Source organism: Mumia sp. zg.B17 (genome assembly GCF_019550915.1).
In the GTDB taxonomy this organism is placed as follows: Bacteria; Actinomycetota; Actinomycetes; order Propionibacteriales; family Nocardioidaceae; genus Mumia.
On the sequence record NZ_JAHWCI010000007.1, the window covers coordinates 113,905 to 197,252 of the forward strand.

Genomic DNA, 83,348 nt, shown 5'->3' on the forward strand with positions numbered 1-83,348 from the left:
CCGCGACGACGTCGCCGGTGTCACGCTGGAGGACCAGGTGACGGCACTCGAGACGGTCATCGACACCTATGGCGGTGACGTCGACCGGTCGCGTGTCGGCATCATGGGCTGGTCGTACGGCGGCTACCTGGCGGCGCTCGCGGTCCTGCGCCGGCCCGACGTCTTCCACGCGGCCGTCGCCGGGGCACCTGTCACGGAGTGGCGTCTGTACGACACCTTCTACACCGAGCGCTACCTCGGCGATCCCGCCGAGCAGCCCGAGATCTACGACGCGCACTCGCTGATGGTCGGGCTCGACAAGATCGACGTGCTCCCGCCGCTGATGATCGTGCACGGCATGGTCGACGACAACGTGGTCGTCGCCCACACGCTGCGCCTCTCCTCGGCGCTGCTCGAGGCCGGCAAGCCTCACAGCGTGCTCCCGCTCACCGGCGTCACGCACATGACGCCGCAGGAGGTCGTCGCCGAGAACCTCGCCCAGCTGCAGGTCGACTTCCTCCGGACCGCCCTCCGGGCCTGACCCGGCGGGTCAGCCTCGCTTGAGCCGTCTCGGTCCCGACGGGAGCGGCGGCGCGTCAGGGGGTGGGACGACCGGAGCCGGACCGGTGACCACCATCCACGCGAGGTCGACCTCGTCGACGAGCTCCTCGAGTCGGTGCGCGGCGGCGGGATCCTCGACCCGGACGAGCCAGGCCCGGTCCTCGCTGTCGTCCTCGCCGGCGAACCCCTCGCGGTGCACGGAGGCTGCGAACCCCTGCGCGTGCAGCTGCTCGAGGACGTGCTCGGCGTCCTCGCCCTCGTCGAAGTGCGCCTCCGCCACGGTCGGCGAGGGCGTACGGCGCAGCAGCGCCTCGAGCTCCGGCAGAAACGGGCGGTCGGCGTCCAGCCACGCGACGGAGTCGAGCTCGTCGGGCCCGAGCCAGCGCAGGAGGTCGTGCTCGGTGGGCTCCGGCTCACCGGAGACGATCTCACCGACGTACGCGCGAAGCACGAGGGCGCCGCTCAGCGGCACCTCGCCCGCGAGCCGATGCCCGACCGTGGCGTCGCACCCGAGCTCCTCCGCGACCTCGCGACGGGCAGCCTCGGCCTCCGACTCCCCCGGCTCGACCTTCCCGCCGGGGAGCTCCCACCCGCCCGCAGCAGCGGCCGGACGGGTCCGTCGTGCGGCGAGCACACGACCGGCACGGATCAGTGCCACCCCCACGACGACACGCGTCGAGGGCGAGGGCTCGGGGCTCTGGGGATCCACAAACGGCGAGGTTAGCGCGTACGGTCGGACCATGGACCAGTCCCAGCTCCCCGACACCCTGTTGTCCGAGGCCGAGATCACCTCCGCGCTGGCGAGGCTGCCCGCCTGGGTCCGCGACGGCGACACCATCGTCCGCTCGGTCCGTGCCCCCAGCTATCTCGACGGCATCGCGCTCGTCGACGCCGTGGCAGCGGCCGCTGAGATCGTCGACCACCATCCCGACATCATGATCCGGTGGCGCGACATCACCTTCACCCTCTCGACGCACTCCTCCGGAGGGCTCTCGGCACGAGACATCGCCCTCGCCCGGCAGATCGACGCGATCGCTGAGGACGCCGAGGACCGCTGAGCCACTCTCCGAGAGACCGGGCCTCGCGTGGGACGCTAGCCCCGTGAGTCACACGCACAGCCATCTCGGAGCGAGCGACGATCTCGACCAGGGCCGGCGCGGCCTCGCGACCGTGCTCGCGGTAGTCGTCGGGCTGCTCGGCGTCGCACTCGCGGTCGCGGTGTGGATCCTGTGGCCGGACGCCGACGACGTCGCGAAGGCGCCCAACCCCTACGGCACGCAGGGCGTCAGCATCGTGTCGGCCACCGTGACCGACGTCCGCGCCGTCGACTGCGGTGGCGGCGCGGTCGGACCCGACGGTCTCCCCGCTGTCCAGGGCGACTGCGGCGAGCTGCTGCTGCGTACGTCCGACGGCAAGTCCGCGAGCGTCACGGTCCAGCCGGCGGTTTTCCGCAGCGGCGTGGACGTCGGGGACGCCGTCGACCTGGTGCGGGTCCAGCCTGAGGGCGCCAGCGAGCCCACGTACGAGTTCCTCGACTTCGATCGCGGGATGCCGCTGCTGTGGCTCGGACTCGCGTGCGCGCTCGTCATCGTCGCCGTCGCCCGCTGGCGTGGACTGCTGGCGATCGCGGGAGTGGTCGGCACCATCGGGGCCATCGTCGTCTTCGTCCTGCCCGCCCTGCTCGCGGGCGAGAACCCGCTGGTCGTGGCCGTCGTCGGGTCGAGCGCGATCATGCTGGTCGTCCTGTATCTCGTGCACGGAGTCTCGATCCGGACGACCGCCGCCTTGTTCGGCACGTTGTCGGGGCTCGCCATCACCGCGATCCTCGGCTCGCTCACGACCGGATGGACGCATCTCACCGGCATCTCCTCCGAGGACGACCAGATCCTGATGGCCGTCGCGGAGCAGATCAGCCTGTCCGGGGTGGTGACCGCGTCGATGGTCATCGCCGGTCTCGGCGTGCTCAACGACGTGACCGTGACCCAGGCGAGCGCGGTGTGGGAGCTGCGGTCGGCACAGCCCGGAGCGAGCCGACGCCAGACGTTCATGTCGGCGATGCGTATCGGCCGCGACCACATCGCGTCGAGCGTCTACACGCTGGTGTTCGCCTACGCCGGGACGGCCATGACGGTGCTGCTCCTGGTGACCGCGTACGACCGGTCGCTGCTCGACATCGCGGGCACCGAACAGGTGGGCGCGGAGATCGCGCGCACCCTGGTCGGGCTGATCGGCCTGGTGCTCGCGGTCCCGATCACGACCGCGATCGCCGCCGCGCTCGCCCCCGGACCCTCCGACGAGGCACACGCTGGCGACGCGGAGACCGTCCCGCCGCCTGACCCCGCCGCACACGCCGTCCGACCTCGGTAGCGGACGATCACCCGACGCCGGGCAGCACGCCGACGACCTCGTACGTCGAGTCGAGCGCGACCAGGTGCGCCGGGCCGCCGACGGTGATGGCGCCGCCGTCGAGGCCGAGTGCGGTGGCCGGGGCGGCTGAGGCCGCGCACGCCACCGCGACGGGATCGAGGCCCAGCACCCCCAGCGCACGTCGTACGGCGGAGTCCATCGTCAGCGTGCTGCCGGCGATCGCACCGGAGTCGGCGAGGCGAGCGGTGCCGTCGGCGACGTCCACGGCCAGACCGCCGAGCTCGTAGCGTCCGTCCTGCGCGGCCGCCGCCGCCATCGCGTCCGTGACGAGGACTCCACGCTCGCCGGCGTCGAGGAGCAGCCGGCGCGCCCACGCGTCGTGGAGGTGGATGCCGTCGAGGATGACCTCGAGGCGGACGCCGGGGGTCTCGAGGGCCGCCACGACCGGACCGGGTGCGCGGTGGTGGACCGGCATCATCGCGTTGGAGGCGTGGGTGAGGACGGTGGCTCCGCGCGCGAACGCCTCCCTCGCCAGCGCGTAGTCGGCCGCGGTGTGGCCGACGGCGGCGACGACCCCCTCGGCGGCGAGGTGCTCGATCGTGTCGAGCCCGCCGTGGAGCTCGGGTGCGAGCGTCACCATCCGTACCAGCCCGTCCCCGGCGGCGAGCAGCCTCGCGACGGCATCGTGGGTCGGCGGTGTGAGCGCGTCCGGGTCGTGCGCCCCCCGGTGGTCGGGCGACAGGAACGGGCCCTCGAGATGGATGCCGCGGACGGGACCCAGCTCCCCCGAACGGATCGCGCGCGCGAGTCCTCCGACCTGCTCTGCCAGGACGTCGACGCGGGCGGACACCAGGCTTGCGAGCATCGTGGTCGTCCCGTGCGCAGCGTGGGTTCGAGCGGCGGTGCGCGCGGCCTCCAGTCCGCCGTCGAAGGACGCCCCACCCCCGCCGTGGCAGTGCCCGTCGACGAAGCCGGGGAAGATCCACGGGTACGCCCCCGCGACCGGAGCCTCGTTCTGACCGATCGCCGTGACGATGCCGTCGCGATGCTCGACCCACCCGTCGGTGAGGACGCCGTCGGGCAGGACGACCCGGTCGGCGTCGATGTGCTCGGGCAAGGGCGTCGCGTCGGTCACCCACCCACCCTAGGGCTCCGGCAGGGCGCCGCCGGAGCGCATGGGAGGCTCGCGGTGTGACCAACACGCCCTCTCCCCGAACCCCTGACACCCGCACCTCAGCGGGCCCGGCGACGCCCGCGACGCGCGTCGCCGGACCGTTGATCGCCTCCGGAGTCGTGCTCCTGTTCGCGCTGCCCTTGGCCTGGATGCTCGCCTACTTCATGAAGGACGAGCTCCAGACGGCCGACCACGTCGTCTTCCTCGCCGTCCCCGTGGTCGAGCTGGTCGTCGCCGGGCTCGTCGCAGGCCTGGTGATCGGGCGGTCGCCCAGGATGTCGTACCGCCGTGCGATGGCAGGGGCGCTCGCCCTCGTGCTCGTCCCGCTGCTGGCGATCGTGACCGTGTACGCCGCACTCAGCCTCACTCCGCTCTTCGATGACGCGATCGGGCGATCGGCGAGCGACGGCCTGTGGCTGGGCGTGGCAGCAACGGCCACGGTGCTCGCGGTGCTGCTGTTCCGCGCCGGCGTCCGGTTGATGCGCGCCCGTCCCTGACCGAGGCGCGCACTGCGGGTCCCGCCGACGAGCACCTAGCATCGAACCCATGAGTGTCATCAAGATCAACGCGATCACCGTCCCCGCAGACTCCGGCGACGAGCTCGCCCACCGCTTCGCCGCCCGGGCGGGTGCCGTGGACGACGTCGACGGCTTCGAGGGCTTCGAGCTGCTGAAGCCGACCGACGAGCGCACGACGTGGCTGGTCATCACGCGCTGGCGCGACGACGAGGCGTTCGAGGCGTGGAAGAGCTCGCCCGCCTTCGCGCACGGCCACGGCGACTCCGCCGTCGGTGCCCACGGACACGGCGGCGAGCACGCCGGTCACAGCGCGGGCGAGCACGCCGGCCAGGGCGGCGGCCACGGCGGCCACGCGGGTGCCCACGGACACGGCGGGGAGCACGCCGGTCACGGCCAGCGCCCGGTCGGCGTCTCCGCCGAGCTGTGGTCGTACGAGGTTGCAGGCGGCACCTCCGCCTCCTGACGACGGCGGTCCCGGTGCCGGTGTGCGATCTCCGGCACCGGGCCCTCGTCGACGTCAGCCCTGTGAGCAGGGCTCCAGGCCGGTCAGCTCCAGGCCGCCATCTTCTGCAGCAGCTCGGGGCCGCGCTCGTCCACGAGCCGGCCCCCCGTACGGATCCCGAGCAGCAGCACGCCGATCCCCGAGCCGAGCCCGACCACGACGGTGAGGGCGGTGGCCCACACCGCCCCGGTGGCGAGCGCGACCACGAAGAGGACGACCGTGGGCGCCGACAGGAGCGCCACGACGACGAGACCGATCGTCTGTCCGACGAAGATCGCGGTCGTCGCTCCCTGCGGCTGCGAGAACAAGCCGTCGCCGGGCTTCTGGACCGGATAGAGATAGGCCGCCGACAGGACCGACGACGCCCCGGCCGCGATCAGCAGCACGCCGACCGACATGCCGAGCACCGCCACCAGGGTGTCCCAGCGCCCGGCGGCCCACACACCGCCCACGGCCAGGAGCACGACCATCGGCAGCCCGAGCGTCAGCACCGCCACGACCCTCCCCGCTCGGTCGGCGGCGCCACGGACACCTGAGACGACGTGCAGCCAGAACGCGGTGTTGTCGTAGGCCAGGTCGGCAGAGATCGCGAAGCCCATCACGTACGCGATGACGGGAGCCAGCCACAGGAGGCTGTCGTTGCCCTCCAGCCCGCCGACGACGATGAACGGCACCGGCAGGAACGGGACGAAGGCGATCGAGCCGGCATAGCGCGGGTCGCGCTGCCAGTAGGTCAGGCACCGGGCGGCCACGGCACCCGTACGCGTGTCAGGCAGGCGGTCGAGCCAGCCGTAGCCCTGTGCCTGCGCCGCGGAACCGTGCGAGGGCGGCCGTGTCATCGTCCGGTCGAGCGCCGCACCCCACGCGAGGAGCATCAGCGCGAGCGTGACCAGCGTGACCACGATGCGGCCGAGCGCCGACAGCCAGCGGCCCTCGGCGACGTCGCCGGCGAGGGACCACGGTGCGCCGAGCGGGGTCCAGGCGAGCACGCCCGCGACGTCGGGGAGCCAGTCGCGCACGCCCGAGAGCCTCCCGAAGAGCTGGCCGACGAGCGGCCCCAGCATCAGCACCGGGACCAGGACGAGCACCACCGCGATCTCGCGGAAGCGCCGCCGTTCCACCAGAGGGGCCATCACGGCGGTGATCGTCCGTGAGCCCACCGCGCAGAGTGCGACGCCGAGGACGGCGCCGACCACCGCGGCGACGAGGGCCAGCGGGGAGTCCCACCACGCCAGCGCCGTCGACAGCCCGGAGAGCAGGGTCACCGCCCCGGCGACGCCGACCATCCCGGCGAGCGCGAGACCGACCAGGAGGTCGCGGCGCTCGATCGCGTACTGCTGGAACCGTCGCGGGTCCAGCGTCGCGTCGAGGCCGAAGGCGAGCAACGGGATGAGCCACCACCCCAGCACCGCGACCGAACCTCCGACGACGAGCCATGCCCACCTCTCGTCGTCGGGAAGGAACGAGAGGCCGATCGACCCCACCGCGACCATCCCCACGATGGACAGCCCGTACAGCGCGGAGAGGACGAAGCCGACCGTCTGCCAGGCCGAGCGCCGGAACCCGTTGAGCAGCAGGGTCAGCTTGAGTCTCAGGAGGACTGCAACCACGACAGTCCTTCCGTCACCTGAGCGCCGCCCACGAGCTGCACGAACCGGTCCTCCAGCGACTCCCCCGCGCGAACGTCGTCGACGGTGCCGGAGGCGAGCAGGAGTCCACGCGCGACCACCGCGACGTGGCTGCACATGCGCTGGACGAGATCCATGACGTGTGACGAGACCACCACGGTGCCGCCGCTGGCGACGAACCCGGTGAGCAGCTCGCGGATGCCCGCCGCCGACACCGGGTCGACGGACTCGAACGGCTCGTCGAGAACGATCACGCGTGGTGCGTGGATCAGCGCGGAGGCGAGGGCGACCTTCTTGGTCATGCCGGCCGAGTAGTCGACGACCAACGTGTCGGCGTCGTCGGCGAGGCCGAGCGTCGCGAGGAGGTCGTAGGTCCGTGCGCGGACGGTCTCGCGGTCCAGCCCGCGCAGCTCGCCGGCGTACGCGATGAGCTGCGCACCGGTGAGCCGGTCGAACAGGCGCAGACCGTCGGGCAGCACGCCGAGCTGCTTCTTGGCAGCAGCGGGGTCGCGCCACACGTCGATCCCGTGCACCGAGACGCGCCCGAGGTCGGGTCGCAGCAGACCCGTCGCCATCGAGAGCGTGGTGGTCTTGCCGGCTCCGTTGGGACCGACGATCCCGTAGAACGAGCCGGCCGGGATGTCGAGACTGACACCGCCGACCGCCAGCTTGCCGCCGAACGACTTGGACAGGTTGCGGATCGAGATCGCAGCACGGTGGTCGAGAGGTTGTTCGGTCAACGGAGAGACGGCATACGTCGGGGGCACAGGTCCTGATGCGGCGCGGGGGACGTCCGGGGTGGACAACGGATCAGCTCCTCGATTGTCGATGGGACCACGGTATGCGGGTTTGGTGTCACCTGATTCAACCGGTCCCGCACTTTGCGCACCCTTACCCTTGCGTGCATCTCCCGGGGTCGCCATGATCCACAGGTGCCCCGTCACCGCAGAGCCCTCGTCATCACACTCGCCTCGCTGGTCGCCCTCACGGTCGTCGGCGCGACCGGATGGGTCTCGGCCTCTGCGCGCTCAGCGGACCGAGTCACCGTGGCCGCGGGCATGCCACCGGTCTGCGACGACCCGCGGTCGCATGCGGCGAACCCGGTGCGCGAGGACGAGGTGGTCTCGCCGACGCTCCTCGTCGACTCCCGGCTTCGCTGTCGTGTCGCGGCCGTCGTACGCAACGACTCGTCTGCACCGATCACCGTGACGTCGATCGAGTGGCCGAGCGTCAATGTGCTGAAGGTAGGCTCTCGCGCCCCGTTGAACTGGGACGTGTCGACGGATAGCGAGGACGGCAGCGTGGTCCTGGCGTCCGCCTCTGGCGGCGAAGAGCTTCCGCGTGGAGGGTCGATGACCATCTGGACGTCGATGGTGTTCGACCCGACCGGCTGCCTCTCGCCCAGGATGCATCTGGGCTTCAGCGGCTCGCCGACGGTGAATCTCTCGGTGCTGGGCCGCCAGCACAGCGTCAACGCGGTCGGTCCCACGATCACCTTCAAGGGCACCGCGGAGTCCGCGCGCGGCTGCGACGAGGGCGAAGTCGGCACGGGCGGTATGTAGCCTCGGCCGCATGGACGCCGTCGTGCTCGACCTCCCGTTCACCGGGCGGTGGATCGTCCAGAACAGCCCCGCCCGGCGCGTCCCCAGCCACGGGACGACGCTGATGGGGACCTCGTACGCGATCGACTTCGTCGGCGTCGACGAGCGACGGCGCACGGCTCCCCTGCGCGACTGGCGCACCTACCTCGCGACCGAGCCGCCCGAGCGCTTCTACGCGTACGGCCGTCCCATCCTTGCGCCGTGCGACGGCACGGTGGTCGCCGTACACGATGGCGAGGTCGACCACGAGGCGCGGCGGTCCCAGCTCGCCCTCGTGCCGTACGCCCTGGGACAGGCGGGCCGGATCAGGCAAGGGCCGGCCGCCATCGCCGGCAACCACGTGACCCTCCGGTACGGCGCCGTGTTCGTGACGCTGGTCCACCTACGCCGCGGCTCGTTGCTCGTCGAGGTGGGTGACGCGGTCACCGCCGGGCAGCAGGTCGCCGAGTGTGGCAACTCCGGCAACTCGACGGAGCCGCACGTGCACGTCCAGGCCAACGACAGCGCCGACATCGCCACCGCCCGAGCGGTGCCGTTGGCGTTCCGCGACTACCGCGAGTGGCCGCGCGGCGGCGGGGAGGCGTACGTCGACCGCACCCTCGGCGTGCCGGCCGAGGCTGCGGTGGTCGCCCCCGTTGCGGGCTGACGCCGCCTGACGCGGCCCGGCTACCGGCGGGACGAGGCCGCGACGCGGGTGAGCAGGAACGGTGTCCCGACCCGGCGCAGCAGCGGCCGGTCGACGAAGGTCATGCCGACGATCGTGCCGTCCGCGGCTCCCCGGAGCTCGTCGCGGACCCACCGCCACGGGCGGGGCGCGTCGGCGGCATAGCTGACGACGAGGGCGAGTCCGCCGTCGGCCAGGGACGTTCCGACGCTCAGCTGTATGGGGAGCACCTCCCGCAACCCGGCCGAGGAGTCACGCACCAGGTTGACCCCGCGCACCGTCTGGCTGCCCGACCCGGTCGCGTGGTCGGCTTCGAACCGCTTGCCGTACCAGCGTGGCAGCCCCAGCAGCCCCAGCCCCCACGGCGCCACCGTGCGCAACGGCGCCACGAACGAAGCCTCGAGGTCGCCGATCACCTCCTCGGGTGCGAGCGGCTGCAGCGTGGACCAGGCGTGACGCAGACTTCGGACAGTCGTGCTCATACGGGCTCCTGAGTGCGGGCCGACCGAGCCGGGACGGCGTCGATCGGGGTGCGGGTTCGTGCCGAGGTGGGCGGCGCAGGGAAGAGACTGGCGAACCGCTCGGCGAGCGCGGTGATGGTCAAGGAGGGGTTCACTCCGAGGTTCGCCGGGATCACGCTCGCATCGGCGACGTACAGGCCGGGGTGGCCGTGCACCTCGTGGCGGTCGTCGACCACGCCGGTGCTGCGGTCGACACCCATCACCGCCCCGCCGAGGATGTGCGCGGTGATCGACAGGCCGCCGACCGACTCGCCGAGCAGGTTGAGCGGACGGCCCCCGGAGGAGTCGGCGAACGCCCGGGTCACCGTGTTGGCGACCGGCAGGAAGCTCGGCGGGCGGACACCGCCGGCGATCCGCGACCTCAGCACCCGCTGCCAGGGACGGACCGGCGAGCGCCGCCACTCCAGGGCCAGCTCGTTGTCGCTGTGCTGCATCGTCGTGACGACGGTCAGGCGCCGGAGAAAGCCTCGGGCGGTGACCAGGCGCGCCTGAGCACCCGGCCTGCGTGCGATGCGACCCAGCACACGCAGCGCCCGACGACCCGCCCGCTCGCCCTCCACCATCGGACCCAGCTGGAAGCGCATGTGCCAGCCGCCGACGTACCGGTTCTGGGTGACGTGGGTGTGCGCGTCGGGGTGGAAGTCGGAGCTGATCGTCGTGCCGCGCGACAGGTCCTCGCCCGGTGGCGCGAGCACGGCGGTGAGCGCCTCGCTGTTGGTCCGGACGTGTCGACCGAGGGTGCTCGAGAGGTTGGGGAGCGTCCCGAGGTCGTCGCGGCACCGGAACAGCAGGTCGAGCGTGCCCAGCACCCCTGCGGCGAGCACGACACGTCGAGCCCGGACGACCTGTGCCGGCTGGTTGCGCCAGGGATGCCGCGTCCCGACCTCGAAGCCTCCACCCGGCAGCGGCGTCAGGGACTCGACCTCGTGCTCGGCGCGGATCTCGGCCCCGTACCTCTCGGCGAGGTGCAGGTAGTTGCGCGTGAGCTGGTTCTTCGCGCCGTACGGGCACCCGAGCAGGCATTCGCCGCACAGTCGGCACCCGGTGCGCGCAGGGCCTTCGCCGCCGAAGAACGGGTCGGGCTCCGTGACTCCCTCACGGCCGAAGTGGATCGCGAGCGGCACCGGCCCGTACGAGGCCCCGGCGCCGACCGCACGCGCCGCCGCCCGGAGGTGGTCGTCCATGGGGCCGCGGTGCGTCGTCACGACCCGGCCCAGCATCCGCGCCGCGCGTTGCAGGTGCGGGGCGAGCTCGGTCTGCCAGTCCACCCCGAGGGCGCGCAGCGACGGCGCCCGGTAGAAGTCCTTCCCCGGCTCGAGCAGGACGCCCGCCCACACGATCGACCCGCCGCCGACGCCGGTGCCGCCGATGATGCCGACGTGACGGAAGATGCGCTGCCAGAAGAACCCACGCATGCCTACGCCCGGTTGCCAGAGGTACGCCCGCGGATCGCGGCGCGCCCGGCTGAGCGCCCCGTCGTCGAGGCGGCGGCCCTTCTCCAGCACGATGACGCGATGTCCGGCCTCGGTCAGCCGCAGAGCACTGACGGCTCCGCCGAACCCACTGCCCACCACGACGACGTCGATGTCCCAGTCGTCTGCCACCGGGCGCATGCTACGGGGTGTCCGGCACGCCACGGGCCGCGAGCGCCTCGACCAGCCATCGACTGCGCCGCTCGAGCAACCGCGTCATGTAGGAGGTCAGCACCACGCGATCGGCGAGACGACCGATCGGCCCGACGGGCGCCTCGTACTCGACCACGTCGGTCATCTGCGTGCGACCAGCCACCGCGTCGAACCGGTGCTCGTGCCACCAGCGGTGGAACGGCCCTGAGACCTGCTCGTCGACGAACCGGCGCGGAGCCTCGTACTCGGTGATCCGCGATGTCATCCGGAACGGGATCCGGAAGTGCGTCGCCTGCCAGGTGACCGTGTCGTCGAGACGCATCAGCCCGGACGTGACTCCTGCGACGGCCCGCTCACCCGACTGGCTCATCGATGCCGTGTGCGCGTCGACCGAGAGGCTCAGCGCGAAGCACGCCTCAGGCGTGGCAGGCACCAAGGAGGACAGCACGATCGTCGGCACGGCCTGACCGTACCGCCTCCTGCGGACCCGGTGCCGGCCATCTTCATCGCGGCCGGAGAGCGGCTGTCATGAGACGATGCCGGCTCGTTGGACGCTGTTCTTGACGTGGAGGTGACGATGCACGCGACTTCCCTGGGCGACGATGCTGTGCTCGGTCCGCTTGAACCGTCGCGGGCCGGGGAGCTCCTGAACCACATGGACCGAGGACGGGAGTTCGTCGGGCGGTACATCGCGCTGCCCGACGCGGTCACCGACCTGGCGTCGAGCCGCGCCTTCCTCCAGGCGTACGCAGACAAGGCGACCACCGACACCGGCCGGATCTTCGGCATCTGGACGGCAGGCACGCTGGTCGGCGGGGTCCTCTTCCGGACGATGGACGTCGAGCAGGGCACCGCCGAGGCCGGCTGCTGGCTGGAGCCCTCGGCGGTGGGCAGAGGGCTGGTGACCAGGGCCGTGCGCCTCATCATCGACTGGGCCGTCGAGGAACGGGGCATCCATCGCGTCGAGTGGCAGGTCAGCCCGGCCAATGCGGCCAGCATCGCGGTGGCGCGCAGGCTCGGAATGACGAGCGAGGGCGTGCTGCGAGAGAGCTTTCTGCTGCGAGGGACACGACACGACACGGAGGTCTGGTCGGTGCTCGCGCCGGAGTGGCGGGCCAGCACCGGCGCCGGCGCACAGGGCGGCGATCCGGAACTCCGCGGCGCTGGTGGCACCCCCTCCCGGAAAGGAGCGCCGCATATCGACCGTGTGGTGCCAGACCTGTCCGTGTCAGACCTCGCGGCGGCGGTTCGCCAGCACACGGCCGTCCTCGGCATGGACGTCCTGATGGACCACGGCTGGATCGTGACCTTGGGGGACGGCACCGGGCATCAGCTGAGCCTGATGACGACCGACGCCACCGCCACCGTCAACCCCCAGGTCTCCGTCTTCGTCGACGACGTCCACGCTGCCTATCGAGCGGCCCTCGGAGCCCACACTGAGATCGTCCACCCCCTCACCGAGGAGCCTTGGGGGGTCACCCGGTTCTTCTACCGCGACTCCTCGGGCAGCGTCGTCAACGTCGGCTCGCACCGCTGATGCTTCTGACATCGAACGCTGTGGACCTCGAGCCGGCCGCTCGCCGTCAGCACCCGCGCCCTTATCCGTCGATCCGGACCGGTGTCGTGAGCACCCTGCCCTCATCGACGACGCGGGTCTCGCCGGTGATCTCGAAGCGACCGGTCAGCCGGCGGTCCTCGCTGGAGGTGCCGACCGTGACGTCGATCCTGCCGGGCTCGACGACGCGCTCGAGGTCGCGACCGGTGAAGGACGTGCGGTCCATGTGGACGTCGAAGGTGACGGTCGCGGAGCACCCGGCGTCGAGCCGTACCTTGGCGTAGCCGACGAGCTGCTTGAGGGGCCGGGTCACCTGCGCCAGCGGGTCACCGAGATAGAGCTGCACCACCTCGGCCCCGGCGCGGTCACCGACGTTGGTGACGGTCGCCGCCACCTCGACCATCCCGTCGGTCGCCACGCTCTCCTCGCTGATGTGGAGGTCGGTGAGCTCGAACGAGGTGTAGCCGATGCCGTGCCCGAAGGGGAACAGTGGCCGAGGGTCGAGGTTGGAGATGCCCTCGGAGTACCAGGCGAGCGGCGGTCCGAGATAGGTGCCGGGCTGACCACCGTGGTGCGCGGGGATGCCCACCGGCAGCTTGCCCTCCGGGTTGAGGCGTCCCGTCAGGACGCCGGCAAGGGCCGCGCCGCCTTCCTCGCCCAGCATGAACGCCTGGACGATGGCGGCACAGCGGTCGGCGAACGCCCCGAGCGCGTACGGACGACCCGACACGACGACCAGGACGGTCGGTGTCCCCGTGGCCACCACGCGCTCGACGAGCTCCTCCTGGATGCCGGGGAGCCGGAGGTCGACGGCGTCGCAGCCCTCGCCCGAGGTGCCCAGCCCGAACAGTCCCGCCAGGTCCCCCACGACAACGACGGCCACGTCGCTCTCGGCGGCCGCGCCCACCGCCGCGTCGAGGCCTCCGCGATCGGCCTCGGTGACGGGCACGCCGAGGTGGTGGACGACCTCGGCCTCGACCTCGCCGCGCAGAGCATCGAGGAGCGTCGGTACGTCGACGCCGAGGTCGTCGCCGCCGTACCGCGACAGCACGTGGTTGGGGAACGAGTAGCAGCCCATGAACGTGTTCGGGTCGTCCGCGCACGGACCGACCAGCGCGATGCGCGACGGGACCTGGAGAGGGAGGACGCCGTCGTTGCTCAGGAGCACGATGCTCTGCTCGGCGAGACGACGGGAGACGTCTCTGTTGCGCGGGCTGTCCAGGTCGGTCGACTCCCCGACCGACGTCGGGTCGTACGCGGGATCCAGCATCCCGAGCTCGATCTTCTGCCGCAGCACCCGCCGGGCCGCCCGGTCCACGTACGCCTCGTCCAGAACCCCGTCGGCGACCGCAGACGCGAGGTCGGCGTACCCGGTCGTGCTGGGGAGCTCCACGTCGAGCCCGGCCTCCAGGGCGAGGATCCCGGCGGCGCGCGGGCCGGCGGCGACGCGGTGGGTGGTCTCGAGGAAGGCGACGGCGAAGTAGTCGGCGACGACCGTGCCGCGGAAGCCCCAGCGGTCGCGCAGGACGTGCGTCAGGAGCCTGTTGCTCGCGAGCGCCGGGAGCCCGTCGACGTCGGAGTACGAGTTCATCACCGAGCGCGCGCCGCCCTCGCGGATCGCCATCTCGAACGGCGGCAGGATCATGTCCTCGAGCTCGCGCGGACCGATCGACACCGGCGCATGGTTGCGCGCCGCCTTGGACGCTGAGTATCCGGCGAAGTGCTTCAGCGTCGCGACGATCCCCGCGCCCTCGAGCCCACGGACGTACGCGGCCCCGAGGGTGCCGACCACGTACGGATCCTCACCGAGCGTCTCCTCGACGCGGCCCCACCGGTAGTCACGGACCACATCGAGCACCGGCGACAGCCCCTGGTCGACCCCGACCGCCTTCATGTCGCTGCCGATGGCGGCCGCCATCTCCTCGACCAGGTCGGGGTCGAACGTCGCCCCCCACGCGATGGCGGCGGGGTAGACCGTCGCGCCGTACGTCGTGAAGCCGGTCAGGCACTCCTCGTGGGCGATCGCCGGGATCCCGAACCGGGACTGGTCGACGACCTGGCGCTGGTAGTCGCGCAGCCGCTTGACGCCGTCGTCGACGGAGACCGGCTCGGTGCCGAAGTTCCGCGTGAGGTGGCCCAGGCCGTGGCGGATGGACTCGTCCCACGACAGCCCGTCGCTCATCGCGCTCTCCATCGGGGCCACGTCACCGGCGACCTGCGAGGAGGCGGCGGGCTGGGGCCAGAAGCTGGCGAGCTGGCCGACCTTCTCGTCGAGGCTCATGGCGGCGAGCAGCGCATCGGCGCGCTCGTCGACGGACGCGGCGGGATCGTTCCAGAGGTTCATCGAGTTCCTTCTGCGGTCGGGACCGGGGCGATTCCGGGAGATGGCGTGGTCGCGCTACTTGGAGAAGCCCGCGGTCAGTCCCGAGACCAGGAACCGACGCCCGATGGCATAGACGACGAGGAGCGGGATCACGGACAGGACGACGGCGGCGAGGATCGCGGGCACGTTGACCGTGAACGATCCCTGGAACGTCCAGAGGGAGAGCGGCAGGACTCTCTTGTCCGCGCTCTGGGTGAGGATCAGCGGGAAGAGGAACGCGTTCCACACGTTGAGCGCGTCGTAGATGGCGACGGTGATGATCGCGGGCACTGTCATGGGCGTGACGAGCCGCCAGAGCAGGCTCCACTCCGACACGCCGTCGAGCCGCATCGACTCGAACAGCTCTCGAGGGATGTCACGGACGAAGTTGACGAGGATCAGGACGGAGATCGGGATCGCGAAGGCGATCGAGGGAAGGATGAGCGCCCACAACGTGTCATAGAGACCGAGGCGGACGATCAGGTAGTAGACGGGCACGATCGTCGCCTGGATCGGGATGGCGATCCCGAGGAGGAGAACCTCGAAGGCCCGTCGCGACAGAGCCGACCGGTTGTGGACGATCACGTACGCGGCCATCAGCGAGAGCGTGACGGTCACGGCCACCGTCGCGACCGTCACGAGGACCGAGTTGACCAGGTACTTGGTGAAGTCGGCGGCCAGGACCTCACGGTAGGCCGTCAGCGTCGGCTCGGTGGGGATCGAGAGCGGGTTGGACGTGAAGTAGTCCGCGCGAGGGCGGAGGCTGGTGACGACGATGTAGTAGATCGGCACCAGCGTGACCGCCAGCCAGAACGTGCCGACGAGCCCTCCGACGAGGTTGGGCCGTTGGGTACGGGTGCGCATGTCAGAGGCCTTCCATCTGGCTGTCCATGCGTGAGCTGCCGCCGAGCCGGTTCAGCAGGTACGACACGGCAAGACCCACGACGACCAGGAGCACGCCCACGACCGCCGCTCCCCCCATGTCGTACGAGCGGAACCCGCGGAGATACATGTCGAGGGGCATCACGCGGGTGGCGTTGCCGGGTCCGCCGTTCGTCATCACGAAGATGAGGTCGAAGTACGTCAGCGAGCCGACGATCATCAGCGTCGACGAGGTCACGATGGTGTTCTTCAGCTGCGGGAGCGTGATGTGGAAGAAGGTGGTCATCCGCCCTGCCCCGTCGATCGTCGCCGCCTCGTACATCGACCGGGGGATCTGGCGTGCCGCGGCCTGGTAGAGCAACGAGTGGAACGGGATGAAGCACCAGGCGATGACGAACACCAGCATGGGCATGCTCAGTGACGGGTCGCCGAGCCAGTCCTGGTTGAGCGAGTCGATCCCGAGCGCGGTGCCGAGCCCGAAGTTCGGGTCGAGGAGCGACTTGTACGCGATGCCGACCGCGGCTGCGGAGAACAGCAGGGGGAGAAACAACAGCACCGAGTACACGGCGCGGTAGCGCTGTCGCCCTGCCATGAAGACGCCGAGGAGGAGACTCGTGGGGCACTGGACCAGCCACGAGGCGACCGTGAGGATGACCGACAGCGTGATGGCGTGCTGCGTGACCGGGTCCGAGAGCACCGACGTCCAGTTCGCGGTGCCCGCCCACTCAGGCGTCCCCAGACCGTCCCACGTCGTGAACGACAGGATGACGACACCTGCCAGCGGCACGACGGCGAAGAACGCGAAGAAGCCCATGGCCGGCGCGCTCATCCACAGGGACGGACCGAGGCGACGGGGGCGAGGACGGGCGGGCGGGCTGGTGGACTGGCGGGGCTCTCGGACCCGGTCGGCAACGGTCATGACGCGTCGTTCATCGCCTTCGCGAACTGCTCGGGCGTCTTCTGGCCGAGGAAGAGCTGGCTGAGGTTCGTCAGCAGCGCCTGCGCCTGGCTCGCCGGTAGCGCCTGGTCCCACGACAGCTGGAAGTTGGGCGCGTTCTTGACCATGTCGTACGCGAAGGTGAGAAACGGCGCCTGGTCGGAGCCGGCGATCTTGTCCTCGGCACCGACGGTGACCGGGACGCCACCGTTCTTGATCAGCTCGTCCACGTACTTCTCGTCCCACATCGCATCGTTGAGGTAGTCCACGGCGGTGTCCTGCTGCTCCTTGGACGCCTTCGCCGAGACGGACCAGAAGTTGGCCGGGTTGCCGACGATGTTGGCGGGGTCACCCTTGCCACCCTCGACCGACGGGAAGTTGGCGAAGCCCAGGTCGCCGCTGTCGGCGAAGTCCGGGGCGTCGGTGAGGAAGTTGGAGTACGTCCAGGCACCTTGCAGCAGCATGCCGCTCTTGCCGGTGTGCAGGAGGGCGGCATCAGCGTTGGCGTCGGCGACGACGGAGCCGAACTTGTCACCGAAGGCACCAGCGTCGACGAGCTGGGTGATCATGCCGAGCGCCTTGAGCATCTCGGGGCTCGACCAGGCGTCGGGCTTGCCGTCGATGACGGCGTTGAACGTCTCGGGCCCGCCGACGCGGTCGGCGAGGTACTGGATCCACATCAGCTCGGGCCACTGGCTCTGCCCCGCAAGTGCAATCGGGGTGTCGACTCCGGCTCTCTTGAGCTTGGCGACGTCGTCCAGGAGCTCGTCGAACGTGGTGGGCGGACCGTCGACGCCTGCCCCCTCGAGGACCTTGTTGTTCGTGAAGAGGATGACGGGTTGGGCGTTGTTGTTGGGGACCGCGTAGAGCTTCCCGTCGATCTTGCCGCTCTCGAGCACGGAGGGGACGAGTCGCTCCTGAAGCTCCTTCGTCCGAGAGGTCAGGTCGACGACGTCGTCGTTGCCGACGTAGTCCGTGAGCGCGCCGCCGGCCCAGTTGAAGATCAAGGTCGGTGCGCTGCCGGACCCGACGGCGGTCCGGATCTTTTCCTTGTAGGCGTCGTTCGCGAACCAGTCGGTCGCGATCTCCTGGTCGGCGTTGTCGCTGTTCCAGGTCTCGAACGAGCTGCGGAACGTCGCCTCCGAGCCGCCGGTGAGCACCCAGGCGCTCGCGTCCTCGCCGCCGCTCCCGGGATCGGTTCCGCCGCATGCGCTCAGGACGAGAGCGGCCGCGCTCGCCGCGGCGCCGATCGCGACCAGCCTCTTGTTGCCTCTCATGGTGTGCTTCCTCTCCGTGCCGAAACGTTTCGGGCGGTTTCGGTTGAGATGACCATAGACCGGATGTGATGCACGACACAAGAGGTGGAAGTCGGGCGTGACCCACCGCTGGATCTCTCGCTGTTCTCGCGCGGATCGTGGACGAAACGTTTCGAATCCCGTACGGTGCACGCATGGCCGAGACGCACGTGACCTTGGGGCAGGTCGCCACCCGGGCGGGCGTCTCGAAGGCGACCGCCTCCAAGGTCTTCAACGACCGCGCCGACGTTGCCCCCGAGACGAGGACACGCGTCACCACGGCGGCCGACGAGCTCGGGTACGTGCCTGCGGTCCGCGCCCCTGCTCCCGGCACCACCCAGGTGTGGGTCGTGTTCGACCGCCTCGCCAACGCCTACTCGGCGACGGTGCTCGACGGTCTGCTCGCCGAAGCGCAGGTCCGAGACGCCATCGTCATCGTCAACGAGTTCGGCAACGTCGCCGACGACCGCTTCGCGCCAGGCTCGCCGGCCTGGATCCGGCAGGCCCAGGCGCGCGGCGCCCAGGCCTTCATCCTCGTGACCAACCCGCTCTCCGACGACCACGTCGCTGCCTGCCGCCGCCGCGGGACTCCCCTGATCGTCGTCGACCCGGTGGCTGCGGCACCTGACGGCGTGATGAGCGTCGGCGCGACCAACTGGATGGGCGGCGTGCAGGCCACCGAGCACCTCCTCTCGCTCGGACACACCCGTCTCGCCTACGTCGGTGGAGAGCCGACGTCCACGCCGGCCAACGAGCGGTTGGCGGGATTCCGCAGCGCCATCGAGACGGCCGGCCTCGACCCGAACGCCGCCCCGGTCGTCCCCGGGACGTTCGACTACGACGACGGCCTCGGATGTACGACACTGCTTCGCGACACCGACCGCCCGACCGCCATCTTCACGGCCAGCGATGCCGTGGCTCTCGGCGTGCTCGAGGCCGCGCGCCAGGTCGGCCTGCGCGTTCCCGACGACCTCTCGGTCGTCGGGTTCGACGACACCTTCGCCGCGCACGCGGCCTCACCCCAGCTCACGACCGTCCGCCAACCCCTCACCCAGATGGGGCGCATGGCGATGCAGGCGGCCGTCGAGGGTGCCCGCGACGGCTCCCGCGTCTCCCCTCCGGTGCAGCTCGCGACGTCCTTGGTCGTACGGGGTTCGACCGCACCACCCGCCTGAACACTGCGTGCGACGGTGGATCCCCTCTGCCCGAGCCCACGTGCGGTGATCGGCTCGACCAAGCGGCCCCGGCAGCGGCTCGTTCTCATGGTTGTGGGACAGTCCGGGTCATGGATGGGCTCTCTCGCACCCAAGTGATGGCACTCAGCGCGGCCTTCGTGCTCGCGATCGTCGGGGTGATCGTGGTCCAACGGTCCGATGCCAAGGTGGGTGACACGATCGGATTCATCGGTGTGCTCGCCGGTGTCTGGATCGCGGCCTTGACGAACCTCGATAGTGATGCAAGTTAGCCACGTCAACGGCCCGAGCGTGTTCATACCGCAATGAGAGCGTCATACCGCCGCGCTTCTCCACGATCCAAGACAGGTGCCGTCGGGTGGCCGGATTCTCGACGAGTCACACCGACCGATCGGTTTCCGCTTCGCGTCCCAACCACAGGGCCATACCGATCGACAGATCCCGATCCTCGGTGAAGCCCAGTCGCGTGTAGAGACGTCTCCCTGGCGGGTCGGCCATGAGCGAGACGAAGGCACCCGGCGGCGCCCCGTCCCGTACCTGGTCGAGCAACCAGGTGAGCACCGCGTTCCCGACACCCCGCCGCTGGTGAGCAGGCAGCACGGCCATGTCGACCACGTGGAAGTACCAGCCACCGTCACTGATGAGCCGCCCCATTCCCACTGTTCCGCCACCGCTGTCGATGACATGGCATGCGGACCAGCTGCCGGGCAAGGCTCGTTCTGCCTGCTCCACGGTGCGCGGCGTAAGGCCGGCATCGTTCCGCAGCCGCAGGTAGTCGGCCGTGCTGGGCACTCCCGCACAGAGCGAGTATCCAGGTGCCAGCCCTGTCACTGCGCCACCCCATGCCGGCTCTCGTCACCGGCCCGTGCGGCTTCGTCGATGTAGTGCGCCAACGCCTCCCGAGAACGAGTCAACGCGTCGACCTGGTCGTCCAGGCGGCCCAACCGGGTCCGCATGGCCGCCAGCAGCTCCGGACAGCCGACGAGCTCGGGCGCCTCCCCGACTGCACACGGCAGCAGGTAGGCGATGTCCTCGGTCGACAGTCCCGCCTCGAGGAGGTGCCGGATCTGCTTCACCGTGACGACGTCCGCCGGGCCGTACACCCGGTATCCGGCCCCGTTGCGGCCCGGCTCCAGCAGTCCTTGGGCCTCGTAGTACCTCAGCTGATGGGCGTTGACCTCGGTCCGACGGCTCAGCTCTCCGATATGCACAGTTCCCCCTTGACCTTCACACCGGTCTCAACGTTCAGCATGCACGTATGACTTCCCCTACGAATTCTGACGTGACACTCATCGGCCTCGGACTCATGGGCACGGCGCTGGCGGGCGCGCTGCTCGGAGCGGGACACCGGACGACCGTGTGGAACCGCACGGCGGCCAAAGCAGAGCGGCTGGTGGCTCAGGGCGCCCTGCTCGCCGACTCAGCCGGCTCGGCGGTGAACGCGAGCCCGGTGATCATCACGTGCGTCTCCGACTACGCGTCGCTCCAGCAGGTGCTCACCCCGGTTGCCGACGGACTCCGTGGTCGAGTCCTCGTCAACCTGACGTCGGGCGACTCGGCGCAGGCGCAGGAGATGGCTCGGTGGACCGAGGAACGGGGAGCGGCCTACCTCGACGGCGCCATCATGGCCGTCCCGCCGGCCATCGGCACCGCCGCGGCGGTGATCCTGCTGAGCGGCCCCGAGACCGCGTTCACCACGCACCAGTCCACCTTCGACGCGCTCGGCACCACCGCCTACCTCGGTGAGGACCACGGCTTGTCTGCTCTATACGACGTCGCCGGCCTGAGCATGATGTGGGGTGTCCTGAACGCCTGGCTCCATGGAGTGGCTCTGCTCGGCACCGCCGGTGTCGACGCGTCCACCTACACACCGTTCGCGGCGCAGATCGCGCAGGAAACCATCGGGTGGCTGGCGGGCTATGCCGACCAGGTGGACGCTGGCACCTACCCACCCGACGACGCGACGGTCGACACCCACGCGGGCGCAATGACCCACCTCATTGAGGAGAGCGAGAGGCTGGGCGTCAACGCGGAGATGCCGAGGCTCTTCAAGGCGCTGGTGGATCGCGCAATCACCGCCGGCCAGGCGGGGAGCAGCTATCCCGTCTTGGTCGAGCAGTTCGCGCAACCGCGCGCAACATCGAGATGATCGAGCCCCACTCCACGGCGTGGGGCTCGCGAGACGTTGAAGCGGAGGTCCACCGAGTTCCGTCACGAACAGGCGTCACGCCTCGCCCCGACAGTGGCCCAGGCCCTAGCCGCGGGACGAGGCGCGACCGACCTCACTCAGGGTGGGGACGGAAGACGCTCACGCGGCGCTCAGTCGACCACCGAGCGGACGATCTCGGCGATGCGCTTCTCCGTGTCGTCGTCCACGGTCTCGAAGAACCACGCAGCCGGCATCAACAGCCCGTCCGCGCCGCCTGCGGCTCGGAAGGCCGACTTCTCGGTGATCGCGAGATTCAAGCGTTCGTCGTTGCGCAGCGTCACGAGCGCGGGCGTGCTCGCCGACGTCGCGTAGGCGGGCATTCCGTACCAGATCCGTGGCTTCAGCGCGGGGGCCGCAGTCATGATGATGTCGTGCACACGCTGCATGGTTGACCGCCTCGGCTCGTCCATCTTCGAGATCTTGTCGACCACCTGTGCCAGATTCTTCTCGTCCTTCGACGTCACGTCATGTCCTCTCTCGTCAGCCGATGTCGAGCACCGGCGGAATGAAGTCGGCGCGAATGCGCCGCACCCCATCCGGACATGTCCTGAGCTGCTCAGGCCTCTCCGCGATGATTCACGTGGCCTTGCCACGTGGAAGCGTCGTCGGTGGCGTACCACCGAGGTCAGGGTATCGGACCGCAGACAGATCACACCACCGTCAGCGATCTCGCCCGACGCTCAGCGCAGCGGCAGCACTTCTCTCGAGGCATCCATGTCACTCGGCTGACCGGCGGGCCGAGGACAGAAACGTGGCGACGGCGGCCCTCACATGGTCTCGTTGGGCGGGTGTCGACGGGATGGCGTCGTCCCCCAGGAACATGGCGTCGTTGACCGGGGCGCCCATGACCAGCCAGTTGAGCTGGGTGGCGGCCGTTGTCGGATCGGGCACGGACAAGAGATCGCGGGCGTCGAGGTCGGACAGGATCTGGGCAAGCACGGCGACAGCCCGCTGGGGGCCATGCTCGAACACGGCCCGCGCCAGCTCGGGGAATCGCGGGACTTCACCGATCACCAACCGGCGCAGCCTGAGCATGCGCGGCTGCAATACCGCCTCCAGCTGCCGGCTCAGTATCGACTCGAGCACCGGCGCGATGCGGTCGGCCGACTCGATCGGGAGAGCGTCGACCTGGTGCACGTCGTCGGCTGCCAGCCGGGTCATCGAGGTGACGAGCTCGATGAAGAGCTGCTCCTTGGTGCCGAAGTGCGCGTACACGGTCTGCTTCGAGACTCCGGAGGAACGAGCGAGATCGTCCATGGTCACGCTCTCGTAGTGGGCGGCGAGGAAGGCCTCCTCCGCGGCTGCCAGGATGGCTCGCCGTTTCGCCGCCGAGCTCGGGCGCATCCCGGCTGACCCTTGACTTATCACACCCACCAGTCTAACTTCTTAATTCTAGACGCACCAGTCCAGAAACTTACGAGGGGGCGACCATGACAGGTGTCAGCACCACCATCTCGCGTGACGGCACCAGGCTTGCCTACGAGGTGAACGGCGAAGGCCCGCCGCTCGTCTACGTGACCGGGGCCATCTGCCACCGGACGTTCCGCCCCGTCCAGAAGGGCGCCTCGGTGTTGTCCCGGTCCTTCCGGGTGTTGTCCTACGACCGGCGCGGACGCGGCGACTCGACCGACACAGCGCCGTGGTCGCTCGACCGTGAAGTCGAGGATCTCGAGGCGCTCATCGACACGATGGGAGGACGATCGTTCATCTACGGCCACTCGTCGGGAGCGGTGCTGGCTCTGCACGCGGCCCACAGGCTCGCACCGAAGGTGCAGGGGGTCGTTCTCTACGACGCGTCCTGGGTCGCCGACCAGGCTGGGGCCGATCGCTACGCGACGGTGTGCGCCGGCGTGGAGGCCCTTCTCGACCAAGGACGCGACGCGGCCGCTATCAAGCGCTTCCTCGTCGGCATCGGCATGCCGAGGTTCTTCGCTACGCTGCTGCCCTTCATGCCGGGGTGGCGTCGGCTCGTCGCGCTCGCACCCACGCTCCGCTACGACATGTCCCTCACCGCGGCACCGCCACCGTTGGACGTCGCCGCCACGGTGCGCGTGCCCACACACGTGATGGTCGGCGAACGCAGCCCCGAGGAGCTGCACCGTGTCGCCGACGCTCTGCAGGCGAGCATCCCAGGCGCCACTCGTGAAACGCTGGCCGGACAGGATCACATGGTCTCGGAGAAGGTGCTCCTACCGAGCCTGGTGCGCCACCTGCGTCCCGGCGAGGAGACAGCACGATCCCGCGACCCTCGCCCCGGCGGTAGTTCCTGAAGGACTGACGGTCTCGGCCTTCAGCGCGCAGCGGCTACCTCTGGCACGAGTTCGCGCGGACTGCGCACAAACGCACCGATTCACACGTTGAAGCGGAACTCCACCACGTCGCCGTCCTGCATGACGTAGTCCTTGCCCTCCATGCGGACCTTGCCCGCCGACTTCGCCGCGGCCATCGAGCCGGCGGCCACGAGGTCGTCGTACGACACGATCTCTGCCTTGATGAAGCCACGCTGGAAGTCGGTGTGGATCACGCCGGCCGCCTCGGGCGCGGTCGCGCCCTTCTTGATGGTCCAGGCGCGAGCCTCCTTCGGCCCGGCGGTGAGGTAGGTCTGCAGCCCGAGGGTCTCGAAGCCGACGCGCGCCAGCAGGTCGAGTCCTGGCTCGTCGATGCCCATCTCGGCGAGCATCTCGCGAGCCTCCTCGTCGTCGTCGAGCTCGACCAGCTCGGCCTCGAACTTCGCGTCGAGGAAGACGGCCTCGGCGGGCGCGACGATGTCGCGCATCCGCTGCTTGAGCTCCTCGTCCCCGAGCTCGTCGGAGTCGCAGTTGAAGACGAACAGCTGCGGCTTTGCCGACAGGAGGTGCAGCTCGCGCAGCGGCTCGGGATCGAGGCCGGCGGAGAACACGCCGGTGCCTGCCTCGAGGTGCGTACGCGCCTCCCTGACCGCCTCGGCGACCACGGCGACGTCCTTGTCCTTCTTGGCGTCCTTCTCCAGCCGCGGGAGCGCATTCTCGATCGTCTGAAGGTCGGCGAGGATCAGCTCGGTGCGGATGGTCTCGATGTCGTCGCTCGGCGAGACCTTGCCGTCGACGTGAGTGACGTCGGGGTCACGGAACACACGCGTGACCTGGCAGATGGCGTCGGACTCGCGGATGTGGCTCAGGAACTTGTTGCCGAGTCCCTCACCCTCGGACGCGCCACGCACGATGCCGGCGATGTCGACGAACTGAACGGTCGCCGGGAGGATCCGCTCGGAGCCGAAGATCTTGGCGAGCTCGTCGAGGCGCGGGTCGGGGACCCCCACCACGCCGACGTTGGGCTCGATCGTCGCGAACGGGTAGTTCGCCGCGAGGACGTCGTTCTTGGTCAGAGCGTTGAAGAGGGTCGACTTGCCCGCGTTGGGGAGTCCGACGATGCCGATGCTGAGTGCCACGAGGAACTAGCGTACGGGGCGGCCGCGACGCGCCGCCGTCCAGTGGTCTCGCGTCGTACGGAACAGGTGGCTGTCACCCTCGTACCACGGGTCCTTCAGGATGCCGAGGTCCTCGAGCCCGAGGCGTACGGCGACTCCCGCGGAGCCGTGGTTGTCGGGATACATCCCGCACCACACCTCGTCGAGCAGCGGCCGGTCCGGCGCGGAGCCGTCGAAGTGCGCGTACGCCGCGTCGAGCAGCGCCCGCGCCCCCTCCGTCGCGTAGCCGCGACCGGTCGAGTCCGGGTGGAGGTGCCAGCCGACCTGGAGGTCCGGCGGGTCGCTGTTGGGGCACGGCGTGATCATCACCGTGCCCGCGACGACTCCGGTGTCGCGCACCTCGGCAGCCAGACCGATACAGCCCGGGTGGGCCTCGGCCAGCTCGTTGAGGTCGTCGATCCAGGCGCGGGCCTCGTCGAGCGACGCCATCGGCGTGAACGGAGGGTCGCCGAGCCACCGGATGACGTCGAGCCGGCTGTGGATGTCGAGCACCCGCGGCGCGTCGCCGTGCGCGTACGGGCGCAGCCGCAGGCGGTCAGTCTCGATCGGGAGCGGCCACGCAGACGGCAGGGTGGCGCGCGTCGGCTGATCGGTCATACTCCGTTCGTACCATCCTCGGCCGACATCCGTCCTCCCCCGGCGACGAGCGCGTCACCGAGCTCCGACCGGAGATAGAGAACCGACCGTCCGTGCCGCGCGCTCGTGAGCAGCCCGGCGTCCCGCATCGCCCGCAGGTGCTGGTTGACCGCAGGGGTCGTCACTCCCAGCCGACCGGCCAGCTCCGTCGACGAGGCCGGCACCTCGAGCGCGGTGAGAAGACCAGCACGTGTCGCCCCGAGCAGGTCGCCGAGCACCGCCGGCGAGCGGCGTGGCTCGACCTGCCAGAGAGCGCCAGATCCACGGGCGCCGTAGAGGATCATCGGCGGCTCGTCCTCGCCGATCGGCACCGTCGCTCCCCTGGTGAACAGGCTCGGCACGAGCGTCAGGCCCTCGCCGCGAGTGCCTCGACGAATCCGCAAGGGCGACGTCAGGCGGACCCGTACGACGTCGCCGTCGAGGCAGACGCGGTCGCTGATCCCTCCGAGCATCGCGCCGACGCCCTCTGCGGCCGCGACACGACCACAGTGCACGATGTCGGCCTGCAGAACGCCGCGCATCCGAGGCCACCACGGCGCGAAGCAAGAGTCCCAGTACGCCCGCAGCGCACGCAGCATGCGGCTGCGGACCGCCACCGCGGACCCCCGAAGCGGGTACGGGAGACCGTCCGGGTGGACCGCGCGGAGGTCGGCACCCAGGCGCTCGTCCTCCACCCTCGCCAGCGCCTGCAGCTCGGTGTCGATGCGGGTCAGAGGGCTGTGCGGCCGCGGGCTGAGGAAGTCCGGTGTCGACAGTGCGTCGTTGCTGAGCGCGCGAAGCATCGTCGTGTCGAGCCGGTCGCGGGCGTCCTGCGTCTCGCGGAGCCACGGAAGGTGGACGGGGAAGCGACCGGGTTCCCGGAACGTGCGCAGCGACAGTGCCAGCTCGTTGATCGGCGAGATCGCGAAGCGGACATCGCCCAGATCCCTGCCGTCCAGCTCGTACTCGAGAAGGCCGACCATGAAGCCCTACGCTATATCTCTTCGTGCTCCCCGCGCGATCGGCGAGAACTGACCCCGTGATCGAGACGTTCTTGCCGCACGACCGGGTCGCCCGGGCTCTCACCCTGAGCACGGCGGCACACTCCCTGTCGAGCGGCGTCTTCTACACCGTGAGCGCGCTCTACTTCACCCGCGTGATCGGTCTGGAGGCCACCACCGTCGGGCTCGGGCTGGGCATCGCCGGAGGCGTCGGGGTCGTCGCCTCGTACGCGGGGGGCTGGTTGTCAGACCCGGTCGGCGCCCACCACGTGCAGTCGTGGGCGATGACGCTCAACGGCCTGGCCATGCTCGCGTACACCTTCGCCGCGGACGCGCTCGTCTTCGTCCTCGTCGCCTGCGTCGCGGTCGGCGCGCGCTCGGTGCAGGGATCGGCGAAGCAGGCGATCATCGCGCGCTGGTACGTCGGACCCGACAGGGTCACCCTCAGGGCGCGGATGCGCGTGGTCACCAACGTGTGCATCGGACTCGGCACCGTCACCGCAGCGGCGGCCCTCGTCGTCGACACCGCAGCCGCGTACCGGGCCGCGATGCTCGCGGCGGGCGTCCTCCTGCTCGTGGCCGCTGTTCCGGTCGTCCGGCTCCCGTACGCGGTCCCGGCACTGGCGGTGACGATGACCGAGGCCTCTCGGGTGCCGACCGACGCCGGGCAGCCGGCCCGCGGCCCGTCGCCCTGGCGCGACCGCACGTACGTCACCAGCGTCGGCCTCAACGCCGTCGTCGCCATGCACTTCGGACTCCAGACGATCGGCGTCCCGTTGTGGATCGCGACCACCGCCGCACCGACCGCGATGGTCTCGGTGCTGCTCGTGCTCAACACGGTGGTCGTCGCGGTGCTGCAGGTTCGGGTGTCGCGGGGCACGCACGACATTCGCAGGGCAGGCATCGCGGTACGGCACGGGTCGTGGCTGCTCGCTGCGGCGTGCGTCGCTTACGCCGCCGCGGGATACGGCGACGTCGTGACCGCGTGCGCGCTGCTCGTCGTCGCGGCTCTCGTGCACGGGTGGGGCGAGGTCCTCGGCGAGGCGGGCGGCTGGGGCATGGCGTTCGGGCTCGCCGACACGCGTCGAGCGGGGGCGTACCAGGGACTGACGCAGACGGGCTACGCGGTCGCGGCCATGGTGTCGCCGATCCTGGTGACCGCGACGGCGATCGAGCACGGCACGGCGGGGTGGCTCGTCCTGGGCGGGCTCCTGGCGGCGGCGGGGACAGGGGCGGCGTGGGTCGCCCGACGCGCGGTGACCGAACGGGAGGGTGCCGCCGACAGCAGAACTGTCAGTGACCGCTGAGACGCTGACCCCATGCCCAGCCTGCTCCTCGTCGCCCTGCTCGCCCTGCTCGCCGGCCTCGCCGTCGGAGTGCTGCTCGGCAGCGGCGTGCTGCGCCGGCACGATGCCGCCACCGTCGACCACGTGCAGCTGTCCGCGCACGCGACGGCGCAGGCCGTGGGTCCGGTCAAGGAGAGCCTCGACCGCTTCGACACCCGGCTCCGCGAGATCGAGGCGGGACGGGTCTCGTGGCAGAGCCAGCTCCGGGAGCAGGTCGAGCAGGTCCGCACGACGAGCGAGTCCCTGCGACGCGAGACCGCCTCGCTGTCGACGGCGCTCCGCAAGCCGCAGGTCCGCGGCAGGTGGGGCGAGATGCACCTGCAGCGGGCCGCCGAGCTCGCAGGCATGGTCGATCGCGTCGACTTCGACCTCCAGACCACGGTCCGTGACGGCGGAGCCGCGCTGCGCCCCGACATGGTCGTGCACCTGGCCGGCGACAAGCACGTCGTGGTCGACTCCAAGGTCCCGCTCGACGCCTTCCTCGACGCCACCGAGGCCGATGACGAGGACGAGTACGCCGCTCACCTCCGGCGGCACGCGCGTCAGCTCCGGACTCACGTCGACGGTCTGTCGGCCAAGGCCTACTGGCGGCAGTTCACCACCGCGCCGGAGTTCGTGGTGCTCTTCGTGCCCGGTGAGGCGTTCCTGTCCGCCGCGCTCGACACCGACCCGTCGATCCTGGAGGACGCCGCCGCCAAGCGCGTCGTGCTGGCGACCCCTACGACGCTGATCGCGCTGCTGCGCACCGTCGGCTACGCCTGGACCCAGGCGCAGATCGCCGACCAGGCACGGGAGGTCCACACCCTCGCGCGCGAGCTGTACGAGCGTCTCGGCACCCTGGGCAAGCACTTCGGCAAGGTCGGGCGCAGCCTCGATGCGGCGGTGGGTGCCTACAACGGCGCCGTCGGGTCGCTGGAGACGCGGGTCCTCGTCACGGCGCGTCGGATGTCGGAGCTCCACGCACCCGACGCCGACCTGCCGACGCCCGAGCCGGTCGAGAGCCTGGCTCGTCCCGTCCAGGCGCCGGAGCTGGTCGACCGCATCGTCGAGGAGATCACGTCCGCTGAGGTCGAGCGCGCCGAGGACGGCGATAGCGGCCTCGGCACGGCGCGCCGTACGGGCTGATCGAGCCACCACGCCATAGCGTGGAGACGTGCAGCAGTGGGCACGGCTCTCCCGCGGTCCTGGTCGGCGGCCGCCACGCCACCGCAAGGCGTGGACAGCGCGCGCCGCCCAGCACGACCTGTCCGCGCGTGGCGTGGTGGTCGTCGCCGTCGTGGCAGCTTTCGCCACCGCCTGGCTCGAGATCCTCACGACCGGGCGCCTCGGCTGGTTCTTCGACGTGATGTTCGTGCTCGTCTCGGCCACGAACGCCCTTGCCGCCTCGCGGCAAGCGCTCTACGCCCCGATGGTCGCGCCGCCGCTCGTCCTCGTGAGCGTGATGGCCGTGGCGGCGATCGCCCGTCCGAGCGCCCTCGACGAGCCGGGCACGCCACCCGACGCCTCGCTCGTGCAGCTCGTCGTGATCGCGGTCGTGCAGCACGCGGTCGCACTCGTGGCCGGGCTCGGCGCCGCCGTCGGCATCGTGGGCTGGCGCCGAGCCTCGCTCGGACGAGCGCTCAGCTGAGCGCTTTGGCCTTGAGCTGGTCGAACTCCGCCTGGCTGATCGTCCCCGAGTCCAGCAGTGCTTTCGCCGTCTCGATCTGGTGCGCCGGACTCGCGTGGCCTGCGGTCTGCTGGATGTACTGATCGGTCTCGGCCTTGGCCGCCCGCAACGCCGCCGCCTGCCGCTCAGCCATGCCTCCGCCGCGGGCGATCAGATACACCAGCGCCGTCAGGAACGGGAAGATGATCAAGAAGATCACCCACACTGCCTTCAACCAACCGCTCAGATGATGGTCACGGAAGAGGTCGGTCAAGATCTGGAAGAGCAGGATCAGGTACGCCACGAAGAAGAAGCTCCAGACCAGGAGCCAGAAGAAGTCCCAGAAGTCGTCCATGCGCGACCCTTTCCGTCATGCGGTGCCTCGGCGCGCCCATGCGCTCCAGCAGAACTGTCTCGCCGGACGGACGTCACCAGCATCGCCCGGGAGGGGTGATTCCGGTGGTGCCGCCGTCAGGCCGCCGTCAGGCCGCGGTCTCCTGCTGGTGGGGGTAGTCCGTACGCCGCTCACGAACGGGTCGGCCGATCCCCTCGGCGATCACCCGGAGCTCGTGGACCGTCTTGGCCGAGCCGTGCTGCGACCCCGCCATGCGGCTGATCGTCTCCTCCATCAGCGTGCCGCCGAGGTCGTTCGCACCGCCGCGCAGCATCTGCCGCGTGCCGTCCACACCGAGCTTGACCCACGAGGTCTGGATGTTGTGGATCCGCCCGTGCAGCATGATTCGCGCGAGGGCGTGGACAGCCCGGTTGTCGCGCAGCGTGGGCCCCGGACGGGCGACGCCGGCGAGATAGATCGGCGCGTTGGTGTGGATGAACGGCAGCGCGACGAACTCCGTGAACCCGCCCGAGCGCTCCTGCACCTCCGCGAGGGTGCGCAGGTGCCCGACCCAGTGCCGGGGGTTGTCGACGTGGCCGTACATCATCGTCGAGCTCGACCGGATGCCGAGGCTGTGCGCGGTCTCGACGACCTCGATCCACTGCGCCGCCGGCAGCTTGCCCTTGGTCAGCACCCAACGGACGTCGTCGTCGAGGATCTCCGCCGCGGTGCCGGGGATCGTGTCGAGCCCCGCCTCCCGCAGCTCCGTCAGCCACTCGCGGATCGAACGGCCCGCCTTCGCCGCCGCAGTGACGATCTCCATCGGGCTGAACGCGTGGACGTGGACGTCCGGCGACGCCGCCTTCACCGCGCGAACGATGTCGGCGTAGGCCGAGGGTCCCAGGTCGGGTGAGATGCCGCCCTGGAGGCAGATCTCGCTCGCGCCGAGCGCGGTCGCATCGCGGACGCGGTCTCCGATCTGCTCCAGAGAGAGCGTGTAGGCGTCGGCGTCGGACTTTCGCTGAGCGAACGCACAGAACCGGCATCCGACATAACAGACGTTGGTGAAGTTGATGTTCCGGTTGACGACGTAGGTCACCTCGTCGCCGACCGCGTCGCGCCGCAGGTCGTCGGCGAGACGGCAGACCGCGTCCAGCGCCGGGCCCTCGGCGGTCATGAGGGCGAGGTAGTCCCCGTCGGAGAGGCCCGCGGGCTCCTCAGAGGCGCGCGCCAGGGCCGTACGGACGTCGGAGTCGAGTCGCTCGGGGACCGACGGCAGACCAAGGGGTTCGGAGGTCCGGGACGCGTGCTCGCGCACCTCCTCCCAGTCGCCGTAGACACCCGCGAAGTCGCTGCGTCGGTCCGCACTCCGGCCGACCGTGTCGATCTCGGTGTGCAGCTCCGTACGGCCGCTCGCCTCCGGAGGTGTCTCGGGGTCCTGCCAGGGCCGACCCACGACCGGCGCTCCGGCGTCGGCGAGCCCGTCAGGATCCGCGAGAGCGGACACATGCGGGATCAACCGGCTGTCGAACCACGGGCGCTCCCCCGACAACGTCTCGCGCACGAACCGCGGGTGCACCGTCAGTCGCTCGGCCAGGGTCAGGCCCGACTGCGCGGTCCAGGTCGCGAGGTCGTCGATCTGCGGCCACGGGCGCTCGGGGTTGACGTGGTCGGGCGTCACCGGGGACACGCCACCCCAGTCGTCGACGCCCGCCGCGAGCAGCGGGGCGATCGAGTCGGGGTCGGAGAGGTTGGGCGGGGCCTGCAACGTGACCCCCGGACCCAGCACGATCCGTGCGGTCGCCAGCGTGGCGAGGTATTCCTCGACCCCCAGATCGGGCTCGTTGCGCATCGCCGTGTCGTCCTTGGCGCGGAAGTTCTGGACGATCACCTCCTGGATCCCGCCGTAGGTGCGCGAGAGCCGCCGCAGCTCGAACAGCGCGTCGACACGCTCCTCCACGGTCTCCCCGATGCCGACGAGGATCCCGGTGGTGAACGGGATGCCGATGCGACCCGCGTCCTCCAGGACCCGGAGGCGCACGGCCGGGTCCTTGTCCGGCGAGGCGTAGTGCGGCTGACCGGGCTCCGACCACAGCCGTGTCGCGGTGGTCTCGAGCATCATGCCCATCGACGGCGCGACCGGCTTGAGCCGCTGGAGCTCCGCCCACGACATCACGCCGGGGTTGAGGTGCGGGAGCAACCCCGTCTCCTCGAGGACGCGGATCGCCATCGCGCGCACGTACGAGAGCGTGTCGTCGTACCCGTGCTCGTGCAGCCACTCGGCAGCCTGGGGCCAGCGGTCCTCCGGGCGGTCGCCGAGGGTGAAGAGCGCTTCCTTGCACCCCTGCGCCGCGCCCTGCGCGGCGATGGCGAGGATCTGGTCCGGCGACAGGAACGGCGCGTCGACACGGTTCGGCGTGGTCGCGAACGTGCAGTAGTGGCACCGGTCGCGGCACAGCCGCGTGACCGGGACGAAGACCTTGCGCGAGTACGTGACGACGCCGGGACGCCCAGCCGCGACCATGGCCGCGTCACGCACGCGCGACGCGACGTCACTCAGGCGCACGAGGTCGTCGCCGCGGGAGGAAGCGAGCGCTACCGTCTCCGCGTGGTCGAGGGACTTCCCAGCCTCGGCGCGGGTCAGCGCCCGTCGGATCTCGCGGTCGCTCGTCATGATCGCCTTATCGTAATCGTCTCCCGCCGTGCGTGAGACGATGCGTCGTGCTGCCGAACACACCCGGATCGAAGGACGTCATGACTCATCACATCGCCGTCGTCGGCGGGACCGGCCCGCAGGGCCGCGGGCTCGCGTACCGTTTCGCACTCGCCGGCCACACGGTCGTCATCGGGTCGCGATCGGCCGAGCGCGCCGCCGAGAAGGCCGAGGAGATCTCGACCCGCGCCGCTGACAACGGCGCGACCGTACGACTCGACGGCGCCACCAACGCCGACGCGGCCGCCGCGGCGGACGTCGTGGTGCTCGCCGTGCCGTGGGACGGGTACGACGCGCTCGTCGCCGACCTGGCACCGGCTCTCGACGCCAAGATCGTGATCAGCTGCGTGAACCCTCTCGGCTTCGACGCCGCCGGCCCGTACGGCCTCACGCTGGCCGAGTCGGCCGCCGAGGGGACGCAGAAGGCCGTGCCGGGAGCGCGGGTCGTCGGCGCGTTCCACCACCTGGCCGCCCTGTCGCTGTGGAAGACGCCCGATCCGCTGTCGCACGAGGACGTGCTGGTGTGCGGGGACGACGCGGAGGCCAAGGACCTGGTCGCCGACCTCGCGCGTACGGTCACCGGGCACCGCGGCATCGACGCGGGGGCCCTGCGGATCGCCCGTCAGCTCGAGCCGTTCACCGCGGTCCTGATCAACGTGAACAAGCGCTACAAGGTCCGCTCGGGCCTGCACCTGGCCGGCCTGCCGGACGACGCCCGCGCCTGAGGGCTGAGGTCCCGTCGGGGTCAGACGGGCTGGCCGGCCTTGCGGAGGTCGCGGCGAAGCTCCGGAGGAAGCGCGAAGATGAGGCTCTCCTCCGCGGTGTGCACGGCTGTCGCGGTCGGGAAGCCGCGGTCGTTGAGGTACGACAGCACGCCCTCGACGAGCTCCTCCGGCACCGACGCGCCGGACGTCACGCCGACCTTCTCGACACCCTCGAGCCACTCCTCGCGCATCTCGCTCACGTCGTCGATCCGGTACGACGCCTTGGCGCCGGCCTCGAGCGCGACCTCGACGAGCCGGACCGAGTTGGACGAGTTCGCGGAGCCGACCACGATCATCAGGTCGGAGCCCTCCGAGATCTCCTTGACCGCGAGCTGCCGGTTCTGGGTGGCGTAGCAGATGTCGTCGCTCGGCGGGTCCTCCAGCTGAGGGAACTTGTCCCGCAGCGCGTCGACGATGTCCATCGTCTCGTCCACGCTGAGCGTGGTTTGCGACAGCCAGGACAGCTTGGTGCCGGCGGGGAAGGACAGTGCCTCGACGTCGGCGACGGTCTCCACGAGCGTGATCGCCTCCGGGGCCTCGCCGGAGGTGCCTTCGACCTCCTCGTGACCGGCGTGCCCGATCAGCAGGATCCGGTAGTCCTCACGGGCGAACCGCCTGGCCTCGTGGTGCACCTTGGTGACCAGCGGGCAGGTCGCGTCGATCGTCTTCAGCCCGCGAGCCTGGGCGTCGTCGTGGACGGCCGGTGAGACACCGTGCGCGGAGAACACCACCGTCGAACCGGCCGGGACCTCGTCGAGCTCCTCGACGAACACCGCCCCACGGTCCTCGAGGGTCTGCACGACGTGCTTGTTGTGGACGATCTGCTTGCGGACGTAGACGGGAGCACCGTACAGGTCGAGCGCCTTCTCCACGGTGATCACGGCGCGGTCGACGCCGGCGCAGTAGCCACGCGGCGCGGCGAGCAGAAGGTCACGGTCTGCTCCGAGGGTGGGCATGCCGAGAGTCACGGAGTCCGAAGCCATGGCTCCATCGTAGGGGAGCCCTCCACAGCCTCCGACGGCGTCGCGTCCTGCTGTCGGCCGGAGCACCTAGGGTGGCGGCATGGCCCTCGAGACCAGCCCTGACTCCCCCGCGCCGCTGCGTGTGATCTCCCAGCTGATGGGCGACTACATCGCGCGCCTCGGGGCCCAGTGGATCGAGGGCGAGGTCGCCCAGCTGACGCGACGCCAAGGGGTCTGCTTCCTCACGCTGCGCGACCTCGACGCCAAGATCTCCATGTCGGTCACCTGCCGCCGTGTGGTGCTCGACCGGTCCTCGACGCCGATCACGGAGGGCGCCCGGGTCGTCGTCCACGCACGGCCCGACTTCTATCCGACCAACGGCTCGCTGTCGCTCAACGCCCGCGACATCCGCCCGGTCGGCATGGGTGAGCTGCTCGCCCGCATCGAGCAGCGCCGTCAGCTGCTCGCCGCCGAGGGACTGTTCGACGTCGCCCGCAAGCGGCCGCTGCCGTTTCTCCCGCACCGGATCGGGCTCATCACGGGCAAGGGGTCGGCCGCGGAGCACGACATCCTCGAGAACGCGCGCCTGCGCTGGCCGGGGGTCGAGTTCGTCACCACCTATGCCCTGATGCAGGGCAACCAAGCCGCGGCGCAGGTCATCACCGCCCTGCGCGAGCTCGACGCGGACGAGACCGTCGACGTGATCGTCATCGCGCGTGGGGGTGGCTCCGTCGAGGATCTCCTGCCCTTCTCCGACGAAGGCCTGGTGCGCGCCGTCTCCGCAGCCCGTACGCCGGTGGTGAGCGCGATCGGACACGAGCCCGACACGCCGCTGCTCGACTACGTGGCCGACGTGCGTGCCTCGACACCGACCGATGCCGCGAAGCGCGTCGTGCCTGCCGTGGCCGACGAGCTCCATCACCTCACCCAGCTGCGGCGCCGCGCCTGGTACGCGGTCGATCAGCGGCTCGGACGTGAGCAGCACGGACTCGACGCGATCCGCAGCCGGCCCGTCCTCGCGCGCCCGAGCACCCTCATCGACGAGCAGACCGCCCGCGTCGAGGACCTGTGCGCTCGGGCCCGCCGCTCGCTGGGACACCGGCTCGACCTCTCCCACCACGAGGTCGCCGGACAGCTTGCGCGTGTGCGGTCGCTCTCACCGCTGCGGACCCTCGAGCGCGGCTACGCCGTCGCCCAGGCGCCGGACGGCAGCGTCGTCACGTCCATCGACCAGCTGTCGCCCGACGACGAGGTCACGCTCCGAGTCGTCGACGGCCACGCCCGCCTCCGTACGCTGTCCACGGCGCCCGCGCCGCACGCCGACCTCGACGAGGAGTCCTGATGCCCGACACACCCGCCGGCGACACCCCGTCCGCCGCACCTGCGATCCCCTACGAGCAGGCCCGCGAGGAGCTCGCGGAGGTCGTCGGCAAGCTGGAGACGGGTGGCACGACCCTCGAGGAGTCGCTCGCGCTCTGGGAGCGCGGCGAGGAGCTGGCGGCGATCTGTCAGCAGTGGCTCGACGGGGCCCGTGCTCGCCTGCAGCGCGCGCAGGACCAGGCGGCGCAGCGACGTGACGGGACCGACACCACGGAGTGACGCGCGGTCACTCCGTCGTCAGCAGCTCCAGATAGCGCTCGATGTCCGTGCGCGGCGCAGGCCCTCCGACGAGGAGGGTCATCTCGCCCTCCTCGCGGACGAAGGCAGTCTCGCCGTCGCCCGTCCAGAGCTGCCAGGTCTTGCCCGCGACCTCGACGTCGTCCTTCTGCGTGGCGCCGGACGCATACCGTTCGACCATGCGTGGGACCGAGTCGATCTCCTGCTCCAGGCCGATGTAGCGGTCGCCGTCGGTGAGCACCCCGAGATGCCAGCGGCCGTCGCGCCCCGGCTCGTACGTGACGCCGTTGGCGCGCCACCCGTCAGGCAGGGAGGTCGGCGCGTAGACGGGGAACGGCGCGGACTTGCGCACTCCCTCCACCGTCTCCTCGTACGCGACGGCCGGACGCTCCTCTGGTGTGTAGCCCATGAAGAACTGACCCACGACGAAGAGCCCGATCACGATCGCCCCGATCACCAGCATGGATCGCGCGATGTCGGAGAACGCCGGGTTGCCGCGCGACGAGGGCGGCTTCGCTGGAGGAGTCTGGTCCACAGGCCTGCCGGGTGCCGCCGGAGGAGTCGGGGACGGGTCGGTGCTGCTCACGGTGCCATTCTCCCAGGCCCGCCCAGCGCGGGCTCCGGCACGCCGACGGGGCGTACGACGGCGTCCGCAGATGCGGCCTTGGCTTACCATTGTCAGACGCACCTGCGGATGATGCGCTAGGTTTCTGACGTGCCTGCGTATCGCTACTCCGAGGCTGCCGACCTGCTCGGCGTCAGCGACGACACCGTGCGCCGCTGGGGCGACCAGGGCCGGTTCACCCCGAGCCGGACGCCCTCAGGCGCGGCGGCCGTGGACGGTCACGACCTCGCGGCCCTCGCAGTCGCCCTGGCGGACGGCGACGAGACCAGCCGGTCCCGTGCCCGCAGCGCTCGCAACCAGTTCCGCGGCATCGTCACCAAGGTGGTCGCCGACACGGTGATGGCGCAGGTCGAGATGTGCTGCGGTCCCTTCAGGGTCGTCTCCCTGATCAGTGCCGAGGCGGTCCGCGACCTGGGCCTGGAGGTCGGCGTGGTCGCAGTCGCCGGGGTGAAGGCGACCAACGTCACCGTGGAGGTCGGCCCGTGAGCCGTTCGCCGCTCCTCCTGTCGGCCGCCCTCTTCGCGTTGATGGCTGCCACCGCCTGCGGCGGCGCAGACGACGGCTGCGGGATGCAGGACCGTACGCTCACCGTCCTGGCAGCGTCGTCGCTCACCGAGGCCTTCGACGACCTGGAGACGGTGTTCGAGCGGGAGCACGACGGGGTGGACGTCCGGCTGTCGTACGACTCCTCAGCTGTTCTCGCTGAACAGGTCATCCAGGGTGCGCCCGCCGACGTCCTCGCGACCGCCGACGAGACGACGATGCGCAAGGTCGTCGACGCGGACGCCGCCGACGGTGACCCGGTGCTCTTCGCGAGCAACACACTCGTCATCGCCACCCCGCCCGGCAACCCCGGCGACGTCCGCGGCGTGCGGGACCTGGGCCGGGCGACGTTCGCCGTCTGCGTACCGCAAGCACCGTGCGGTGATGCCGCCCAGCGGCTCCTCGCCCTCGACGGCAGCACCGCGAAGCCGACGACCGAGGAGCAGAACGTGAAGGGCGTCCTCGCCAAGGTGACCCTCGGCGAGGTCGACGCCGGACTGGTCTACCGCTCCGACGCCCAGGCCGCCGGCGACAAGGTCGAGACCGTCGAGGCGCAGAACGCCTCGGAGGTCGTCAACGTCGATCCGATCGTGGTCCTCGTCGACTCGCAGGCCACCGAGCTCGCTGTCGACTGGGTCGACCTCATCGTCAGCGAGCAGGGGCAGAAGGTCCTCGCGCGGCACGGGTTCGGGCCAGCCGCGTGACCAGGCAGGGCGGTGCCGCCCTCGGACGGGTGCCGGTCACGCTCGTCGTCCCGTCCGTCGTCGGCCTCCTCCTCCTGCTCCTCCCCCTCGGAGGACTGCTGCTGCGGGCCCCCTGGGGGACGTTCGTCGAGCGCCTCGGCGAGCCGGAGATCCTCGACGCGCTGCGCCTGAGCCTGCTGACCTCGACGATCGCCACGGCCGTGTGCCTCGTGCTCGGGGTGCCTCTGGCGTGGGTGCTCGCCCGTACGACCTTCCGCGGGCGAGGTCTTGTCCGGGCGCTGGTGAGTGTCCCGCTGGTCCTCCCGCCGGTGGTCGGTGGCGTCGCCCTGCTGATGGTGTTCGGGCGGCGGGGCGTCCTCGGGCAGTGGCTCGACGACGCGTTCGGGATCACGGTGCCGTTCACCACCGCCGCCGTCGTGCTGGCGCAGGCCTTCGTCGCAATGCCGTTCCTCGTGATGGCCGTGGAGGGCGCACTCCGTACGGCTGATCCCCGGTACGACGAGGTCGCCGCCACCCTCGGCGCGCGCCGTCTGGTGACGTTCTGGCGCGTCACGCTGCCGCTCGCCGGGCCGGGGATCGCCGCGGGCGCCGCGCTCGCGTGGGCGCGGGCACTCGGCGAGTTCGGTGCCACGATCACCTTCGCCGGCAGCGTCCCTGGCGTGACCCGCACGATGCCGCTGGAGATCTACGGCGCGATGCAGTCCGACCCCGACACGGCGATCATGCTGAGCGTCATCCTGCTGGCGATCAGCGTCGCGGTGCTGGTCGGCCTGCGCGGTTCGTGGGCAGGGCGCACATGACCGAGAAGGGTCTCGACGCACGTCTCGTCCTGCGCCGTGGCGCGCTCACCATCGACGTCACGCTGCAGGTCGCACCCGGGGAGGTTCTCGCCCTGGTCGGTCCGAACGGAGCCGGCAAGAGCAGCGTCCTGCGCGCGCTCGCAGGACTGAGCGATCTCGATTCGGGCCGCGTCGCTCTCGGCGGCACCGTTCTCGAGGACGCCGCCACCGGCGTACGGGTCCCCACCCCCGAGCGCGACCTGACGATGGTCTTCCAGGATCCGCTGCTCTTCCCTCATCTCACCGTGCGCGACAACGTCGCGTTCGGCCTGCGCCACCACCCCTCCGCGCCCTCGACGAGCCGACGGCCAGCCCGTGAACGCGCCACGGCGGCCCTCGAACGGAGCGGCCTCGCTCAGTTCGCCGGGCGTCGGGCGACGCGCCTGTCCGGCGGCCAGCGACAGCGGGTCGCGATCGTCCGTGCGCTCGCCTGCGATCCAGGGCTCCTCCTGCTCGACGAACCGACCTCCGCGCTCGACGTCGCGGTCACCGCGCAGGTCCGGGCGTTCCTGCGGCGGCACGTCCGCGACTTCGGCGGCGTGACCGTTCTCGTGTCACACGACCCCCTCGACGCGTTCGTCCTCGCCGACCGCGTCGCCGTGCTCGAGGAGGGACGGATCACCCAGGCGGGGACCCCCGACGAGGTCGCTCGTCGCCCACGCACCGACTACGTCGCGCACCTGATGGGGATGAACCTGCTGCGCGAGCGCGACACCTTCCGGACGTTCTCGCCGACCGCCGTCACGTTGTACGGGGAGGAGCCGGTCACGTCCGCGCGCAACGTGTGGCGGCTCGAGGTCACCGGTCTCGTCCCGCACGGCGACGCGGTCCGCGTCCAGCTGCGCGGCGAGGTGTCGCTCCTCGCCGACGTCACCCGCGCGGCCGTGGCCGATCTCGACCTGCACGAGGGGGTCTCGGTGTGGGCGAGCGTGAAGGCCACCGAGGTGACGACGTTCGAGGACTGACGCCGCCGATCGGCAATTGTGGTGGCACCCACGAAAACGCCGACCCCGAGGCCGCAGCGACTCGGACGTAGGATGCGGCCATGACCGACAGCGCGCAAGGATCCAAGCTGCCAGGCCCTCTCACCCCCGCCAAGGCCGCGCCTGACCGCAACCTCGCCCTCGACCTGGTCCGCGTGACCGAGGCGGCGGCGATGGCGGCAGGCCGCTGGGTCGGCCGGGGTGACAAGAACGGCGCGGACGGTGTCGCGGTCAACGCGATGCGATCCCTCATCAACACCGTCGGCATGAGCGGCGTCGTCGTGATCGGCGAGGGCGAGAAGGACAACGCCCCGATGCTGTTCAACGGCGAGGAGGTCGGTGACGGCACCGGACCCGAGGCTGATGTGGCGGTGGACCCGATCGACGGCACCACGCTGGCGGCCAAGGGCATGCCCGGAGCGGTCTCCGTGCTCGCCGTCGCTCCCCGCGGCGCGATGTTCGATCCGTCGGCCGTCTTCTACATGGACAAGCTGGCGGTCGGCCCCGAGGCCGCCGACGTGATCGACATCCGGCTCCCCATCTCGGAGAACATCCGGCTGGTCGCCAAGGCCAAGAGCCTCTCCGTCTCATCGGTCACGGTGTGCGTGCTGGACCGCCCGCGACACCAGGGTCTCGTCGACGAGATCCGCAAGACCGGCGCACGCATCAAGTTCATCAGCGACGGCGACGTCGCAGGCTCGATCTACGCCGCGCGCCCCGGCACGGGCGTCGACATCCTCGCCGGTGTGGGCGGTACGCCGGAGGGCATCATCACCGCCTGCGCGATGAAGGCGCTCGGCGGCGCGGTCCAGGGCACCCTCTGGCCGACCGGTGACGAGGAGCGGCAGAAGGCGGTCGACGCCGGCCTGGACGTCGACGCGATCCTCACCACCGACGACCTGGTCAAGGGCGACGACTGCTTCTTCGTCGCGACCGGCATCACCGACGGCGAGCTGATGCGCGGAGTCCGCTACGGATCCGGCTCCGCGATCACCGAGTCCCTCGTGATGCGCTCGCGATCGGGCACCTACCGCAAGATCATCTCGGAGCACCGCATGGAGAAGCTCCGCGCCTACGCCTCCATCGACTACGAGAGCTGAGCCGACGATGCCCGCGGTCACCGACCGCACGCTGGTCGTCGGGGAGGCGCTGGTCGACCTGACGCGTGACTCCGGCGGCCACGAGTCGGCGCACCCTGGCGGCTCTCCGCTCAACGTCGCCGTCGGGCTCGCGCGTCTCGGCCTCCCGACGGTCCTCGCCGCGCAGGTCGGCGACGACGAGTACGGCGAGCTGCTGCGCGACCACGTCGACGCCTCCGACGTCGACCTGCGCTCGCTGCCTCCGCACCACGGAGACAGTGCGGTCGCGGTGGCCCAGCTCGACGACCACGGCGTGGCGACGTACCACTTCGAGCTGACGTGGGACCCGTCCGAGATGCCGGGCCCGGCCGGCTTCGCGCTCCTCCACGTGGGATCCATCGGCGCGGCGCTCCGACCCGGAGCCGACGCTGTCGAGCGCCTGGTCGAGGATGCGGTCGCCGCGGGCGTCCCGGTCTCGTACGACCCCAACGTCCGACCCGCCATCACCCCCGACCTGGCCGACGTCCGCGAGCGCGTCGACCGGATCGTGCCGCGGGCCGCGTTCGTCAAGCTCAGCGACGCTGACGCCGCCGAGCTCCGCCCCGACCTGGACCCCGCCGCCTACGCCGCCCGGATCGCAGGTGAGGGTCCCCGGCTCGTCGCACTCACCCGCGGCGGGGACGGGGCGACCCTCTTCAGCGGCGGCGCGTCCGTCGAGGTGGCGCCTCCGCCGATCACGGTCGCCGACACGATCGGTGCCGGCGACTCCTTCATGGCGGCCCTGCTGGCCGGCATCCTCGTCCGCGGCTGGACGGAGCGGCCGGCGTTCGACGAGGAGGCGCTGACGTGGCTCGGCGAGCTCGCGGTCCACGCCTCGGCCGTCACCTGCTCGCGCCCGGGCGCGGACCCTCCGCACCTCAAGGAGCTCCCCGAGCTGCTCGCGTGACCGGGACGTCGCAACGCCTGCCTACGATGGAAGGGTGACCGACCGGATCGCCAGGCTCGACAGCGGACTCAGCCTCGCCTACGAGACGTTCGGCGATCCGGACGACCAGACTCTGCTCCTCGTGATGGGGCTCGGCTGCCCGATGAACTGGTGGCGGACCGAGTTCTGCGAGTCCCTCGCCGACCACGGCTTCCACGTCGTCCGGTACGACTCCCGTGACGTGGGCCGCTCGACCCGGTTCGACCGCGCCCCCGTGACCCGCGCCCAGGTGGTGTCGACGTTCACAGGGCTGCGGCGTGACGTGCCGTACGCGATGACGGACCTCGCCGCCGACGCCGTCGGCCTCCTGGACGCGCTCGGCGTCGACGCCGCTCACGTCGTGGGCCAGTCGATGGGAGGGATGGTGGCCCAGACGGTCGCCGTCGAGCACCCCGACCGCCTGCGTTCGCTGACCTCGATCATGTCGACGACCGGCCGCCGTACGGTCGGGTGGCAGCACCCTCGACTCCTCGGGATGCTGCTCGGTGCCCCCGGTGAGGGCGAGGAGGCATACGTCCGGCGCTCCGTACGCAGCGCCCGTGCGATCTCGAGCCGCCAGTTCGCTCTCGCGCCCGAGGCCGTCGAGGCGCGCGCCCGCGAGACGTACGCCCGGGGTTGGTCGGTCGAGGGCACAATGCGTCACATGCTCGCCGTGATGACCCAGCCAGACCGCACCCGCGCGCTCGCCTCCGTCGCCGCACCCACGTTGGTGATCCACGGCAGCGCGGACCCGATGGTGCACCCATCCGGTGGCCGCGCGACTGCCGCTGCCGTCCCGGGCGCCGAGCTGCTGATGGTTCCCGGCATGGCGCACGAGATCCCGGTCGATCTCGAGGGACTCTTCGCCGCATCGATCGCCCGGACAGCGCGGAGGGCTCATGCACACGCGCGGTGATGCCGTCGTCCGCCGGCGTGAGGACGGCGCGCTGGAGCTCCGTGTCAACGGCGTGTTCGTCATGGACGACGTCGAGACGACCTCGGAGCGTCTGCTCGCTCGTACGGCCCTGGCGGGTGCGGCCGACCCGCGCCACGTCGTGGTCGGCGGCCTCGGCATGGGGTTCACGCTGCGGGAGATCCTCACCGACCGACGGGTCAGGCAGGTGACGGTCGCCGAGCTCGAGCCGGCGATCCCCGCGTTCATGCGCGAGGGGACGTTGCCGGGAGCCGATCTCCTCGACGACCGACGGGTGGGCCTCCACGTCGGGGACGTGCGCGACGTCGTCGGCGACCTCGCGCCGCGGAGCGTCGACGTGATCCTCCTCGACGTGGACAACGGTCCCGACTTCCTGGTGAACGACAGCAACGCCGACCTGTACGGAGCGCCCTTCATCGCGACCTGTGCCGAGCGTCTGCGCGACCTCGGCGAGCTGTGCATCTGGTCGATGGACGACTCGGCCGCGGTCCGCGAGGCCCTCGCGGCGTCGTTCGCCCACGTCTACGCCGAGCGCGTCCCCGTACGCCTCCAGGGTCGCGCCGAGGCGTACTGGCTCCTGAGGGGCCGCGTCCCACGACGGTGACCCCGCGCCCGCCCGTACGTCGGGCCGGATAATCTCGCTCTCATGAGCACTGAGACCGAGTACCGCATCGAGCACGACACCATGGGCGAGGTCAAGGTGCCCGCCGACGCTCTCTACAAGGCCCAGACCCAGCGCGCCGTCGAGAACTTCCCGATCTCCGGCAGCACGCTCGAGCCGCAGCACATCCGCGCGATCGCCCTGGTGAAGCTGGCCTGCGCGAAGGCGAACGCCGAGCTCGGTGTCATCGACCAGGACGTCGCCGACGCGATCGTCGCCGCGGCCCAGGAGGTCGCCGCCGGCGACCACGACGACCAGTTTCCGATCGACGTCTTCCAGACCGGGTCGGGCACGTCGAGCAACATGAACATGAACGAGGTGCTCTCGACCCTCGCGACCCGCCGCCTGGGCCGCGACGTGCACCCCAACGATCACGTCAACGCGTCGCAGTCGTCCAACGACACGTTCCCCACCTCGATCCACGTGGCCGCGACCGAGGCCGCGATCAACGACCTGATCCCGGCGCTCGACCACCTCGCTGCCGGTCTCGCCGCGAAGGGCTCGGAGTGGTCCGAGATCGTGAAGTCCGGGCGTACGCACCTCATGGACGCGACGCCGGTGACTCTCGGCCAGGAGTTCAACGGCTACGCCGCCCAGGTCCGCCGTGGCATCGAGCGCGTCGAGTCCGCTCTCCCCCGCGTGGCGGAGGTCCCGCTCGGTGGCACGGCCGTCGGCACCGGGATCAACACGCCGGCGGGCTTCCCGCAGCGCGTCATCGAGATCCTCGGCGAGGAGACCGGCCTGCCTCTTACGGAGGCGGTCGACCACTTCGAGGCGCAGGGCGCGCGCGACGGGCTCGTCGAGCTGTCCGGCCAGCTGAAGACGATCGCGGTCAGCCTCGTCAAGATCAACAACGACCTGCGCTGGATGGGCTCCGGCCCGCGCACCGGTCTCGGCGAGCTCAACCTCCCCGATCTCCAGCCGGGCTCGAGCATCATGCCGGGCAAGGTCAACCCGGTCATCCCCGAGGCCGTGCTCATGGTGTGCTCGCAGGTGATCGGCAACGACACCGCGATCACGTTCGCGGGCCAGTCGGGCTCGTTCGAGCTCAACGTCCAGATGCCGGTGATGGCCCGTGCGCTCCTGGAGTCGATCCGCCTGCTCTCGAACTCGTCGCGCGTGCTCGCCGACAAGTGCATCGCCAGCACGGTGCCCAACGCCGAGCGCTGCGCGGAGCTGGCCGAGTCGTCGCCGTCGATCGTGACGCCGCTCAACAAGTACATCGGCTACGAGAACGCCGCCAAGGTCGCCAAGACGGCGCTCAAGGAGCAGAAGACGATCCGCCAGACGGTGCTCGACATGGGCTACGTGGACGAGGGCCTCGTGACGATCGCGCAGCTCGATGCAGCTCTCGACGTACTCTCCATGACGCATCCCTGAGCTGGCCGGGTGACCGGCGGGCGCCAGAGAGTGACCGGCGGGCGCCAGAGAGTGACCCGCGGACGCCAGAGAGTGACCCGCGGACGCCAGAGAGTGACCCGCGGACGCCAGAGAGTGACCCGCGGACGCCAGAGAGTGACCCGCGGACGCCAGAGAGTGACCCGCGGGCGCCAGAGAGTGACCCGCGGGCGCCAGAGGGTGACCCGTGATCAGTCGATGCGGCGCGCGACCTGGTAGCCGTCGCGGTCGAGCACGGTCTCCCAGCTCGTGCCCGGGTGCCGCTCTCGTGCGTACGCCGCAGCGTCTGGCGCCTGCCCGCCCCAGCTCGTGAAGGCGTCGATCACCATCCAGTCGGGGACCGCGTCACCCACGGTGCCGGTCCAGTAGACCGTGCGGTCGCTGGTCAGGTGGGTGATCAGGCCGATGTCGGTCTCGACCTTCGCCCCCTCCGGCACGAGCGCCAGGACCTCCTCGGCGGCGGCGGCGCGCGGACTCGCCTCGTAGGTCTCCGCCTCCGCCAGCCGCGCCAGGGGGAACTGTGACACGAGTGCCAGGGCGACGCCTGCTACCAGTGCGGGGACGTGCGTGGCGTAGCGGCGGAGCCAGGTCGGCGACGCCCAGGTCCACCGACTCCTCTCCTCGGCCTCTTCCGCGGCCCGCAACCGCGCGATCGCGTCGAGCATCGCCACGAACACGATCGGCATGATGACCAGGCCGTAGTGCCAGTCGGTGCCCCAGTAGTACTCGTTGTCCCCGACGAAGCGCCACAGCAGCGTAGGCCCAGCCACGAGGACCCAGGGCGACCTCAGCGCGAGGAAGCCCGTGACGCCGAAGGTCGCGATCAGCGTCGGGAGCTTGAGGTCCCACCCCGCCCAGAACGTCGCCCACGGCCCCGGGCCGCCCTCGCCGCCCGCTCCGATCACGCCGACGTAGTCGTAGCCGCCGCCGGGGTTGAACGACGGGATCACGACCAGGAGCGTCAGCGCGAACCCGCAGAGCCCGATCACGGCCGTCGCGGCGCCGATCCGGCGGGCACCGGAGAGGGCGAGGACGATCCCGACCGCGAGCACGGTCAGACCCAGGTCTTCCTTGACGAGCAGCAGCGGCAGGGACCATGCGGCCGCTGTCCACCACCGGCGCTCGAGATAGGCGACGCCGGAGAGGGCCAGGAAGACGGCGGCGAAGGCCACCTCGTGGAAGTCGACCCACACCGCGGAGGCGATGCCGAACGACACCCCGTACGCCAGTCCGACCGCGAGGCCGGCGGCAGAACCGAGGAGGCGGACCGCGCCGCGCGCGATCACCCACACCGACAGCGCGATGAGAACGGCCTGCGCGACGAGCAGGGTCCGGCCGTCGGGGAAGACGCGGTAGAACGGGGCCACGAGCGCGGTGACGGGCGAGAAGTGGTCGCCCAGGATGTTGTATCCGGGAGCCTTGATGTCGACGATCGGCGCCTCGAGCCTCGAGTAGGCCGCGATCGCCTGCTCGAAGATGGCGTTGTCCCACGACGGCGTCTCGAAGCGTCGGAAGCGGAGCAAGGACACCGCCGCGTACGCCGTGCCGCAGACGACGGCCAGCAGAGCGGGGCCGAGGATGCCGACTGCGCCGGAGCGTCTGCGCGCGCCGACGTCGTCCTCGGTCGAGGGGTCGGTCATGCCGACACGCTATCCGGCGGGGCCAGCGGTCCGCCGCGGTCTCCCCGTGCCGATGCCGCGAAGTGGTCACCGAGGAAGGCCAGCTGGCGCGGGGCCATCCGCCGCCAGTAGCCGACGGTGTGTCTGCCGGGTTGGAACCCGCCCGCAGGGCGCCGCTCGAACCCACGCACGTAGTCGCGGGTGGCGGCGGCGAACGGGTCCGACCGTCCGCAGTCGATCCGCACCGGGATCCCTCGCAGGGACTCCTGCCGCGAGGTCACGTCGACCGCAGCGAAATCGTCCGCGTCGTCGTACGCGCCCGGCGCCGTGTCGGCGTAGTCGCGCCACAGCGCTGGACTCATCACGGCCACGGCGGCGACTCGATCGGGCCCGAGGGCCCCAGCCAGGTGAAGGGCTCCGAACCCGCCCATCGACCAGCCGAGCAGCCCGACGCGGTCGGTGCGCACCCCGTGGCGGGCCACCAGCGGGAGGAGCTCGTCGACGATCATGGCGGGGGCGTCGTCACCGTCGTCGCGTGCATGCCAGTAGCTCTCTCCGCCGTCGACGCTCACCAGGGCAAAGGGCGGTGTCCCTCCGGCGACCGTTGCCGCGAGAAAGCGATCGAGGCCCAGGTATCCGGGGCTGAACGCGGAGGCGTGGTCGTTGCCCCGGCCGTGGAGCACGACGGCTACCGGCAGGTCGCGGGAGTGCCCTGGCGGCAGTGCGAGAGCCCAACCGCACCGCTGACCACGGCGCGCTGCGGAGCTGAAGGAGCCGGTGAGGAGGCGTCCCGGGCGTACCTGCGGCACGACACCGTCCGCGCCGTCGTCCTCGAACGCGCGGGAGGCGACGGCACCACCGGCGACGAGGCCGACGGTGGCCACACCGCCGATGACGAGACGGCGTCGTGTCAGGTGACGGGCGGCGGCGGAGTCCGGCGTACGGCGCATGCGGACATCCTCACGGCTCACGACACCGGTGTCCGGCGAATCAGGACCGGCGTCAGTACCAGCCGTTGGCGTTCTTGAACGCCAACGCCGAGCACGGGTCGCCGAAGCGGTCCTTGATGTAGCCCAGCCCCCACTTGATCTGGGTCGCCGGGTTCGTCTTCCAGTCCGCCCCGGCCGAGGCCATCTTGGAGCCGGGCAGGGCCTGCGGGATGCCGTACGCGCTGGAGGTCGGGTTGTCGGCGTTCCAGCGCCAGTTGCTCTCGCCCACCCACAGGTCGTTGAGGCATCCGAACTGGCCGCTGAAGCCATAGTCGGGGAGCATCGCCTTCGCGATCTGGCGCGGATCGCGGTCCTTCATGCGCGCGGTCCTGGTGGCCATCCGGGCGGCGCGGGCGGTCTTTGCAGCCTGCTGCTTCTTCGCGTCAGCGATCGAAGGGCTCGGCGCAGCCTTCTGCGGGGCCGGCCGCTCCCCGGATCGCGAGACCTCGGCGTCGTCACGCTCCGCGGCCCTCGAGGGGCTCGAGCGCGGGTCCAGCTTTTCCAGCCCGGTGACGGACTCCACCTCGGTCGCCGGCGGTGCACCGGTCGCACCGACGGCCGCGCCACCGACGATCGCCGCCGAGGCAGCGACCGCCGCGGCCACGGCGATCCGACCGCGCGGCGTACGGGCGCGGGTGAGGAGCCGTGTCGTCAGCGGTTTGCGTTCGGCCTTGCGTCGGCCGTCCTGGGCACCAGAACGGCGCACGGGCATGCGGGGGTCGATCACTCGTGGTCCTCCGGGGGAAGGAATCGCGGTAAGCGCAACCCCCAGGATGCGCGGAGAACATCACGGGATCAAACAGACAACCAGTGAAAATCCGGTCAGATCGCCCTCTGACCTGCACGAACGGACTTTCCTGAGAATCTGGGCCTACTCCCTGGCGACGGACTCCGCGGCGTGCGCCCCACCCGTGGCTGCGCCCGACGACCCGTCGGCGTCGGACGACGTGTGAGCCCCCGCACGAGCGCTCAGCATCAGGTTGTCCCCGGTCTCGGGATCGAAGAGGTGCAGCTTGGAGACGTCGATCGTGAGCTGCGCCTCGTCACCCTCACGCACCCGGGTCGTCGGGTCCAGCGTCACCACGATCTGCTGCTGCATCCGCTCGCCGTCGAGGTCCTTGGCGAGCTGGTCCAGCGTCGACCTGACCTCGGACGGGGCCTCGAACGGGATGTAGGCGTACTGCTCGTTGCCCAGCCACTCCACCACGTCGACCGTGGCCGAGAACGGCACGCTCGCCTCGGGCACCTGGGGCCCGTTGGCGTCTGTGAAGTGCTCGGGACGCGCACCGGCGATGAGGAGCTCGTGCCCCTCGGCCGCCTTCGCCATCTCCGGCGGCATCGTGAACGAGACGAAGGGCAGCTCCAGCTGGTCCCCGTTGGGGCGTGCCGGAAGCATGTTCATCGGCGGCGAGCCGATGAACCCGGCGACGAACAGGTTGACCGGGTCCTCGTACAGCTCGCGCGGCGAGGCCACCTGCTGGAGGACGCCCTTCTTGAGCAGAGCGACGCGGTCACCGAGCGTCATCGCCTCGGTCTGGTCGTGAGTGACGTAGACCGTCGTCACGCCGAGCTTGCGCTGCAACCGGGCGATCTCGGTCCGCATCTGCCCGCGCAGCTTCGCGTCGAGGTTCGACAGGGGCTCGTCGAAGAGGAATGCCTGCGCCTCCCTGACGATCGCCCGCCCCATCGCGACGCGCTGGCGCTGGCCGCCGGACATGTTGGCCGGCTTGCGGTCGAGGAACTCGGTGAGCTCCAGCGTCTGCGCGGCATCGCGCACCCGCTTGTCGATCTCTTCGTCCTTCATGCCCTTCTGAAGGCGCAGCGGGAAGGCGATGTTCTCGTAGACGTTGAGGTGGGGATACAGCGCGTAGTTCTGGAAGACCATCGCGAGGTTGCGGTCGCGCGGCGGCTCGTCGTTGACCCGCCTGCCGCCGATCATCATGTCACCGGACGTGATCTCCTCGAGGCCGACGATCATCCGCAGCAGCGTCGACTTCCCGCAGCCGGAGGGACCGACAAGGATCATGAACTCCCCGTCGGCGACCTCGAGGCTGACATCGTTCACGGCCGGCGCGTTGTCGCCGTACTGCTTGACGATGTTCTTCATCTCGATGGTGGCCATGGTGATCAACCCTTCACTGCACCGGAGGTGAGCCCGGAGACGATCTTGCGCTGGAACAGGAGGACGATGATGAAGATCGGCACCGTCACCACGACGGAGGCCGCGGCGATCGCTGCGATCGGCTGGTCGAACTGCGACGCACCGGTGAAGAACGCCAGTGACGCCGGCACGGGGATCGCCCGTGTCGTGGAGGTCAGAGATATCCCGAAGACGAAGTCGTTCCAGGCGAAGAAGAACGTGATGATGGCCGCCGTGAAGACTCCGGGCGCCGCCAGCGGGACGATCACCTTCCGGAACGCCTGCCACGACGAGGCACCGTCGACCTGGGCCGCCTGCTCCATCTCCCACGGGATCTCGCGGAAGAACGCCGACAGCACCCAGATCGACATCGGCAGGGTGAACGACAGGTACGGGATGATCAGACCGAGCCACGTGTCGTAGATCCCGATCGCGCGCCACATGTCGAAGAGCGGGCCGACCAGGGCGACGACCGGGAACATCGCGATCGCGAGCGCCATCGAGAGCACGAACTTCTTGCCCCGGAACCGCAGCCGCGCGATCGCGTACGCCGCGAACGTGGCGAGCACCACCGAGATGGTCGTGGAGATGACCGAGATGCCGAACGAGTTGACCAGCGCGCTCTGGAAGAGGTCGAACTTGAAGACCGTCTCGTAGTTGTCGAGGCCGGGGTCGTGCGGGAGGAACCCGCCCTGGTTGACGTCGGCGTTGCCACCCTTGAGGGAGAGCGAGAGCAGGTAGACGACCGGTGTCAGCGTGTAGAGCACGATCAGCTCCGCGCCGACGATGGACGACCACGAGACGTGCGGCGCGGTGTCGCCGAGCAGGAGGCCGACGGCGCCGGTGAGCACGAACACGGTGGCCACGATCAGCCAGAGCCAGAGGTCGGGCCGGTCGATCAGGACGAGCCCGGCACCGGCGAAGATCAAGCCGATGACGATCGCGACCAGCGACCACACCACCCGGGACTTCCGTCGCGGTGACATGTCAGTCTCCTCTCACCTGGCTCAGGTCCACCCGGAACAGCTTCATCAGCCCGAAGGCGATGATGAGGACCGAGAGGAACAGCAGCACCGACATGGCCGACCCGAGGCCGAGCTCGACGCGTTGGATCATGGCGTTGTAGACCAGCCCCGACGGCGGGGCGGTGCCGTTGGCGAAGCCCGTCATGATGAACGGGCTGTCGAAGATGCGGTAGGCGTCGAGCGCCCGGAAGAGCACCGCGACCATGATCGCGCCGCGCATGGACGGCAGGATGACCCTGGTCAGCCGCTGCCACGCGGTCGCCCCGTCGACCGTCGCCGCCTCGATCGCGTCGTTCGGGACCTGCGAGAGGCCGGCGAGGAGGAGCAGGGAGACGAACGGCGTCGTCTTCCAGATCTCGGCGAGGCAGATGACGAAGATCGAGCCCCAGAAGTCGTCGAACGGGTTGGTGCCTGGGTCGAGGTTGAGCCACTGGTTGACGAACCCGGTCGTCGGCTGGAACGCGTACAGCCATGCGTACGCCGAGACCACCGTGATGATGCCGTACGGCACAAGGATCGAGGCTCGGACGATGCCGCGGGCGACGAGGATGTTGTTCATGACCATCGCGAAGCCGAAGCCGATGACGAGCTCGACGGCCACGGTGACGACCATGATGAACACGGCGACGCCGACCGCACGCCACCACAGCGGGTCGGACAGGACCACGCCGTAGTTCGAGATGCCGACGAACTCACGGTTGTCGGGGTCGGTCAGCCGGTAGGTGAACAGCGAGAGGTAGAGCGCCCGCAGCATCGGCCACGCGGTCACCAGCAGCATCACGGCGACCGCCGGACCTGCGAGCTTCCAGCCGAGACGGTTCTCGGAGCTCTCAGCCGTGCGTGCCTTCGCCGGGCGACCCTTGTCAGGCGCCGCCTTGGTGGGTTCCAACGTCGTGGGGCTGGTCATCCTCATCGCCTCCCGCTCACAGCAGCGCCTTGCCCTGAAGGACGTCCTCGATGTATCTCTTCGACTCCGCCGGAGTCTTGTCGGGGTTCACCGACGACGGCGGGTGCCAGCTCGAGTAGAGCGCGGTGCTGATGTCGCTCCAGTACGGCGTCATCGGCCGCGCGGCCGCGGCGTCGATGCTCTCGCGCCACAACGGCGCCATCGGGAAGGCCTTGCGCGTCTCCGGCTCGTCATAGATCGCGGAACGTGCCGGCTGGTTGCCCGAGGCCTGGGCGTACGTCTTCTGGCTCTCCTCCGACGTGAGGCACGCGGTCGCCTCGTACGCCAGCTCCGGGTGCTTGCCATAGCTCGACACGCCGATGTTGATGCCACCGATCGGTGGACGGCTCTCCTCGTCGGCGACCGTGCGCGGGTAGCGGACCCAGGCGAGGTCTTCCTTGAAAGGAGCCACGTTGGGATCGGAGTAGAGGTAGGTCCAGTTCACGAGGAAGCCGCCGTCGGCTGCCGAGAACGCGGCGACGGACCCACCCTCGTCCGCGTTCGACAGGGCAGGCGGTGCGGCATCGGACTTGCCCAGCGTGGAGACGACCTCGGCGGCCGCCTTGCCCGCCGGGCTGTCGATGGTGATCTTGGCGTCCTTGCCAGCCTCGGGATCCTCGACGATCTGTCCACCGGCGCCTGCGACGAGGGAGTTGATCCACACGGAGTAGCCCTCGTAGCGCTTGGCCTGGACGCTCACCGTCGTCCCGGTCTTCTCGGCCGCGGCGATGACCTGGTCCCACGTCACCGGTCCGCTCGTGTCGAGGCCGGCCTTCTTGGCGACGGACTTCTTGTACCAGAGGATCTGGGTGTTGGACCAGAGCGGCACGGCGACGAGGTTGTCGTCGTAGGTGGCCGCCTCGATCGCGCCGTCGAGCATGCCCTCAGAGAGCTGGGACTGCTGCTCCTCGCTCATCGGCTCGAGGAAGCCGGCGTTGGCGAACTCGGCGGTGAAGGCCGGGTCGAGGCTCATCAGGTCGATCGACGTGTCCTTCGCCGCCAGGCGGCGTACGAGCTGCTCACGCTGCTGGGAGGCGTCGTTCGGGAGCAGCTGGACCTTGATGTCGTAGGCGCCGTTGGACTCCTTGGCGCACTTCATCGCCAGATAGGCCTGGCCACCGGGGGTCTGCTTGCCGTCCTCGCCGGTGACGTACGGGTCGAGGTTGGAGACGTCGGGGTTGATGTACCACGTCAGGGTCGGCGTACCGCTGTCGGAGCCGCCTCCTCCGCACGCCGCGAGAGCGCCAGCCGTGATGACAGTGGCGGCGAGCACCGCGGCCCGCCGTCGAGCCCTCATCCTCATCGACAGCTCCCGTCGTCAAGGGCGCTCGGACGCCTGCGTACGTGACGTCAATACTGAACCACAGCGGTGGGACTTTCGCAGACCGAGAGACCCGGACTTTCACTGCACCAAGCCCGGGCCGCCCGCCAGGTCAGAGGGTCGGATCCTCCAGCATCTCCGTGACCAGCGCCGCGACCGGCGAACGCTCCGACCGTGTCAGCGTGACGTGGGCGAAGAGCGGGTGGCCCTTGAGCTTCTCGACCACTGCCACCACGCCGTCGTGGCGGCCGACGCGCAGGTTGTCCCGCTGAGCCACGTCGTGGGTGAGGACGACCCGCGAGTTCGCGCCGATCCGCGACAGCACGGTCAGGAGGACGTTGCGCTCGAGCGACTGCGCCTCGTCCACGATCACGAACGCGTCGTGCAGCGACCGTCCCCTGATGTGGGTGAGCGGGAGAACCTCCAGCATGCCGCGCTCGATGACCTCCTCGAGCACGTCACCGGAGGTGACCGCACCGAGGGTGTCGAAGACGGCCTGTCCCCACGGGCCCATCTTCTCGGCCTCCGACCCGGGGAGGTAGCCGAGCTCCTGACCTCCGACGGCGTACAGCGGGCGGAAGACCACGACCTTCTTGTGGAGGCGGCGCTCCATCACCGCCTCCAGCCCCGCGCAGAGCGCCAGTGCGGACTTGCCGGTCCCCGCGCGCCCGCCCATCGACACGATCCCGATCTCGGGGTCGAGGAGGAGGTCGAGCGCGACCCGCTGCTCGGCCGAGCGGCCGTGGATCCCGAACGCCTCACGGTCGCCGCGGACGAGCCTGACCCGCTTGTCGGCGGTGACCCGGCCGAGGGCGCTCCCCCGCGACGACAGCAGCACGAGGCCCGTGTGGCACGGCAGCTCCCGCGCGTCGGGGAGGTCGGCGACGCCCCGGTCGTAGAGGTCGGCAACATCCTCTGCGGGGACCTCGAGCTCGACCATGCCCGTCCACCCGGACTCCAGCGCGAGCTCGGCGCGGTACTCCTCGGACGCCAGCCCGACGGCTGACGCCTTGACCCGCATGGGCAGGTCCTTGGAGACGAGCGTGACGTCGCGGCCCTCGTCGGCGAGGTTCTTGGCCACCGAGAGGATGCGCGTGTCGTTGTCACCGAGCCGGAACCCTGACGGCAGCGAGCTGCAGTCGGTGTGGTTGAGCTCGACGCGCACCGTGCCGCCCTCGTCGTTGACCGAGATCGCGCGGTCGAGCGTGCCGTGGCGGACCCGCAGCTCGTCGAGGAGACGCAGCGCGCCGCGGGCGAAGTAGCCCAGCTCGGGATGGGCTCGCTTCGCCTCGAGCTCGCTGATCACGACGACCGGGATGACGACCTCGTGCTCGGCGAAGCGGGTCAGAGCCCGGGGATCGGCGAGAAGCACGCTGGTGTCGATCACGTAGGTGGTGGGGATGTCAGCAGCCACGGCAATCTCCTCGTACGAGCCCACGCGCATCCCCGCGCCGGCTCACTCTCTCGCAGATGGAGCCGGTTGCGGAGCGGCGGGCCCGGGGGCGGGCCGACCTCCCGCCGTGCGCACGGGACCGGCTCCTGTGACGAGCGGTCGGTGGTGCACGGAGGGCCTCCCGGTGCCGTCGGGAGGTGGTCCCGTCGACGAGACGACGGTACGACGCGGGCGGTCCCCTTGGACAGCGACACGCCACCAGGTGGACAGGTCCTGTCAGGCGGGCGGGCGGCTCACTGCCCGAAGCGGCGCTCGCGCTCGGCGTACGAGCGGATCGCACGCAGGAAGTCCACGCGCCGGAACGCCGGCCAGAGCGCTTCGCAGAAGTAGAACTCGCTGTGCACGCTCTGCCAGAGGAGGAAGCCCGACAACCGCTGCTCGCCGGACGTCCGGATGACGAGGTCGGGGTCGGGCTGACCCTTGGTGTAGAGGTGGTCGGCGATGTGCTCGACGTCGAGCACCTCCGCCACCTGGTCGATCGTCCGACCCTGCTCGGACTGCTCGCGGAGGAGCGAGCGCACGGCGTCGGCGAGCTCCTGGCGGCCGCCGTACCCCACGCAGAGGTTGACCTCCATCCCGTCGACGTCGCTGGTCGACGCCACCGTGTCCTGCAAGGACCGGGCGATGTCGGGCGGCAGGAGATCGAGGTTGCCGATGAGCCGCACGTGCCAGCGCCGGGAGGCGGTGAGCTGGTCGACGAGGTTGGCGATCACGGCGAGCAGCGCACGGACCTCGGGCTCGGGACGCAGCAGGTTCTCGGTGGACAGCAGCCACAAGGTGACGACCTTCACCTCGAGGTCGTCGCACCAGCCGAGGAAGTCGACGATCTTGTCCGCGCCCGCCTGGTAGCCGCTCGAGACGTCACCACCGGCACCCCTGGCCCAGCGGCGGTTGCCGTCGACGATCACGCCCACGTGCGCCGGGACCTGGTCGGGGCGCAGCCTGCCGAGGAGCCGGCGCTCGTACGCCGTGTAGAGCAGGTCGCGGACCGACACCGGTTCGTCCTCCCGTGAGGAGTGTTACCTACGCTGGCGTAGGTGCGTTGGCTAGGGTCGACTCGTGACTGAGCACGAGAGACATCCCGGGGCAATCGACGTCGGCGATCGTCTTCGCGATGCCGTCGACGAGATCAAGCCTAGACTGCGCGGCTGGCTGCACGCCGCCACCTGGCCCCTCGCGCTCGTCGCCTTCGTGGTGCTGCTGGTCCTCGCCCCCGGAGCCAGGCCCAAGACCGGCGTGGCCGTCTACATGGCGAGCGCGCTGCTGCTCTTCGGCGTCAGTGCCGTCTACCACCTCGGGCGCTGGGGCCCTCGTGCCGAGGTGCTGCTCAAGCGCCTCGACCACGCCAACATCTTCCTGCTCATCGCGGGCTCCTACACGCCGTTCGCCCTCATCCTTCTCGAGCCCCGCGAGGCGGCCCTGCTCCTGACCCTGGTGTGGACGGGTGCCATCGGCGGGGTGCTGTTCCGGGTCCTGTGGGTCCACGCGCCACGATGGCTCTACACCCCGATCTACGTGCTGCTCGGATGGGCCGCGCTCTTCTGGCTCGAGGACTTCGCCGCGGCCTCCTCGACGGCCGTGCTGGTGCTGATCATCGTCGGCGGGGCGCTCTACTCGCTGGGCGCGCTCGTGTACGGGTTGCGCTATCCCGACCCGTATCCGCGCTGGTTCGGGTTCCACGAGGTGTTCCACAGCCTGACGATCGCGGCCTTCGTCGTGCACTACATCGGTGTCTCGCTGGCCGCCTACTCGGTGTAGGCGCCTAGGCTGGCGTCATGACGCACCCCATCGGCCTTCCACCGGGGAGGCCGCTGACGCGTGCCGACCTGGACACGCTCCCCGACGACGGTCGCCGCTACGAGCTCATCGACGGCTCACTGATCATCACTCCCGCGCCCTCTCCGGAGCACCAAGAAGCCGTGCTGGAGCTGACCGTCCTGATGCGGGCGTCGTGCCCGCCGGAGATGAAGGTCTTCGTCTCGCCCCTCGACGTCGTCCTCGCCGAGGACTCGGTGGTCCGGCCCGACGTGGTCGTGGCACGCCGTGCGGACGTCGAGGGCAGGGTCCTCTCCGCGCCCCCGGTGCTCGCCGTGGAGGTGATCTCGCCGAGCACGCGCAGCATCGACCTGCTGCTCAAGCGGTCGCGCTACGAGTTCGCCGGCGCCGGCTCGTACTGGGTGGTCGACCCCGACCCGTACGAGCGGTCGCTGACCTGGTGGGAGCTCGAGGGCGGCGAGTTCGGCGAGATGAAGCGGATCGTGGGCGACGAGTCGGCGACCTTCGAGCGCCCGTTCCCCGTGACGCTGTCGCCGTCGGACCTCCTCGGCTGAGCCCCCGGAGGAGTCAACCGCGCAGCTGGGACGGATCGGTCACGGGCCGCTCGCACGCGAAGCCCCGGCACACGTAGGCCGCCGGCGTTCCGTCGACGAGGTCCTTGTACGCGAACAGCGGCACCGGCGTACCGACCGGACCCGCCACCACCACGGCTCCCGGTGACGGGAGCGAGAGAGCGGCGCGGTGGAGCCGCGCCGCCGCCTCGCCCTCGCCCACGACGGCGATCTCCAGCGGGCCGGCCAACAGCGCCTCCGCGGCCGCCAGCGTCCAGCCGGCGAACCGCGGCGACCCGGTGGCGAGGGCGGACGCCGACCGCACCGCGTCCTCGGCGCCGCTGCGGTAGCGGTCCTCCCCCGTGACGGCGGCAGCCGCCACGAACGCCGCCGCCGACGACGACGTCCCTGACGGCGCGGCGTTGTCCGCGAGGTCGCGAGGGCGTACGACCAGCCGCTGCGCGTCGTCGGCGGTGTCGTAGAACCCGGTCACGCCGGCATCCCCGGGGACCCGGAAGTGGTCCAGCACCGTGTCGAGGAGGCCGGTGGCCCGCTCCAGCCAGACGGCGTCGCCGGTGATGCCCAGGACCGCGAGGTAGGCCTCCGCCACGCAGCCGTAGTCGTCGAGCACGCCGGCGTTGGTCGACGGCACCCCGTCGCGCGAGGTCCGCAGCAACCTGTCGGCAGCATCGGTGTGCACCGTGGCGAGCAGCGTGGCCGCCACGACAGCGGCGTCGCAGTAGTCCGGCTCCTCGAGAAGCACACCGGCCTCGGCCAGCGCAGTCACGGCGAGACCGTTCCACGCCGCGACGACCTTGTCGTCGCGGGCGGGCGCGGGCCGGGTCGCCCGGGCGGTGACGAGACGCTCACGGACCGACGCCCAGCGAGCCGGGTCGTCGGGGTCCTCCCGCAGCTGCAGCGTGGAGGCACCGTCCTCGAACGTGCCACCGGTCGTGACCGACAGCAGCCGGGCGGCCCAGGCGCCGTCGTCGTCACCGAGCACCTCGACGAGCTGCTCCGGGGTCCAGACGTAGGTCGCCCCCTCGACGCCCTCGGTGTCGGCGTCGAGGGCGGAGGCGAACCCGCCCTCGGCCGTCGCGAGGTCGGTCAGGAGGAAGTCGGCGGTCTCCCGGACCACCCGCAGGGCCAGCGGCGAACCGGTCTGGCGCCACAGGTGCAGATAGACGCGCAGCAGGAGCGCGTTGTCGTACAGCATCTTCTCGAAGTGCGGGACGACCCACCCTGCGTCGACGCTGTAGCGCGCGAAGCCCCCGCCGAGCTGGTCGTACATGCCGCCGCGTGCCATCGCGTCACAGGTGTGCTCGGCCATCGCGAGGGCGTCCGCCGACCCGGTCCGTGCCGCAGCCCGCAGGAGGAACTCCAGGCACATCGACGGGGGGAACTTCGGCGCGCCGCCGAACCCGCCGCGGGCGGCGTCGTACTGCCCGGCGAGGCCGCGGACCGCCTGGTCGAGGGCGTCCGCGTCGAGCGCGGGACCGTCCCCTGCCTCGAGCGCGCCGAGGTGGGAGACGACCTGCGCACTGATCCGGTCGACGTCGCCGCGGCGCTCCTCCCAGACGTCGACGACGGCCTCGAGCACCTGCCGGAAGGCCGGCATCCCGTGCCGGGGCTCGGGTGGGAAGTAGGTGCCCGCGAAGAACGGGTCACCCGACGGGGTGAGGACGACCGTCATCGGCCATCCGCCCTGACCGGTCATCGCCGTGGTGGCCCGCATGTAGACCGCGTCGACGTCGGGGCGCTCCTCCCGGTCGACCTTGACCGGCACGAAGTGCTCGTTGAGATAGGCCGCGGTCGCCTCGTCCTCGAACGACTCGTGGGCCATCACGTGGCACCAGTGGCACGCGGCGTAGCCGACGCTGAGCAGCACGGGCACGTCGCGCTCGGCCGCGAGCGCGAGCGCCTCGTCACCCCACTCGTGCCAGTCGACCGGGTTCTCGGCGTGCTGCAGGAGGTACGGGCTGGTGGCTCGGCTGAGTCGGTTCGCCATGCCCTCAGCCTAGGCACGATCCAGGATGCGCGGCCGCCGATGCTCCGTAGCGTGGGGCATCCAGCACCACCGAAGGAGACCCGATGGCACTCGACACGATGATGGTTCTCGCCGCGAGCTACGACAGCGAGGACGACGCGGTCGCCGACTACGAGGCGGTCAAGGAGGTCTATCGGGAGAGTGGTCTGATCGACACCTACGACGCCGCCGTCATCTCCAAGCACGACGACGGCACGGTCAAGATCGTCAAGAAGCACGAGCAGCCGACGCGCCGCGGAGCGTGGGGCGGGCTCGGGATCGGTCTGGTCGGCGGCGCGCTGGTGGCGCTCTTCCCGGCGGTCGCGCTCGCCGGCAGCCTCCTCGCCGGCGGCGCGGCAGGGGCGGGCGTGGGCGCGCTCGCGGGCCACGTCTCGCGAGGCATGAGCCGCGGTGACCTCAAGGACCTCGGCGAGCTCCTCGACGACGGCCAGAGCGGGCTCGTCGTGGTTGCGGCCACCGACATGGAGGCGCACGTCGAGCGCGTGGTCAAGAAGGCCGCCAAGACGATGAAGAAGGAGCTGCGCGCGGACGAGAAGGCGATCGAGGCCGAGATCGACGAGGCCAGCAAGGCCTGACGGAGCGGCCTCTCGTCGCGTCGGTCACCCGTCGAACGACTGGCCCCGCGAGGCGAGCTCCTCGCCCAGGATGCGCACGGCCTTCGGCCCGACGCCGTGGATCGCGAGCAGGTCCTTGCGTGAGACCGTCGTCAGCTGGTCGTACGTGGTGTAGCCGCTCGACGCCAGCTGGCGTCGAGCCGTACGGCCGATCTCCTCGGGGTACTCGGTCGGGACGGGCGAGTCCTGGGGCGGCATCGCTGAGCTCCTCTCAGGGCCGCGCGTCCCTGACGTCCTCGCGTCCGTGCTGGTGCGCCAGGCGCGCGTGGCGGTGGCCGTACCCGAAGTAGACCACGAAGCCCAGCAGCAGCCAGACGAGGAACCGCAGCCAGGTCTCCACGGCGAGGCTCGCCATCAGCCCGAGGCAGCAGACGACCGCGACGACCGGCACGAGGGGAACCAGCGGCGTACGGAACGGACGTGGCATGTCCGGGCTGGTACGACGCAGGACCACCACCGCGATCGAGACGACCACGAACGCGAAGAGCGTCCCGATGCTGACCATCTCCGCCAGCACCGAGATGGGTACGAGGCCGGCGAGGAGCGCCACCGCGCCCACCGTGACCCCCGTCATCAGCACCGGGGTGCCCCACCGTGGGTGCACACGCCCGACGACCGGTGGCAGCAGTCCGTCGCGGGCGAGCGCGAACCCGATGCGCCCCATGGCCACGAGGTCGACGAGGATCACCGAGGTGAGACCGGCGACGGCGGCGATCCCGATGAGCAGACCCGCCCACTCCAGGCCGACCTGGTCGAACACGTCGGCGACCGCGTCGCTCTCGCTGAGGTCGCGGTAGTCGACCAGCCCGGTGACCACCAGGCACACGCCGACGTAGAGGACGGTGCAGATCCCGATCGTCCCCAGCAGACCGAGCGGCATGTCGCGGGCAGGCTTGCGCGTCTCCTCGCCGAGGTTGGCCACCGCCTCGAACCCGGAGTAGGCGAAGAAGACCACGGCGGCAGCCACGAGCACGCCGGCGATGCCGAACTGCGTCGGCTCGACGCCGGAGAGGAACTGCCAGAGCGGTGCGCGGATCCCCTCTGCCGTCCCGTCGGAGCTCGGCTCGGCCGGCGGGACGAAGGGCACCAGGTTCTCGGGCCGGATGTGGAACGCGCCGACCGCGATCACGAAGACACAGATCGACACCTTGATCACCACGAGTCCGTTCGTGAGCCACTTGGACTCGCGGATCCCGCGGATCGCCACCCAGCCGAGCACGAGGACGATGCCGATCGCTCCGACGTTGACGACCGATCCCTCCTCGGCGAACCACCGGTCCGGCAGGTTGAACACGCCGGCGAGGTAGCCCGACCAGCCGCGTGCCACCACCGCCGCGCCGAGTGCGAACTCGAGGACGAGGTCCCAGGCGATCACCCAGGCGAAGATCTCCCCGATGGTCGTGTAGGCGTAGGTGTAGGAGCTGCCCGCCGTCGGCACCGCTGCCGCGAGCTCGGCGTAGCAGAGGGCGGCGAGCAGGCTCACGAAGCCGGCGACCAGGAACGACACCATCACGGCGGGTCCGGCGTTCTCCTTGGCCTGGAGCCCGGTGAGGGTGAAAATCCCGGTGCCGATGACGATCCCGATGCCGAAGCCGATGAGGTCACGGGCCTGGAGGTTCTGACGCAACCTTCCCTCGGGGGCGGTCTGCGCGCCGGCGCTGCCGTCGGCGGGCGGGGCGTCATTCTGATGGACGACGTCCTCGACCGCCTTCCTCCGTGTGATGCTCATCGCTCGACGGTAGAGTTCCGTCGCCGTTCTGTCAGGGGAGCTCCCTCGTCCTGACAGCCCGTGCGCGAGGTGGCAGGCTGCGTCCGTGCCAAACATGACCAGCAACACCAAGCAGGCGGGCCGCGGCGTCCGCAACAGCAAGGCCCTCGAGACCGGCGCCAAGATCGGCCTCATCGCCTACGGGATCGTTCATCTCCTCATCGCATGGATCGCGATCCAGGTTGCGGTCGGCGGTGGCGGCGAGGCCAGCCAGGGCGGAGCGATGAAGACGCTGTCCGACGACCCGGTGGGCGTCGTCATCCTCTGGATCACCGCGGTCGGGTTCGTGGCGCTCATCTTCTGGAAGCTCTCCGACGCCATCTTTGGCTTCCAGGACGAGGACGGCACGAAGAAGATCGTCAAGAAGGTCGAGGCGGCGGCTCTCGCTGTCCTGTACGGCTTCCTCGCCGTGCTCGCGTTCAAGTCGGCCAGCGGTTCGGGCGGCGGCGGCGGCAACAGCGAGGAGGGCTTCACCGCGCAGGTGATGAGTGCCCCCGCAGGCCGCTGGCTCGTCGGTCTCATCGGTCTCGCGATCATGGCCGCCGGCGCCTACCAGATCTACCGCGGTGTGACCCGCCGGTTCGAGCACGACCTCAAGCCGCAGGCGACGAGCGGCAGCAGCGGCACCGCGCTCGTCCGGCTCGGCCAGGTCGGCTACACCGCGAAGGGCATCGCCCTCGGCATCGTCGGCCTGCTGTTCATCATTGCCGCCATCGACTACGACGCCGACAAGGCGGGCGGTCTCGACGATGCGCTCAAGACGCTCCGCGACCAGCCCTTCGGCCCGGTCCTGCTCATCCTCGTGGCCCTGGGCCTCGCGGCCTTCGGCGCTTACTGCTTCGGCTGGGCGCGCTACGTCAAGCGCCGGTGAGTCCGGCTGCCTAGGCTGCGGGGATGGACTCGCACGCCTGGGACAGCCGCTACACCGAGCAGCCGTCTCCGTTCGGCGACGCCCCCAACGCCACGATCGTCCAGGCGTTGGGGGCGTTGACGTCCGGGGACGCACTCGACCTCGCGTGCGGCGACGGACGTCACGCCGCCTGGCTCGCCGGGCAGGGCTGGCAGGTCGACGCGGTCGACTTCTCCCCCGTCGCGATCACCGCCGCACAACGACGGTGGGGAGACGTCGGTGGTGCGGTGCGGTGGATCGTCGGCGACGCGCTCGCCTGGGAGCCGGGCCGACGGTACGACCTCGTGCTCATCGCCTACTTCCAGAGCGAGCAGCTGCGCACCGTCCTCGACCAGGCCCGGACGTGGTTGACCCCGCGAGGACGGCTCGTCTATCTGGGGCATGCTCGGGAGAATCTCGTCTACGGCGTCGGCGGGCCGCGTTCGGCGGCGGTGCTTCCGACCGTGGCCTCGCTGGCCGGCGCGCTCGACAGCCTGGAGGTGCTCGACCTGCGCCACGTCGAGCGCGTCACGCCCGACGGCACCGCGTACGACGTCCTCGCGGTGGCCCGCGAGTTCCCGGCCTAGGACACCTCGTCGGGGCGCTGGACCTGGGCGACGAGCCGAGCGGGTGCCTGCACGCAGTAGGCGTCCACGAGGAGCTCGCTCAGCTCGTCCCAGTCGGTCTCGTCGTCGAGGAGCATCCCGACGACGTTGTCTCCCCACTCCCCGCGGAAGTAGGGCGGGCCGAGTCGCTCGAAAGCCATCAGCTCGTCGCGCTCGGCCCGGAAGGTGATGCGGAACAACCCGTCCTCGCCACCGAACACGTGGGCGACCGTCGCGGAGCCCACGCGCCAGCGGACTCCCACCCAAGCGTCCTCCTCGACGCACGACGGGAGACCTGAGAGCGCCTCACGGATCCGGTCGAGCATCTCGAGGGGGACGTCGGGTCGGGCAGCCACCGCATCACCTTCTCCTACGGGACTGACACTCCGCACTGCCAGTCCCGCACCACCTACGGCGTGAGCCTCCACACCTGCCCGGCGGGAGACCCCGGCGGGTACGACCGACGCGTGTTCCACGCATACGCCGTCGCGTAGAGGCGCGTGCCGCGAGCAGCCAGCGAGCCGGAGCTCGGGACGGCGAACGACGGGCCGGCCCCGTCGACGCGCCGGATCGGTCCCTCGATCTCGTCGACCCACACCACGCCGTCGGACGTCGCCGTGGCTTCGCTGACGGGCCGCGGGGTCACCCAGGTGCGCAGCACCCGTCCGGCGGCGTTGAGCCGGACGACGCGCGTCGGCGCGTTGGTCGACGAGTCCTCGGCGATCACGGCGTAGACACGGCCGTCCGCGCCGTGCGAGAGGGCGTTCACGACGGGAGCGTTGGGCGCGCCGGCCGGCCGCGGGGCGCGGTACCAGGTGCGCATCCTGCCGTTGCGGAGCCGGAGCACCGTCTTCGACAGGTTGTCGAGCACGAGGACCTGACGGCGCAGCGCCACGACGTCGCCGGGGTCGGCGCGTCGTCCGTCGAACCTCGGCCTGGCGACGACGCTCAGCTTCCCGCGCTTGGTGACACGGACGACCTTGCCGGCGTACTTGCCGGGGGCGTACGTGCTGAACGTGGCGTAGACCGAGCCACCGGGCCGCCGATCGACCCCCGCGACACCGGCGGCGAAGGTCTCGAACGCCGTGCGGTTGGACGGGAGGCGGCTGGCGACCGTGCGCCGCTTCGTGCCTGCGGCGGTCATCGACCGGATCCGCCCGGTGCGTCCGATGCAGTCGGCATCCGAGGTCCCGCCCGGACGGCAGGCGCCGCGGCCCCACCTTCCGTGCCCGGCCTCGCTGACCAGCAACCGACCGGAGGCCGTGAAGCTGATCTGACGGACGTTGTCAAGCCCTCTGACGATGTGCGTCGTCGCCTGCCGGGCGTCCGAGCCGGCCGTGCGTTCGTCGGGGCTGGCGCCCTGAGCGCTCGCGGGGGCGACGGTCATCAGGCTCGCCACCAGGGCCCCGGCGGCGGACATCGCCATCAGGGCTCCCGTACGGGTGTGTGCACTCATGTGCTCTCCTTCGACGCGCCGCCCGGGGCTGCCGGAGATCGGCAGGCGACTCGACCATCGTGCACAGGAGAGGGTCAGGGGCCGTGGCTGTTGCCCGGAGGCCCGGGCCGACGGTCAGGCGTCGTCGCGCGGCTCCTCGGCCGGCGGGCGAGGACGCTCCGTGGCCGACTCGTCGAAGTCCACCTTCTTCATCTGGTGCGACATGCTGCGCATGAGGAAGTAGAGGCCCACGCACAGCGCGAGGATGATGAAGAGCGCGACCCAGCCGGCAGGCTTGAAGTTGATCTGCTCGGCGGCGGCGAGCACAGCGGTGGACATGCCTCCAGCCTACGCCCGCCCTCAGCGCAGACCGGCGAACAGGTCGTCCTCGGGCACCGACGTCTCCACGAACGACGTCACCAGCTCGTAGTCCTCGGTGGGCCACGCCTCGGCCCGGACCTCCCGGGGGATCGCGAACCAGTGGCCGTCGGGGTCGATCTGGGTGGCGTGGGCCCGCAGCGCGTCGTCGGCGACGCCGAAGTAGTCCGAGCAGGGGACGCGCGTGGTGAGCCGCTGGTCCTCGTCCGGGTCGAACGTCCACTCCTTGAGCCGCTCGCGGTAGACCGGCTCGAGCCCGTGCCGCTCCAGCGCCGAGTCGATCGCCTCGGCGCGGGCCCGGGACCAGCCCCGGTGGTAGTACAGCTTCTGCGGCTGCCAGGGCTCGCCGAGCTCGGGATAGGCGTCGGCGTCTCCGGCCTTCTCGAACGCGTACACCGAGATCTTGTGGCACATGATGTGGTCGGGGTGCGGGTAGCCCCCGTTCTCGTCGTACGTCGTCACGACGTGCGGGCGGAACGACCGCATCAGCGCGATCAGCGGCTTCGCGGCCTCCTCGACCGGCACCAGGGCGAAGCATCCCTCCGGCAGCGGAGGCAGCGGGTCGCCCTCGGGCCACCCGGAGTCGACGAAGCCCAGCCAGTCCTGCTTGATCCCGAGGATCTCTCGCGCCCGGTCCATCTCCTCGCGCCGGATCTCGACGATCAGCTCGGGGTTCTCGAGGATCCCGGGGTGGTCGAAGCTCGGGTTGAGGATCGAGCCGCGCTCACCGCCGGTGCACGTGGCGACGTGGACGTCGACGCCCTCGGCGACGTACCTCGCCGTCGACGCCGCCCCTTTGCTCGACTCGTCGTCGGGGTGGGCGTGGACGTGCATCAGGCGCAAGTTGTCCGGCACAGCAGTCCTCCGGTGGGTCGTGTGGGTCGCTCGGTCACAATGGTGGCATGCCCGTGACCGACCCCGCTCTCTCCACCAGCCGGTACGGAGAACGCCGGACGCTGAGTCGCCGCACCTGGACGGTCATCGCCGCCGTCGGCGTGACGCTCGGCGTCATCGCGGCGTGGTTCGTCGCGCAGGCCCAGGCCGGTGACTCCTTCCAGGCCGACGTCGTCGCGTACAAGGTGCTCTCCGACCACGAGATCTCGGTGACGGTCCGCGTGCTGCACCCCTCGGGCGACCCTGCCTTGTGCGAGGTGGCCGCGCAGGCCGAGGACCACTCGTACGTGGGCGAGGCGACCATCCGCGTGGACCGCACCGATACCGACGAGATCCAGGTCAGGGACGTGGTCGCGACCGAGCGCCGCGCGGTGACCGCGACGGTCGTGAGCTGCCGCCTCGCCGACTGAGGATGCTTGGCCGAGAGCCTGGCTGTTGCTAGGCTCAAGGTTCAGCCCCAGGCGTGACGTCTGGGGTTTGTTACATCCAAGGAGCTTTTCCCATGACGACGTCGAACGAAGAGAAGAACACGGTCTGGCTCACCCAGGAGGCGTACGACCGCCTCCAGGCGGAGCTGGACCATCTTCGTGGCCCCGCTCGCCAGGAGATCACGACGAGGATCGCCGACGCCCGCGAGGAGGGCGACCTGCGCGAGAACGGCGGCTACCACGCGGCTCGTGAGGAGCAGGGGAAGTCCGAGGCCCGGATCCGCCAGCTCGAGGACATGCTGCGCCGCGCCGAGGTCGGCGAGGCGCCCGCCGACGATGGTCTGGTCGAGCCCGGCATGGTCGTGACCATCACGTTCGCCGGTGACGACGACACGGAGACGTTCCTCCTCGGTTCCCGCGAGATGCTCGGGCTCGACGCCTCGGTCGAGATCCAGGTCTACTCCCCGCAGTCGCCGCTCGGCTCGGCGATCAACGGCAAGAAGGCCGGCGACTCCGCGACGTACGCCGCACCCAACGGGCGCGAGCTGACGGTCGAGATCGTCGACGCCAAGCCGTACGTGGCCTGACCCGCGACCGGCCTCCGACAGAGCAGACGGCACCCGTCGCCCCAGGGCGGCGGGTGCCGTCGGCGTCTCCCCACTCCCCGGCTCAGGTGTAGGTGATCACGTAACCCTGGTCGCGCAGCGCCTGCTCGACGGCGAAGCGGTGCTCCGGCCCGCGAGTCTCGACGCTCAGCGTCACCTCCACCTCGTCCATGGCGAGGGTCGAGGACGTCCGCTCGTGGATCACGTCGAGGACACTGACCGCCATCTCGGCGAGGACCCTCAGGAGGATCTCCAGCGAGCCCGGCCGGTCGGAGATCCTCACCCGGAACGACAGGAAGCGTCCCGCCGCGGCCAGGCCGTGCCGGACCACGTTCATCAGGAGCAGCGGGTCGATGTTGCCGCCGCTGAGCACGCACACCAGCGGGCCTTCGCTGTCGTCGGCGAAGAGCTCGGGATGCTGCATGATCGCGGCGACGCCGGCGGCCCCCGCCGGCTCGACGACCAGCTTGGCGCGCTCGAGCAGGAGCAGGAGCGCCTCGCTCAGCGCCTCCTCGGTCACCGTGACGATGCGGTCGACGTAGCGCGCGATCTCCTCGTACGGCACGTGGCCGGGCAGCGAGACCGCGATGCCGTCGGCCATGGTGCGCTGCGCGACGACCGACGTCGGCCGTCCCTCGGCGAGCGACACCGGGTACGGCGCCACGCGCTCGGACTGGACCCCGACGATCCGGACGTCGGGTCGTAGCGTGCGGACGGCGAGCGCCACGCCGGCGATGAGTCCACCACCGCCGACCGGAACGACGATCGTCGAGGCGTCAGGCACCTGCTCCAGCAGCTCGAGTCCGAGCGTGCCCTGTCCGGCGACGATGTCGGGGTGGTCGAACGGGTGGATGAGGACGGCCCCGGTGCGCTCGGAGTAGGCGCGGGCGGCCTCGAGCGCCGACTCGACCGACGTTCCCGCGAGCTCGATCCGGGCGCCGTAGTCGCGGGTCGCGGCCAGCTTGGGCAACGGCGCCCCCTCCGGCATGAATACGGTCGCGGTGGTCCCGAGCAGCGAGGCGGCGAGAGCGACGCCCTGCGCGTGGTTGCCCGCGCTGGCGGCGACCACGCCGCGAGCCTTCTCCTGGGCCGAGAGGTGGGAGATCCGGACGTACGCGCCACGGATCTTGAACGACCCGGCCCGCTGGAGGTTCTCGGCCTTGAGCAGCACGGGTCGTCCGAGGAGCGCGCTGAGCGGGCGCGAGGACTCGATCGGCGTGCGTACGGCCACGTCGGTGAGGAGGGCCGCAGCCGCGCGGACGTCGTCGAGGGTGACGGTCATGGCCTCCACCCTAGGACGGGCACCAGGGCGGCGGACGGTCGACCGCTACTCGGCGACGAGCGGCGGTGAGCCGCTCGCCGGCGCCACCCTGGCCGGGTCGCCACGCTCCGAGAGGTGGCGTACGACCGCATTGACGCAGGCCGCGAGCGGGACGGCGAGCAGCGCTCCGACGATCCCGGCGACGGTCACGCCGGCGGCGATCGCGAGGATGATCGCCAGCGGGTGGAGCTGCACGAGATGCCCCATGAGGAACGGCTGGAGGATGTGGGCCTCGACCTGCTGGACCGCGATCACGCCCAGCAGCATGAAGATCGCCGTCCACGGACCCTGGGCCACGAGCGCGACGAGGACCGCCACGAGCCCGGAGACGAACGCGCCCACGATCGGCACGAACGCACCCAGGAACACGAGGGTGGCGATCGCGAGGACCAGTGGCACCCCGAGGCCCCACGCCACACCGGCGATCCCGATCGCGTCGACGAGCGCGACCAGCACGGTGGCGCGGACGAAGGCCGTCAGCGAGGCCCAGGCGACGCGTCCGGAGGTGTCGACGGGGCTGCGGGCGTTGCGCGGGAAGATCCGGACGACCCAGTCCCAGATCCGACCGCCCTGGTAGAGGAAGAAGTACGTCGCGAACAAGACGATGAAGAACCCTGCGAGCAGGTGGGTCACCGTCGTCCCCAGCTCGGTGACGCGGTCGACGACCCCCGTGCCGCTGCTCCCCCACGCCTCGATGGTGCCCGTGACGCGGTCGATCCCGGCGTTGAGCTGGGCGTCGCTGAGTCCGAGTGGCCCGGTGCGCGCCCAGTCCTGGATCTCTTCCAGGCCGTCGACCACCTTGGTCCGCAGGTCGTCGAACTGCGCGGAGACCTGCTGCCCGACCAGGGTCAGCATCCCGACGACGGCGCCGATCCCCAGGACCATCACCAGCAGCGTCGCGAGCGCCCGAGGCACGTGGAGCCGCTCGAAGCGGTCGACGAAGGGCCTGATCAGCGCGGTGACGAGGATCGCGATCGCGACCGGGATGGTGATCTCGGAGAAGAAGCCGAGCAGCCACATGAGCCCCAGCCCTGCGGCGGCGATGATGATGAGACGCCAGCCCCACGAGGCGGCCAGCGCGATGCCGTACGGGACGTTGGGAGGGGTCGCGTCGGCAGGTGTGGCCGGAGGGAGCGCGGCGTACGGGCTCGAGGTCGGGACAGGATCGCCGAGGACGCCTGCCCGGTCGTCCCGCGCCGCGAGATCGCGCCGTGCGGTCGCTCGCATCCGCTCCACGAGCTCGTCGAGGCGGTCGCGACGGGACGGGGAGGACGAGATGGCGACCGACGGCCCGTCGGACAGCGACGCGTCGGCCGCGACGGTCTCCCCGTTGCCGTCGGCGCCTCTCCCGTCGCCTACCGGGCCTCTCCCGTCGCCGACAGCGCCGTCGTCACCGTCGGGCGGGAGCCCGTCCTTCCGGCCCGGAGTCATCGCGCCAGCCGCTCGAAGGCCGTCGCGAGGTCCGCGACGAGGTCGTCGGCCGTCTCGATGCCGACGCTGACGCGCACCAGGTCGGCGGGCACCTCCAGCGGGGAGCCGGCCGCGGACGCGTGGGTCATCCGACCGGGATGCTCGATCAGCGACTCGACGCCGCCCAGCGACTCGGCCAGCGTGAAGAGCTGGGTGTGCTCGACGACCTCGAGGGCGGCACCCTCGCCCGCAGCCATCCGGAAGGACACCATGCCGCCGAAGCGCTTCATCTGCCGGGCGGCCACCGCGTGGCCGGGGTGCTCGGGAAGTCCGGGGTAGATGACCTGGGACACCTCGGGTCGGCTCTGGAGGAAGGCCACGACGCGCTCCGCGTTGTCGCTGTGCCGGTCCATCCGGAGGGCGAGCGTGCGGAGCCCGCGCAGGACCAGCCACGAGTCGAACGGCCCGGCGACTGCACCCATGGAGTTCTGGTGGAAGGAGATCTGCTCGCCGATCCCCGCGTCGCGCACGACGATCGCGCCACCGACGACGTCGGAGTGACCGCCGGCGTACTTGGTCGTCGAGTGCACGACGATGTCGGCACCAAGCTCGAGCGGCTGCTGGAGGTAGGACGACGCGAACGTGTTGTCGACGACCAGCAAGGCGTCGGCGGCGTGCGCCACCTCGGCGAGGGCCTGGATGTCGGCGATGCCGAGGAGCGGGTTGGTCGGTGTCTCGACCCACACGATCCGGGTCGTCCCCGGGACGACGGCCGCGCGGACCGCCTCCACGTCGGAGATCGAGACCGGGTCGTACTCCAGGCCCCAGCGGGCGTGGACCTTGTCGAAGAGACGGTAGGTCCCGCCGTACGCGTCGTCGGGGATCACCACGTGGTCACCGGGCTGGGTCAGGGCGCGCAGCAGGGTGTCCTCGGCCGCGAGGCCGCTGGCGAAGGCGAACCCGCGCTCGCCGTGCTCGAGCGCGGCGAGGCACTCCTCGAGGGCGGTACGGGTGGGGTTGGCGCTCCGCGAGTACTCGTAGCCCTCGCGGAGCCCTCCCACACCGTCCTGCTTGTAGGTGCTGGTCGCATAGATCGGGGGCGTCACCGCGCCCGTACGGGGATCGGGGTCCTGGCCCGCGTGGATGGCCCGTGTCTCGAAACCGAAGTCGCTCACACCCGCGAGCGTATCCGTTCGTGGTACGGCGCATGGATGGCCGGATCAGGCGCTGTCACCTCATCGGTGACGCAGCGCACCCTGCCGCGATCGTGCGGCGACGGCCACGTCGGGGAAGTCGGAGAAGACCCCGTCGACCCCGGCGGCGTAGAAGGTCCGCAGCTCGCCGCGGAGGTTGCCGTGGGCACGGGGATCGGTGCCCCGGCGGAAGTCGGCCGGAAGGAACTGGTTCTCCGCCCGGAACGTCCAGGCGTACACGTCCAACCCGCTCCGGTGGGCGTCGCGCACGACGGTCGTGGGATCGGCGAGCGCGCCGTCCGCGGTCCGCGGGATCAGTACGTCCTTCTCCGCGCTCAGGATGTCGGCATAGCGGGAGAGGGCACGAAGTCCCTTCGGGGTCACCATGTCGGCGTACGTCGTGGGGTCTCCCGACGCCACGTGGTCGTACGGAGATCCCGACGCACTGACGTTCTGCGCGAGCGGGACCCGCAGCCGCCTCGAGAGCGCCTGCAGGTTCGCGGTCTCGAACGACTGGACGGTGACCGGCGACCGGCGGTGGTTGAGACCCCGACGGTCCAGGGTTCGGACGAGCGGGTCCTCGAGGTTCTTGCCGATCGAGCGGAAGTACGTGGGGTGCTTGGTCTCGGGGGCGACACCGATGGGGCGGCCTCGGCGGAGGCTCTCCCTGCGCGCCAGGTCGAGCACCTCGTCGAAGGTGGGGACGGTGAACCGACCGTCGTAGACGGTGTTCCCGGGTCGGACGAGCGGCAACCGCTCCTTGGCCCGCAGCGTCTTCAGCTCTGCGAGGGTGAAGTCCTCGGTGAACCATCCGGTGACCGGGCGGCCGTCGATGGTCTTGGTCGTGCGGCGAGCGTTGAACCGCGGGTGGTCGGCGACGTCGGTGGTGCCCCCGATCTCGTTCTCGTGGCGGGCGACGAGCACCTTGTCCTTGGTGATCACCAGATCGGGCTCGATGACGTCCGCGCCCTGCCGGATCGCGAGCCCGTAGGCGGCGATGGTGTGCTCCGGGCGGTAGCCGGACGCACCGCGGTGCGCGATCACGACAGGCAGGCGGGCCGTGTGGTGGAACGCGCCCGCCACGCGGTCGGGTCGGTCGGTGGCCGTGCCGGGGGTGCCTGCGGCGGCGGGGCCGCCGGCGACGACGATCGCGGGCGCGACGAGGGAGGCGGCGATCCCCAGGAGGATGGTCGTGCGACGTGTTCTCATGGGGACATCGCAGCGTCCCCGGATGGCGTCGCGGCAGCTCCCCGAGGTGGTGCGCATGAACGCTGGACGAACTCCGGAGGGCGGAGGCGGAGCCCGGGACCTGCCCGACGTGATGCGTGCGTGGCGGGTGACGTCGCCGGGGCCGTTGGCCGGTGGCGGCGACCCACCGCTCGAGCTCGTCGAGGTTCCGCTGCCCTCCCCGCTGCCGGGCGAGCTGCTCGTCCGGGTCGAGGCCTGTGGCGTGTGCCGCACGGACCTTCACGTGGCGGAAGGGGACCTGCCCGTCCATCGTCACCGCGTCGTCCCCGGGCACGAGGTTGTCGGTCGGGTCGTCGGGGACGGCGGCGGGGTCCACGGCGGTGCCCTCGACGGCTGGTCGACCGGTGACCGGGTCGGCATCGCGTGGTTGCGGCACACCTGCGGGCGCTGCCGCTGGTGCGTGCGGGGAGCGGAGAACCTCTGCCCGTACGGACGCTTCACCGGTTGGGACGCCGACGGCGGCTACGCCGAGTTCGCGACGGTCCCCGCCGCCTTTGCCTACCGGCTCCCCGACGACGTCGCCGCCGTGTCGCTGGCACCGCTGCTCTGTGCCGGGATCATCGGCTACCGCGCCCTGCGCCGCGCCGCGCTCCCCGAGGGAGGAAGACTCGGCCTGTACGGCTTCGGCGGCAGCGCCCACCTGTGTGCTCAGGTCGCGATCGCTGCCGGGGCGACGGTCCACGTGCTGACGCGCGACGCCGCGGCGCAGCGGCTCGCGCTGGACCTCGGGGCGGCCTCGGCCGGTGGCGCGTACGACGCGCCGCCGGAACCCCTCGACGCCGCGGTCCTCTTCGCGCCGGTCGGCGATCTCGTCCCTGTGGCGCTGCGTGCCCTGGACCGTGGCGGGGTGCTCGCCGTCGCCGGCATCCACCTCTCGGACACGCCCCCTCTCGTCTACGAGTCGGAGCTGTTCTACGAGAAGGAGCTGCGCTCGGTCACCGCCAACACGCGCGACGACGGACGGGCCTTCCTCGATCTCGCCGTCCGTCACGGGGTCCGAGCGACGACCCACCCGTACCCCCTCGAGGAGGGACTCTCCGCGCTGCGAGACCTCAAGGCAGGTCGCTTCGACGGCGCGGCGGTGCTCGTGCCGTGAGGTGGCTGCTGCACCTGTCAGGTCCTGGAGACGGTGACGAGGTGCCGTAGCCGGTCCTCCATCGGAGACCACCGGTCCTCACCAGGGCCGAATGGCCTGACCGGACCGCCCACCGCGCCCGCGGACACATAACGCCGACCCGTGGGCGTCGTCCAGGTAAGGCTCCTGGCGTGGTCGCGGTCGACCCGCCACCCTCGCGTCTCCTTGAGGAGGTTGTCGGTGCGGCAGACCCCCTGCGCGTTGTCGAGCACCGTCTCTCCGCCGCGTGCATACGGGGTCGTGTGGTCGATCTCGCGCACACGGCACTCGCACCACGGACGGGCGCAGAGCTCGTCGGTGGCCCGGACCAGCCGAGCGACGCCGGCCGGGAAGCGACGCCGACGGGGATCGACGGCCTCAAGGCCGTGACCGTCGGGTCGCGTGAAGAATCGGCGCACCCACCCCTGCTCTCCCGAGGCGAGGCGACGCGCGAGCTCACCGGGCACCGGCCCGTAGCCCCGGAGCACCGCGGCCACGTCGTCGGTGCCGTACAGCGTCTCCGGGCGCATCAGCACGCCGATCTCGGTGACGATGGCGAGCGCGCCGTCGGCGGTCACCGAGGCCCCGGCGAGCCGCTCGACGGCAAGGTCGGAGGTGAGCTGCGCGATGGTGCGGGGATCTCCGTCGGAGTGACGGGCCGACGCCTCGTGGTCGAGCCGCTCCCACACGGGGGCGAGCTGTGCCGCAGGTGCGCAGATCGACAGGGTTGCCATCGCGTCGAGCTCCGGTCGCAGCCGCACGTGGCGCTCGTCGCGAGCGCGCACCGTCCGCACGAACGCAGCATGCGGGTCCTTCTCGATGACCAGCCGCCGGGCGGCCGCGGCGGCACGCCGAGGACCCAGCACGGCCAGGAACGGCGCCAGCTCGGCGTCGACCTCGGCGCGCTGGTCCGGAGCAAGGTAGACCGTCTCCCGGCAGACCGCGGCGACGACGGACTGGTTGACGACGCCGTCCTGCAGGAGTCTGCGGGCTGCCGGATGGTGCTCCAGGTCGCGGGTGAGCCGGTAGGTGGACTCCCCGGCGGTGGCCGAGGCCTGGCGCGCGAGCCCGATCTCGGCGAACAACGACCGGCAGACCTCCCGCTCGTCGGTGTGCGGACCGAGCACCTCCCGCCGACGGACGTCGAGGTCGGCGACCGCGTCGGTCTGGCACGCCTGCGCCATGCGCACGATGACCTCGCACAGGGCCACCGCCTCCACCGCACCGGCACCCGCGGCCACCGCCTCCTCCTCGGCGGCGTCGATCCGTGCGAGCGCGGCCGCGACCGCCTCACCGACCCGCTCCAGCAGGCCGGTGAGCAGGCGCTCTGTCATCGGATCGCTCATGTGTTCGATTCTAGCGCGGACGAGCGACAAGGGTGAGGACGTTGTCCACCGGTCAGATCGGGAACACTGAAGCGGCAGGCATGGTTGTAGGTGGAGCACCCGAGGAGGAAACAGATGTTCTCGTTCAAGACTCACCTCATCTCCCCCGACCAGGCCCTTCCCGGCCGCGAGGCCCGTCCGTTCTCGGTCGGTGACGAGCACCTCGTGCTCGGCACGCCGATCATGACCGAGCCACCGGAGGGCTACGAGGCCGTCGTCTTCGGTCTCGGATGCTTCTGGGGTGAGGAGCAGACCTTCTGGAACGTGCCGGGAGTCTGGTCGACATCGGTCGGCTACGCCGGCGGCTTCACCAAGAACCCCACGTACGAGGAGGTCTGCAGCGGCCGCACCGGGCACGCCGAGGTCGTCCGCGTGATCTACGACCCGGCCAAGGTCTCCTTCGACGACCTGCTCAGGGTCTTCTGGGAGAACCATGACCCCACCCAGGGGATGCGGCAGGGCAACGACCGTGGCACGCAGTACCGCTCGGTCATCTACACGACCACGCCGGAGCAGCTCGAGAAGGCCGAGGCGTCGCGCGCGGCGTACCAGAAGCGGATGACCGCCTCCGGCTACGGCGAGATCACCACCGAGATCCGGCCGCTGGGCGACTACTGGTACGCGGAGGACTACCACCAGCAGTACCTCGTGAAGAACCCGTTCGGCTACTGCCCGAACCACTCCACCGGCATCGCGTACGCCACGAGCTGATCGCATGCAGGGAGCGCCGGTCCGCACGGTGGTCGCCGCGGTCGCCCTTGTGGCGGCCGCGGCGTGCACCAGCGAGCGGACGACCGGCGACACGGCTCCGTCGTCACCGCCCGGCGCCACGACGGAGCCGGTCTCCGAGCCGTCGGTCTCCGAGCCGTCTGCCGCCGACCGGCCCGACCCCACCGCGACGCCCGCACTCCCCGCCGCCGGCAGCCCGGTGTCCCTCCCGGCGCTGATGGCGAAGGAGTACGACGGCCGAGCGCTGCGTCTCGGGGAGACGCTCGCCACCACCGAGGCCTACACGCGGCGTGCGGTCACCTACCGCAGCGGCGACCTCCGGATCTCGGGGATCCTCGTCGTCCCCCGGGGTCGTGGCCCGTTCCCCGTGCTGATCCTGGCGCACGGCTACATCGACCCGGCCGTCTACACCAGCGGCCGCGGGATGACGCGCGAGCAGGACTACCTCGCGCGCGCGGGGTATGCCGTCCTCCACGTCGACTACCGCAACCACGCCGGCTCGGACGACGACCCGACCGCCGAGCGCGACCTCCGGCTCGGCTACACCGAGGACGTCATCAACGCGGTCCTCGCCGTCCGCCGCTCCGGCGACCCGCGCCTCGACGGCGACCGCGTCGGCCTCGTCGGCCGTTCGATGGGGGGAGGCGTCGTCCAGAACGTCCTCGTCACGAAGCCGGGGCTCGTCGACGCCGCGGTCGTGTTCGCGTCCGTGAGCAGCGACACGGTCGACAACTACGAACGCTGGACGGCCGCCGAGCGCCCGGAGGTGGCCCGCCAGATCGTCCGCCGGCACGGCTCGCCGGAAGATGCCCCGGGCTTCTGGAAGCAGGTGTCTCCCCGGACCTACGTCGACCGCGTGACCGAGCCGCTGCTGATGCTGCACGGGACCGCCGACGACACCTGCCCTCCGCGCTGGTCCGAGCAGACCGCCGCGGCCTTCGAGCGCGCAGGCAAGGATGTCGAGCTCGTGACGTACGCCGGAGAAGGACACGCCTTCGGGCCGCAGTGGCCGCAGTCGATGCGGCGCACGGTGCGCTTCCTGCGGACCGAGATGGGCTAGCCCGCCATCGAGGCGTAGCGCTTGGCGGCGCGCGCCTTGGCCTTCTCGGCCTCGACCTCGCGGTCCTTGGGCGGCGCCTGCGTGACCAGGTCGGCAAGGAGGTGCTGGGTGACGTGCGCGACCTCGCGCACCGCCTGCTCGAACACCTCGGCGTTCGTCTGCGACGGCTTGGTCATCCCGCTGACCTTGCGGACGTACTGGAGCGCCGCGGCCTCGATCTCGTCGTCGGTCGCGTGCGGCTCGAAGTTGTGGAGGGTCCGGATGTTGCGGCACATGTCGTCCACGCTACGCCGCCGGGCGGACCTCGTCACGGCCTCGGCGCCACCCGGTGCCGTAGAGTCGCCCGCCATGGTGAGCGACGGTGCGACGCGATCGTGGTGGGGATGGGGCACGCTCGAGGAGGCGCTCGACTCGGGTGAGACGGACGCGCTGGTCAGCCGTACGGCCGCGCTGATGCCGTCACAGGACCTCACCGTCCACGCCCCACCTGTCGTCGACGACGACCTCCTCCCCGCCCGGCGGGTGACCCCACCGCCGTCGCTGGACCACCTCTGCTCCGTCGACCCCGTCGACCGCGCCGCGCACACCCACGGCAAGGCGTTCCGTGACATCGTGCGCAACCTCCGGGGCGACCTCGCGAACGCGCCCGACCTCGTGCTCCGGCCGCGCACCGAGGCCGATGTCGTCGCCATCCTCGACTGGTGCTCGGGCGCGGACGTCGCCGTCGTCCCGTACGGGGGCGGCACCTCCGTGGTCGGCGGCGTCGAGCCGCGGCTCGACGGTGACTTCGCCGGCGCGGTGTCGCTCGACGTGAGCGCGATGGACCAGGTGCTCGAGGTCGACCGGACCAGCCGTGCCGCCCGGATCCAGGCCGGCGTCCTCGGCCCGCACCTCGAGGACCAGCTCCGGCCGTACGACCTGACGCTCCGGCACTTCCCGCAGTCCTTCGCCTACTCGTCGCTGGGCGGCTGGCTCGCGACCCGCGCGGGCGGACACTTCGCGACGCTGCACACCCACATCGACGACCTGACCGAGTCGATGCGCGTCATCTCGCCGTACGGGACCGGTGAGTCGCGACGACTGCCGGGCTCGGGTGCGGGACCGTCCCCCGACCGGTTGTTTCTCGGGTCCGAGGGCACGCTCGGCGTCATCACCGAGGCATGGATGCGTCTCCAGGACCGGCCGCAGTGGCGCGCCGGCAGCTCGGTGCACTTCGCCGACTGGGCGTCGGCCGTCGAGGCGGTGCGCCACCTGGCGCAGTCGGGCCTGCACCCGGCGAACTGTCGTCTCCTCGACCCGGCCGAGGCCTTCCTCAACGCCGGCGTCTCGGTGGGCGGTGGCGTCCTCGTGCTGGGGTTCGAGTCGGCGGACCACCCGGTCGACGCCGCGCTGGAACGGGCGGTCGAGATCTGCCACGACCTGGGCGGCATCCTCGCCGGAGCGTCTCCGCCGGGCGGCGCGCGCGACGCCTCGGCGTCGACGTGGCGCTCGTCGTTCCTGCGGATGCCCTACCAGCGTGACGCGCTGGTGCAACGCTCGGTGATCGCCGAGACGTTCGAGACCGCGACGACGTGGGACCGCTTCCCCGCGCTGCACGCGGCGATCACGGCCGCCGCCACGGACGCCGTCCGGGAGGTCTGCGGCGTGGGGGTCGTGACCTGCCGGTTCACCCACGTCTATCCCGACGGCCCCGCGCCGTACTACTCGGTCTACGCCGCCGGGCGCTGGGACGGCCTCGTCTCCCAGTGGGACGAGGTGAAGGCCGCCGTGTCGGAGGCGATCGTCGCCCACGGCGGCACGATCACGCACCACCACGCGGTCGGACGGGACCACCGGCGCTGGTACGACGAGCAGCGTCCCGAGCCGTACGCCGCCGCGCTCGCCGCGGTCAAGCGCACCCTCGACCCGGCGGGCGTCCTCAACCCCGGCGTCCTCCTCTGAGCACCGGACCCGCCCTCACCGCTGCGTCCACGCGAGGAGCTCGTCGAGAGGCCACGTGTCGACGACGCGCTCCGCGGTGATCCCTGCCGCCTCGGCACGCACGCAGGCGAGCCCCTGCCAGGAGAGCTGACCAGATGCGTGCGCGTCGGTGTCGATCGAGAAGAGGCACCCGCGCTCGACCGCGACGTCGAGCAGCCGCGACGGCGGGTCACGGCGTTCGGGTCTGCTGTTGATCTCGAGCGCGGTGTCGAACTGCTTGCACGCCTCGAACACGATCTCGGGGTTGAACGCCGACTCCGGCCGTGTGCCCCGCGATCCCTCCACAAGCCTTCCCGTGACGTGGCCGAGGACGTCGGTGTGGGGGTTCGCGACCGCGGCGACCATGCGTCGGGTCATCGTGTCGGCATCGTCCTTCAACCGCGAGTGCACGCTCGCGACGACCACGTCGAGGCGCTCCAGCAGCTCGGGCTCCTGATCGAGGCTCCCGTCGTCGAGGATGTCGACCTCGATGCCGGTGAGGATCCGGAACGGCGACAGCTCCTCGTTGAGTCGCTCCACGACGTCCAGCTGCTCACGGAGCCGCTCAGGAGAGAGCCCGCGGGCCACCGTGAGCCGGGGCGAGTGGTCGGTCAGCGCGCAGTAGTCGTGGCCGAGCCGGACCGCGGTCCGCATCATCTCCTCGATCGACGCTCCGCCGTCGGACCAGGTGGAGTGCGTGTGGAGGTCGCCGCGCAGGGCCGCACGCAGGGCGGTGTCGTCACCAGGGACCGGCTCGTCCTCCTCCCGCAGCCGCGCGAGGGTGTCGGGCACCCGGCCGGCCGAGGCCTGCGCGATCACCGCCGCGGTCTTGGCTCCGACGCCGCTCAGCTCCGACCACGAGTCCCGCTCGGCCAGCTGTGCCCGACGGTCCTCGTCGAGGGCGTCGTAGACGTCCGCGGCCTTGCGGTAGGCCATGGGCCGCCGCGGCTCGGAGCGAGAGCGCTCCAGCAGGTAGGCGATCTCACGCAGGGCAGCAGAAGGCCCGGTGTCGGTGAGATTCATCCCCGGCACCGGGCCGTCGCTCGCGACGCGGCGGTCGTACGACCGCGGTCAGACCCGCATCTGGTAGGTGAGGCAGTCGGCCTTGTCCTTGCCGGGCCCGACCCGGATGGCGTCGGCGGTGCACTCGAGCTCTGCGTTGTGAACACAGTCCGTACGGTGGCACGCTCCGACGCGCGCCACCACCTTGGAGAGGCCTCCGCTCGGTCCGATGTCGAGGAACGTGCCGCACAGCGGGTCGTCCACCGTGCCGGAGATCGTGATCGCGCCGGCGTGGCACTCGTGCTCGTGGTTGTAGGAGCAGCCTGCCGCTGCGCACCCGTTGACCGCGGGAAGATCCGTGACGCTCATGCCGTGCCCCCTGCTCGATGGCCAGTGCCTCAGGCTAGAACGGGGTCCCCGCCGTAAGGCAAGACTCAGCGGCCGTCACCTTAGGCGAGGCTTCCCCCGGAGAACGACCCCTGGACACGACACTGGGTCCGGTGCCGTCCCTCCCGGACACCGGACCCAGTGGTCTTGCGGGCACCGGCGCGTACGTGGGCGTGACGCGCGCGGTGCCCGGCTCGAGGCGCTCAGAACTGAATCGGACCAGCCTGCAGCGTCATCTTGTTGCCGCTGCCCGAGAGCAGCGAGGTGAGGAGCAGGTCGCGACCGCTGGTCGGACCGATCTTGTAGCCGCAGCCCTGGAACTTCGGGATCGTGTACTCACCCTCGAGCTGCACCGGCTCGGTGAGCGAGAAGGGCGTTGTCGAGCGGAGCGTCGTGGTGATCTCACCCGTGCCACAGCCGCTGCGGACGATGTTGAGGAACGGCAGGAGGTCGGAGGAGACCCGCGGGACAGCCAGCCGGAACGAGAGGTCGACGCTGACCACGCCGTCTTCACCGACGGTGGCCGCCGTCGGGCTGGTCTGGACCAGCTTCACGGTGGAGGTCGTGTCACCGAGCCCGGGGATGCCGAGGAGGCGGATGTGGGCCTCGATCGGGGGAATGTTGACGTCTCCGACGACCGTGATCGGCGGGCCGAAGTTGAAGTCACCGTCGAGCGAGGCACCCTCGGGGATCTGCAGGGTGGCGTTCTGCTTGGCCACGGTGGCCGTGCCCGTGATCGGCAGCGTGACGGGCTGTGCGTTGGCGGGCGCGGTCGTGGCAACGAGGCTGCCGAGGACCAGGGCCCCGACGGCGGCGAGGCCACCGAGCTGCTTGCGGATGGACATGGGTCTCCCTCCCATTGGACGGCACGCTCGCGGGGTCGCCCTCGGGGGTCGGGCCGTCTGTGTCGTAGATCACGCAGACTACTGAGAGGTAACGTCGACTGCAACCCTGGGTTACAGACGTGACGGCACCCTCAGGTTGTGTGGAGCGGAGCCTCAGCCGACGAGGCGGGCGCGCAGGCCGTCCACGACCCGCGCGGCGGCCCCGGCGTCGTACAGCCAGCCCGCCGTCCCACCGGGATGGGCGTCCCAGACGTCGAGCACGGCGTCGATGGCGTCCTGCGGGATCGCGAGGTAGGAGGAGGGGGCACGTCGCGACGGATCGATCTGCGGTGCGATCCGGAGCCGCTGCAGCACCGCGTCCATCGCTGCGCCGGTCGCCAGGTAGTCCTTCACCACCGCGTCGCGCGAGACACCCGCCGTACGCAGCAGCATGGCCACGGCCACCCCCGTACGGTCCTTGCCCGCCGCGCAGTGCAGGAGCGTCGCGCCGTCGTGGTCGGCGACCAGCGTCGCGACCTGCACCAGCTCGGCGCGGGCCACCTCCAGCATGCCGAGGTACAGCGCCTCCAACCCGCCGGTGGCCATCCGCGCCACGACCTGCGGGCTCGCCGACTGAGGGCCGTCGGGACGCAGAGCCTCGAGCAGCGAGATCTGACGCACGGTGGCACCGGTGGGGGCGAGAGGGTGCTCGGGGCCGGACTCCGCCGACGAGCGCAGGTCGAGGACCAGGCTCGGCGGCCACGGCAGCCCTCCAGGGTCACGGTCGTCGATGCTCGGCATGGCCGAGCGCAGCAGGACACCGTGCACGGTCGTGGCGCCGTCCTCGGTCGGCAGCCCACCGAGGTCGCGGAGGTTGGGCGTGGTCGTCGCCTCAGACATCCGCCACCTCGGGGAGCACCTGCTCGCCGAGCAGCGCGAGGTGGTCGAGGTCTGCGAGGTCGAGCACCTGCAGGTAGATCCGCTGCGACCCCTCGCCGGCGAAGGTCGCGATCCGTTCGACCACCTCCTGCGGCGTCCCGCAGAGTCCGTTGGTGCGCAGGTCGTCCACGTCGCGCCCGATGGCTTCCGCCCGACGTCGGATCTCCGCCTCGTCGCGACCGCAGCACACCACGAGCGCGCTCGAGTAGGTGAGGTCGTCGGGGTCGCGGCCGATCTCCTCGCACGCGGCACGCACGCGGTCGTACTTGGCCCGGTGCTCCTCCGGCAGGGTGAACGGGAGGTTGAACTCGTCGGCGTAGCGAGCCGCGAGCGCCGGGGTCCGGCGGCGTCCGTGCCCGCCGATGACGACCGGGGGACGCGGCGTCTGGGTCGGCTTCGGCAGCGCCGGGGAGTCGGTCAGCGTGTAGTGCTCTCCCGCGAAGGAGAACCGCTTGCCCGTCGGGGTCTCCCACAGCCCGGTGAGGATCGCGAGCTGCTCCTCGAACCGATCGAAGCGTTCGCCCGTCGACGGGAAGGGGATGCCGTACGCCTCGTGCTCCTCGGCGAACCAGCCCGCGCCGAGCCCGATCTCGATCCGGCCCCCGCTCATCTGGTCGACCTGCGCGACCTGGATCGCAAGCACGCCGGGGTGCCGGAACGTGGCCGACGTCATCAGCGTGCCGAGGCGGATGGTCGACGTGTCGCGGGCGAGACCGGCGAGCGTCGTCCAGGCGTCGGTCGGCCCCGGGAGCCCGTCACCTCCTCCCATCACCAGGTAGTGGTCGGATCGGAAGAAGGCCCCGAACCCCTGCTCCTCGGTGGCCAGCGCGACCGCCAGCAGGTCGTCGTACGTGGCGCCCTGCTGTGGCTCGGTGAAGATTCGCAGCTCCATACACCCACTCTGCCATCCACGGCGAACGCCCGGTGCCGGGCCGATCCACAGGCCCACCTCGCAGGACTGTTGCGTCGCGCCCTTTGTGCCCTAGTGTGTAGCGAGCCGTCCTGGAACGTATCCAGTTCGGCCTGTGACAACCCCCCGGACCGACCCCTCGCTGCTTACCCCCGCGGCGTGACGGGTCGAGGAAGAAGTCAAACCACCGTGCGCGCTGCAAAGAAGCTCGTCGCGGCGGCGGGACTGGTGCTGCTGCCTGCGCTCCTGATCTCCGCCCCCGCCCACGCCACTGTCTCCACCACCTATGGTCACACCTCGGTCTGCAAGGACCTGGACACCGGCAAGCTCGAACCCACGGGCGACAAGAAGTACGTGAAGATCACGGCGCCCGAGGGCAAGCTCATCTCCGGCTACTGCGTGAAGACCGACTCCAAGCGCGGCGTCGAGTACGTCAAGGTCAACCCGCCGGCCGAGAGCGTGAAGATCAGCCACGCGTGCAAGGACGTGGTCCACTACTCGGTCACGTACGTGCCGGCTGGCAAGCCGACCCCCTCGCCCTCACCGTCGCCGTCGGCGACCCCCCCGCCGTCTGAGACTCCGACGACCCAGCCGACGACCGAGCCGACCGAGACCCAGCCGACCACGGAGCCGACCGAGACGGAGCCGACCAGCCCCGCCACGGAGCCGACGACCGAGCCGACCGAGACGGAGCCGACCAGCCCCGCCACGGAGACCTCTCCGACGCCGTCGGAGGATGTCGCCCCGGCGACCGAGACCGCTCCCGGTGACGATGACGACAGCGACAACGGTGTCGCAGGCGAGGACGAGACCGCCCCGACTGCTGTCGACGCCGGTCTGACGAGCAGCACCACGCCGGGGTCCACCACCTGGATGGCCACCGTCGCGGGCCTCGGAGGCGCCGTCCTCCTCGCCGCCGCGGCCTACCTGATGCGGATGCGCAAGCGCGGTGACCACCGAGCCTGATCTCGTCACCGTCCGCCGCGAGGCGCGTGCCCGTCGCCGGGCACGCGCCCGCGTGCGGATGGCGGTCGCCGTCGTTGCAGGCGCCGCGGGCCTCCTCTGCACCTGGGTGGCCTTCGGCGCCTCTGCGTCGTTCAACGACGAGGACGGCTCCGGCACACCGACCGCGGCCGCTCCGGTCGCCTCCGAGAGCGCTGAGGCCATCCTTGCCGAGACGCCCGCCCGCAAGCTGCCCGCCGGACGCGCCGCCAAACCGGTCCTCGTGCGGGTGCCCGCACTGGAGGTTGTCGCCCCGGTCGCGCCGATGAGCGCCGTCGACGGAGTGCTGACCCCTCCCGCCGACGCCTCGATGGTCGGCTGGTGGGACGACGGCGCACGACCGGGAGCCTCCAAGGGCACGGTCGTGGTCGCCGGACACACGGTCCACACAGGCGGAGGCGCTTTCGACGACCTCGGCCAACTCGAGCCCGGCACGAAGGTCGCCGTCAGGACCAAGCGCGGAGTCGTCCGCTACGTCGTCCGCCGGGTGGAGACCTACGACAAGGCGACCCTCGCCGAGAAGTCCGCACGACTCTTCCGACAGAAGGGCCGCCCGCGTCTCCTCCTCATCACGTGCGAGGACTGGGACGGCACGGGCTACCGCTCCAACACCGTC

89 protein-coding genes (1 of these 89 running past the window's edge) are annotated in these 83,348 nt (G+C 70.8%); 40 read left to right on the plus strand and 49 right to left on the minus strand.

Annotated features, from left to right (window positions below):
* A protein-coding gene (locus tag KV097_RS12740; protein WP_220366084.1) for a S9 family peptidase crosses the window boundary here: on the plus strand, positions 1 to 520 show its 3' portion. It extends 1,592 nt beyond the left edge of the window; 520 of the gene's 2,112 nt are visible here — the last part of the coding sequence; the start codon falls outside the window, past its left edge; it ends in the stop codon at positions 518 to 520.
* A gap of 9 nt (positions 521 to 529) precedes the next feature.
* Here KV097_RS12740 and KV097_RS12745 read toward each other — a convergent pair whose 3' ends face one another.
* Positions 530 to 1,249 (minus strand): (deoxy)nucleoside triphosphate pyrophosphohydrolase, encoded by a 720-nt coding sequence (locus KV097_RS12745; protein WP_301022780.1) that lies wholly within the window; start codon positions 1,247 to 1,249, stop codon positions 530 to 532.
* 31 nt (positions 1,250 to 1,280) lie between these two features.
* Between KV097_RS12745 and KV097_RS12750 the strand changes: the two genes are divergently transcribed.
* On the plus strand, positions 1,281 to 1,598 hold the full coding sequence (locus KV097_RS12750; protein ID WP_220366085.1) for a 4a-hydroxytetrahydrobiopterin dehydratase: 318 nt from the start codon (positions 1,281 to 1,283) through the stop codon (positions 1,596 to 1,598).
* Between the two features lie 43 nt (positions 1,599 to 1,641).
* On the plus strand, positions 1,642 to 2,907 hold the full coding sequence (locus tag KV097_RS19795; protein WP_220343846.1) for a YibE/F family protein: 1,266 nt from the start codon (positions 1,642 to 1,644) through the stop codon (positions 2,905 to 2,907).
* Positions 2,908 to 2,914: 7 nt separating this feature from the next.
* Here KV097_RS19795 and KV097_RS12760 read toward each other — a convergent pair whose 3' ends face one another.
* Positions 2,915 to 4,042 (minus strand): amidohydrolase family protein, encoded by a 1,128-nt coding sequence (locus KV097_RS12760; protein WP_308289422.1) that lies wholly within the window; start codon positions 4,040 to 4,042, stop codon positions 2,915 to 2,917.
* 56 nt (positions 4,043 to 4,098) lie between these two features.
* Between KV097_RS12760 and KV097_RS12765 the strand changes: the two genes are divergently transcribed.
* Together KV097_RS12765 and KV097_RS19340 are read left to right on the plus strand one after the other, a co-directional pair.
* On the plus strand, positions 4,099 to 4,578 hold the full coding sequence (locus tag KV097_RS12765; RefSeq protein WP_220366086.1) for a hypothetical protein: 480 nt from the start codon (positions 4,099 to 4,101) through the stop codon (positions 4,576 to 4,578).
* A gap of 49 nt (positions 4,579 to 4,627) precedes the next feature.
* Positions 4,628 to 5,062 (plus strand): antibiotic biosynthesis monooxygenase, encoded by a 435-nt coding sequence (locus KV097_RS19340; protein ID WP_255559594.1) that lies wholly within the window; start codon positions 4,628 to 4,630, stop codon positions 5,060 to 5,062.
* 83 nt (positions 5,063 to 5,145) lie between these two features.
* Here KV097_RS19340 and KV097_RS12775 read toward each other — a convergent pair whose 3' ends face one another.
* Both KV097_RS12775 and KV097_RS12780 read right to left on the minus strand, forming a co-directional pair.
* Entirely contained in the window at positions 5,146 to 6,711 is a 1,566-nt protein-coding gene (locus KV097_RS12775; RefSeq protein WP_220366087.1) for a hypothetical protein, read from the minus strand.
* Entirely contained in the window at positions 6,693 to 7,535 is an 843-nt protein-coding gene (locus KV097_RS12780) for an ABC transporter ATP-binding protein (RefSeq protein ID WP_374106991.1), read from the minus strand. The genes KV097_RS12775 and KV097_RS12780 overlap by 19 nt, the downstream gene beginning before the upstream one ends.
* Before the next feature lie 126 nt (positions 7,536 to 7,661).
* On the opposite strand from KV097_RS12780, the gene KV097_RS12785 reads away from it, so the two are divergent.
* Together KV097_RS12785 and KV097_RS12790 are read left to right on the plus strand one after the other, a co-directional pair.
* Entirely contained in the window at positions 7,662 to 8,291 is a 630-nt protein-coding gene (locus tag KV097_RS12785; protein ID WP_220366088.1) for a hypothetical protein, read from the plus strand.
* A gap of 10 nt (positions 8,292 to 8,301) precedes the next feature.
* Positions 8,302 to 8,976 (plus strand): M23 family metallopeptidase, encoded by a 675-nt coding sequence (locus tag KV097_RS12790; RefSeq protein WP_220366089.1) that lies wholly within the window; start codon positions 8,302 to 8,304, stop codon positions 8,974 to 8,976.
* A gap of 20 nt (positions 8,977 to 8,996) precedes the next feature.
* Here the strand turns inward: KV097_RS12790 and KV097_RS12795 are convergent, their stop codons facing one another.
* The 3 genes from KV097_RS12795 to KV097_RS12805 are packed head-to-tail and all read right to left on the minus strand — an operon-like array spanning position 8,997 to position 11,600.
* Entirely contained in the window at positions 8,997 to 9,476 is a 480-nt protein-coding gene (locus tag KV097_RS12795; RefSeq protein ID WP_220366090.1) for a hypothetical protein, read from the minus strand.
* Positions 9,473 to 11,119 carry an FAD-dependent oxidoreductase gene (locus KV097_RS12800; protein ID WP_220366091.1) on the minus strand — a complete coding sequence of 549 codons (1,647 nt, stop codon included), beginning with the start codon at positions 11,117 to 11,119 and terminating at the stop codon, positions 9,473 to 9,475. The genes KV097_RS12795 and KV097_RS12800 overlap by 4 nt, the downstream gene beginning before the upstream one ends.
* A 10-nt stretch (positions 11,120 to 11,129) precedes the next feature.
* Entirely contained in the window at positions 11,130 to 11,600 is a 471-nt protein-coding gene (locus KV097_RS12805) for an SRPBCC family protein (RefSeq protein WP_220343839.1), read from the minus strand.
* Positions 11,601 to 11,717: 117 nt separating this feature from the next.
* Between KV097_RS12805 and KV097_RS19345 the strand changes: the two genes are divergently transcribed.
* Positions 11,718 to 12,677, plus strand: coding sequence for a GNAT family N-acetyltransferase (locus KV097_RS19345; RefSeq protein WP_255559597.1), 960 nt, complete (start codon positions 11,718 to 11,720; stop codon positions 12,675 to 12,677).
* 61 nt (positions 12,678 to 12,738) lie between these two features.
* Here KV097_RS19345 and KV097_RS12820 read toward each other — a convergent pair whose 3' ends face one another.
* The 4 genes from KV097_RS12820 to KV097_RS12835 are packed head-to-tail and all read right to left on the minus strand — an operon-like array spanning position 12,739 to position 18,153.
* A complete protein-coding gene (locus KV097_RS12820) occupies positions 12,739 to 15,039 on the minus strand; it encodes a glycoside hydrolase family 3 N-terminal domain-containing protein (protein WP_220366092.1) in 2,301 nt (766 codons plus the stop codon).
* 54 nt (positions 15,040 to 15,093) lie between these two features.
* On the minus strand, positions 15,094 to 15,921 hold the full coding sequence (locus KV097_RS12825) for a carbohydrate ABC transporter permease (RefSeq protein WP_220343837.1): 828 nt from the start codon (positions 15,919 to 15,921) through the stop codon (positions 15,094 to 15,096).
* A gap of 1 nt (position 15,922) precedes the next feature.
* Positions 15,923 to 16,858 carry a carbohydrate ABC transporter permease gene (locus KV097_RS12830; RefSeq protein WP_220366093.1) on the minus strand — a complete coding sequence of 312 codons (936 nt, stop codon included), beginning with the start codon at positions 16,856 to 16,858 and terminating at the stop codon, positions 15,923 to 15,925.
* Positions 16,855 to 18,153 carry an extracellular solute-binding protein gene (locus KV097_RS12835; RefSeq protein ID WP_220343835.1) on the minus strand — a complete coding sequence of 433 codons (1,299 nt, stop codon included), beginning with the start codon at positions 18,151 to 18,153 and terminating at the stop codon, positions 16,855 to 16,857. The genes KV097_RS12830 and KV097_RS12835 overlap by 4 nt, the downstream gene beginning before the upstream one ends.
* Positions 18,154 to 18,326: 173 nt before the next feature.
* Between KV097_RS12835 and KV097_RS12840 the strand changes: the two genes are divergently transcribed.
* Together KV097_RS12840 and KV097_RS12845 are read left to right on the plus strand one after the other, a co-directional pair.
* The gene (locus tag KV097_RS12840) at positions 18,327 to 19,346 is read left to right on the plus strand and encodes a LacI family DNA-binding transcriptional regulator (protein ID WP_220366094.1); all 1,020 of its coding nucleotides are present in this window, start codon (positions 18,327 to 18,329) and stop codon (positions 19,344 to 19,346) included.
* A 110-nt stretch (positions 19,347 to 19,456) separates the two neighbouring features.
* Positions 19,457 to 19,636, plus strand: coding sequence for a hypothetical protein (locus KV097_RS12845; protein WP_220366095.1), 180 nt, complete (start codon positions 19,457 to 19,459; stop codon positions 19,634 to 19,636).
* Between the two features lie 106 nt (positions 19,637 to 19,742).
* Here the strand turns inward: KV097_RS12845 and KV097_RS12850 are convergent, their stop codons facing one another.
* Positions 19,743 to 20,156: a GNAT family N-acetyltransferase gene (locus KV097_RS12850; RefSeq protein WP_220366096.1), complete on the minus strand. Its 414-nt coding sequence runs from the start codon at positions 20,154 to 20,156 to the stop codon at positions 19,743 to 19,745.
* 35 nt (positions 20,157 to 20,191) lie between these two features.
* Complete coding sequence (locus KV097_RS12855) at positions 20,192 to 20,575, minus strand: MerR family transcriptional regulator (protein ID WP_220343832.1); 384 nt, start codon at positions 20,573 to 20,575, stop codon at positions 20,192 to 20,194.
* A gap of 71 nt (positions 20,576 to 20,646) precedes the next feature.
* On the opposite strand from KV097_RS12855, the gene KV097_RS12860 reads away from it, so the two are divergent.
* Complete coding sequence (locus KV097_RS12860; protein WP_220366097.1) at positions 20,647 to 21,513, plus strand: NAD(P)-binding domain-containing protein; 867 nt, start codon at positions 20,647 to 20,649, stop codon at positions 21,511 to 21,513.
* A 170-nt stretch (positions 21,514 to 21,683) separates the two neighbouring features.
* On the opposite strand, the gene KV097_RS12865 is transcribed toward KV097_RS12860, so the two are convergent.
* Both KV097_RS12865 and KV097_RS12870 read right to left on the minus strand, forming a co-directional pair.
* Positions 21,684 to 22,037 carry a DUF1801 domain-containing protein gene (locus KV097_RS12865; RefSeq protein ID WP_220343830.1) on the minus strand — a complete coding sequence of 118 codons (354 nt, stop codon included), beginning with the start codon at positions 22,035 to 22,037 and terminating at the stop codon, positions 21,684 to 21,686.
* Positions 22,038 to 22,290: 253 nt separating this feature from the next.
* Positions 22,291 to 22,917 (minus strand): TetR/AcrR family transcriptional regulator, encoded by a 627-nt coding sequence (locus tag KV097_RS12870; protein WP_220366098.1) that lies wholly within the window; start codon positions 22,915 to 22,917, stop codon positions 22,291 to 22,293.
* Between the two features lie 86 nt (positions 22,918 to 23,003).
* Here KV097_RS12870 and KV097_RS12875 point away from each other — a divergent pair, with 86 nt between their 5' ends.
* A complete protein-coding gene (locus tag KV097_RS12875; protein ID WP_220366099.1) occupies positions 23,004 to 23,843 on the plus strand; it encodes an alpha/beta fold hydrolase in 840 nt (279 codons plus the stop codon).
* Positions 23,844 to 23,923: 80 nt separating this feature from the next.
* Here the strand turns inward: KV097_RS12875 and ychF are convergent, their stop codons facing one another.
* Genes ychF through KV097_RS12890 form a run of 3 tightly spaced genes read right to left on the minus strand, consistent with a single transcriptional unit; the run spans position 23,924 to position 26,637 of the window.
* Positions 23,924 to 25,000: a redox-regulated ATPase YchF gene (gene ychF, locus KV097_RS12880; RefSeq protein WP_220366100.1), complete on the minus strand. Its 1,077-nt coding sequence runs from the start codon at positions 24,998 to 25,000 to the stop codon at positions 23,924 to 23,926.
* Positions 25,001 to 25,006: 6 nt separating this feature from the next.
* Positions 25,007 to 25,636 carry a GNAT family N-acetyltransferase gene (locus KV097_RS12885; protein ID WP_220366101.1) on the minus strand — a complete coding sequence of 210 codons (630 nt, stop codon included), beginning with the start codon at positions 25,634 to 25,636 and terminating at the stop codon, positions 25,007 to 25,009.
* On the minus strand, positions 25,633 to 26,637 hold the full coding sequence (locus tag KV097_RS12890; RefSeq protein WP_220366102.1) for a DUF5937 family protein: 1,005 nt from the start codon (positions 26,635 to 26,637) through the stop codon (positions 25,633 to 25,635). The genes KV097_RS12885 and KV097_RS12890 overlap by 4 nt, the downstream gene beginning before the upstream one ends.
* 56 nt (positions 26,638 to 26,693) lie before the next feature.
* On the opposite strand from KV097_RS12890, the gene KV097_RS12895 reads away from it, so the two are divergent.
* From KV097_RS12895 to KV097_RS12905, 3 genes are read left to right on the plus strand one after another with little or no spacing between them, the layout of a single operon-like run.
* A complete protein-coding gene (locus KV097_RS12895) occupies positions 26,694 to 27,962 on the plus strand; it encodes an MFS transporter (protein ID WP_220366103.1) in 1,269 nt (422 codons plus the stop codon).
* 12 nt (positions 27,963 to 27,974) lie between these two features.
* Positions 27,975 to 29,126, plus strand: coding sequence for a DNA recombination protein RmuC (locus tag KV097_RS12900; RefSeq protein ID WP_220366104.1), 1,152 nt, complete (start codon positions 27,975 to 27,977; stop codon positions 29,124 to 29,126).
* A 28-nt stretch (positions 29,127 to 29,154) separates the two neighbouring features.
* Positions 29,155 to 29,628, plus strand: a complete 474-nt coding sequence (locus tag KV097_RS12905) for a DUF6542 domain-containing protein (RefSeq protein ID WP_220366105.1) — start codon at positions 29,155 to 29,157, stop codon at positions 29,626 to 29,628.
* On the opposite strand, the gene KV097_RS12910 is transcribed toward KV097_RS12905, so the two are convergent.
* Together KV097_RS12910 and KV097_RS12915 are read right to left on the minus strand one after the other, a co-directional pair.
* Entirely contained in the window at positions 29,621 to 30,001 is a 381-nt protein-coding gene (locus KV097_RS12910) for an SHOCT domain-containing protein (protein WP_220343821.1), read from the minus strand. The genes KV097_RS12905 and KV097_RS12910 overlap by 8 nt on opposite strands.
* A gap of 127 nt (positions 30,002 to 30,128) precedes the next feature.
* Complete coding sequence (locus KV097_RS12915; protein WP_220366106.1) at positions 30,129 to 32,654, minus strand: bifunctional FO biosynthesis protein CofGH; 2,526 nt, start codon at positions 32,652 to 32,654, stop codon at positions 30,129 to 30,131.
* Positions 32,655 to 32,734: 80 nt separating this feature from the next.
* Between KV097_RS12915 and npdG the strand changes: the two genes are divergently transcribed.
* Complete coding sequence (npdG, locus tag KV097_RS12920; protein WP_220343819.1) at positions 32,735 to 33,418, plus strand: NADPH-dependent F420 reductase; 684 nt, start codon at positions 32,735 to 32,737, stop codon at positions 33,416 to 33,418.
* Positions 33,419 to 33,438: 20 nt separating this feature from the next.
* On the opposite strand, the gene KV097_RS12925 is transcribed toward npdG, so the two are convergent.
* The gene (locus tag KV097_RS12925; RefSeq protein ID WP_220346601.1) at positions 33,439 to 34,413 is read right to left on the minus strand and encodes a 4-hydroxy-3-methylbut-2-enyl diphosphate reductase; all 975 of its coding nucleotides are present in this window, start codon (positions 34,411 to 34,413) and stop codon (positions 33,439 to 33,441) included.
* A 106-nt stretch (positions 34,414 to 34,519) separates the two neighbouring features.
* On the opposite strand from KV097_RS12925, the gene xseA reads away from it, so the two are divergent.
* Together xseA and KV097_RS12935 are read left to right on the plus strand one after the other, a co-directional pair.
* Entirely contained in the window at positions 34,520 to 35,761 is a 1,242-nt protein-coding gene (gene xseA, locus KV097_RS12930; RefSeq protein ID WP_220346345.1) for an exodeoxyribonuclease VII large subunit, read from the plus strand.
* Positions 35,761 to 36,018 carry an exodeoxyribonuclease VII small subunit gene (locus KV097_RS12935; RefSeq protein WP_220346344.1) on the plus strand — a complete coding sequence of 86 codons (258 nt, stop codon included), beginning with the start codon at positions 35,761 to 35,763 and terminating at the stop codon, positions 36,016 to 36,018. The genes xseA and KV097_RS12935 overlap by 1 nt, the downstream gene beginning before the upstream one ends.
* A 7-nt stretch (positions 36,019 to 36,025) precedes the next feature.
* Here the strand turns inward: KV097_RS12935 and KV097_RS12940 are convergent, their stop codons facing one another.
* The gene (locus KV097_RS12940; protein ID WP_220346343.1) at positions 36,026 to 36,622 is read right to left on the minus strand and encodes a DUF4245 domain-containing protein; all 597 of its coding nucleotides are present in this window, start codon (positions 36,620 to 36,622) and stop codon (positions 36,026 to 36,028) included.
* A 129-nt stretch (positions 36,623 to 36,751) separates the two neighbouring features.
* On the opposite strand from KV097_RS12940, the gene KV097_RS12945 reads away from it, so the two are divergent.
* The 9 genes from KV097_RS12945 to KV097_RS12985 all read left to right on the plus strand — a co-directional run bounded on the left by KV097_RS12945 (position 36,752) and on the right by KV097_RS12985 (position 44,748).
* On the plus strand, positions 36,752 to 37,147 hold the full coding sequence (locus KV097_RS12945; RefSeq protein WP_220343815.1) for a molybdopterin-binding protein: 396 nt from the start codon (positions 36,752 to 36,754) through the stop codon (positions 37,145 to 37,147).
* The gene (modA, locus tag KV097_RS12950) at positions 37,144 to 37,908 is read left to right on the plus strand and encodes a molybdate ABC transporter substrate-binding protein (RefSeq protein ID WP_220366107.1); all 765 of its coding nucleotides are present in this window, start codon (positions 37,144 to 37,146) and stop codon (positions 37,906 to 37,908) included. The genes KV097_RS12945 and modA overlap by 4 nt, the downstream gene beginning before the upstream one ends.
* Positions 37,905 to 38,708 (plus strand): ABC transporter permease, encoded by an 804-nt coding sequence (locus KV097_RS12955; protein ID WP_301022209.1) that lies wholly within the window; start codon positions 37,905 to 37,907, stop codon positions 38,706 to 38,708. Before modA ends, KV097_RS12955 begins: the two co-directional genes overlap by 4 nt.
* Positions 38,705 to 39,712 carry an ABC transporter ATP-binding protein gene (locus KV097_RS12960; protein ID WP_220366108.1) on the plus strand — a complete coding sequence of 336 codons (1,008 nt, stop codon included), beginning with the start codon at positions 38,705 to 38,707 and terminating at the stop codon, positions 39,710 to 39,712. The genes KV097_RS12955 and KV097_RS12960 overlap by 4 nt, the downstream gene beginning before the upstream one ends.
* Positions 39,713 to 39,792: 80 nt before the next feature.
* Positions 39,793 to 40,830: a class II fructose-bisphosphatase gene (glpX, locus tag KV097_RS12965; protein WP_220343812.1), complete on the plus strand. Its 1,038-nt coding sequence runs from the start codon at positions 39,793 to 39,795 to the stop codon at positions 40,828 to 40,830.
* 7 nt (positions 40,831 to 40,837) lie between these two features.
* Entirely contained in the window at positions 40,838 to 41,755 is a 918-nt protein-coding gene (locus KV097_RS12970; RefSeq protein ID WP_220366109.1) for a carbohydrate kinase, read from the plus strand.
* A gap of 34 nt (positions 41,756 to 41,789) precedes the next feature.
* Positions 41,790 to 42,689, plus strand: coding sequence for an alpha/beta fold hydrolase (locus tag KV097_RS12975; protein WP_301022211.1), 900 nt, complete (start codon positions 41,790 to 41,792; stop codon positions 42,687 to 42,689).
* Positions 42,673 to 43,311: a spermidine synthase gene (locus KV097_RS12980; protein WP_220343809.1), complete on the plus strand. Its 639-nt coding sequence runs from the start codon at positions 42,673 to 42,675 to the stop codon at positions 43,309 to 43,311. Before KV097_RS12975 ends, KV097_RS12980 begins: the two co-directional genes overlap by 17 nt.
* A gap of 42 nt (positions 43,312 to 43,353) precedes the next feature.
* The gene (locus KV097_RS12985; protein ID WP_220343808.1) at positions 43,354 to 44,748 is read left to right on the plus strand and encodes a class II fumarate hydratase; all 1,395 of its coding nucleotides are present in this window, start codon (positions 43,354 to 43,356) and stop codon (positions 44,746 to 44,748) included.
* Positions 44,749 to 44,957: 209 nt separating this feature from the next.
* Here KV097_RS12985 and KV097_RS12990 read toward each other — a convergent pair whose 3' ends face one another.
* From KV097_RS12990 to KV097_RS13030, 9 genes are all read right to left on the minus strand, one after another.
* Positions 44,958 to 46,406 (minus strand): DUF2079 domain-containing protein, encoded by a 1,449-nt coding sequence (locus KV097_RS12990; protein WP_220366110.1) that lies wholly within the window; start codon positions 46,404 to 46,406, stop codon positions 44,958 to 44,960.
* Entirely contained in the window at positions 46,403 to 47,335 is a 933-nt protein-coding gene (locus tag KV097_RS12995; RefSeq protein WP_220366111.1) for an alpha/beta hydrolase family protein, read from the minus strand. Before KV097_RS12995 ends, KV097_RS12990 begins: the two co-directional genes overlap by 4 nt.
* Before the next feature lie 52 nt (positions 47,336 to 47,387).
* Positions 47,388 to 48,101, minus strand: a complete 714-nt coding sequence (locus KV097_RS13000; RefSeq protein WP_220346338.1) for a lytic transglycosylase domain-containing protein — start codon at positions 48,099 to 48,101, stop codon at positions 47,388 to 47,390.
* Positions 48,102 to 48,245: 144 nt separating this feature from the next.
* Entirely contained in the window at positions 48,246 to 49,496 is a 1,251-nt protein-coding gene (locus tag KV097_RS13005; protein ID WP_220343804.1) for an ABC transporter ATP-binding protein, read from the minus strand.
* Between the two features lie 5 nt (positions 49,497 to 49,501).
* Entirely contained in the window at positions 49,502 to 50,500 is a 999-nt protein-coding gene (locus KV097_RS13010; protein ID WP_220343803.1) for a carbohydrate ABC transporter permease, read from the minus strand.
* Position 50,501: 1 nt separating this feature from the next.
* Positions 50,502 to 51,446: a carbohydrate ABC transporter permease gene (locus KV097_RS13015; protein WP_220366112.1), complete on the minus strand. Its 945-nt coding sequence runs from the start codon at positions 51,444 to 51,446 to the stop codon at positions 50,502 to 50,504.
* Positions 51,447 to 51,462: 16 nt separating this feature from the next.
* Positions 51,463 to 52,788, minus strand: coding sequence for an extracellular solute-binding protein (locus KV097_RS13020; protein ID WP_220366113.1), 1,326 nt, complete (start codon positions 52,786 to 52,788; stop codon positions 51,463 to 51,465).
* 130 nt (positions 52,789 to 52,918) lie between these two features.
* Positions 52,919 to 54,220 carry a PhoH family protein gene (locus KV097_RS13025; RefSeq protein ID WP_308289423.1) on the minus strand — a complete coding sequence of 434 codons (1,302 nt, stop codon included), beginning with the start codon at positions 54,218 to 54,220 and terminating at the stop codon, positions 52,919 to 52,921.
* Positions 54,221 to 54,492: 272 nt separating this feature from the next.
* The gene (locus KV097_RS13030; RefSeq protein WP_220343799.1) at positions 54,493 to 55,254 is read right to left on the minus strand and encodes an isoprenyl transferase; all 762 of its coding nucleotides are present in this window, start codon (positions 55,252 to 55,254) and stop codon (positions 54,493 to 54,495) included.
* Positions 55,255 to 55,318: 64 nt separating this feature from the next.
* On the opposite strand from KV097_RS13030, the gene KV097_RS13035 reads away from it, so the two are divergent.
* Together KV097_RS13035 and KV097_RS13040 are read left to right on the plus strand one after the other, a co-directional pair.
* Entirely contained in the window at positions 55,319 to 56,017 is a 699-nt protein-coding gene (locus KV097_RS13035) for a hemolysin III family protein (protein ID WP_220343798.1), read from the plus strand.
* Positions 56,018 to 56,034: 17 nt separating this feature from the next.
* The gene (locus tag KV097_RS13040) at positions 56,035 to 56,589 is read left to right on the plus strand and encodes a Uma2 family endonuclease (protein WP_220343797.1); all 555 of its coding nucleotides are present in this window, start codon (positions 56,035 to 56,037) and stop codon (positions 56,587 to 56,589) included.
* 13 nt (positions 56,590 to 56,602) lie between these two features.
* On the opposite strand, the gene KV097_RS13045 is transcribed toward KV097_RS13040, so the two are convergent.
* Positions 56,603 to 58,594, minus strand: coding sequence for a thioredoxin domain-containing protein (locus tag KV097_RS13045; protein WP_220366114.1), 1,992 nt, complete (start codon positions 58,592 to 58,594; stop codon positions 56,603 to 56,605).
* A gap of 83 nt (positions 58,595 to 58,677) precedes the next feature.
* Between KV097_RS13045 and KV097_RS13050 the strand changes: the two genes are divergently transcribed.
* On the plus strand, positions 58,678 to 59,208 hold the full coding sequence (locus KV097_RS13050) for a DUF1269 domain-containing protein (RefSeq protein ID WP_220343795.1): 531 nt from the start codon (positions 58,678 to 58,680) through the stop codon (positions 59,206 to 59,208).
* A gap of 24 nt (positions 59,209 to 59,232) precedes the next feature.
* Here the strand turns inward: KV097_RS13050 and KV097_RS13055 are convergent, their stop codons facing one another.
* Both KV097_RS13055 and KV097_RS13060 read right to left on the minus strand, forming a co-directional pair.
* The gene (locus KV097_RS13055; RefSeq protein ID WP_220343794.1) at positions 59,233 to 59,445 is read right to left on the minus strand and encodes a hypothetical protein; all 213 of its coding nucleotides are present in this window, start codon (positions 59,443 to 59,445) and stop codon (positions 59,233 to 59,235) included.
* A gap of 13 nt (positions 59,446 to 59,458) precedes the next feature.
* Complete coding sequence (locus tag KV097_RS13060; protein WP_220366115.1) at positions 59,459 to 60,976, minus strand: APC family permease; 1,518 nt, start codon at positions 60,974 to 60,976, stop codon at positions 59,459 to 59,461.
* Between the two features lie 94 nt (positions 60,977 to 61,070).
* On the opposite strand from KV097_RS13060, the gene KV097_RS13065 reads away from it, so the two are divergent.
* A complete protein-coding gene (locus KV097_RS13065; RefSeq protein ID WP_220366134.1) occupies positions 61,071 to 61,886 on the plus strand; it encodes a DUF1206 domain-containing protein in 816 nt (271 codons plus the stop codon).
* Positions 61,887 to 61,909: 23 nt separating this feature from the next.
* Positions 61,910 to 62,491 carry a bifunctional 2-polyprenyl-6-hydroxyphenol methylase/3-demethylubiquinol 3-O-methyltransferase UbiG gene (locus KV097_RS13070; protein ID WP_220366116.1) on the plus strand — a complete coding sequence of 194 codons (582 nt, stop codon included), beginning with the start codon at positions 61,910 to 61,912 and terminating at the stop codon, positions 62,489 to 62,491.
* On the opposite strand, the gene KV097_RS13075 is transcribed toward KV097_RS13070, so the two are convergent.
* The 4 genes from KV097_RS13075 to mca all read right to left on the minus strand — a co-directional run bounded on the left by KV097_RS13075 (position 62,488) and on the right by mca (position 65,156).
* Complete coding sequence (locus tag KV097_RS13075; protein ID WP_220343791.1) at positions 62,488 to 62,865, minus strand: MmcQ/YjbR family DNA-binding protein; 378 nt, start codon at positions 62,863 to 62,865, stop codon at positions 62,488 to 62,490. The two genes, KV097_RS13070 and KV097_RS13075, sit on opposite strands and share 4 nt — an antisense overlap.
* Before the next feature lie 53 nt (positions 62,866 to 62,918).
* Positions 62,919 to 63,965: a hypothetical protein gene (locus KV097_RS13080; protein ID WP_220366117.1), complete on the minus strand. Its 1,047-nt coding sequence runs from the start codon at positions 63,963 to 63,965 to the stop codon at positions 62,919 to 62,921.
* A 114-nt stretch (positions 63,966 to 64,079) separates the two neighbouring features.
* Positions 64,080 to 64,283, minus strand: a complete 204-nt coding sequence (locus tag KV097_RS13085; RefSeq protein ID WP_220366118.1) for a hypothetical protein — start codon at positions 64,281 to 64,283, stop codon at positions 64,080 to 64,082.
* A gap of 21 nt (positions 64,284 to 64,304) precedes the next feature.
* On the minus strand, positions 64,305 to 65,156 hold the full coding sequence (gene mca / locus KV097_RS13090) for a mycothiol conjugate amidase Mca (RefSeq protein WP_220343788.1): 852 nt from the start codon (positions 65,154 to 65,156) through the stop codon (positions 64,305 to 64,307).
* 68 nt (positions 65,157 to 65,224) lie between these two features.
* Here mca and KV097_RS13095 point away from each other — a divergent pair, with 68 nt between their 5' ends.
* Positions 65,225 to 65,626: a DUF4307 domain-containing protein gene (locus KV097_RS13095; protein ID WP_220343787.1), complete on the plus strand. Its 402-nt coding sequence runs from the start codon at positions 65,225 to 65,227 to the stop codon at positions 65,624 to 65,626.
* A gap of 92 nt (positions 65,627 to 65,718) precedes the next feature.
* Positions 65,719 to 66,231: a transcription elongation factor GreA gene (greA, locus tag KV097_RS13100; RefSeq protein ID WP_220343786.1), complete on the plus strand. Its 513-nt coding sequence runs from the start codon at positions 65,719 to 65,721 to the stop codon at positions 66,229 to 66,231.
* 82 nt (positions 66,232 to 66,313) lie between these two features.
* Here greA and ilvA read toward each other — a convergent pair whose 3' ends face one another.
* The 4 genes from ilvA to KV097_RS13120 are packed head-to-tail and all read right to left on the minus strand — an operon-like array spanning position 66,314 to position 71,382.
* A complete protein-coding gene (gene ilvA, locus KV097_RS13105; RefSeq protein ID WP_220343785.1) occupies positions 66,314 to 67,531 on the minus strand; it encodes a threonine ammonia-lyase in 1,218 nt (405 codons plus the stop codon).
* 45 nt (positions 67,532 to 67,576) lie between these two features.
* Entirely contained in the window at positions 67,577 to 69,001 is a 1,425-nt protein-coding gene (locus KV097_RS13110) for an AI-2E family transporter (protein ID WP_255559599.1), read from the minus strand.
* Entirely contained in the window at positions 68,998 to 70,155 is a 1,158-nt protein-coding gene (locus tag KV097_RS13115; RefSeq protein ID WP_220343784.1) for a cystathionine gamma-synthase, read from the minus strand. The genes KV097_RS13110 and KV097_RS13115 overlap by 4 nt, the downstream gene beginning before the upstream one ends.
* Before the next feature lie 60 nt (positions 70,156 to 70,215).
* Positions 70,216 to 71,382: a glycerophosphodiester phosphodiesterase gene (locus KV097_RS13120; RefSeq protein WP_220366119.1), complete on the minus strand. Its 1,167-nt coding sequence runs from the start codon at positions 71,380 to 71,382 to the stop codon at positions 70,216 to 70,218.
* A gap of 55 nt (positions 71,383 to 71,437) precedes the next feature.
* On the opposite strand from KV097_RS13120, the gene KV097_RS13125 reads away from it, so the two are divergent.
* Positions 71,438 to 72,517: a zinc-binding alcohol dehydrogenase family protein gene (locus KV097_RS13125; protein WP_255559600.1), complete on the plus strand. Its 1,080-nt coding sequence runs from the start codon at positions 71,438 to 71,440 to the stop codon at positions 72,515 to 72,517.
* A gap of 17 nt (positions 72,518 to 72,534) precedes the next feature.
* Here the strand turns inward: KV097_RS13125 and KV097_RS13130 are convergent, their stop codons facing one another.
* A complete protein-coding gene (locus KV097_RS13130) occupies positions 72,535 to 73,881 on the minus strand; it encodes an HNH endonuclease signature motif containing protein (RefSeq protein ID WP_220366120.1) in 1,347 nt (448 codons plus the stop codon).
* A gap of 114 nt (positions 73,882 to 73,995) precedes the next feature.
* Here KV097_RS13130 and msrA point away from each other — a divergent pair, with 114 nt between their 5' ends.
* Complete coding sequence (msrA, locus tag KV097_RS13135; protein ID WP_220343781.1) at positions 73,996 to 74,631, plus strand: peptide-methionine (S)-S-oxide reductase MsrA; 636 nt, start codon at positions 73,996 to 73,998, stop codon at positions 74,629 to 74,631.
* A gap of 4 nt (positions 74,632 to 74,635) precedes the next feature.
* Positions 74,636 to 75,709, plus strand: a complete 1,074-nt coding sequence (locus KV097_RS13140; protein WP_255559601.1) for a S9 family peptidase — start codon at positions 74,636 to 74,638, stop codon at positions 75,707 to 75,709.
* Here KV097_RS13140 and KV097_RS13145 read toward each other — a convergent pair.
* Positions 75,706 to 75,984 (minus strand): DUF2277 domain-containing protein, encoded by a 279-nt coding sequence (locus tag KV097_RS13145; RefSeq protein WP_220343780.1) that lies wholly within the window; start codon positions 75,982 to 75,984, stop codon positions 75,706 to 75,708. The genes KV097_RS13140 and KV097_RS13145 overlap by 4 nt on opposite strands.
* Positions 75,985 to 76,057: 73 nt before the next feature.
* Here KV097_RS13145 and KV097_RS13150 point away from each other — a divergent pair, with 73 nt between their 5' ends.
* Positions 76,058 to 77,650, plus strand: coding sequence for an FAD-binding oxidoreductase (locus tag KV097_RS13150; RefSeq protein WP_220366121.1), 1,593 nt, complete (start codon positions 76,058 to 76,060; stop codon positions 77,648 to 77,650).
* 15 nt (positions 77,651 to 77,665) lie between these two features.
* Here KV097_RS13150 and KV097_RS13155 read toward each other — a convergent pair whose 3' ends face one another.
* The 5 genes from KV097_RS13155 to KV097_RS13175 form a co-directional block, all read right to left on the minus strand.
* On the minus strand, positions 77,666 to 78,691 hold the full coding sequence (locus KV097_RS13155) for a PHP domain-containing protein (protein ID WP_220366122.1): 1,026 nt from the start codon (positions 78,689 to 78,691) through the stop codon (positions 77,666 to 77,668).
* Positions 78,692 to 78,739: 48 nt separating this feature from the next.
* Positions 78,740 to 79,039 carry a DUF1540 domain-containing protein gene (locus tag KV097_RS13160; protein WP_220343777.1) on the minus strand — a complete coding sequence of 100 codons (300 nt, stop codon included), beginning with the start codon at positions 79,037 to 79,039 and terminating at the stop codon, positions 78,740 to 78,742.
* A gap of 221 nt (positions 79,040 to 79,260) precedes the next feature.
* Positions 79,261 to 79,902: a hypothetical protein gene (locus KV097_RS13165; RefSeq protein WP_220343776.1), complete on the minus strand. Its 642-nt coding sequence runs from the start codon at positions 79,900 to 79,902 to the stop codon at positions 79,261 to 79,263.
* 153 nt (positions 79,903 to 80,055) lie between these two features.
* Positions 80,056 to 80,781, minus strand: coding sequence for a tyrosine-protein phosphatase (locus tag KV097_RS13170; protein WP_220366123.1), 726 nt, complete (start codon positions 80,779 to 80,781; stop codon positions 80,056 to 80,058).
* Complete coding sequence (locus KV097_RS13175) at positions 80,774 to 81,712, minus strand: LLM class F420-dependent oxidoreductase (RefSeq protein ID WP_220366124.1); 939 nt, start codon at positions 81,710 to 81,712, stop codon at positions 80,774 to 80,776. The genes KV097_RS13170 and KV097_RS13175 overlap by 8 nt, the downstream gene beginning before the upstream one ends.
* Positions 81,713 to 81,919: 207 nt before the next feature.
* Between KV097_RS13175 and KV097_RS13180 the strand changes: the two genes are divergently transcribed.
* Together KV097_RS13180 and KV097_RS13185 are read left to right on the plus strand one after the other, a co-directional pair.
* Positions 81,920 to 82,696, plus strand: coding sequence for a hypothetical protein (locus KV097_RS13180; RefSeq protein WP_220366125.1), 777 nt, complete (start codon positions 81,920 to 81,922; stop codon positions 82,694 to 82,696).
* A partial coding sequence (locus KV097_RS13185; RefSeq protein WP_308289424.1) for a class F sortase occupies positions 82,680 to 83,348 on the plus strand: 669 nt, incomplete at its 3' end. The genes KV097_RS13180 and KV097_RS13185, both read left to right, overlap by 17 nt.

Bases quoted from the DNA above. Each gene is read 5' to 3' on its own strand.
- KV097_RS12995 (WP_220366111.1), bottom strand. From the start codon at position 47,335: ATGCGCCGTACGCCGGACTCCGCCGCCGCCCGTCACCTGACACGACGC.
- KV097_RS13155 (WP_220366122.1), bottom strand. From the start codon at position 78,691: ATGAATCTCACCGACACCGGGCCTTCTGCTGCCCTGCGTGAGATCGCC.
- KV097_RS13065 (WP_220366134.1), top strand. From the start codon at position 61,071: ATGACCAGCAACACCAAGCAGGCGGGCCGCGGCGTCCGCAACAGCAAG.
- KV097_RS13165 (WP_220343776.1), bottom strand. From the start codon at position 79,902: ATGTCCATCCGCAAGCAGCTCGGTGGCCTCGCCGCCGTCGGGGCCCTG.
- KV097_RS13045 (WP_220366114.1), bottom strand. From the start codon at position 58,594: ATGGCGAACCGACTCAGCCGAGCCACCAGCCCGTACCTCCTGCAGCAC.
- KV097_RS12960 (WP_220366108.1), top strand. From the start codon at position 38,705: ATGACCGAGAAGGGTCTCGACGCACGTCTCGTCCTGCGCCGTGGCGCG.
- KV097_RS13110 (WP_255559599.1), bottom strand. From the start codon at position 69,001: ATGACTCCGGGCCGGAAGGACGGGCTCCCGCCCGACGGTGACGACGGC.
- KV097_RS13070 (WP_220366116.1), top strand. From the start codon at position 61,910: ATGGACTCGCACGCCTGGGACAGCCGCTACACCGAGCAGCCGTCTCCG.
- KV097_RS13005 (WP_220343804.1), bottom strand. From the start codon at position 49,496: ATGGCCACCATCGAGATGAAGAACATCGTCAAGCAGTACGGCGACAAC.
- KV097_RS13060 (WP_220366115.1), bottom strand. From the start codon at position 60,976: ATGAGCATCACACGGAGGAAGGCGGTCGAGGACGTCGTCCATCAGAAT.
- KV097_RS13130 (WP_220366120.1), bottom strand. From the start codon at position 73,881: ATGAGCGATCCGATGACAGAGCGCCTGCTCACCGGCCTGCTGGAGCGG.
- KV097_RS12935 (WP_220346344.1), top strand. From the start codon at position 35,761: ATGCCCGACACACCCGCCGGCGACACCCCGTCCGCCGCACCTGCGATC.
- KV097_RS12795 (WP_220366090.1), bottom strand. From the start codon at position 9,476: ATGAGCACGACTGTCCGAAGTCTGCGTCACGCCTGGTCCACGCTGCAG.
- KV097_RS12790 (WP_220366089.1), top strand. From the start codon at position 8,302: ATGGACGCCGTCGTGCTCGACCTCCCGTTCACCGGGCGGTGGATCGTC.
- KV097_RS13125 (WP_255559600.1), top strand. From the start codon at position 71,438: ATGAACGCTGGACGAACTCCGGAGGGCGGAGGCGGAGCCCGGGACCTG.
- xseA (WP_220346345.1), top strand. From the start codon at position 34,520: ATGGCCCTCGAGACCAGCCCTGACTCCCCCGCGCCGCTGCGTGTGATC.
- KV097_RS12910 (WP_220343821.1), bottom strand. From the start codon at position 30,001: ATGGACGACTTCTGGGACTTCTTCTGGCTCCTGGTCTGGAGCTTCTTC.
- greA (WP_220343786.1), top strand. From the start codon at position 65,719: ATGACGACGTCGAACGAAGAGAAGAACACGGTCTGGCTCACCCAGGAG.
- KV097_RS12985 (WP_220343808.1), top strand. From the start codon at position 43,354: ATGAGCACTGAGACCGAGTACCGCATCGAGCACGACACCATGGGCGAG.
- KV097_RS13145 (WP_220343780.1), bottom strand. From the start codon at position 75,984: ATGTGCCGCAACATCCGGACCCTCCACAACTTCGAGCCGCACGCGACC.
- glpX (WP_220343812.1), top strand. From the start codon at position 39,793: ATGACCGACAGCGCGCAAGGATCCAAGCTGCCAGGCCCTCTCACCCCC.
- KV097_RS12750 (WP_220366085.1), top strand. From the start codon at position 1,281: ATGGACCAGTCCCAGCTCCCCGACACCCTGTTGTCCGAGGCCGAGATC.
- KV097_RS13010 (WP_220343803.1), bottom strand. From the start codon at position 50,500: ATGTCACCGCGACGGAAGTCCCGGGTGGTGTGGTCGCTGGTCGCGATC.
- KV097_RS12830 (WP_220366093.1), bottom strand. From the start codon at position 16,858: ATGACCGTTGCCGACCGGGTCCGAGAGCCCCGCCAGTCCACCAGCCCG.
- KV097_RS19345 (WP_255559597.1), top strand. From the start codon at position 11,718: ATGCACGCGACTTCCCTGGGCGACGATGCTGTGCTCGGTCCGCTTGAA.
- KV097_RS12870 (WP_220366098.1), bottom strand. From the start codon at position 22,917: ATGCGCCCGAGCTCGGCGGCGAAACGGCGAGCCATCCTGGCAGCCGCG.
- KV097_RS13015 (WP_220366112.1), bottom strand. From the start codon at position 51,446: ATGACCAGCCCCACGACGTTGGAACCCACCAAGGCGGCGCCTGACAAG.
- KV097_RS12885 (WP_220366101.1), bottom strand. From the start codon at position 25,636: ATGACCGATCAGCCGACGCGCGCCACCCTGCCGTCTGCGTGGCCGCTC.
- KV097_RS13055 (WP_220343794.1), bottom strand. From the start codon at position 59,445: ATGCCGCCCCAGGACTCGCCCGTCCCGACCGAGTACCCCGAGGAGATC.
- KV097_RS12835 (WP_220343835.1), bottom strand. From the start codon at position 18,153: ATGAGAGGCAACAAGAGGCTGGTCGCGATCGGCGCCGCGGCGAGCGCG.
- KV097_RS12890 (WP_220366102.1), bottom strand. From the start codon at position 26,637: ATGGTCGGCCTTCTCGAGTACGAGCTGGACGGCAGGGATCTGGGCGAT.
- KV097_RS13170 (WP_220366123.1), bottom strand. From the start codon at position 80,781: ATGTCTGAGGCGACGACCACGCCCAACCTCCGCGACCTCGGTGGGCTG.
- KV097_RS12875 (WP_220366099.1), top strand. From the start codon at position 23,004: ATGACAGGTGTCAGCACCACCATCTCGCGTGACGGCACCAGGCTTGCC.
- KV097_RS13050 (WP_220343795.1), top strand. From the start codon at position 58,678: ATGGCACTCGACACGATGATGGTTCTCGCCGCGAGCTACGACAGCGAG.
- ilvA (WP_220343785.1), bottom strand. From the start codon at position 67,531: ATGACCGTCACCCTCGACGACGTCCGCGCGGCTGCGGCCCTCCTCACC.
- msrA (WP_220343781.1), top strand. From the start codon at position 73,996: ATGTTCTCGTTCAAGACTCACCTCATCTCCCCCGACCAGGCCCTTCCC.
- KV097_RS12825 (WP_220343837.1), bottom strand. From the start codon at position 15,921: ATGCGCACCCGTACCCAACGGCCCAACCTCGTCGGAGGGCTCGTCGGC.
- KV097_RS13020 (WP_220366113.1), bottom strand. From the start codon at position 52,788: ATGAGGATGAGGGCTCGACGGCGGGCCGCGGTGCTCGCCGCCACTGTC.
- KV097_RS13080 (WP_220366117.1), bottom strand. From the start codon at position 63,965: ATGAGTGCACACACCCGTACGGGAGCCCTGATGGCGATGTCCGCCGCC.
- KV097_RS13085 (WP_220366118.1), bottom strand. From the start codon at position 64,283: ATGTCCACCGCTGTGCTCGCCGCCGCCGAGCAGATCAACTTCAAGCCT.
- KV097_RS19340 (WP_255559594.1), top strand. From the start codon at position 4,628: ATGAGTGTCATCAAGATCAACGCGATCACCGTCCCCGCAGACTCCGGC.
- KV097_RS12915 (WP_220366106.1), bottom strand. From the start codon at position 32,654: ATGACGAGCGACCGCGAGATCCGACGGGCGCTGACCCGCGCCGAGGCT.
- KV097_RS13120 (WP_220366119.1), bottom strand. From the start codon at position 71,382: ATGAGAACACGTCGCACGACCATCCTCCTGGGGATCGCCGCCTCCCTC.
- KV097_RS12845 (WP_220366095.1), top strand. From the start codon at position 19,457: ATGGATGGGCTCTCTCGCACCCAAGTGATGGCACTCAGCGCGGCCTTC.
- KV097_RS13040 (WP_220343797.1), top strand. From the start codon at position 56,035: ATGACGCACCCCATCGGCCTTCCACCGGGGAGGCCGCTGACGCGTGCC.
- mca (WP_220343788.1), bottom strand. From the start codon at position 65,156: ATGCACGTCCACGCCCACCCCGACGACGAGTCGAGCAAAGGGGCGGCG.
- KV097_RS13150 (WP_220366121.1), top strand. From the start codon at position 76,058: ATGGTGAGCGACGGTGCGACGCGATCGTGGTGGGGATGGGGCACGCTC.
- KV097_RS12970 (WP_220366109.1), top strand. From the start codon at position 40,838: ATGCCCGCGGTCACCGACCGCACGCTGGTCGTCGGGGAGGCGCTGGTC.
- KV097_RS12900 (WP_220366104.1), top strand. From the start codon at position 27,975: ATGCCCAGCCTGCTCCTCGTCGCCCTGCTCGCCCTGCTCGCCGGCCTC.
- KV097_RS12925 (WP_220346601.1), bottom strand. From the start codon at position 34,413: ATGCCCACCCTCGGAGCAGACCGTGACCTTCTGCTCGCCGCGCCGCGT.
- KV097_RS12990 (WP_220366110.1), bottom strand. From the start codon at position 46,406: ATGACCGACCCCTCGACCGAGGACGACGTCGGCGCGCGCAGACGCTCC.
- KV097_RS13095 (WP_220343787.1), top strand. From the start codon at position 65,225: ATGCCCGTGACCGACCCCGCTCTCTCCACCAGCCGGTACGGAGAACGC.
- KV097_RS12820 (WP_220366092.1), bottom strand. From the start codon at position 15,039: ATGAACCTCTGGAACGATCCCGCCGCGTCCGTCGACGAGCGCGCCGAT.
- KV097_RS13175 (WP_220366124.1), bottom strand. From the start codon at position 81,712: ATGGAGCTGCGAATCTTCACCGAGCCACAGCAGGGCGCCACGTACGAC.
- KV097_RS13160 (WP_220343777.1), bottom strand. From the start codon at position 79,039: ATGAGCGTCACGGATCTTCCCGCGGTCAACGGGTGCGCAGCGGCAGGC.
- KV097_RS12980 (WP_220343809.1), top strand. From the start codon at position 42,673: ATGCACACGCGCGGTGATGCCGTCGTCCGCCGGCGTGAGGACGGCGCG.
- npdG (WP_220343819.1), top strand. From the start codon at position 32,735: ATGACTCATCACATCGCCGTCGTCGGCGGGACCGGCCCGCAGGGCCGC.
- KV097_RS13140 (WP_255559601.1), top strand. From the start codon at position 74,636: ATGCAGGGAGCGCCGGTCCGCACGGTGGTCGCCGCGGTCGCCCTTGTG.
- KV097_RS12840 (WP_220366094.1), top strand. From the start codon at position 18,327: ATGGCCGAGACGCACGTGACCTTGGGGCAGGTCGCCACCCGGGCGGGC.